Raw genomic sequence first — 115,343 nt, forward strand, 5'->3', positions numbered from 1 at the left:
ACTTCACGCTGCAAGTCATGGTGCTGTCCACTAAAGATGCGGCACTACGTTTTCAAAAAAAATACGCCGATTACCGCGACGGCCTGAAGTTCTACCCCATCAAACAGGGCGAACAGGAAAAATACGTGGTAATTTACGGCTCTTTTCAATCTGCCGCCGAAGCGATACAGCTTAAAGCCGTTATGCCCGGCGAGTTTAAGCAGGCCATGGAAAAACGCTTCCGGGCCGTGCAAAAAGAAAGCCGCCGCTGATTCTCATCCCAATCGAAACGAATGACCAACTTACAAAACGATTTATTCTTAAAAGCCCTGTTAAGACAGCCCGTCGACCGCACCCCCGTCTGGATGATGCGCCAAGCCGGACGTTATTTACCCGAGTATCGGGAAGTGCGCGCCAAGGCCGGCAGCTTCATGCAACTCTGCACCAATCCGGAACTGGCCTGCGAAGTGACGCTGCAACCGCTGGAGCGTTTTAACTTCGACGCGGCCATCTTGTTTTCCGATATTTTGACCATCCCCGACGCGATGGGCTTAGGGCTATCGTTTGCCGAAGGCGAAGGCCCGCAATTCGCCAATCCGGTCAGAACCGCAGCCGACATTGCCAAATTACCGATTCCCGATCCGGAAACCGAATTGCGTTATGTGATCGACGCCGTGCGCTTGATCAAAACCAATCTGCACGGCAAGGTACCCTTGATTGGCTTTTCCGGCAGTCCCTGGACGTTGGCGACTTACATGGTGGAAGGCAAAAGCAGCAAGAGCTTTCAAAAAGTGAAAAGCCTAATGTTCGAACAGCCGCAACTGATGCATCAAATGCTGGATAAGCTGGCGCAGTCGGTAGCCGCCTATTTGAATGCGCAAATTGCCGCCGGCGCTGACGCGGTCATGGTGTTCGATACCTGGGGCGGCATGCTCAGCCATAACGATTATCTGGAGTTTTCGTTGCGCTATGCGCGGCAAGTGCGCGAGCTATTGAACACGCGTCGCGACGGCCGGCAAATTCCGACCATATTATTTACCAAGGGCGGCGGTCTATGGCTGGAAGCGATGGCCGACACCGGCTACGACGCGCTGGGCCTGGACTGGCAAACCGACATCGGCCAAGCCCGCACCCGCGTCGGCGACCGGGTAGCGTTGCAGGGCAACATGGATCCGATTACTTTGTACGCGCAACCGGAAGTGATCCGCGAAAAAGTCGGCAAAGTGCTGCAAGGTTTCGGTAATGGCTCAGGACATGTGTTTAATCTGGGCCACGGCATTTTGCCGGACATTAATCCGGAACACGTCAAAGCCATGGTCGATGCGGTGCGGGAATTGAGTCCGCAATATCATCGCTAAATAAGGGCGTTTATACTTGAGGGCAATGCCGCTAAGTTACGCCTACCTCTCCCTTGCACCCACAGGGCATAAAGGAGAGGGCTGGGGTGAGGGGTGTAAATAATTGATTTTAATCTCCCTCATCCTAACCTTCTCCCGGCGGGAGAAGGAATTATCTACCTCAACTTTGCGGTATTGCTCCGGGATTAGAGGACCAATTGCGGAGTTTTACGATTCGCTGAATAATTTGCAGCCATCCAAATTTCCAGCATTTATCAATTTGTAACATTCTCGACATGTGGATTCAAAAACGCATCCAGCTAGCCGCGAAACCGCGTGGCTTTCATTTGATCACCCGGGAAATCGTCAGTCAGCTAGCCGAACTGGATAAAATTGAAATAGGCTTGGCCCATGTGTTTTTGCAACACACCTCGGCATCGCTGGCCATCAACGAAAATGCGGATGCGGATGTACGCCGGGACCTGGAAAGTTATTTCTCCCGGGCGGTAGCGGAAAATGAACCATACTACCGGCACACACTCGAAGGGCCGGACGACATGCCTGCCCATATAAAAACCGTTATATTGGGCAGCTCGCTAAGCATCCCGATCAGCGACGGCCAATTGGCCTTGGGAATTTGGCAAGGCATTTACTTATGCGAGCATCGCAATCGTGCCGGCAATCGCACCATCATCGTAACGCTACACGGCGAATAAAGAGGTATTTATGAACGCATCGAAATCAATCATGTTATTACTGGCGGCTCTCAGCCAAAACCTTTCCGCTGAAGAAGCAGGCAAGCCGCTGGAAATGACAGTCTATCGCAGCCCCACTTGCGGCTGCTGCGGTAAATGGCTGGAACATGCCAAACAAAACGGCTTTAAAATCAACGATGTGGTTAGCGACGACATGGAAACCATCAAAGCCCGTTTCGGTGTCCCCGAGAAGCTGGCGTCCTGCCATACTGCTGTCGTGGACGGCCACGTGATCGAAGGCCATGTGCCTGCTACCGATATTCAAAAGCTTTTGCAAAGCAAATCCAACATAGTCGGTATCGCCGCGCCGGGCATGCCGATGGGCAGCCCCGGCATGGAAATGGGCGGGCAGCAAGATGCGTACAAGGTGGTTTCCTTCGATAAAGAAGGTAAGTATGAAGTGTTTGCAGAGCATGGCAGCAAGCAATAACTCAACTTACGTACTCTCGCCGTCCGTTTAAATCGCTGCCAACCATTATGTCTTTTCGCCAACATATAGCATGACTAAGGCCCTCGTCACCGGTGCCAGCGGTTTTATCGGCGCGCACCTATGCCAAGCCTTGGTCAATCAGGATTATACGGTCAGAACATGCGGCCGCGCTGGGAATGGTGAGAACAACATCGCCTTGGATTTGGCAGCACTGGGAGCTTGCCCCCCGGAGTTGTGCGCCGACATAGACGTGGTGTTTCATCTGGCCGGCAAAGCCCACGCCTTGGCGGAAAGTCGGCAGGATGAGGCCGAATACCGGCAAATCAACACCGAAGGCACGCGCAAACTGCTGGAAGCCGCACAACAGGCCGGAGTGAAAGCCTTTGTGTTCTTCAGCAGCGTTAAAGCCGTCAGCCACACTAGCCGACAAGTCATGGATGAAACGGTCAACGCCCCCGCCTCAGATCCCTACGGTTTATCCAAATACGAAGCCGAACAACTGGTGCTGAACGGCGGCTACGTCCCGCATCCTGTGGTGTTACGGCCCAGCATGGTCTACGGCGACACCGGGAAAGGCAATCTGCCGCGCATGATCCACGCAATTCGCCGCGGCATATTCCCGCCGCTACCGGAATCCGGTAACCAGCGCTCCATGGTGCATGTCGATGATGTGGTGGCATCGGCATTGTTGGCTGCAGAAAATCCCGAAGCAGCCGGGCAGGTTTATATAGTCACGGATCAACAAAGCTATTCTACCCGGCAGATTTACGACGCGATCAGAGCCGCGCTCGGCAAGCGGCCTGTCGTCTGGTCGATACCGATGCCATTGCTAACCAGCTTAGCCAAATTGGGCGATGGCTTTGGCCGGCTGACGGGGCGACGCTTTCCTATCGATAGCGATAGCCTGGAAAAATTAACCGGTTCGGCGTGGTATTCGTCTGCTAAAATCGCCCGCGAATTGGGTTTTCAACCTCGCCAAACTCTCTGGAAAGCCCTGCCCGATATTATTCGCCATCTAAGTTAATCTAGCGTGCTACTGCTTTTTACTGTTACCTTGCTGCTCGCCGCCGTATTGACCGGCCTGATTCGCCGTTACGCCTTAACTTACAAGGTGCTGGACATTCCCAACCAACGCAGCTCACACAGCGTGCCAACCCCGCGCGGCGGCGGCTTGGCTATCGTGCTGGCCTTCAGCGTGGCGATGCTCCGGTTGTTTTTTGACCGGCAACTGACTGGCACTTCCCTGGCCTTGTTGGGCTCCACGCTATTGATAGCCGCTATCGGCTTTTGTGACGATCACGGCGAAGTGGCCGCGCGCTGGCGTTTCTTGACGCATTTACTGGCGGCGATCATCGCCCTGGAATTGTTGGGCGGCCTTCCCGTGGTATTGGTCCCCGCGCCATTCGACGCTCTCTTCGGGCGCTTAAGCGTCAATCCAGGCTGGTTGGGCTACCCCTTGGGAGCACTGTTTTTGGTGTGGAGCTTAAACCTGTTCAATTTCATGGACGGTACCGACGGCATTGCCGGCTCGGAAGCGCTGTTTGTATCCTCGGCATTGGCGGGCTATCTGTTTTTTATCGACCAAAGCTTATGCGGTGTTGCCTTGAGTTTGACGGCGGCGTGCGGCGGCTTTTTGCTGTGGAATTGGCCGAAAGCGAAAATCTTCATGGGCGATGTCGGTAGCGGCTTTATCGGGCTGTTGCTGGGTTTATTAATTTTACTGGCCGCACAACAGGCCGCCGTTCTGCTGTATTGCGGGCTGATTTTATTCGGTGCGTTTATCGTGGATGCCAGCTATACCCTGGCGGTCAGAATGTTCAGCGGACAAAAATGGTACGCGGCGCATTGCTCGCATACCTATCAGCATGCAGCCAAACGTTACGGACATTTGCCGGTGTTATTGGCAACCTGGGCAATTAATTGCGGTTGGCTGCTGCCTGTCTCCCTATGGATATTCAAGCATCCCAGCCATGCTTTGGCCGGCGTTATCGTGGCTTATCTGCCCTTAATCTATCTGGCTTACCGGTTTAAGGCCGGCAAATCCGAGTGGGTTATTTCGTGACCTTAAGATTCCGCTCCCGCACCACCATCTTTTTGCACGATCTGGCCATGATCCCGTTAGCGTGGTTCGGCGCTTACTGGCTACGCTTTAATCTGCAAAACATCCCGGACGAATTTTTTTATTCGGCCTTATTGTTCCTGCCTTGGGTCATAGCCATCCAAGTCAGTTTATTCTGGGTGTATGGTTTGTACCGCGGCGTTTGGCGGTTTTCCTCGCTGCCGGACCTGATCCGCATCGGCAAAGCGGTGTTGACCGGGATTTTTTTTATTGCCTCCGCCTTGTTTTTATACGACCGCCTGCACGGCGTGCCGCGTTCGGTCGTCCCCCTTTACGTGCTGATCCTGTTTTCCTTGCTCAGCATTCCGCGTTTGGTATATCGCTTTTGGAAGGAACAGACGTTCGCGGAGCGCGTGGGTAAGCGCGCATTGATCGTCGGTGCCGGTTCCGCCGGCGAAATGCTGGTGAGAGATTTATTGGCCAATGTCGATAGCGATTATGTGCCGATAGTGTTCGTCGACGACAACCATGGTAAATACAAGCGCGAAATTCGCGGCATCCGCGTCGCCGGCACGGTCGAGCAAATTCCGGAGTTAATCGAACGCTGGAATATCGAAACAGTGCTGATTGCCGTGCCGTCCGCCAGCGATCAGCAAATGCGCCGGATCGTGGAAATCTGCGAAAACTGCTCGGTGGATTTTCAGACCCTACCCTCGGTCAAAGAATTGCTGAGCGGCGCGGTCACCACCGCCAATCTACGTAGCGTTTCCATCGAAGATATTCTGGGGCGCACGCCGGTGAAGCTGGATTGGCCCGGCATTAAAAACCATCTACACGACAAAGTCATTTTGGTGACAGGCGGCGGCGGTTCGATAGGTTCCGAGCTTTGCAAGCAACTGGCGAGAGCCCAGCCGCGCAAGCTGATCGTATTCGATCAGTGCGAGTTTAATTTGTACAAAGTCAACGCCGACTTGAATCGGCTGTTTCCGGAGTTATCGCACCAAGCGGTGTTGGGCGATGTCGCCGATCCCGTTGCGGTGCAGCAATTAATTGCCGGGCAAAAACCGGAAATCGTGTTTCACGCCGCCGCTTATAAACATGTGCCTTTGCTGGAAAATCAGATCCGCGAAGCGGTGCATAACAACCTGATCGGCACCAAAATCCTGGCGGAAGCGGCGATTGCCGCCGGTGTGGCGCGCTTTGTATTAATTTCCACCGATAAAGCCGTCAATCCGACCAACGTGATGGGCGCCACCAAGCGGGCGGCGGAAATCCTCTGCCAAAACCTGAATCAGACCGGCAGCACTCGCTTTACCACGGTACGCTTCGGCAACGTGCTCGATTCGGCCGGTAGCGTGGTGCCGCTGTTTAGAGAGCAAATCAAGGCCGGCGGCCCTATCACGGTGACGCATCCGGATATTACCCGCTACTTCATGACGATTCCGGAAGCTTGTCAGTTAATCATGCAAGCGGAAACCATAGGCCAGGGCGGCGAAGTGTTTGTATTGGATATGGGCGAACCGGTCAAAATTACTTACCTGGCGGAGCAGATGATCCGGCTGAGCGGCAAAGTCCCGAATAAAGACATTGCCATTAAGATTGTCGGCTTGCGGCCCGGCGAAAAACTCTACGAAGAATTATTCCACGATCAGGAACAATTAATGGCAACCAGCCATGCGAAATTGCGCCTGGCCAAAGCCCGACTCTACGACTCGGTGGAATGGGCTAAACAGATTGAGGATTTGCAGAAGCAGTGCCAGAGCTACGATAACCAACAGCTGTTGGCCGGTTTGAAGCAGTTGGTCCCCGAATTTACGAATACGCCGACGGCTTAAATATCAGCGCTAAAGATCACTCGCTCCAGGCAATGTCATTGAGCTAAGCCCCCTCCTGCTGAAAAAAGCTATAGGGTTCTTAACTTTTCAGAGATCCACCTATCCGATAGCAATACAGCTTGGTTTTGCGGCTATCGTTCAGTTCGAGCACCGATTCGGGGTGGCTATCCGGTATCGGAAAAGAAGACGAGATAAACAAACAGCCGGCCCGCATTTCTCGCCGGACTTTTTCGCCGATTTTCGCCATCACCAGCGGCGACAGGAAGGCGAACACCACATCGAACCCGCGTAAATCCTGCTCCCAAAAACTGTATCTGCCGACCTGGACATTAGCCAGATTGCGGCAACGCCATCTTGCCAGCAGCCAGGGCAGCGGCGCCCGCTCCAAGGCCACCACAACCATGTCCGGCCGGGCTTTTGCAAGCGGCACGACAACGGTAGCCAGACCGGCGCCAATATCGATAAACGCTTGCGCCTGCTCGCGGCTTACTATTTCGATCAGCGCCTCGCTGACTGCGGAAGAGGACAAGAACAACGGTACATCGCCTTTCACTGTACCCCAAAATAATAGGGTCAGCAGCAGCAATGTCAGCAGATACAGCCAAGCAGGCACTTGCCAGCTCAGCCCCATTAACACGGTCGGCAAAAATAGCAAATGAATCGGCAGCCACCAGACAGGCTGGCGAAAACCGCGAGAGAACAGTGCGGCCAAGCCGGCCTGAATAGCGACAGCTTGCCAAACGCTAACGGGCAGGATTTGTGCGCGTAAGCCCATCACAGCGACACAGGCCATTAGCTGACTCAGGAGAGCCTTGAATAACTGCATCAGATCCTTACCGTACGTTCAGCCTAGTACTGACCGGGCCAAATTAATGCGCAGCGCCGTCCGCCCCTGTAATTTTGGTATTTTGCTGAATAGTCGGCGATATGGCCGGCAAACCGGGCACAGAGGTATCGCTGCTGCCGGGCTTATCTTCAGCGCCATCGTGCAGCACCTGATTTTCGGTCTTTTTATTCATCACGACGATGGAAATCCGCCGATTCATCGGATCGTTAGGCACGTCGCCCTTGTAGGGAATACTGGATGCCAAGCCGACCACGCGCAACACCTTGTCTTCACTGAGTCCGCCTTGGGTTAACTCACGGCGCGCCACATTGGCCCGATCGCTGGATAGCTCCCAGTTGGAATAACCGGTGCGATTGCTGGGAAACGGCAATGCGTCGGTATGGCCGTTGATGGTGACTTTGTTGGGTAATTCGTTGATCACCGGTGCCAACTCGCGCAGGATGGCTTGCGCATAGGTTTCGATACCGGAACTGGCCAGTTTGAACATCGGCCGATTTTGCGCATCGATAATCTGGATTTTCAAACCCTCCGGGGTGGTTTCCAGCTTGATCTGATCTTTATATTCCGCCAACTTGTCATTGGCTTTCAGCATGTCCTCGATTTTTTCCTGCAATTTTTCCAGCTTGAGTTTTTCCTGCTCTTCCGCCAGTTTTTCAATATCCTCAGGCGTTGGCTCGGCCGGGGTATTTTCCCCTTGATGCACTTGCCCCTCGTCTTGCGATTTCAAGTCCTGGCCGCCGGCCTGGATGATGCTGGTCCGGTCGCCGGAGCCCTCACCGGGGTTACTGACAATCGCGACGCCAAACGGGTTTTGGAAATATTCGGAAATGCCTTTTTTAGTTTTCTCGTCGGTGGAACCGAGTAACCACATCAACAGAAAGAAAGCCATCATCGCCGTCACGAAGTCGGCATAGGCAATTTTCCAGGCCCCGCCGTGGTGCCCACCGTGACCACCCTTCTTGATTTTCTTGATGATTATGGGTTGTTCGGCCATTGTCGTTTACCTTATTTGCCGGCTTTCAATTGTTCTTCCAGCTCGGTAAAGGTCGGCCTGGCATGATGAGGAATCGCGGTACGCATGAATTCCACCGTCATGGCCGGCGAAGTACCTTTCGCGCAATTCAGCAGGCCTTTTTGCGTGCATTTATAGGCGTTGCTTTCTTCTTCCAGCCGCGCTTCCATGACCGACGCTACCGGGCCGATAAAGCCGTAAGACACCAAAATACCCAGGAAGGTACCGACCAGCGCCGCCGCGATCAGTTTGCCCAGTTCCGCCGGCGGAATACCCACCGATTCCATCGTATGTACCACCCCCATTACCGCCGCGACGATACCGAAAGCCGGCATGCCGTCACCGACTTTTTGCACGGCTTTGATCGGCTCGTTGCCTTCGGCGTGGTGTACTTCGATTTCCGCGTCCATGATGTCTTCCAGTTGGTTGACATCGACACCGGTCAGGATCAGCCTGAGCTTGTCGCAAATGAACTCCATCAGATGGTGATCGTGGACGATTTTTTCACCGAATATGGAGCTACCCTCCGGATCGTCCACCACTTTTTCCAGGGACAACAAACCTTCCTTGCGGGCCTTCTGACTCAGCGCGTTAAAGCTCATCAGCAGCTCCATATAGTACTCCTTGGTGTAGGTACTACCTTTCAGCGTGGCGGTTCCGCCGGCCATCGCCGCTTTACTGGTGGCCAGCGAGTTACTGGCCAGGAAGGAACCGAAGGCGGCACCGACGATGATCAGCACCTCAACCGGCTGCCAAAGCACGCCCAGATGGCCGCCGGCCATCAAAAAGCCGCCCAATACACAGCCTAAAATAATCACATAACCAATGATTACAAACATGGTTGCCTCTAAAAAACTAAAAGTTAATTATAAAAATCAAACTTACCCTGGGTTCGCTACCTTTACCGGCCGCCATGTAAGTTGCCGGATAAGTCTAGGCTATGGTTTTCAAACTCTCAGGCTAAATGCTCAGTTTTTTTTAAAACCAGCTTGCTGATAGCCGGCAGCACCACAAAAGTACACGTCATGATCCAGAAAATGCCGATAGTGATGACCAAGCCCATGCTGGAGATGCCCTGATGCGGGGAAAATGCCAAACCAACAAAGCTGGAAATGGTAGTCAACGCGCCGTAGAACATGCCGCGCGCGGTACTGGATTGATAAATATTCTGATCCTCGGACAACGAATGATGCAATTTTTCAACCATATGGATGCCGTTATCGACACCCAGCCCCATTAATAAAGGCAAGGCGATAATATTGGCAAAATTGATCGGCGTGCCGGTAAACACGGTAGTTGCCATTGTGAACAAGCCGGCCAACACTAAGGGTGTCATCACCAACAGCGTGTCGACGATGCTGCGGCGAATAAACATCAGCAGCAAGGCAATCGCCACCAGGGCAATGATGATGGCTTCCTGGAAGGCACCGATCACCGCTTTCATGGATTCCCAATACATGACCGGCAAATCGGTGGCGTTGGGCGCTACGGCCTGTACGTCGGTGATGAAAGCCTGCAAGTTACCGAGATCGTTCAAATCTTCCTTGGGAAAAATCTGGATACGGTATAAACCGTCTTTACTCAACCAGCGTTCCTTGATTTCCGCCGGGATACTGGTCGGTACAATTTCCTCGGCATGGAAACCGATCAGAAGCTGGTTCATGACAGTGGGCAAAGTGCCGAGCAACGAGGTTTGAATCTTCTCGATAAACACGCCGCGATCAGGCTGGAATCTGGCTTCCAACTCCACCATCACGTCTTGCAACTGCTGTTTAAAGGTTTGCAGGGATTTGATGTCCGCCGGATTGGTTTTTTTCGGCAGGTTGGCATCAATCGCGGCGATCATCCGCTTGATGGCCGGCAAGGGATCAGTGCCGGTTTTCAATTGCGGGAAAAACTGGCTCTGCGGACCCAGCGTCAGCACCATATCGTCGATGATACCCAATTTGCTTTCTTGATCGTCAGGCACAAAGTCGAACAAGCTGATGGTTTTGTCGACAGTCTTCAGGCTCTCCAGCTTTTTCTGCGCCGCTCTGGCTTCGTCTTCGTTTTTCACCAAAACCGTCAAGGTCATCGGCGAAGTTTCGCGCTCTTTCATCAAGTCCTTGAAGGCAATCACCGACTCGGTATGCGGATCGCGCAGATTCAAGGGATTGAAATCGGTTTGCACCTGAAACACAAAGTACACGGCAACCACCGCGCCAAGCAAAGTCAACAAGGAAATCGGTTTGGCATAGTGCAACGTATAATGAGCCAACACGTGGGTAAACTTCGACTCGCCGGGTTGCTCGCCATGCAATTGATGCACGGGCGGATTCGGTAGTACCTTAAGCAGCACCGGCAGCACAGTCAGCGTAATGAATAAGCAAATAAACAAGCTGGTACCGGCCAGCAAACCCAACTCGGAAATGCCTTGGTAGTCGGTGGGAATAAAGGCATACAAACCGATGGAGGTAGTGCCGGCGCACAGAATCAAAGACGGGCTGGTCGCCAACAAGGCCGAACGAATCGCTTTGCCCTTGTCGCTGCCGTAGAGGTCCAGATTGTCGCGATAACGCAGGCAAAAATGGATCGCATATTCCACGCCCAAACCAATATTGGAGACCGCGAAGGCCACCGAAATCAGATTGAGTTGTTTCACCGCCACGGAGGCGAACAATCCGCAAAACACCATGCCCAAAGCCAATGTCAGCAAGGTAGCCAGCATCAACAGCCAAGAACGGTAAGCAACCAATAAAATGCCGCAGACCAACACGATGGAAAAAATGCTGGCGGTAAATGTGCCCTCGCTCATGCCGGCCATTTCATCGTGTTCCAAACCGACTTCGCCGGTCACCCAAACTTTGACGGCCGGCATGTTGGGGTCTTGAATTTTGTCAGCAGCGTGACGGATGACATTAATCGCCGGCTCTACCGGCAAAATTTGGGTGTAATCGAATTTTGGCGTGACGAAGATAAAGGCTTTGTCCGATTGCTCTTCGCTGATCTTGTTTTCGGCAATCAGTTTTTGCCAGGAGAGCAGGTCGGTTTCGCCGTTCAGGGTCTTATGCAGCGAGTTGCTGACCTTGTCGATTAAAGACATCAGATCGATGGGCACTTCTTCGGTTTTGGTTTCTGCATTCAGCGCGTCTTCGAAGATCGAGAAAAAGCCATTCAGGCTGGGATCTTGCGAGATGCGGCCGATAAACGGCTGGGCTTGCGCCAGCGTCACCGAAAAATCCTGCAACTTATCAGTATCCAGATACAGCAGGCCATTGCGCTGAAAAAACGCATTTTCATCCGGCCGATAGACTTTGGTGAAATGTTCGGTATCCGCTCTAAGCTCCCGGCTCAAGCGTTGGGCAGCGGCCTTGGTCAACTCCGGACTGGAAGACTCGATCACCAGCAGCAAGGTATGGACTTCCTGGCCGAACTGCTGTTCGAATTTGCGGCGGTTTTGCTGAAACGGCGCTTCCGGAGCGATCAGTTCCGCCGTATCGGTGTTGACGGTCAGATGATTGCCGGTGTATTGCGCGGCCAGATAAGCCAAGATTACCGAAGCCAGTAACACTAACCCCGGCGAATACAGCAACCAGTTGCCCCATCGAAAAGCGATATTTCCCAAACGTTTTTCCAAGGACATACTTAAGCGCTCACGACGGTGTTAATCAAGTACACGGTGTAACTGGCGTAAATGGCCAACAAGATGCCGCCTTCAACCCGATTGATGCGGCCTTGCTCGCCTTTTCTGGCGTAGCCCAAAAAGAACAGCGACACCGTTAACAAGGCCATCAGCGGCCAATCGCGATTAACGATTTCCAGTGGAATCGACATCGGCTGAATCACCCCGGCCAAACCCACCACCGCCAACGTGTTGAATAAATTGGAGCCGATGATATTGCCCAAGGCCAGATCGTGCTCGCCTTTACGGGCGGCGGCAATCGACGACGCCAACTCAGGCAAGGAGGTACCGATGGCGACGATGGTCAAACCAATCACCAAATCGCTGACGCCCAAATCCTGGGCAATCGATACCGCACCCCAAACCAATAAGCGGGAACTGATCACTAATAACAGCAAACCGGAAACCAGCCAGATGACAGCCTGAGCGCAGGACATCGCATGCTCTTCCAATTCTTCAGCAACTTCTTCGCCTAACACGTCGGTCGTCTCGGCTGTTTTACTCATCCCTTGCCGGACCATCCAGGTCATCACGCCAACGAATACCGCCAGTTCCAGCACCGCATCCATCCGCGACAGATCGCCGTCGTATACCTGACCGAGCACGAACAGGGTCACGGCAAACAATACCGGCAGTTCTTTTTTAACGATTTGCGAATGGACGGTAATGGGACTGATCAAGGCGACCATCCCCAGAATCAAGGCAATATTGGTGATATTCGACCCGTAAGCATTGCCCAGCGCTAAGCCTGGATTGCCTTGCCAGGCCGACAAGGCGGACACTGACAACTCCGGCGCGGAGGTGCCGAAACCGATCACCACCATACCTATTAATAACGGCGACATGCCCAGAAAACGCGCTATCGCCGCAGCTCCTTCGACAAAAATATCGGCACTCCAAACCAACACAATCAGACCGATGACTATCATCAACAGTGGCAAAGCCATAACCTACCCTTAATTTTAAAGATCAAAAAACCGAAATACTGCCCTACGTGACGCCGAATGCTAATCCACCGTCCACTGCACCAAACCGCTGTAAGCACTGGCAATCACCACCACGCCAAACACAATCCGATACCAGGCAAAAATGATGAAATCGTGATGACTGATGTAACGCAGCAAACCTTTAACCGCCAGCAAGGCACTGATAAAAGCCGCGACTAATCCCACCGCGAACGACAGCGCATCGCTTTCGATATGCAGTAAGTCGCGGTGCTTGTATAAGTCGTACAGACTGGCAACGACCAAGGTGGGAATCGCCAAAAAGAAAGAAAACTCGGTAGACGCCTTACGCGACAAACCGAACAGCAAGCCGCCGATAATGGTCGCGCCGGAACGGGAGGTGCCGGGGATCAAGGCAAAAGCTTGGGCGATACCCAATTTCAAGGCATCCAGCGGACTGAGATCGTCAACATTATCGACCCGGATTTTATGCTCGCGTTTTTCCGCCCAGATAATCACGAACGCACCAATGATAAACGCCAACGCCACCGGCACCGGCTTGAACAGCGCGGCCTTGATATGTTTGCCAAACAACAAGCCCAGCGTCGCCAGCGGCATAAACGCAATCGCCAGATTCAACACAAATTTTTGTGCTTGCCTGTCGCTGGTCAATCCGCTCAATACCGAGCCGATCTTGGCCCGGTATTCCCAGCAAATCGCCAGGATCGCGCCTACCTGAATGACGATGGTAAACAGCTTGGCCTTGTCGTCATTAAAATTCAGCAAATCGCCGGCTAGAATTAAATGGCCGGTGCTGGAAATGGGGAGAAATTCGGTTAATCCTTCAACTACGCCGAGTATCAGGGATTTAATGATGAGGGTAATGTCCATTTTTTATCAGGCTCCGTACCAGTCAGGTACCAGGGTCGAAATCAGCATGTCGATGAAGTTGATGTAAACCAGTCGAATTTGGTAAGCCTATGAAAAAGCCATATAAGCGGGGCGGGATTATAGTCGAAATCTCAACCATTACGTAACTTTACGCTGTAAGGCACGGCAAATCCTGGCATTTATGACCGACATGCCTAGCAGCAATTTAGGTTTGGGCGTGCTTTGCATAGCGCTCGCCGGTCTGCCAGAATCGCCGGCAGTACAAGGCACTGCCGTTGCAGTATTAATCCCGCTCAGTCTGGGAAGGTGTTTAACCATGGCCATTGCATATCCCCCACTGATAAGCGCTCTTTGCGATCCGGCCTGTTTCCCGCATCCGGTCAAACGGGTCACCGTACTGGAAACCCATATTTCCTGGGTGTTGCTGGCCGGCCGCTATGCTTACAAGATTAAAAAACCGGTCGATTTGGGCTTTTTGGATTTCAGCCAACTTAGCCAGCGCTACTTTTACTGCCAGGAAGAAATTCGCTTGAATCGGCGTCTGGCGCCCGGCATTTATTTGCAGGTGGCGGCTATTGGCGGGTGCCCCAAACAACCCCGAATCAACGTGGAGCCGGCGTTTGAATATGCGGTAAAAATGCGCCGCTTTGCAGCCGATAAGTTGATGGATACGTTACTGGCCCAAGCGGAAGTTACGCCAACGCATATCGACAGCTTGGCCGACACTATCGCCCGGTTTCATAGGGGCTTGGCGCCGGCGAGTCCGGACTCGAACTACGGCTCTCCGGCCACCATTGAAGCGCCGGCCCGGCAAAATTTTCAGCAATTGCTTGAGTTGATGAAACCCGAAGATGCCGCATTGATCAAGTCAATGCAAGATAACTGTCGACAGGCATTTTTGGCGGCCGAAAACCTGTTTTCGCAGCGGCAACAAGCCGGCTTTATTCGTGAATGCCACGGAGACCTGCATCTGGGCAATATCGTGCTGTTAAGAGGTCGGCCGGTCGCATTCGACGGTATCGAGTTTTCGCCGGAATTGCGCTGGATAGATACGATCAGCGATGCGGCATTCCTGATCATGGACTTGCTCCATCGCGGGCGCGCCGATCTGGCATATCGATTTTTGAACGCCTATTTGCAAATCAGCGGCGATTATGCCGGCCTCGGCGTGTTGCGCTTTTATCTCAGTTACCGGGCCGCGGTGCGCGCGAAGATTGCCGGGTTCAGGTTCGCGCAAACCGGCGCAGAAACGGCCAGACAAGCATGCCTAAGTTATTTAAATTTGGCCGACAGCAGTTTAAGCCCGCGCAAACCGGCATTGCTTCTGACCCATGGCCTGCCAGGTTGCGGTAAAAGCGCGGTATCGCAATTACTATTGGAAAAACATCAGTTGATCCGCTTGCGTTCGGATGTCGAGAGAAAACGGCTGTTTGGGTTAAGCGCCCTGCAAAAAAGCAGTTCGGCAATCGATGGAGGCATATACCATCCACAAGCCGGCCAAAAAACCTACCAACGTTTGCTAGACCTAGCGCAAACCCTGCTTAAGTACGGGTTTCCGGTTATTGTCGATGCCGCTTTTTTGCAACACGCCCAACGCCACCCGTTCCAGTTACTGGCACAAAGCCTGGGAATTCCTTTCGTCATTGTTTCGATACAGGCTAAGGACAAGGTGCTGCAGCAACGCATACAACGTAGACAAGAACAAGGCGGCGACCCATCGGAAGCCGACTTGAACGTATTGGACAAAGCCAAGACAGGCGCCGAAGCATTGCAAACCGAAGAGCTGCCGTACAACCTCGTATTGACCAACAATAGCGACGGCCTGGACGAAATCGATCAACAAGCAGCTTGGCACGAGCTGGCGCGAACATTGGAATAAACCAAGCCAGACCGGCTTTTGCCGAAACGGACGCGGTAAAACTGTGCGCTTGGACAATATTAAATTCACGGTAAATTAGGCGGCGAGGGTTGGCATTTCCTACTGTCCACGATCTTTGTTAGAATCGCGGGTGATCGCTAGATAATTAAACCAATAAAAACCACCATTTGAGCCATGAATAAAAAGAAAATTATAATATTTGCCGTCTGTCTGGCAGGCCTGCTAGCCATTCAGATTAAGTTTTTCCTGCCGTTTATGTACGACATCGCCGCTTCCGATTTATTTTTGGTGGAAAGCAAGGACGCGGCCAACCCTATGTCCATTAGCACAGACATGACCGCTATGGCGTTCGCCCACTGCAACACCTACATCAAAAACGAAGCCGACGAAGATCAAAGCCTGTCATTTGCCAGCCAACCGACCAATGCCTGGACTCTCGGCAACTACGAATATATTGTCAATGCCGACGTGGAAATCAGCGGGAAAGACAGCCCCAACGTGATGCGTCACTACGCTTGCCGGATCCAATACGGCAAAGGCGACGACACCTCCGGAGCCAGCGATTTCGAAAATTGGTCTGTCGAAGGTGTAAGCGGATTGACCGATTAAGCCGAATTCATTTCGCTGACACACCCCCTCCGGCAACCGGAGGGTTTGTCTAAAACCGCTATGAATCACGTCACCGTTTAATACCTTTTGCTGTTGCAGACTTCTTTGGCAAACAGCTTGTCTGCAATGTAACCCCTCTTTCAGGTTTTCCCGCTGCTACAAAGCCGCATGGCGGCAAGCAGATGACTTACGCCCGACTCCCTGAATCAACAAACTTATAAACCTAAGCCTCTGCGTAGCACGCAGAATACCTGCCCTGAGTAAGCACATTTATCAAGAATTGAGATAAGCTTATCCCCAGCAGATAAACCGTGCACCCGCACACGCAAAGCCCCGCTGACCGTGACGCCGTTCGTTTCAAATCAAGTTCTTCGGTACCAACACATGCAAAAAACTCACTTAGCCCTGCTGTTCACCGGCCTTACGCTGACATCGTTCGCAGTTGAAGCCGGCCCCGTGCAAGACGATTTCAGCACCTGGATCAGCAATACCTATCAAACCGATTTCGGCGGCAGCCCCTATTTAGTTTTTCTGGAATTGGCACCGCGCACCAAAACCGACAATACCTTGTTTAATCAAATTATTGTCCGTCCGCTGCTCGGCTATAAGCTAACCAACAAATTGCAGCTCTGGCTAGGTTATACCTGGCAAGGCGAATACAGCGAACAAACCGACTTTGAAATGGCCACCAACGATGCGATGCAGCAGGTGCAGTGGATAGACAACTGGACGTCGCAATTGAATTTTCAGTACCGGTTTCGTCTAGAGCAACGCTTCTTTGCCCACGAAGGCGACGTCGGTCATCGCATGCGGCACCGCTTCCGTTTAGTCTATTCAATACCGGACAGCCAAGCTTATCTAATCGCGCTTGATGAGCTGTTTGTGTATTTCAATTCGATAGACGAGGGCCGGCTGGCGCGATCCGTGCAGACCGGTATCAACCAAAATCGCAGTTATGTCGGGGTGGGCTACAAAATAACCAAAAATTTGAATGTCGATACCGGCTATCAATTGCAATACATCCATAACTACGGCTCGCCCGATGTTACCAATCACGTTTGGCTAACCAATATCAATGTCAATTTCTAAGCCAGAGAAATGCGGGGATTTTTCGCTACCACCAGCGAGGCACTAAAACCAAGCTGGAGACTGACTCTATATGCAGCCCGCCTGGGCTGCATATAGAATCCTCGGCTCTCAGCTAAAAAAGCTCAACCGGTTTTTCACTTCCACAGCAACCAAGGCATCGTAATGACGCCGCAATACCGAGTCCGTAGGACGCGGAAATAAAGTGGCTTCAATTTCGCTTTGCAGCTGTTCCAGAAAACTGGAGCTTGGTTCCGTGCTGTCAGTAGCGACAGACTGGCTGGTCGAAGTTGCTGGCGTTTGGCCTTTAGCGGAACGAAATAGTTTGCCGAAAAAGGAAAGTTCGCAACCCTGAGACGAGTATGCGCACGCAGCGACCAGGCCGGTCAGTATGAACAATACAATGGCTTCGAACATATCAACACCTCATGACTAATAAAGAATACCGGCCAAACCAGGTTGCAAAGTCAACCAGGCCGGTGCCGGCGACTCTTGCCCAGCAATTAGAGTGCCACCACTAAAAACGCATAAGTCATTGTTAAATAATTAACAAATAATTTATCAGCACCTAAAACCCTGCCGTTTTCCCAACAATTTGTCGGTAATACGCCAAGGAGCATGACAGGCGAAGCGGCAAGCCGCGGTGTGGAAATAGATGTTTCCGGCAAAAGCCGGAATCCATGGTAACAATAAAACTCTCGACTGCCCGAAAGCAGCGAGATTCGACGGCCGGATTAGTGGTTGGCTAACGCGGAGGCAAAATAATGAAAATGTTAGGTTTGAAATATCTCCCGACGTTTGGTTGTTGGTTAGCGGCAATCGCATTGCTGGTTTTTATCGAGCGCTTCAGTGTGCATTGGCACCCGTGGGATCGCGTTCTAATGAGTACCGCGCACGGCATCAGAAGTGTGTTGCTGGATCGTTTTTTTGCAGCCATCACCTGGACTGGTTCGCTGTTCATTCTGGCCCCGATAACCGCAGTGCTAAGCGGTGTTCTGGTGAGAAACAGCCGTATCAAAGAGGCAGGGCTGATGGTCTTGAGCCTAACGGGTGTTGCCCTGTTCAGCCGTCTCGCCAAGCTTTGGTTCGCTCGCCCGCGGCCCGATTTTTTCCCCGTTGTGGGTGAAATCCCCTTGGACGCCTCCTTCCCAAGTGCCCACACCGCGCAAATCGTTGCCTTTGCTACGGCCTTATGCTGGATGTGCAAACCCGACAAACTGGGGCTTAACTTTTACGCTTTGACCGGGTTTACGCTATTGACGGTATCCCTGGTTGCCGTCTCACGAGTCTATCTGCAAGTTCATTTCCCCTCGGATGTACTAGCTGGCGCCTTACTGGGACTATTGTGGGTGCTGGGTTTAATTAATCTGCTGCAAAACGGCGGCATCTTCATCAGGTGAGTCATGCGAAACAAATTTCTTAATACCGGACAGAGCGGTTATCACCCTTTTAGAAAATTGAAGGTCTGTTTGTCAGGTCTGCGCTACGCGGTTGTTTATGATTTTAGTGTGGCCTATAAAGTCGTACTGTCCGTGTTGATTTTGGCCGTATGCTTTTATTTTCGCCAATGGGTGGATTTCATCTCGGTACTAACCGCCACCGGGCTGATGCTGATATGCGAAATGTTTAACACCACGATAGAGGCGCTCTGCGATTTCGTGGAAACTCGGCAAAATGAAAAAATCCGCGTCATCAAGGATATTGCCGCAGCCGCTGCAGGCATCAGCATTCTGATTTGGGCAGTGGTCATGCTCTGGGAGCTCAGCTACTTAGGGTCGTTAATCGCTTGATCCCCCGCTGATAAAGATTTCCCCGGCACCATCAAACAAATAGCTACAAGAGGCAGACGGCGCAGTGCCTTAAAAGCAAAAACCGGAGATTGCTCAATTTCACCAGCTTTAGCCCGGCTGGGGATAAATCGCCCCCACGCTAGATAAGCATGACGAATGTTAAGATACATAAATCCCTTCATATCCCTGGGTGCGGAGGGAGAGAGTTTTCTATGATGTTTATCAAATCCCTTAAATGGGATGAAGGCGGGAGGATAATATGGGACGATTGGTTTTTATGCTGTGGCTACTGCTTGGGCTGGCACCGTTGCAAACGGCAAGGGCGTTGGACATGCAAGACGTTCCGGAGCCGTTAAAACCCTGGGTCAACTGGGTGTTGGCGGATGAAACCCAGTATCGTTGCCCGTTTATCTTCGACGATTTTCAACAAAAACATTGTGCCTGGCCGGGCGCTCTGCACCTGAATTTACAAGCCAAGCACGGTAGCTTCGTTGCCGAATGGACCGTGTATCGCCAGGATTGGATTAGCTTGCCGGGCGACACGCAACATTGGCCGCAGACGGTCACCGTCAACAAACAAACCCAGCCGGTCGTAGAAAAAGACGGTAAGCCGGCCCTGTACTTTCCCGCGGGCCGCTACCAGATCAGCGGCGAATTTTTCTGGGAAAGCCTGCCGGAACAATTAGCCTTACCCGAAGCCAGCGGCTTGATTCAGCTCAGCGTCAACGATAAGCCGGTCGCGTATCCCCCCATCAAGCAAGGTGCCTTGTGGCTGAATACCGAGAACGCCGACACTGCCGACCGGGAGCAGGATAGGCTGGACCTGCAAGTATTCCGGCAGGTGCAGGACGAGGTGCCACTGCAAGTCATTACCCGGCTGGATTTGGAAGTCTCCGGCAAGGCCCGCGAGATTGAGTTTCCTTATGCTTTACTGCCTAACTTTATCCCGGTGGCGTTGAATAGCCCGTTGCCCGCTCGTCTGGACGGAAACGGACGACTATTGGTGCAAGTGCGGCCGGGACGCTGGAGCATAGACATTCATGCCCGCCATCCACAAGCCTTGACGCAACTGGATTTGACCGTAAAGGACGAGAACTGGCCGGCGGAAGAGTTGTGGGCGTTCCAGGCCGTGCCTGCCTTGCGTTTGGTGGAGATCGAGAATTTGACCGCGATAGACGGCAGTCAAACCAATCTGCCCGCCGAATGGCAGCATTTACCTACCTATCAACTCAAGCAAGGCGAGAGTATGAAGTTTAAGGTTGTGCGCCGCGGCGACCCGGAGCCCGAGCCGAATCAACTCAAGTTGAAGCGCACGCTGTGGCTGGACTTCGAGGGCGGCGGTTACACGGTCAGCGATAACATCACCGGTACGATGAGTCGCGACTGGCGCTTGAACGCGGTGCCCGAGCTGGGACTGGGCCAAGTGCAACTGGACGGTCAGAGCCAATTGATCACGCAACTGGCGGACGGCAACCAGGGCGTGGAAGTGCGCCGCGGTGCCATCCAGCTGAATGCCGACAGCCGGATCGAAGCCGATTTAAGTAGCTTGAGCGCCAGCGGCTGGCAACAGCGTTTTCAACAAGTACAGGCTGAATTGAATATCCCGCCGGGCTGGCGTCTGCTGGCGGTCAGCGGCGTGGACAATGTACCGAATAGCTGGTTAAACCGCTGGACCTTGCTGGACTTGTTTTTGGTCTTGATTGCCGCATTAGCCGTGGGCCGGCTCTGGTCGCCGCAATGGGGCGCGTTTGCCTTGCTCAGTTTGACGCTGATTTGGCATGAGGCCGATGCGCCGCGCTTGATTTGGCTGAATGTGCTGGCGGTGCTGGCACTGTTGCGGGTATTACCGGCGGGTAGCTTTTGGCAATGGTTGAAATGGTATCGCAACGCCAGTTGGCTGGCGCTGCTGATGCTGACGATTCCATTCATGATAGCGCAGATTCGTATCGGCATTTATCCGCAACTGGAATTGCCCCGGCAGCCTATTCAACGTTTGCATTCGATGGTGAGCGCCGCCGCACCAATGGCGATGCAAGTAGAACAAATGGCGGATTCGGCGATGGCGCCGGAGCCGGAAATAAGAGAACTTGCTAAAACAGAGTCCGAGTATTCCGCTAAACCCAAGATGTCGAGAGCTTATGGTGGCAGCGCTGCCAGTTTGCAACGGATCGATCCGGACGCCAATCTGCAAACCGGTCCCGGCTTGCCGCATTGGGGCTGGCAGCGCGTGGAGTTAAGCTGGAACGGCGCGGTTGATAGTAATCAGCAAATCCGCCTCTGGTATTTGTCGCCATTTATGCTGATGTTGCTGCACTTTGCCCAAGCCCTGTTGGTGGCGGTGTTGGTGTTAAAAATGCTGGGAGCCATCGCCACCAACTGGCGCTTGTCCTTGCCGAGTTTGACCTGTCTGTTGCTGCTGCCGCTGTTGATGGCGCCAAACCAAAAGGCCTATGCCGATCTGCCCGACGCGCCAATGCTGGAGCAATTGAAAACCCGTTTGCTGCAAGCACCGCAGTGCCTACCCAATTGCGCGCAGATTGCCGATATGCAATTACTGGTCAAGCCGGAAGTGCTGCGTATCGAACTGCAATTGCACGCGCAGCAGGATTTGGCAGTACCGTTGCCGGCTCAGCTTGAGCAATGGTTTCCGGAGCAGGTCAGCGTCGATGGCGGCGAGGCGCAAGCCTTGATCCGGCAGGATGACGGCAGCTTGTGGCTGGCTGTGTCGCCTGGAGTACACAAAGTGACGATGCAGGGCCGCTATACCGCGCAGGATAAATTTAGTTTGCCGCTGCCATTGCCGCCGCAACACGCTGGTGTCATTGCCGACGGCTGGCGGGTGGATGGTTTATACGAGGACGGCAAGGTGGGTCCACAACTGGAGTTCAGCCGATTGCAACCCGATAGCGGGCCGAGAAATAAATTGCAGCAAACTGCCTTGCCGGCATTCGTGCGGGTGGAAAGAACTCTGCATTTGGGCTTGGACTGGCGAGTGACCACCCGCGTCGAGCAATTGGCCGGCGCACTCAGTCCGGTGTTACTGGAGCTACCGTTGTTGCCGGGCGAAGCGGTTACCAGTCCGCAGGTGCGGGTGAAGGACGGTAAAGTATTGGTGAACATGGCGGCCGGTCAAGCCACTTTGGAATGGGAGTCGGCACTGGCAAAAACCGAGCAATTGACCTTGCAAGCCGCAGACACGCCGCAATGGACCGAGGTGTGGCGCGCCGATGTCAGCCCGATCTGGCATTTACAAGCCGATGGCATTGCGGTGGTGCATCACCAGGACGGGCAGGGCCAGTGGCTACCGGAGTGGCGGCCCTGGCCAGGCGAAAAGGTCAATCTGACTATCGGCCGACCGCAAGCGGTGGCCGGCTCAACCCTGACTATCGATAGAAGCGAATTAGCGGTCAAGCCGGGGCAACGCAGCGAAACAGTCGAACTGATTTTGAGCATCCGCAGCTCCAAAGGCGGACAACACCCCGTAAAACTGCCGGAACTGGCGGAGCTGCAAAGCGTGACGATAGATGGTGTCAGTCAGCCGATTCGTCAGCAAGGCGCGGCGGTCAGTTTGCCGATACATCCCGGCACCCAGCAAATTGTGCTTAATTGGCAAACGGCTAAAGAACCGGGCGTGCTGTTGCGCACGCCGCTGGTCGATCTTGGCGTTACCAGCGTCAACAGCCGTATTCAATTACTGATGCCGCAGCAGCGTTGGTTGTTGTGGACCTTCGGCCCAAAATTTGGTCCGGCCGTGTTGATTTGGGGTTTGCTGATCGTACTGGCCTTATTGGCGTTCGGGCTGGGTAAGCTGAATATCACGCCGTTGCGGCATTGGCAGTGGTTTTTATTATTGATCGGTCTGAGCCAACTGCATATTGCTGCCGCATTTTTAGTGGTGGGCTGGTTGTTTGCGTTGGGATTCCGCGCCCATCATGCACCGCAGCGGCCGCGCTGGTTCAATCTGGCGCAAATCGGCTTGGCCGGTTTGACGCTGTTGTCGCTGTTGTCAATAGCGATTGCGGTCGAACAAGGTTTGTTGGGAAATCCGGATATGCAAATTGCCGGAAATCAATCCTCTGCAACTTTGTTGAATTGGTATCAGGATCGCAATGGCCCGCAGTTGGCCGTTGCCACCATCGTAAGCCTGCCTTTGTTGGCCTACCGGATTTTGATGTTGGCTTGGTCTTTGTGGATGGCCGCAGCGTTGTTGAATTGGCTGCGCTGGGGCTGGAACTGTTTTACCGGTGGTGGGCTGTGGAAAAAATCACAGCCTCAAGTGGCCGTGCCGAAATCAGAGGCTTGACATAGCAGATACCCCCGGCACAGCCGGGGGCTTTATTACGCGCAATGACCTTCAAGGCTTTCTCTAACCGGCTACGCTTCAACGCAATGCTTTCGCCACGCCTTGTATAAGTTCCAAGGGCGAGACTGTGCAATACAGCCGCGTCACCAAGCTTCTAAAACCACCACTTTCCAGCCCCGATTCTCCGCCGGCCGCAAACTTACCCAGGCGGCGATCTGCCTTGACGGCGCGGATTGAGCCGCTGACTGGCTTTGGTAATAGCCCACGCCGGCGTCTTGATCGGCGATTTCAGCCGCGAGCTGGCGCAATTCCGGTATCTGATTGAAGCGCTCCTCACGGAACAAATTAAGGCCAATCTCCTGCGGGTCGCTATCGTAAAGCAGCAGGCCATCATCTTGCACGACCCACACTGTGCGTTTTTGGGTCTGAGTATCCTCGGCCAGCAAACCACCCAGAAAATCGACCGGTTTGATGCGCATGGAAATAAAGCCCGGGATGGTTTTACCCTGTTTGATCGGCACCACCATCGTGACGGCGGGAAAGCCCTCAGGGGCTTGATAAATCCGGCTCAGAATCGGCACTCCCCGCTCTAAAGTCATTCGGTTGTGCTCAAGTTGCGAGGTATCGGCACCCAGCGCTTGGCGATATTTGCCCGGCGCCACCGCCACGATAGTGCCGGGCGCGCGGGTGGTAGCGAAACTTTCACCGCGCGGATAACGTTGCAGCAAGCTCTCCAGTAAGCCGCTGGATGCGGCTAAATCGGAGTTGCTGTTTAAGGACTCGGCGGTTCGCTGCATGCCCATGCGCATTTCGTTCAGGTTGCCCAAGATACTGTCCGCGATCTGGTTGGCAGCCGTCAGGTTCTGGTTGGAAATACGGGTGACATCGGCTAGCGCACGCTCCACCTGCTGCTTTTCCTGCTTGACAATTTCGCCTTCAGCCACCGCCAAGTTTCGGGCTTTATGCGCCTCCACGCCAAATTTGAAGGCCAGTCCGGCGCCGATCAAAATCGCCAGCAATACCGCCAGACTGGCCGCCAGCACGACTTTGTTGCGGGCGATGAAGCGGCGGAGCAGTTCGCCGCGCGAATAGGCATAGGCACTCACCAAGCGACCGTCGCGATAGGCCCGCAACTCGTCGGCTAACGCAGCCGCATTCGGAAACCGTAGCGATTTGTCCTTGGATAATGCCTTGTCGCAGATGGCGATCAATTCCGGCGGCATGGGCAGCTTCGGATCCCGCGCCGAGGGCATAGACGCCAGCGAACTGAGTTGCGCCAATATTTCATCAGCACTACCGCTTAGCGGCGGATGGCCGGCCAATAAATAATAGAGAATACAACCAAGCGCGAACACATCGGAGCGCGTATCCACAACACCGAAATCGGGATTAGCTTGTTCCGGCGCCATATAGGCCGGGGTGCCGAGAATGTCGCCGATCCGGGTCAAATCCGCATCGTCGGCCACCTGTTTCGGTGCGGCAGATATTAGTGGCGCCAGATCGGCTTCGTTTTCCACCTTGGCCAAACCCCAGTCCAACACAATGGTTTCACCGAACGGGCCCAGCACGATATTGCCGGGTTTGATGTCGCGATGAATCACGCCTTTGGAGTGGGCGTACGCCACCGCTTCGCAAACGTCGATTAATCTGTCCAACAAGCCCAGGCGCCGCGACAGCGCATGCTCGGCCAACACCTCGTCATTACAGGCTTTTAGGGCTTTGGCCAGTGTATCGCCACGCACCAAGCGCATCACATAATAGGGCGCGCCGCTTTGCTTCGTTCCCAGATCGTAAACCGGCACAATCCCCGGATGTTCCAGGCGGCCGGTAATGCGGGCTTCACGCAGAAAACGTGCGCTGAGCTCGACATCATCATTCGCAGCCTGATCCAGTAATTCCTTGATCGCCACTTCGCGGCCGATGCGCTCGTCAAAACCCAGCAACACCTGACCACCGCCGCCCACGCCCACGGCGCCGCGTAGAGAATAATCATCGTTGAATTTAGCGTCCTGCCCAGGGCTGTCGTTCAACACCTGAGGGTAGGGGCGCGGCTTGATCCGGGTCAGATCGTCGTCTTTGGGTTTGATGAGGGTGGCGTCGTCTTCCGGGAGCATCATCTCAGACAGCTTAGCCTTGTTTAGTCTTTGCGCAGCCTGATCAAGACTGCGGCGCGGGCTTGCGGTCGGCATGCCCCAGGTCGCGCTCGGGGGCAATTTGATCGCGCACCAATTGCTTTAACTCGGTAATCTCCGGAAACCTGCCCTGCTGCTTGCGGGACCAGACCAACTCGCCGTTGGCGCGCACCTCAAAGATACCGCCGGTATCGGGCTGCATTACCAGTTCGTCCAGTTCTTGTTCGAAAGTGCTTAACAATTCCTGAGCCATCCAGGCCGCGCGCAATAGCCAGCGGCATTGCGTGCAGTAGCGGATTTCGACGCGGTTCATGGCTTACAACTCGTCGCGCAGGCGTTTGTAAATACCGCCGAAACTGCCGTTACTCATCAGCAACACATGGCAAACGCCGCCGGCTTGGGCTTTGATGGTAGCGATAATGCTTTCCAAGCTGTTGCAAATCTCGATGTTGTTGGCGTATTTGAGTAGCTGGCTTAAATCCCAGCCAAGATTATCCGGCTGATAGACGATGGCCCGGTCGGCCTGGCCCAGGGATTCTGCGAGCGATTGCGTATGCACACCCAACCGCATCGTGTTGGAGCGCGGCTCGACGATGGCCAGGATTTTTTCGCTGCCGACTTGTTGGCGCAAGCCGTCCAATGTGGTTTTGATGGCGGTGGGATGGTGAGCGAAGTCGTCGTAAACGGTAACGCCGGCGCTTTTGACGATGACTTCCATGCGTCGTTTCACATTTTGAAACTGTTGCAAAGCCGCTATCGCATCTTTTGCCAGAATGCCGATATGCCGGGCGGCGGCGATAGCAGACAAGGCGTTGTAGACGCTATGGCGACCGGTTAAAGTCCACTCGACTACTCCTTGCTCTTCACCGGCAAAACTGACGCTAAAGCTGCTGCCGTCGGCTTTCAACAAGTGCGCCTGCCAATCACCTTCGCCGTCGATAGCCGTCTTCACGACCGGCGTCCAGCAGCCTGCTTCCAGCACCTCGGTGATATGTTGTTCGCAAGCCGGTGCGATGATCAGACCTTCATTGGGTATGGTGCGCACCAGATGGTGAAACTGTTTTTTAATGGCGTCCAGGTTTTCGAAGATGTCGGCGTGGTCATATTCCAGGTTGTTCAAGATCGCGGTGCGTGGCCGGTAATGGACGAATTTGGAGCGTTTGTCGAAAAAAGCGCAGTCGTATTCGTCGGCTTCGATGACGAAAAAATCCGATTCCCCCAAACGGGCGGAGATGCCGAAATTCAGCGGAATACCGCCGATCAGAAAGCCCGGTTTAAAGCCGTTATATTCCAGCACCCAGGCCAGCATGCTGCTGGTGGTGGTTTTGCCGTGGGTACCGGCCACCGCCAATACCCATTTTTGTTGCAACACGTGCTCTGCCAGCCATTGCGGGCCGGAGATATACGGCAAACCTAGGTTCAATACCGCTTCCACTTCCGGATTGCCGCGCGACATGGCGTTGCCGACGACCACCAAGTCCGGCTTGCAGTCCAGGTTTTCGGCTTTATAGCCATTCATCAACCGAATGCCTTGCTCTTCCAGTTGCGTGCTCATCGGCGGGTAGACGTTTTGATCGGAGCCGCTGACGGTATAACCCAATTCGCGGGCGATCAAGGCCAAGCCGCCCATGAAGGTGCCGCAAATGCCGAGGATGTGGATGTGTAGTGGCTTTTGTAATTCTGTCATTCTGATAATTGTAGCGGGGTTAATTAGATGCAAATCCGGAAATTCGGTCGTCAGCGAATTGGATCATTTTTTCGGTTCTTCCGGCTTTTTTTCTTCCTCGACTTTGGGTTCGCCTTCGATTTTTTCTTCGACTTTGGCTTCCGAACCTTTGGCCCCAGCCGCTTCTAACAGCTTTACGATGTTTTCCCGGCCGAGTTTTTTGGCTTTATCGAGTATTTTCACGCTCTGGCTGTCCGCCGCGTTAACGTTTGCACCGGCTGCGATTAACACACCAACTATGTCGGCATTGCCGAACATCACTGCATCCGTTAATGCGGTGGAACCCAGTTTGTCCGCCAAATTGACGTCGGCACCATACGCCAGCAGCGCCTTGACAATCCGCAAATTGCCGTTAAAACTGGCTGCCATAAGTGCGGTACGGTCGGTCTCCAATTTGCCATTGACGTCCAATCCTTGCGCCAATAGCGCTTCGACGCGGTCCAGCTTGCCGGTGGCCGCGGCGGCAAATAAATCTTTAGTATCTTCGGCAAGCGCCTGCACGGACCAGACGATTAGCGCTGCGCTCAGGAATCTGCGGATATTCATCGGATTGCTTGCTTGCGTTTGGGTATGAGTTGGGTTGAAATAAGGCAAATACTGATTTACATCATCTATCAATGAGCGAAAAAAACAAAGTTTTAGTTGAAGCCCAACCCTACTATATCGAGGCCCAATCGTCCCCCGAACAGAACCGCTATGTGTTCGCCTATACCATCACCATCACCAACGTCGGTTCCACGCCGGCCAAATTGCTGACTCGCCACTGGCTGATCACCGATGCCAACGGCAAGGTGCAGGAAGTCAACGGCGACGGTGTAGTGGGAGAAAACCCGCATCTTAGCCCCGGCGACTCGTTCCGCTATACCAGCGCGGCGATGATAGAAACTCCGGTCGGGGTGATGCAAGGTAAGTATCAAATGCAATCGGACGCCGGCGAAAATTTTAACGCAGCCATTCCCAAATTCACTTTATCGATACCCAGAACGCTGCACTAATGGCGATTTATGCAATTGGTGACATTCAGGGCTGTTACGACGAGTTTCGTCGTTTGCTGGACCATATAAGCTTCGATCCGAATCAGGATCAACTCTGGCTGGCCGGCGACTTGGTGAACCGCGGCCCAAAATCCTTGGAAACGCTGCGCTTTGTGAAAGGCTTGGGTTCTGCGGCCGTTACCGTACTGGGCAATCATGATCTGCACTTGATTGCGACCGTGGTTTCGCTGGGCAAGGCCGGTAAAAAAGACACGCTGAGCGACGTTTTAAGGGCCGAGGATTGCGAAGAACTGATAACCTGGCTGCGCCATCAAAAGCTGTTCCATCATAATGACAATTTTTGCATGCTGCACGCCGGCTTGCCGCCGCAGTGGGATTTTGAAACCACGCTGCGCATGGCGCGTGAAACCGAGCAAGCCATGCAAAGCCCGGATCACGAACGCTTTTTCCGCTCCATGTACGGTAACAAGCCCGTGGTCTGGCGCGACGATTTACTGAAAACCGAAAAGCTGCGCTTTGCGATCAATTGTTTCAGCCGGCTGCGCTATTGCACCGTCGACGGCGTGATGGATTTTGGGCCCAAAGGCGCGCCCGGCAGCCAGCCCGACCACTTAATGCCCTGGTTTGAAGTGCCGGGCCGCAAAAGTATCGATATGCGCATCATCTTCGGCCATTGGTCCACGCTGGGCTATTTCGCCGGCTATAACTGTTACTCAATAGACACCGGCTGCTTGTGGGGCGGACAATTGACGGCGCTGGAACTGTCAGAACAACCCAGACGTTTCAGCATCGACTGCGCGCCCGTGCAAAACCCCAAGGCGTTTTCAGAGTAGTGAACTTTTGCCGGCGTTCCGGCATCAGTTCCCTCGCACACCAAGCACCACATCAATTTAACTCGAGATTAGACCATGCGAAAAAACCTGTTCCTCGCCATCATCCTGGCCTTGCCATTAACCGCCTTCGCTTACCCTAGTGAAAACGACTATGGCCAACCGGTGGACCACAAACTAGAACATTTGAACAAACTGCTGCAACTCAGTCCGGAGCAAAAATCCAAACTGGAAGCGATTTTTAAAGAACAGCACGAAAAATTCCGCGCCATCCACGAAGAGTCGCACAGCCGAATGAAAGAAGTGTTAACTCCTGAACAAATGCAGAAAATGGACGATTTGCGCAAGCAGCACCAGGAACAGATGCGCGAGCAAGCCCCTCGTAAACCGGCCCCATAAAACAAACGGCCTCAGCAGTCGCTGTGACTGCTGAGGCCGTTGTTTGAACCAGCGTATTTTTTAAGAGAAATTTCGGCCGTAAAAAATCTCGGCCATTTCTTCCTGCAGCATGCCTTGGATTTCTTCCTGATCCTCGTCGCTGAAATTACTTTCCTTTTCGAACAGGTAATTTTCCAGTTCGGTTTCTTTCAACATCATCTTGGTGTGGAAGATGTTTTCCTGATACACATTGACGTCGATCATCTGGTACAGCTCTTTCGTGCTTTCCGCGATGTAATTCTGGATGGAATTGATTTTATGATCGATGTAATGTTTTTGCCCGGATACATCGCGGGTAAAGCCACGCACGCGGTAATCCATGATGACGATGTCGGACTCGAAACTGTGAATCAAATAATTCAAGGCTTTCAGCGGGGAAATTTGCCCACAAGTTGACACGTCGATGTCGGCCCGGAACGTACAAATATCGGTATCCGGATGGCTTTCCGGATAAGTGTGTACGGTGATGTGGCTTTTATCCAAATGCGCCAAAACCGTCTCCGGCAACGGGCCGGGTGACTCGGAATTCATGCCGGCCGGAATCACCGCACCTTCGGAGATCAGCATCGTCACACTGGCACCTTGCGGATCGTAATCCTGATGGGCGATATTCAAAATTTGCGCGCCGATGATGTTGGCTACGTCTTTTAAAATCTGCGTCAAACGCTTGGCGTTATAGGCTTCGTCGATATATTCGATATAGGCTTTTTCCTGCTCTTTGGGTGCATAGCAAACGTCGTAAATATTAAAACTCAACGATTTGGTCAGGTTATTAAACCCGTGTAACTGTAATTTGCTCAACCGATCAACCCTCTATAACTTCAAAATCATGACTTATTTCCACGCCCGCTTTGCCCAACATAATGGAAGCCGAGCAATATTTTTCGGCGGATAACTTCACCGCCCGTTCCACTGCGGCAACCGGCAGATTTTTACCCGTCACCTTGAAGTGCAAATGAATTTTGCTGAATACGGCCGGTACTGTGTCCACCCGTTCCGCAGTCAGTTCGGCAGTGCAATGTACGATCTCGTGGCGGCCTTTTTGCAGAATATCCACGACGTCGAACGACGAACAGCCGCCCACGCCCAACAACAGCATTTCCATGGGGCGTACCCCGAGATTACGCCCGCCGTGATCCGGCGGACCGTCCATCACGACCGTGTGCCCGCTGCCGGATTCGCCGACGAATAATCTGCCGTCGACCCATTTAATCGTTGCCTGCATGCTAAACCCCAACCAAATTCAAAATTGTCGCGAATTTTACAACGAACCCGTCAAATGTCTTGATTTTTTTGTAAAACTACTGCACCTTGATAGGGTAACCAATCTAGTTCACAGAATTATTACAAATTATGAGCTTTGTTAAACAAAACAAGATTTCACCCTCTGCCCTGGACGCCTTTTTACGCTTCTGCCATGTTAGGAGCTATCCAGCCAAAATCACCATAGTCCGCCCCGGCGATATAGGCGACAAGCTGTTGTTTGTGGTCGACGGCTCGGTCAGCGTCAGCGTCGAGGACGAGGAAGGCCGAGAGTTGATTTTGGCGTATTTGAACAAACACGATTTCGTCGGCGAGATCGGGGTGTTCAAAAATGCCGAAACGCGGAGCGTACTGGTGAAAACCCGCACCAAATGCCAAATGGCGGAAATCGGCTACGAGCGCTTCAAAATGCTGTTAAACGCCGAGTTGCGCGATCAGGCGGTGGAGATTTTGACCGTACTCGGTGAACAGCTCTCGACTCGCTTGTTGATCACCAGCCGTAAATACCGCGACCTGGCGTTTATGGACGTGGAAGGCCGTATCGCCCGCACCCTGTTGGATTTGGCCAAGGAGCCGGACGCAATTACCCATCCGGACGGCATGCAGTTGCATATCACCCGCCAGGAAATCGGCCGGATCGTCGGTTGTTCCCGCGAGATGGCAGGGCGCGTATTGAAAGAGCTGGAAGACAAGGGCTTGATCACCGCACACGGTAAAACCATCGTGGTATTCGGCACACGTTAACGCCGCGTGAAGGGCGAATTCATTCGCCCTTTGAGACACTACCGAAAAACGGCTTTACCAAACTTTGCCGAGCACCATCGACATAGGTAAACACCACCGGCACCACCAGCAGACTTAACAAAGTAGAGCTAATCAAGCCGCCAATCACCGCCACCGCCATCGGCTGACGAAAACTGGCGTCCGCCCCCCATCCCAACGCAATCGGCAACATACCGGCAATCATGGCCACCGTGGTCATGACTATAGGCCGGGCGCGTTTATGGCAGGCATCCAGCAAGGCCTCGTGCCGACTCAGCCCATGTTCGCGCATCGCCAGCAACGCATATTCCACCAGCAGGATCGAGTTTTTGGTGACGATGCCCATCAGCATGATCAAGCCTATCATCGACGGAATATTCAACTCGCCGCCGGTCAGCAACAGTGCGACAAACGCGCCGCCCATTGACAACGGTATCGCCGACAGGATGGTCAAGGGTTGAAAGAAATCCTTGAATAGCAACACCAATACGCAAAACACGCACAGCAATCCGGTCAGCATCGCCATACCAAAACTGCTGGCCAATTCGGCCATGATTTCGGCGTCGCCGGTACGAATCAATTTAACGCTGGACGGCATATTCGCCACCGCCGGCAAAGTTTTGGCGGCGGCCAGCGCCTCACCCAGGGACATACCCCCCAATTCCGCGTTGACCGTGACATAGCGGCGCCGGTCGTACCTGTCCACCTGCGCTGAGCCGCTAGCCAACGACAACTCAGCCACACTGGATAGCGGCACCAGCTTATCCCCGGCTCTAACCCTTAGATTGGCCAGCACCTGTAAATCCTGCCGCGCGGCATCGGCTATCCTTACCCGAATCGCCAGTTGGCGGTTATCCAGATTCAGCTTGGCCAGTTGGGCATCGAAATCACCGCTGGTGGCAATCCGCACCGTTTCACCGATCAGCTCAGCCGTCACGCCTAGTTCGGCAGCGCGCTGCCAGTCCGGCCGAATCGCAATCTCCGGCCGCTCCAGGCTCGCGGTGGAGCTGATGCTGCTTAAGGTACCCACGGTACGCAAATCGCGCTCCAAAGCCTGTGCACTGGCTTTTAAGGCCGCCGCATTATCGCTGGACAGTATCAAAGACATTTTCTCGCCAGGGCCGCCAATGCCAATGGAAAAGCGCGCGCCAGGCACCTCGCGCAATACCGTTCGCACTGCCTGTTCAATCTGCGATTGATGCGGCCGCTGCCCACGCTCGCTCAAGGTTAAGGTCAGCGCTCCCTTGCGTTGCTCGCCCGGTCTGGTGACGCCGCCACCGACTAGTTGACTGCTGCCGACCGCGGTAAAAATGTGCTCGACACCTGCCAGCGCTTGCAGAACAGTTCTCGCCGCTTCGGCGACTCGACCGGCATCGTTTATCGAACTGCCCGGCGGCAACTCGAGTTGCACGGTGGTGTAGCCGCGATCAGCAGGCGGTACGAAACCCGCCGGAATCAAGGGCAGCAATAAGCAAGCTCCGATAAAAAATAGCGTGGAGAGCAGCATCGTGGCCTGACGATGCTGCAAGGTCCACTGCACGGCTTGCAGGTAAATAGGCATCAATCTGCCATCGACGCTGGCCGGATGATGCCCTTCGGTGAGTAAATAAGCCGCCAGCATCGGTGTCAGCAAGCGCGCTACCAGCAAGGACGCCAGTACCGCGACCACCGCCGTCCAGCCGAATTGTCTAAAAAACAATCCTGATACGCCGCTCATCAGCGCGGTAGGCATGAACACCACCACCAGCGTCAAGGTGGTGGCGATGACCGCGAGGGCGATTTCATCGACCGCCTCAGCTGCTGCCTGACGGATGCTCTTGCCCATCCGCACATGTCGGGCGATGTTTTCGATTTCCACAATCGCATCGTCCACCAATATCCCGACCACGATGGCCAAGGCCAGCATGGTCAGCATGTTCAAGGAAAACCCCAGCCAATGCATCACCGCAAAGGTCGGCAGAATCGACAAAGGCAGGGCCGAAGCCGACACCAAAGTCGCCCGCCAATCGCGCAAGAACCACCATACCACCAGCACCGCCAACAGCGCGCCTTCGTAGAGCATCATCATCGAGCCTTCATACTGCTCTTGCGAATACGCTACCGAACCGGAAATCAGGGTAAAACTCAGGGACGGATCGGCTTCCCGCATCCGCGCCAAGGCCTGTTCCACATCATTAGCGATGCGGGTTTCGTCAAACCCCTTGGCCCTGTAGATGTTGAAACCGATCAACGGCTTGCCGTCCAAGGCTGCCAATTGCGTGCGCTCGGCAACGGTGTCGCGGACCGTGGCGATTTGATCCAACCGCACCTCGCGGCCATTGGCTATCGCCACCGGCAAAGCCGCCAGCTCCTGGGCCTGCCGCACCGTGGCCAGTGTGCGCACGGATTGCTCCGCCAAACCCACATTACCCCGACCGCCGGAAGATTCCTGCTGTACCTGTTTCAAGGCTCGCGATACATCGGTCGCGGTGACGCCCAGCGACGCCAACCGCACCGGATCGACTTCCAGTTGTATTTCCCGCTGCACACCGCCCAGCCGTTCGAAACGGCCGACGCCGGCCACACCCAACATGACCTTGCTGACGTTATCGTCCACCCGCCAGGACAAGGCTTCCTCGTCCAGCTTGGCCGAGGCAATCGCGTAGGTCAAAATCGGCGCACCGCCCACTGTCACCGCACTGATACTCGGTTGCAGCACGCTGCTCGGCAAATCCGAGCGCACCCGGTCCACCGCGTCCTTGGTTTCTATCAAGGCATCGGAAAGCTTTTTTTCCAGGATAAATTCGACATTAATTTGCACCAAGCCATCGGTAATCGAGGTGCGGATATGTTTCAAACCGGACAATGTGGCAATCGAATCCTCGACTTTGCGCGCCACTTCGGTTTCCAGCTGTGCCGGCGCCGCGCCCGGTTGATTGAGCTTAACGATGACGCTGGGTAAATCCAGATCCGGCAAGCTCTGTATGGATAGCTGTTGTAAACCGCGCAGTCCGGCCAGCGACAGCAAGATAAACAGTAAAATCGATGGAATCGGGTTGCGAATCGACCAAGAGGCAAAACTCATCAATCAACCCTCGTCGGTGCAATGTGCACAAGATCGCCATCGTTGAGAAAGCCGGCCCCCTCTACCACCACCCGGTCTGTTTCGTTCAAGCCTTGGACAATTTCGATTTCCACGCCCTGTCGCCGGCCGGTAGCGACTGACTGTAAACTAACCGGCGAGGTGTCTGCATCGCTATGCAGCTTCAGCACATAACTGCGTCCGTCGCGGATAACCACGCCGGCGGCCGGCACCACTAGTGCCGGACGTTGACTTAACTCGATTCGGCCATTGGCATACATACCGGCCCGCGCCTGGCTGCCGGGCAGGATATCGGCGTACATGACGCCCAACCGCGACTGCTCGTCCAAGGCTGGCGCCAGTTGCCGCACCTTGGCTTGGGCAACGCTGCCGTCCGGCAAACTGAGTTGAATCGCTTGCCCTGTCTGGATTTGCGCGATTTGCCCGGCAGTCAATTCACCGCGCCATTCCAAGCGATTTTGCCGAATTAACCGAAACAATTCCTGCCCGCTGCCGGCCACTGCGCCCAGGGTTGCCATTCGCGCGCTAATCGCGCCGTCGTCCGGCGCCCGCACCTCGGCATAGCTTAGTTGCAACTGCTTAGCTGCCAACTGGGCCTTGATGGCATCGACCTGGATGCGGGAGGTTTCCGCTTCTGTTTCGTAACGCAACAACTCCTGTTGACTCAGCGTCGCTGCGTTTTTCAGTTTCAACACCCGCTGTTTGTTGATTTCGGCTTGGGCGGCGGTGGCCCGTGCCTGTGCCAGATTGGCTTGCAATTGCGCCAGATCGGCGCGCAGCATATCAGCGTCGAAGCGGGCCAGTAGTTGACCGCGTTTTACCTGATCGCCGACATTGACATTGACTTCGATTAACCGTAATCCGGTCTGCTGGGCGCCGATGACGGCTTCTTGCCAAGCCGCAATCGCGCCGGAAGCCTCTATGGTTGTCGGCCACTGCCGCCATTGCGGCACTGCCCGTGTCACCGTTAGCGCCGGCACTGCTTTCCCCGCAGCGGAAGCATCTGGACTTTCCGGCCTTAACAACCAAACTATAAGCATCGCACAGCATGCCAGTACGGTAAAAATCCCGATAAGTGATGAGCCGCGTGCCATACCGCGCTGGGAATTAAGGGTATAAAAGCTAATGGAACGCGTTAGGTGTGTCATCATGACGAAAAATCTCGGCAAACATTACTCAGCTCCAAGTCTATACGACAATTTAAAACTGAACCATCGGGTTTAGAATAAGCCAAACAATGGCCTATCGCTCGAAACTCAGCCGACACGTTTGAATAAGGGAGGTTCCATGAGAAAGAAAAGTGGAGAACGTTGCCAAGCCATTCTGGATGCGGCAAAAACCATGTTTGAAAAAGTCGGTTTCGAACAAGCGACCATGGCGGAAATCGCCGCTACCGCGGGCCACTCCAAGGCCACGCTGTATAACTATTTCAGCTCCAAGGAACAGCTGTTCCTGGAATTGGCGCGGCGTTCCGCAGATCGCCACAGTGAGCAATTATTCTCGTTGCTGATGCCGAACTGCGGCAGTGCGCCTCTTGATACGCTGCCAGACCAGGTCAACCAGGTCCTAGCGCTATTGCAACCTTCCGACGACTTGACGGCAACTTTGCAACGTTTCGGCGAAGGTGTGATGAGTAATTTTCTGACTTTGAAAAGCTTGGCGGCCCGGCGCATGTTGATCGCCGCAGCCGCCAATCAGCCGGAAGCCGGCCGCCTGTTTTTCGAAAACGGTCCGGCCAAAGGCATGCAATTTACTGCGCAATTTTTCGAACAAGCAATGAATGCCGGCCAACTGCGGCGTGCCGATCCTAATGTGGTGGCCGCGCATTTTCGCGGCCTGCTAGAATCGGAAGTGTACGAATCGGGCTTGTTCAACGCCCGCCGGGAATTGAAACCCAAAGAAGTTAAAGCGACAGTCGAACGTGCCGTCAGCGTGTTTATCAGAGCCTATGCGCCGACTGCCGGCGATTTGAATCAAGACTAGCTATTGCTTGAAAACTTCGCGAAACAGCTGCTGCATGGCTTCCCAGGATTGTTTATCCGCGTCGGCATTGTAAGCAATAGGTAAATTGTTGGCTTTGCCCAACCTGTCGGCATCGGGATTGCTGAAACCGTGGCGCACGCCGGGATAGTTAACGAAACGATAATCCACACCGGCTTGGGTCATTTCTTTTTCAAAAGCCGTAATGCTATCGGCGCTGACGAATTCGTCGGCCGCGCCGTTCAACACCAATACCCGCGCCTTCACCTGCCCGACCCGCGCCGGGGTTTGCGTTGCCAGATTGCCGTGAAAGCTCACCACCGCCGCCAGATCGGTACCCAGCCGCGCCATATTCAAGACTGTCGCGCCGCCGAAACAATAGCCTATAGCCGCAATCTTGCCCTTATCGACACTGGCTTGTTTTTGCAAAAAGGCTAAAGCCGCCGTAAAACGCAGTTGCGAAACACCGGCCCGCTCCACGACGCTGTTCATGAAGGTTGAAGCTTCGGCGGCATGCTCGCTGGATTTGCCGTCGCCGTACATATCGACAGCCAGCGCGGTATAGCCCAGCTCCGCCAACATCTTCGCGCGCTGCCGGGCATAGTCGTTCAAGCCCCACCATTCGTGAACCACCAACACGCCGGGCTGTTTTTCGCCCTTGGTGTCGTCCCATACCAGATAGCCCTTCAGCGTGGTATCGCCGGCGGTATAACTCACGGTTTGCTCCTGCAATGCCGCTTGCAAACCGGAACTGAACAATAAGGCCAAAAAGAATAAACTACGCATCATAAAAACCTCCTGTTGAAAAATGGCCTTACGTTTACACTGCTAACGGGCATTGTCAATCTCTAGGGCCTTGCGACAATAAAATTCCATCGGGGCGGCGGGTTTTACAGCAACCTAGGCGCTGTGATTTCCTTTAAACGAACGGCAAACATAAACTCCATGACGCATTCCGGCGCAAAACCTATCTGGCGACAAATCCCGAAAAGCGTTTGGGCATTGGGCTTTGTCAGTATGTTGATGGATATTTCCTCGGAAATGATCCACAGCCTGCTGCCGATATTCATGCTCACCACTTTGCATGCCAGCAGCTTAAGTATCGGTTTGATCGAAGGCGCTGCGGAAGCGACCGCGCTGATCGTAAAGGTATTTTCCGGCGTGCTCAGTGATTATCTGGGCAAGCGCAAAAGCCTGGCTTTGATCGGCTATAGCCTGGGAGCCTTGACCAAGCCTTTGTTTGCGATTGCCGGCAGCAGCGGTATGGTCCTGACGGCGCGCTTGCTGGACCGGGTCGGCAAGGGCATACGCGGCGCCCCGCGCGACGCGCTGGTCGCCGACATTACCCCGCCGGAAATTCGCGGCGCGGCCTTTGGCCTACGGCAATCGCTGGACACGGTAGGGTCATTCCTCGGGCCACTGCTGGCAGTAGCACTAATGCTACTGTGGGCTAATGATTTTCGGGCGGTATTTTGGGTGGCGGTCATTCCCGGCCTGTTATCGGTCATGATGTTACTGTTTGGCGTGCGGGAACCCAAGCATATACAGCGTTCGCAACACGGCAATCCGATCAAGCGCGCCAATCTGCAACGCTTGCGCGCCGGCTATTGGCGAGTAGTGACTATCGGCGCGGTTTTCACGCTGGCGCGTTTCAGCGAGGCATTTTTGGTATTGCGTGCACAACAAAGCGGTATTCCAATTGCGCTGTTACCCTTGGCAATGGTGGCGATGAATATCGTTTATTCGGCCACGGCCTACCCATTCGGCCGCCTGTCCGACAGCGTATCGCATCGCAAATTGCTGGGCTGGGGACTGGTCGTGCTAATCGCCGCCGACTTGGTGCTGGCTAGTAGCGCCGACTGGCGAATCGCGCTGGCCGGCGTAGGACTTTGGGGGGTGCACATGGGCATGACCCAAGGCTTGCTGGCAAAAATGGTCGCGGACACTTCACCGGCCGACCTGCGCGGCACCGCTTACGGGTTTTTCAATCTGGTCGGCGGTATCGCCATGTTGTTGGCTAGCGTCATGGCGGGTTTGCTGTGGGATAGCTACGGCGCCGAATTTACGTTTTATGCCGGGGCCGGATTTTGCTTGATTGCCTTATTCATCCTCGTCACTCAGCGTAGAGGTAAAGCTGATCATTGACCGCCATTTGCATAGCCATAGACTAAAAAAAGGAAAAATTCCCGAAAAATTTTGCAACAAGCTTACAAGCATGTAAGCTTTAGCGTACAAATAATCTCGTAAATGGCCGAGCTTTTCAGCCGAATAAGTACCTAAAGCCTAGTTTGAAATACATCCTTCTCAGCCGTTTACAGCGTATCAATAAATACCAGCTTTGGCTGATTTCGGTGGTTCTGGCGACAGTGCTCACCGAATCGATTGTGGCGATGATGGATTTGCTGCTGAAAGGCGAAATCAGCTTCGATTATCTACTCACCGGCTTGGTCGCATCGCTGCTTGTCGCCTCGTTGATCTGCGCGATGATTATTGTCTTTTTAGATCAACTGAGTAGTTTGAACGACGATAATACCCAGTTGAGTACTATCGTCACCGCACTGCCCATTCCGCTGGCATTATTCGACGACAAGCGCAATCTGCAAATGCTGAACCCGGAGTTTACCAAGGTCTTCGGCTACGAGCTCCGGGATATTCCCAACCTATCCGAATGGCGACTACAGGCCTTCCCCGATCCTGTTTACCGTGAAACGATCAGCGCGGAATGGCAAAAGCGCTTCGAAAATGACGACCTTGAATTTCAGCCCCTGGAAATCAAAATCCGCTGCAAAAACGGTCTGACCAAACACGTAATGGCCACCGCCACGCGTATAGGTGGAGCCGATCATAAAATGCAGTTGGTGTTGCTCTATGATATTTCCAAACGCATCGCAGCAATGAACGCGCTCGCCGAGTCGCGTAGCCTGTTGCAGTCGGTGATCGAAACCATACCCACGCGGGTGTTTTGGAAAGATCCGCAATCGCGCTATCTCGGCTGTAACTCCCAGTTTGCTGGAGATTGCGGCTTGGCCAGGGCTGAAGACATTGTCGGCAAAGTCGATAGCCAATTGTCCTGGCGGGATCAGGCGGAAATCTACCGTGCCGATGACCGCCTCGTAATGCAATCCAATGTGCCTAAGCTGGCGTACGAAGAGCCGCAAACCACTCCCGATGGCCGGGAGATTCTGCTGCGAACCTCCAAAGCGCCACTGCGGAACAGTCTGGGTGAAACCATCGGGGTATTGGGGGTATACGATGACATCACCGAACTAAAGAAGATCGAAAACGAGTTGTGGCTGACCAAAACCATGGTCGATAAAAGCAAGACCGCTTTCTTCTGTCTTGATCCCAGGGGCATGGTGACGTACGTCAATGATTACGCGTGTCTGTCCTTGGGCTATTCGCGGGACGAATTGGTGGGTATGAGCCCTTGGGAATTCGATCCGGACTTTCCGGCCAGTGCCTGGTCGAGCATTTGGGGGCGTTTGCGCGACTGCGAAATCGTCAGCCACGAAAGTCGGCATCGGCGTAAGGACGGCACGATTTTCCCTGTCGAGCTCACCTGCCACTACATCGCTCACAATGGCTTGGAGCTGAGTTTTACCTTCGTGCAAAACATAAGCGAACGTAAACGCCTGGACACCGAACTGCGGATTGCCGCTACGGCTTTCGAATCGCAAGAGGGCATGATGATTACCGATGCCAATGCCGTGATTTTAAAGGTGAATAAATCGTTCACCGAAATTACCGGCTACGCCAGCGAAGAAGCCGTCGGTCAAAAAATGAATTTACTCAATTCCGGCATTCACAATGCGCTGTTTTTTGCAGAGATGTGGCAATCAATCGATAGCAAGGGCGTCTGGCAAGGCGAAATATGGAATCGGCGTAAGAACGGCAATATATTCCCGGAATGGCTCACCATCAGCGCCGTGAAAGGCGCGGATGACAAAATTACTCATTATGTCGGCACGATGATGGACATAACGGCGCGTAAAGCCATAGAGCAACACATTCATCATCTGGCCCACTTTGACGCACTAACCGATCTGCCCAATCGCACCTTGCTGATCGACCGTCTACATCAGGCTATCGCTCAGGCCAGACGCGAGCACGGTTTGCTGGCCTTGCTCTATCTGGATCTGGACAAATTCAAGCCGGTCAACGACAGCTTCGGCCACGATGTCGGCGACTTATTGTTGAAGGAAGTCGCGAATCGCCTGGAAGCGTGCGTAAAGCGCGAAACGGATACCGTGTCGCGCTTGGGTGGCGACGAGTTTGTGATTTTGCTCAGTCAATTAGACAGACAAGCGGCGGCCGGATTGGTAGCGGAAAACATCTTGGCTAGTTTGAATCAGCCATTTGTGATTCAACAACACACCCTGGATATCTCTTCCAGCGTAGGTATTGCCGTTTATCCTAATGACGGCTTGGAAGCACATACCCTGATGAAAAACGCCGATAATGCCATGTATCAAGCCAAATGCGCCGGTCGCGGATGTTTCCGGTTTTTTGGGTCCGCAGCAGAAGGCTAATTGCCGTTTACCTGCAAAGGCCCATATAGCCAAAGACCAAGCCTTGGCTCCACTGCCAGCCCCTCCGCATCGGCGAATTGAAACGGTACGGAAATCAGCTCCATACCTTGATTAATCTGCACCGCAAAATGCAAATGCGGCCCGGTCGTCAGGCCGGTATTGCCGGAGTAACCGATCAACTGCCCGGTTGCCACCCGCATTCCTGGCGAGACTTGAGCCTTTTCCAACGCCAGATGCGCATAAACAGCCATGGAGCCGTCCTCATGCAAGATCCTGATACTGTTAGCCTTGCTGGCGTAAGCCTGGCTAGTACCATGACTGGTATAGTCATTTTCCACTTCCAGCACGATACCGCCCCGGGCTGCGTAAATCGGCGTATCAACCGGCATCATGATGTCTACCGCATAACGATTCTGTTCATCGTTATGACTGTATGGTCCATTAAAAGCTTGGGTAATTTGAAACTGTGCGCCGGCCGGCAAAGGTGGTTTATAAAGGGTTTGACTCACATAGCCGGGTAAAGGCCGCCCAACCACATAGCTATATTGCAGATTGACACTATAAAAACCGGCGCTCTGGTTGGGAATAAGCGAAAACAAGCTGCCGGACTGTCCGGATTCAACGACAAAGCGGCGCGGCAAATCCGGATTGGCGCTGACATTTTCCCGCTCTCGCCAATCGACGGCCAGTTCGATAGGCCCCGGATAGGCGTTCAGCGCAAAAAAACTCGGTTGCAAATCATCGGCCGTTTTTTCCAGCCAAACGCGCTTAGGAGTGGCGGCTTTTAACTGCCTGACTGCTACCGGCTGATTCGATGCGGGGGCCTGATCGGTAAAAAACCAGGTACCTTCGGCATCCTGATATTTATAAAGCTTTTTCGCTACGCCGCTACCTGACGCCAGTAACAGCGAGATCGCTAAAATACCGCGAGCAAACACCGGTCGCCACGATTATTTGCGGGTAGAACTAAAGGTGTAAGAGCGCACTACGCCTTGTGCGTCGAAACGAATCAGCAAATCCTGGGAATCGTTACCGCCGAACAACGCATATTTGTAGATCCCGTAAGTCCAGGTAGGCTTACCATCTTCCATACCGGTACGCCAAGGCGTGCCGAACATTTCGGTAATATCTTGCTTACGGGTTTGGCCGACCTTGATTTCCGGCACTCGGACGGGGGAAAACTCTTGGCCGACAGTAAAGCAACCGGTCAGTTGCGTCGTCGCAAGGCAGGCGACTAATAGAAGTGAACTAAAGCCAAAAGCGCGTGGTCCGCGTTTTGCAAGAAAATTGTTCATTGGTATTCCCTGATTGAAAAGTTGATTGATATAAACTAGCTGCTAGTGGCTTATCTTAGCCGGTTCCAGCCGCGATTCGAAAATTTTTTAGCCTCCGATAAGATGTCATCATGCCTACCGAAAACCACAATTCAGCCCTCGATAATCTGAACTTCGACAATCGCTTTATCCGCGAGTTGCCTGGTGATCCCGAACCGGATAATTTTCGGCGCCAAGTTTATGCAGCCTGCTATTCCCGGGCCAATCCGACGCCGGCGCAGCAACCCAGATTGGTCGCTTATTCCAGAGAAGTCGCGGAAGATTTGGACTTATCCGCAGAACTCTGCGAATCGGAAGATTTTTGCCAAGTATTCGCCGGCAGCCGGCTAGCAAAAGGCATGGAAGCGTATGCGATGTGCTACGGCGGCCATCAATTCGGCCATTGGGCCGGCCAACTCGGCGATGGCCGGGCCATTAACTTGGGCGAGGTGGTTAATCAGCGTAAGCAACGCTACACCTTGCAACTGAAAGGCGCGGGCGTGACGCCTTATTCCCGTAGCGCCGACGGCTTGGCTGTACTGCGTTCGTCAATACGTGAGTTTTTGTGCAGCGAAGCCATGCATCATCTCGGTGTGCCGACCACCCGCGCCTTAAGCGTGATACTTACGGGTAAACAGGTGGTGCGTGATATGTTTTACGACGGTAATCCGCAAATGGAACCTGGCGCAGTGGTGTGCCGGGTGGCGCCGTCGTTCGTCCGCTTCGGCAACTTTCAAATATTCACAGCGCGCGATGACATCGATTCGCTGAAAAAACTGGTGGATTACACCATTCGTACCGATTTTCCGGAGCTGGGTGAGCCATCGATTCCCGTCTACCTGGAATGGTTTAAACAAGTGTGCCGCAAGACGGCCGAAATGATCGTGCACTGGCAGCGGGTCGGCTTTGTGCACGGCGTGATGAATACCGACAATATGTCGATACTGGGTTTAACCATCGATTACGGCCCTTATGGCTGGCTGGAAAATTTCGATCCGGACTGGACGCCCAACACCACCGATGCTCAGGGCCGGCGCTACCGGTTCGGCAATCAGGCGAAAATCGCCTATTGGAATTTGGTACAACTCGCCAACGCGTTGTATCCCTTGATTATGCGTGCCGAAAGTTTGCAACAAGCCTTATTGGCTTACACCGAAACCTTCGACGCCGGCTGGCAGGCAATGATGGCCGCCAAGCTCGGTCTAACAACGTTCGAGCCCAGCGAAGACGACGCCTTGATCAACGAACTAACGCAGCTGATGCAAGCCGCTGAAACCGATATGACTTTGTTTTATCGGCAGCTGGCTGACGTCGATGTCAGCGCGGAAGCCAATTCGCCGGCGCAATTTTTAGCGCTGTTGCAGAGCACCAGCTACGAGCCGTTGAACGACGACCTCATGGAACAAGCTAGCCGCTGGTTCGCCAATTATCGCCTGCGCAGTCAGCGCGACGGCAGGCTACCGCTGGATCGCAGTTCAGCGATGAACGCGGTCAATCCGAAATACGTATTGCGTAATTATCTGGCGCAATTGGCTATTGACCAAGCCGAACAAGGCGATTTTTCTTTAGTCCAGGAGTTACTCGAAGTGCTGCGCCACCCTTACGCCGAACAAGCGGATAAACAGAGTTTTGCCGCTAAACGGCCCGATTGGGCTAAGCAGCGCGCCGGCTGCTCCATGCTGTCCTGCAGCTCCTAACGACTCGTCTCGGCAAATTTCGAACCAAGGTACTATGTCAACTTGTTCAAATTAGCTTATTATTCGGTCACAAAATCACGTTATTTATTTGGAATAAACTTCGGAGCAAAGCATGGCCAAAGAAATCGGCATCGTTAAAATCGCAACTGGCACCGTTACCGCCATTGCCGCCGACGGCAGTAAACGTATTTTGCAGGTCGGCGACCGCGTTTACCCAACCGATCTTTTGACCACTGCCGACGGCAGCACGGTGATGATACAACTTGCCAATGGCTCGTTTATTGATATGGGCGGCAACGACAGCATGCAGCTTGCTGCAGCGCTGCAGGAACAAGGCGAGCCGGCTCAGATCACCCAGAATCCGACACCCGCCGGTCCCAGCGCGGAAGATATTCAGGCGGCCTTACTGGCCGGCGCCGATCCAACCACAATAGCTGAAGCGACTGCCGCTGGCGGTGCGCCGGCAGCAGGAGGCGCGCCTGGGGCAGGTAACGAAGGCCATGTGCCTGTTATCGTCGAATATCTCAACCCAGTAGCACCGGTGACGAATGGTTTCGATACCACCGGGCCTAGCGTCGCATTTCCGCCGATTGTGCCCGAAGTTTTGATTTTGAATCCGGAGCAGGCCGCGGCAACCTCAGGTAACCTACCGCCTATCGCCGGCAATGACAGCGTTACAGGCTTAGCACCCGGCAGCAGTGTTACGATCAACGTACTGAGCAACGACAATGACCCGGATGGCACGCTCAACCCCGCCAGCGTGCAAATCGTCGGCAGTAACGGACCCGGTCAACCACTAGTTGTGCCTGGCCAGGGTATTTGGACTGTCGACACGACTACAGGCTCGATTACTTTTACGCCAACCCCCGGTTTTACCGGTAATCCGACTCTGATCACCTACACCGTAGAGGACAATTTGGGCCTGGAGTCCAATCCTGCCGAGGTCAGCATTGTTTACGTGCCTACTGTCACTGTCAGCGACGTCATCGTGGACGAAAGTGACGCTAGCTTACCCCCTGCCGAGACCGGCACTCTGCGTATTAACGGCCAAGCACCAACATCGGTTGTCTTGTCGGCCAGCGGGGCAACCTGGGACGCCGCTACGCAAACCCTGACAGCCAGCGACGGTTCTTATCAGGTAGTTGTGAACAATGACAGTTACACCTTTACCTTGCTAAACGCTTTGACCCACATAAACACAGGCGCACCGGAATCGCCGGCTATTGGCTTTACATTTTCCGCGACGTTAACCGATCAGGACGGAAGGGTCGCGAATACGACGTTTAGTGCGAACGTGTTTGATGATGCGCCCTTCGTCAAAAACAGCAACGGGAATCTACAAGGTGCCGCAGGTCAAACATTAACGGGCTTGATTGATTACGATCTGGGTTTTGACGGCTTTGGGAGTGCCGGTGGTGTAAATTTGACAAACAATAATGGGGCGTTAACGTCTCGAGCAGACGGTATTTCTTATTTGATTGTCGATAGTAACGGCGACCAGTTACAAGAACTTTATGCTTTTGTCGATAACGGTGCCCTGACGACCACATTTGCCGACCTCAGTGCTGACCGCATGGTATTTTCGCTACTGCCGACAGTTAACGGCGCCGTAGATGGTGCGTACAAATTGGAATTGCACGATGTTTTGGATTTGCCTGCTGCGCCGAGCACCACTCTAGATTTTGGCAGCGCCGCGCTGGCTTTCGGTGCCGGAAAAGTTGCTGTAGGGAATTCTCTGCTTGTTGAGGGCAGCAACCTGTTTATCGACTCAGCAAACAATGACGTCGGTGTGGGTGATAGATTTTTGGATGCATCGGAAGTAATAACCTACAGGTTTGGTACTGTCGGCGGTTTCGATATTACATCTCCGCAATTAGTAAACTCGGTACAACTCAATGAAGCCGATGTTGGTAGTGCTTTGGATGTTTTTAGCTGGACAGCTTATAGGGGGCTAACCCAAGTTGATACTGGAACGGTTGTATTTAGCACGCCTGCTGGAGGTGGGCTTACGGACCCGATTAATGTGGTTGGTGGATACGACAGGCTGGAAATCCAGGTCAATTTTGGCAAACTCGCGGTGGGAGGCCTGCAATATACCAGCGTAGCGCCACAAAACCTGCAATTACAGTTTGGTTTTAGTGCAACAGATGGTGATGGCGATAGCACCGGCGTTGGTAGCTTTACCGTCGATACCGGCGCATTGCTCAATACTGGCATCAGCAGTGTGCTGCCTGATTTGCAACACCCCGATAGCGTTATTCATTAATCAAGCGCATTTCGCAACAAAAAAAGCCGGCATAAGCCGGCTTTTTGTTGTCTGGGAACAAGCTTTAATCTGCTTTGCGCTGTTTTCCGTAGCCTACCATACCAATCAGACCAGACAAAAACAGCCATGTTGCGGCCGGCAAAGGTACTGCCGAAGTCGTATACGTAATAGTGGCTTGGACAAAAGGGTTGCTGCCTTGTCCAGCATTCAAGTCCGCGGTCACATCAGGTGACAGCGCCAAGGTGATAAGAATTTTGTTGTCCTGTGTCCAACTCTGCAATAAAGCACCCGGTAGCAGCGTGCTCCGCGACCACTCGACCAAATCGGCGTTTGTAACCGTGCTGTAATTGTTGGCGTCGACAAAGACAGAACTAGAGTTAACGGGTGGAGCAATAGGAGCGAATTTCAGATTGCTGATCACACTTTCGAATGTAACGGCGATGTTTTCAGGATTGGCAGTAGATGCGTTGATCGAGTAATCTCCGCGCGCATGAACAGTGAAGCTGCCGGCCACTAAATCCGCCAAAGGCGCATTATCAATAGTGAAAGTAAAAACCTGTCCATCCAGGGTTTGCTGGAACTCAGTGGAGGTAAAACTGACTAGCCCAGCACTAGCTTCTATGCTTGCCGTAGAAAGAAACAAGGCAACCAAGGGTTTAACTAGTTGATTACGCATAGGGATTTCCTTAAAAATGAGTACTGGCACAAATTCTACGTCATGTCGGCTTGCAAAGCCACCTGTACTTAAGGGCTGAAACTCATTAAATCCAATGCAATTCTGACCATACAATAACCTTTTGCCTGTTTCGAAAAACTAAACCGCTGCGTTTTTTGGCTACATCCAGGTTTTACCTGGATTCTAGCCGGATTTGCCGGCAGCGGATTACTAAAAAAATATGCTCAAACCAGCCATTTCGGGTATCCTTTTTAAGCTAATCCAACGTTTTCCAAGGTTCCGTAATGACCAACAATACCGATATTGCCGCCAAACACGATATTGATCCTGCTGAAACCCTAGAATGGATGGAGGCACTGCAAGCGGTGATAGAAAAAGAAGGCGGCGACCGTGCCAGTTTTCTGATTGAAACCCTGCTCAGTACCGCCAGACAAGCCGGCATGGACATTCCGTTCTCGGCTAATACGCCTTACATCAACACCATCCCGATAGATAGGCAACCCAAATTTCCCGGCAACACCGACATCGAGCGCACCATCCGCTCTTACGTGCGCTGGAATGCGATGATGATGGTGCTGCGCGCCAACAAATACACCAATGTCGGCGGCCATATCGCCAGTTTCGCCTCCGCCGTCACCTTGTACGATGTCGGCCAAAATCATTTCTGGAACGCCCCCTCGGACAAACACGGCGGCGACCTGATTTTCTCGCAGGGCCATTCCGCGCCCGGCACCTATGCTCACGCCTTCTTGCTGGGCCGCTTGAGCGAAGAGCAAATGGACAGCTTTAGACAAGAAGTCGGCGGCAACGGCTTATCGTCTTACCCGCACCCGTGGTTGATGCCGGACTTCTGGCAATTCCCCACCGTATCGATGGGCCTTGGCCCGATCATGGCAATCTACCAAGCCCGCTTCATGCGCTACATGCAAAACCGCGGCTTTGCCAACACCGAAGGCCGTAAAGTCTGGGCCTTCCTGGGCGACGGCGAAACCGACGAACCGGAAACTCTGGGCGCGATCGGCATGGCAGGCCGGGAAAAACTGGATAACCTGATTTTCGTCGTCAACTGCAACCTGCAACGTCTGGACGGTCCGGTACGCGGCAACGGCAAGATTATTCAAGAACTGGAAGCCAACTTCCGCGGCGCCAACTGGAACGTTATCAAAGTGATCTGGGGCCGGCGCTGGGACGCGATTCTGTCCCGCGACAAGGACGGTTTGGTGGTTAAACGCATGATGGAATGCGTGGACGGCGACTACCAAACCTTCAAATCCAAGGACGGCGCCTACGTCCGGGAAAAATTCTTCAACACCCCCGAACTGCAGGAACTCGTCAAGGATTACACCGACCGCGACATCTGGGAATTGAATCGCGGCGGCCACGACCCGATCAAAGTCTTCGCGGCCTTCAACGCGGCGGTCAACCATACCGGCCAGCCCACCGTGGTTCTGGCTAAAACCATCAAAGGTTACGGGATGGGCGACTCAGGACAAGCGCAAAACACCAGCCATCAACAAAAGAAGATGAGCATGGAATCGATCAAATACATCCGCGACCGCTATCAATTGCCGGTCAGCGACGAAGAATTGATCAATCTGCCTTACCTGCGTTTTGCGGAAGACTCTGCGGAACTGAATTACCTGCGCCAACGCCGCGTCGATCTGGGCGGTTATCTGCCGGCTCGCCGCGCCAAGTCCTACCCGCTCGAAGTACCGGCCTTATCCGCTTTCAAAGCGCTATTGGACGGCACCGGCGAAGGTCACGAGATTTCCACCACCATGGCCTTCGTGCGCATTTTGAACATCCTGGTCAAGGACAAGCAAATCGGCAAGCGCGTGGTGCCCATCGTCCCCGATGAATCCCGTACCTTTGGCATGGAAGGCATGTTCCGTCAACTGGGTATCTGGTCGCAGGTCGGCCAGCTTTACACGCCGCAAGACGCTGAACAACTGATGTTCTACAAGGAAGACAAGCACGGCCAGGTGTTGCAGGAGGGTATCAACGAGGCGGGCGGATTGTGCGACTGGATCGCCGCCGGTACCGCCTATTCAACCCACGGCGTACCGATGATTCCGTTTTTCATCTATTACTCGATGTTCGGTTTCCAACGGGTCGGCGATCTGATTTGGGCCGCGGCCGACCAACGTACCCGCGGTTTCCTGCTGGGCGGCACCGCCGGCCGCACCACCTTGAACGGCGAGGGTTTGCAGCATGAAGACGGCCACAGCCATCTGATGTCCGCCACCGTACCGAACTGCTATTCCTACGACCCGACCTTCGCCTGCGAATTGGCGGTGATCATTCAGGACGGTTTGCGCCGGATGTATGTCGAGCAGGAAGACATCTTTTACTACATCACCTTGATGAACGAAAACTACGACCAGCCGGCCATGCCGGAGGGCGCGGAAGCCGACATCCTGAAAGGCATGTATTTGTTCAAAAAAGGCCCGAACAGCAAAAAACCGCGCGTGCAATTGCTGGGTTCCGGCACCATCTTTATCGAAGTCATTGAAGCCGCCAAACTGCTGCACGATGATTGGGGCGTGGACGCCGACATCTGGAGCTGCCCAAGCTTTACCGAGCTGGCTCGCGACGGCCAAACCTGCGAGCGCTGGAACCGTTTGCATCCGACCGAAAAGCCGCGCATCACGCATATCGAACACTGCCTGGATAGCACCAAGGGTCCGATCATCGCCGCTACCGATTACATGCGCGCATTTGCCGAACAAATTCGCCCTTGGGTGAATCGCTCTTACACGGTGTTGGGTACTGACGGTTTCGGCCGCTCGGACACCCGCGCCAAGCTGCGTAGCTTCTTCGAAGTGGACAGATACCACGTTGCCGTTGCCGCCTTGCACAGCCTGGCGCAAGCCGGCGAGTTCGACGCAGCGAAAGTCGAGGTAGCCATTGCTAAATACAACATCAACCCTGACGCAACCGCCCCTTGGTTGATCTAACGGAAAGCGACATATGAGTTCTGTAATTGAAATAAAGGTCCCCGACGTCGGCAATGTCCCTGAAATCGACATCGTCGAGGTGCTGATCAAGCCCGGCGACGTGGTCGCGGTGGAACAAACCCTGGCGGTGATGGAGACCGACAAAGCGACGATGGATTTACCGTCCAGCGCGGCCGGCACCATCAAAACCATCCATATCAAACCCGGCGATAAAGTCTCCGAGGGCACGCTGATCGCCACGCTGGAAGTAGGCGACGCCGCCCCCGCAGCTCCCGCCGAACCGGCACCGGCAGTAACGCCTGCACCTATCGAAGAAGCCCCAGCTCCGGTTGCGGAAGCCCCAAAAGTAGAACCCGCTCAACCTGCCGCAGCGCCAGCTGCGCCGGTCGTAACAAGTAACGAAGGGTTTAAAGCACACGCCACACCCAGCGTCAGACTATTTGCCCGCGAATTGGGCGTGGACCTGAGCAAAATCCCAACCGGTAGCGGTCGTAAAGGCCGCATCCTGCAAGAGGATGTGAAAAACTTCGTCAAGCAAGTTATGGCATCCGGCGGAGCCACCTCTGGCGGCGCAGGTATACCGGCCATTCCAGCAGTCGATTTCACCCAATTCGGCGAAATCGAGGAAAAACCGCTCAGCAAAATCAAGCGTCTGACCGGCCAAAACCTGACTCGCGTCTGGCTGAATTTGCCGTTGGTAACGTATCACGATGAAGTGGCCATCGACGCGATGGAAGACTTCCGCAAGTCGGTCAACGCCGGCTTGGCGAAGGATGCCGTGAAAGTCACCGGCCTGATCTTCATCATGAAGGCATTGGTCGCCGCGATGCAAAAATATCCGGCGTTCAACAGCTCGCTATCACCGGAAGGCGACAAACTGTATTTCAAAAAATACTTCCACATTGGCATTGCCGTCGATACCCCAAATGGCCTGGTCGTACCGGTCATTCGCGATGTGGATAAAAAGGGCATTTTCCAGTTGTCCGCCGAACTGGCCGAAAAAAGCGAATTGGCCAGAACCGGCAAGTTGAAGCCAGCCGATATGCAGGGTGGCTGCATGACCATCTCCAGCTTGGGCGGCATCGGCGGCACCGCGTTCACGCCTATCGTCAACGCCCCGGAAGTGGCGATTTTGGGCGTGACCCGCTCCAAGGTACAACCGGTGTGGAACGGCAAGGAATTCGAACCGAAACTGATGCTGCCGCTGGACATCACCTACGACCACCGCGTCATAGACGGCGCCGAGGGCGCGCGTTTCATGGAAGCATTGAAATCTTATCTGGGCGATATTCGGCGCTTGTTGTTGTAAACAGCAAGGATCAATTTTCTTGGGAGGCTCAGTATGCAAACACTGAATTTAGATAAACTACCGGATTTTGCCAGGCATGAATTGGAGGATTTTTATCAATTTTTGTTGCAAAAATACGCGGGGCAACAGCAAGACCTTAAGGAATCAGCGCCGTTAGCGCCTCGCTTGGTTAAACCATTCGAGCCGCTGCCGCGCGAAGCGGTGTATGAGCGTTAACTGTTTTGTCGATTCCAACGTCTGGCTTTATGCTTTCATGGATGAGAGTTCGCCCAAACACCAACAAGCTTTAAAGGTTATCGCACAGCCCGGCGTAATGCTTAGCACTCAAGTCGTGAACGAGGTCTGCAACAACCTGCTGCGAAAAGTTGGGTACACCGAACGGTTTACAGCTAATCAATCCCTTTGTTTGAGACCAATCTCGTGAAAATCGGCATTTTAATAGCGAGTCGTCAAAGTCATGGCCGAAAATCCTAGCAATCAAGGCGTTTATTTCCTGTCGTTATCGGTGGAAAACGTGCGCTGTTTTGCCGAGAAACAGACACTGGATTTGTCGGATGGCAGCGGCAGGCCGGCGCAGTGGACGGTGATATTGGGAGATAATGGGGTAGGCAAATCAACCTTATTAGACACTTTCCATATAAATCAACATTTCCGATTTCTAGATAGAAGTTTAATTAGTATAAAAAATAAAGCGGCGAGCGCTCTTTTACGATTTGGAGGCAGTGAAGGTTTATACTCAATACCATCACAAAAAGAGTACTGCTTTAAGCCATTTTTAAAGGGTCAGCAAGTAAAACAAATATTTCAAGATCAAAAGCTTTATGAAGAATTATTCGATTCATCGTTAGTTTTTTATTATTCCGCAAGCAGGAGGCTAACAAAAAAATATGAATTTGATTTTGGCGATGGAGACGTAGAATTACCTGTTGATGACCCGGATGATTTAATCAACGCCGAGGACTGGCTATTACAAACCGACTACATCGCTAAAACGCCCTCTGAAATTCAGGAAAACTATCAAAAGCGCCTGACAATTATCAAAGACACACTGATTGCGTTATTGCCTGACGTCACCGATATTCGGATTTCAACACCCAGTGAAAAATCGCCCAACCCCAGGGTCGAATTCTATCTGCCCGACGGTTGGCTGTTGTTATCGCAACTCAGCTTGGGCTATCAAACCATGACCGCCTGGATGGTAGATTTGGCCGCCCAATTATTCAAACATTATCCCAATAGCGCCAACCCCATCGCCGAACCGGCAGTAGTGTTGATCCATGAAATCGACCTACATTTGCATCCGAAATGGCAACGTACAATCATGGCTTATTTGAGCGAACGCTTCATCAATACTCAGTTTATTGTTACCGCCCATAGCCCCTTAATCGTGCAGGCTGCGGAAAACGCCAATATCGTGGTGCTTAAACGCGAAGGCGACTCGGTGAAAATCCACCAGCATCCGCAAGACGTCAAAGGTTGGCGTATCGATCAGTTATTGACCAGCGATTTGTTCGATTTGCCCAGTGCCCGTTCGCCGCATTACGAGAGCCTGTTGACACAACGCCGGCAGATTTTGAGCCAAGCGCAATTGACCGCTGCCGATCAAGCCAAATTGTCTGAACTGGAATGTCAAATCGGAGAACTGCCCACAGCGGAAACCCCCGAAGATATTGACGCGATGAATATTATTCGCCGTGCGGCGGAGCTGTTGAAATAGGTCCGATGATTTTTATCCAGCGCAGCCAGGAACCCGCCGTATTGCAAAACAAGGGTAAAGCTGAACAACAGGCTTTTTGTGAGGCTTATGATGCTGGCAAACGCGAATTTAAATTCGATAGTGCGATTTACGGAAATCCCACCGTTAAAACCGCGTTATTAAAAATGCATTATGACAAGTGCTGTTTTTGCGAGTCGAAAATTTCCCATATTAGTTATGGCGATGTGGAGCATTACCGGCCCAAGGGCGGCTACAAACAAGCGGAACAGGACGAATTGCATGCTCCTGGCTATTATTGGTTGCCTTATACTTGGGAAAACTTGTTGCTGAGCTGCACCTTATGCAATCAACAATTTAAGAAAAATCTGTTTCCTTTGTTGGACCCGCAGGAGCGAGCACTTAACCACCACGACGACATTACGTTGGAACAGCCACTGTTAATCAACCCTTCCGCCACCGATCCTCGGCAATATATCGGCTTTCGGCAAGAGATTCCCTATGCGATTGACGGCAATATCTACGGCAAAGCAACGATTGCTGTTGTGGGATTAGATAGAGAAGCGTTGAATGAAAAGCGGCGTAGCCACCTTGCGTTGATTAATCAATTAATTGCGGTGATAAAACTTGCGAACAAGCAACTCGAAAACACTGAACTTCAATCGGTAGCCGCGCAAGCAAAACAAATAATTGCCGAAGCGATATTACCAACGGCGGAATATTCGGCCATGATAAATGCACAATTACCGGCATTACACTGACGGCTTAAGCCTGCCGGACGATTTTGAATTGATAAAATAACCTAAATAGACATCCTCACTGGAGACAAATCCTATGACTAATTCCGTTACACACGCCGAAGTCTTGGTTCTGGGCGGCGGCCCCGGCGGCTATACCGCAGCGTTTCGCGCTGCCGATTTGGGTAAACAAGTGGTATTGGTCGAACGCTATCCAGTTCTGGGTGGTGTTTGCTTAAATGTCGGCTGCATTCCCTCCAAAGCTCTGCTCCACACTGCGCAAGTGATTCATGAAGCGGAAGCGATGGCCGAACACGGCGTCAGTTTCGGCAAGCCAAACATTGACTTGGACCAAATTCGTGCCTGGAAACAAAGCGTCAGCCAAAGCCTGAATCAAGGCTTGGGCAAACTGGCCAAGCAACGTAAAGTCACTGTAATCCATGGCGTCGGTAAATTTGCCACCGCCAACAGCTTAACGGTGACCAGCGAGGCCGGCGTGCAAACCGTCACCTTCGACAATGCCATCATCGCCGCCGGCTCGCAGCCAACTAAAATCCCCAGCTTTCCGCATGACGATCCTCGCGTTTGGGATTCCACCGACGCACTGGAATTGAAATCAGTACCGGAAAAATTATTGATCGTCGGCGGCGGCATCATCGGTCTGGAAATGGCGACGGTTTATCATGCGCTAGGTTCGAAAATCAGCGTCGTCGAGTTGATGGACCAGATCATCCCCGGCTGCGACAAAGACTTAGTCACGCCACTGCAACGCAAAATCAAAAAGCAGTATGAGAATCTGTGGCTACAAACCAGCGTTAAGGCGATGGAAGCTACCGATGCCGGCATTAAAGTCACGATGGAGGGCAAAGGCGCACCGGAATCCGAAGTGTTCGATGCGGTCTTAGTGGCGGTGGGCCGCCGTCCCAACGGCAAACTGATCGACGCCGATAAGGCGGGTGTCAATGTTGATGAACGTGGCTTCATCCCGGTGGACAAGCAAGGCCGCACCAACGTCAGCAATATTTTTGCGATCGGCGACATCGTCGGCAATCCGATGCTGGCCCACAAAGCCACTCACGAAGGTAAAATCGCCGCCGAAGTCATTGCCGGGCACAAAGCCGGTTTCGACGCACTAACCATTCCTTCGGTCGCTTACACCGATCCGGAAGTAGCTTGGATGGGCCTAACCGAAACCCAGGCGCAGCAGCAAGGCGTGGAATTCAACAAAGCCGTATTCCCATGGGCCGCCAGTGGCCGATCTTTGGCGCTGGGCCGTAGCGAAGGTATTACCAAAATCCTCACCGACAAAACCACCGGCCGTATTCTCGGCGCCGGCTTTACCGGGCCAGGTGCCGGCGAATTAGTGGCCGAAGCTGTGTTAGCTTTGGAAATGGGCGCGGACGCTACCGACATCAGCCTCAGCATCCATCCGCATCCAACCTTATCGGAAACCTTTGCGTTTGCGGCGGAAATGATAGAAGGGACGATTACCGACCTGTATGTAAAGAAATAGTGCTTATTTTGCTAAACGCAAAATTCGTGAGTGAGTTAAACGTCAGCCTGCCATTTTTTGGTAAGAACGCCGACGTCATATAGAAGGAACAGCGAGTGGAAAAATTTGTCTTTGGGGCTGGCGAAGATGACAGAAAAAGGTTGCTGAATTTCGTTGATGCTCTGCAGCAGTTTTTAGAGAAGGTGATAAATAACGGCGAGTATTTTCAGCCGAAATTTCGCGACGATTATAAAAAAGCCTGGATCGAGCTTAATCCGAATTTTTCGGCGTTAAAAGACGGCTTGCAACGTGCTGAAACCCACACCTTGTTAGCGCAAGGCTTATTGGGAACGCAGCTAAATCTAAAGCTCGCCGTCATCAATCATTTTTTAGGCGAGTTTTTGCTTTACGGAATAGAAATTATCGGCGGCCACAAACTGCTTGAAAGACTTTTGGGTGTTGTCAGCAAATTACTGGCAAACATGGCAACCGCAGTGGGCACCGGCTTAGCCATTCAGAGCTTCGTAGATTTTCTTGTTGCCATGATCAAGGAAGACAGCTAGTGATTGTTCGCTTAGGCAATGCCTAAGCGAACGAAACCCGAACCACTAAAACGCTATTCAAGCGGCTTTCTTAACTTCTACGCCTCTAGCCAACAAGCCATCTCGACCTTTCTCCGCCAAAGCCAGGATTTGATAAGCCAAATCTTCGGCGATATTCAATTGCTTTAAAGAGGCGGCCAAATGCTCCATCACGATGTCGTAATGGAAATCTTCAGGACCGAGCTTGATCAAAAAACTATGAGCCGGCGTTAACAACGTGATGCTTCTTATCTCTTGCCCGCCAACGATATCCAGCAGGAAGGCAAAATCGTTGCCGGTAACCAAACTCGGTTTGGCGTTGGTGCGGGCAAACGCTGCCGTAAAGTACCCATCCAATGCCTCTAATACTCTATCATCGTCACTATTTAAGCTATTGGAGTAAGCTTTCAAATAGGCTTTTAGCGCATCAGCCTGCTCAGCAGCCGGGCGGGTAAAGAAGAAGCGGTTAATCCGATAGTCGTCCAGCATTTTTGCATAAAACACATCGACTATTTTACCCATCAGGACGTGGTCGCTGAGAGCGGCGCGCAAGGCATGGATCTGAGGTGCTACAGTTGCGTTCATACTTTTCTCCGGATGATAGTTTAAATATACATCCTGAGCTTTCCAGTTACGGCGTTTTTGTCAACCTTTTAACCGGATTAACGCTATACAAAAGCCATACACGTAACTTTGCAAATACTAACCAGCTGACAAAGCGCCTAAAGCCCAAACGGCACTATTTTTTCGGCACATAGCCTTCCGGCAACTCGAAACCACCGGCAAACAAAAACTTCTCGCGCTCGGCTTCCAATATTTTTTTCGCAGCCGGATCGAAACTGGACAGCCGCTGCTCGTTAATTATCATGGTTTGCATCGCTAACCAGTCCTTCCAGGCCTGTTTTGACACATGCTCGAAAATGCGTTGGCCGTTGACACCCGGAAACGGTGGCGCATCCAGACCCTCAGCCTCAACGCCCAGTTTTACGCATTTAATCATTCTCGTCATTTTGATCCTCTGTGACATGTTGTTGCAGCAGACGCTTGATCGGCGCCGGCAGACCTAAAGTATTAATCTCGGCGGTTTTATACCAAACCGCCCGCTCGCCTTCCATCACATTGTTTATGGGGTTTTCCAACTTTGCCAGGATCGGTGTGTAGTCCAGATGATAATGCGAGAAACTGTGGCGCTGGTCTGGTAAAGTCTGCAACGCATGCATTCGGTAATTGCGTTGCAGGCACCAGTCTTGCAAAGCCTGGGGATCGGCAAACTCCGGCAGACTCCATAGCCCACCCCAAATACCGGTCGGCGGCCGCCTTTCCAGTAAAATCCGATTTTCCTTGTCTAGCAGCAGCAAAAAATATAATTGTTTGACCGGTACGTCCTTGCGAGGCTTGGAGCCTGGTAACTGTTTTACTAAGGCCAACTGCCTGGCCTGACAGCCTTCTGCAACGGGGCAGATCTCGCATAGCGGCTTACTACGGGTGCAGAGCGTAGCGCCCAAATCCATCATTGCCTGGGTGTAGTCGCCGGTTCTTTGCGTCGGCGTATAGCGCTGACTAATTTGCCAAAGCTGCGCAGCCACTTTATTGTCACCTGGCCAGCCATGCACGGCATGAAACCGCGCCAACACGCGCTTGACGTTGCCGTCCAATATGGGCTGGCTTTGCCCGCAAGCGATGCTGAGTATCGCTCCCGCAGTGGAGCGGCCGATGCCAGGCAAGGCACTTAGCTCTGCGACGGTTTGCGGGAATACGCCGGCATTGCCGGCAACGATTTGCGCGGTTTTGTACAGATTTCTGGCGCGCGCATAATAGCCAAGCCCGGACCAGTGCTGTAAGACTTCGTCCAGTTCTGCGCTTGCCAGGCTTTGCACCGTCGGAAACCTGGCGACGAAGCGATTGAAATATGCAATCACGCTGACTACTTGCGTTTGCTGCAACATAATCTCCGACACCCACACTCGATAAGGATTAATGTCCAGTTGCCATGGCAAATCCTTGCGGCCATGGCTATCAAACCAATTAAAGAGCTTTTGTTGGAATTGTTCGGGGGACATGTCGATTGGGGGAAGGGAAAAATCAATTAGGCATAGCCGCCGAATAGTACCGTAAAGGATTTAGATAAGGCAAAAGCCGTTTTGCGCCTGTGATATCCGAGCCGGAAATAGCCAGACAATGCTTGAGTACCCTGCCAGGTTGTTTAGCAAGGAAGATTATCCGCTTTTTTGTGTGATATTCTCTATTTAAGGAATCAAGCCCGTCCAACGAGCTAAATGATTGATCAAATTCAGTCCCCTACAAACAGGAGTTGCAATGCTTATGTTTTCTCTGATTTCCTCATCTAGCAACGCATGGCAGCGGGCCGCCCAGCTATTCATTACCATTGCCAGCATCCTGACAATAGGCCAGCTCATTACACTAGTACCGGTAATGACGGAATTGGAAGTGGCCGGCGTATTCAAGGCCGCGGCCGTAGTCTGGTTTTTCGCCAGGCTGGCGGCATTAATCTTGTTTTATTTTTTTGCCGGCTACGTGATAGAAGCCATTCCCAATAGCGGCGGTGCGTTGTCGTTTGCCAAGGGCATTGCTGAGCCACTAACCGCTCTGTTGATTTTGATTACCGTACAGGCATTGTTTTGGGAATTATTGGCGCCGTTCGTCGATAGCTTAGGTAGAACGATTTACCATAGTAGCGCGATCATTCTGATCGTAAGTGTCAGTATTTGGTTTGTGGTCAGGGCGTATAGCCATGCAACTTACTTGGTCGATACCGTTGCCAAGCTGGTTGAAATGTTATCAAGGCTTCTCCCCCAACAAAAACTGACCTGTCAGCAATGCGGCGCCGACATTAGCGCAAATACTCATTTTTGTAATGCCTGCGGACATAAAACCCAATCATCCAATACATGTCCCGCGTGCGAAGCGCATGTTTCGGTTGATCAACAATATTGCCAAAATTGCGGATCTAAGCTTGGCAATACAACAGTTACGGACAGCTGAGGAAAGCTAGATCTACAGCTGAAGTCGCGTTGCTCATTCGATAGCTTGACCACACAGCAAAAATCGCCGATGAGTTGATAGGCTCCAAGCCGCCATGGTCAGCACAATTGCCGGCTACCTGTTCCAACTTATTGCATACCAAAGGCAATAGCCTTATGAACCAGCCCGCACTAGCGGCAAGGCTGGTACCAAATTAAATTTGCCAGCTTTTTGAGTTTTGGCAGATCACTCGGAAAGGCGCTTGGCTACTCGCTGATAAGCTTCCTTCAACTCCTCTCCAACGATTTTGGCCTTGGCGATGTACTCTTCGGAAGTCTCTATCGATTCGTCGGCAATTTCAGCGGCTTTACTTTTAATCTGCAACCACTGTTTTTCCGCTTCTGCAAATTCATCCTTGGCATCCATTGAAGCCAGATGCAACTTCAGTTGCAATTCCTCGCGAACCGAATCCAGATTAACGAGCAAACTTTCAAATTCGTTTTTTAATGACATGCCCCACCTCTTTGCTTGATTAAAATTACAAAGTCTTTTGGACCATTGCGGACAATTAAAGTTTAGTCTGCTGAATGCTTTGCTAGAAGCTTTTAAAAGCAATCCAGTGCGTTGAAATGAAACGGGGGAAGAACGAAAGTGGAAACCGCGGTTGATTTCCACTCTATCTAACAAAAAAGCCGTAGGTACCAATTGGCAACTACGGCTTAATCTTTAAACGATGGTTACTTCTTCGGCTTGTGGGCCTTTAGGGCCGCGGCCCAATTTGAACTGTACATGCTGACCTTCGTCCAGCGTTCTGTAGCTGTTGTTTGGGTTCAGAATGTTTTTGAAATGTACGAAAACGTCAGGGCCTTGTTTTTGTTCGATAAAGCCGAAGCCTTTGTCTGCGTTAAACCATTTTACGACGCCAGTTGTCATTGTAGACATATTAAGTCCTATTAAAATTTAGATAATGCCTTAGCTAAAGTAAGGCGGGTCACGCTGGTAAATGTGGAAATTACTTAATGAAAAACTAGGACGAAGGACTACTGAAGAGACATCGAGCTGGTAGACAAAGGGTAAATCGTATTTTCTAGCTGGCTTGCATTCTAGGCTGATTCGACTGATTGTCAATTTAAATCGTAAAATCGAGTATTTAGATACTTCAGGGCTTATCTTCGCTATTCGGCAATTTGCGGGATTCCTCATGCTCAGCACAAACCTTTAACTACCAATGAATGCTTCATTAAAGCGATGCATCAGACGGCAATATTTGTTTGATATTGGCGCGGCAATTTTGTTTTTCGGGGCGCTAACCCAGCAAGCTGAATTAAGACAAGCCGCGACTATTGCCGTTAGTGAACTAGCGGCGCAAGGCTACAAGATACCTAGCGAGGACGATCCGGTGCGGGTGTTTCCCGCGTTGACCAGTGGAGCATTCAGCGGCAGCCATGCCGGCAGCTGGCGGCCCGGCAGTATTTATCTGCGGCAACAACCGCAAGGCGGGCTGAGCGAGGCGGTATATCTGCGTCACGAACTATTTCACGAAGCCAGTCATCGCAGCTGTGGCGGCCGCTTACCGGCTTGGGCTGAAGAAGCGGGGGCGATGTATTTTAGCGGCGAATTGGCGAGCCTAGCACCTGGAGACTGGCCCGGATCGCTTGAACTGCAACGCATCAAAAACCGGGTTAGGCAAGGCGCCGAGTTAGATAGCAATGACCGCGAGGCATTGGCCCGAATCTTGGTCAATACCGGCTGGCCGAACGAACCGTGTGCCGTGTCGGCAAAATTAAATGAAATGCTTGGTCAGGCATTTGATGATGCGGGGGATAGCTCCTTTCTGTTGATGAGCCTGCTGTCCGGGCGGATATTGGTAAGCGGCGGCGACCAAGTCAGCCGCTTACCCCCGGGTTCCTTGTTGAAAATTCCCTATGCGGCGGCATTGGCGCAAGCCGATCCGGATTTGCTAGGTACAGAACTGGCGGCGAGCGATACCGAAAAGCTTTTGCGGCGCCGCGAGCAATTTCAAGGCGAACGCTATCGTCTGTTATTGTCGCCCATTAAAGACCAAAAACTTCCGGCGCAAACTGAACCATCGGACCTGCAGACCTGGCGATCTTACCTGGGCGAACGTAACGCCGACGGCGATTTTGCTTTACAGACCAACTTGCCCGAACTGGCACTAACAATGCGGGCGGCCTTGCTATCGAAGCCGGAATATTTTCGCGGCCTGAGTCAAAACGGTATCCTGCCCAACTCCACCTTGGCGGGGCAACGCGAAACCGATAAAAAATTGTTGCGCCAACTTGAAGTTCTAGCAAAAACCGGCACGGTATCGACTGTTGACGGCCACCCCTTGGCAGGCCACTTAATGCTAGCCTGGCCAGCTACGCACCCGGTATTTCTGGCGATATTTCGGCAACGCGGCGTCAGTGGCGCAGCAATATTAAGCAAAGCTGCCGCCTTCCTAAGCACTTGGCAACGCGACTATCCCAGCCGCTTTGCGGCAGTTAGGGTTAGTTTGTTAACGCCTACCGATCCAGATAGCTGGAGTGCGGAGCCGGACTGTCCGTTAGTGGCTAACCAACACGGGCGCTTTACGGTTTGCGGGCAAATCAGGATCGTTTCCAGCGCACGGGGCAGCCGATCCGAGCGGGTGGTGAAAGGTGTTCTACGACAAACTGATGAACACGGAGTAACCGTGCTGGAAACTGATGTCGACAGCTATGTCGATGGCGTATTGGCTGCCGAGGCCCAAAATTTAGCAGGCAGTGCACGCGACGCGATGCGGGCCGTGATTGCCTGGAACGGCAGTCACGGCAGCCATAGGCACAATGAATCAAGCTCACTTTGCGACACCACGCATTGCATGGTCTATCTCGGCGAGTCGCCTGAGGACAAGCCGCGACGCAGCAGCCACACGGATATTGCGTTACTGACGCTTTTGGACCAACTGGCGGCCAAATCCGGATTGAACTGGTTGCCGTTTGCCAACGGCGGTGATCAGCACTGGCAACGGCAGCTCTCAAGCGCCGAGCTAAGCCGGGCATTTGCGGAAAATCAAATTCTGGATATTCGCCGCGAACGGCGCAAAGACGGCGAGTTGTTTATCCGCTTATTTTATCCGACCAGCGAAGAGCTGCTCAGTTGCGAGATTTTTCGTAATACCCTGAAGCTACCTTCTTGCCCTGACTCGGTAATAGCTGCCGATGGTCAAATCTGGCAATTTGCAGGCATAGGCGCCGGGCACGGCCTGGGTTTATCCATCGCCAGAGCTCAGGCTTTGGAGGAGGGCGGTCGAACGGCGGAACAGATTTTGCGGGATGCTTACGGATCAAGCCGTTAGGTCAGGCGCTTCAGCCAGACCTAACGTATTATGCCGCCGAGTTCGATCAAGTGATGACGTCAGGCTCGGTTCTGCCGGTACGTTTTTTGACCTCGCACAACTGCTCGGCAATCTCTATTAATTCCGCCAGCGCGACTTGGGCATCCTGATCGTGCTTGCTGACATCACGCTCGTAGCGTTCCAAATAAATACGCAAAGTAGCGCCGACCGTGCCCGTACCGGACAGCCGGAACACGATGCGCGAGCCGTTCACAAAACCGATACGGATGCCTTGGTTGCTGCTGACACTGCCATCGACCGGATCGGTGTAACTGAACTCATCAGCAAATTTGACTTCGTAATCACCCCAGCTTTTACCAGGCAAGCTGCTTAACTGGCTACGCAAATGCGCGACAATGCCGTTGGCGATCTCCGAATCGACCGCTTCGTAATCGTGGCGACAATAAATGTCGCGGCCGTATTTTTGCCAGTGTTCATGGACAATGTCTTCCACCGATTCGCGTTTGCGCGCGATTAAATTCAACCAAAACAACACAGCCCACAATCCGTCTTTTTCACGGACATGATTGGAGCCGGAGCCGAAGCTTTCTTCGCCGCAGATAGTAATTTTGTCGGCATCCAGCAGGTTGCCGAAAAATTTCCAGCCGGTTGGGGTTTCGTAGCAAGGCAGGCTTAGCTTATCGGCAACGCGGTCAACCGCCTGGCTGGTCGGCATCGAGCGAGCCACACCGCTAATGCCTTTGGCATAAGCCGGAATTAGTTTGGCGTTGGCAGCCATGATTGCCAAGCTGTCGCTGGGAGTAACGAATATGTTCGCGCCCATCACCATATTACGGTCGCCATCGCCGTCTGACGCGGCACCGAATGTGGGTGCGTCGGCGCCGAACATGATTTCACAAAGTTCGTGGGCATGGGCCATATTCGGATCGGGATGGCCGCCACCGAAGTCTTCCAGCGGCACGGCATTAAATACCGAGCCAGGTGCTGCGCCCAACGTATCTTCCAAGATATGCTTGGCATAGGGGCCGGTGATAGCATGCATCGCATCGAAACGTAAGGTGATAAAGCCGTTATGGATGCTTTGTTTGAGCAAGTCGAAATCGAATATCTTGGCCATTAATTCAGCGTAATCGGCTACCGAATCGATAATTCGAATTTTCACGCCACCTTTCTCGACTTCACCGATAAGGTCTAAATCTATATCGCCGAAACGGGCTTTTTTGTAGCCGGTGATGGTTTTGGTATTCTCGTACAGTTTGTCGGTAAATTTTTCCGGAGCCGGGCCGCCGTTGCCGACGTTGTACTTGATCCCAAAATCTTCTTCAGGACCACCTGGATTGTGACTAGCTGATAGAACAATACCTCCGAAAGCATTGTATTTCCTAATAATATTTGATGCGGCAGGGGTGGACAACAAGCCGCCTTGGCCTATAATGAGCTCACCGAAACCGTTGGCTGCGGCCATCTTGATGATGATCTGAATGGCCTTGCGGTTAAAGTAGCGGCCGTCACCGCCAATCACCAGGGTTTTGCCCTGAAAATCCTCCAGACTGTCGAAGATGGATTGGACGAAATTCTCCAGATATTTGGGTTGCTGGAAGACTTTGACTTTTTTGCGTAAGCCCGATGTGCCGGGTTTTTGATCATCGTAGGGAGTCGTTTTGGTGATTGTTGTTGTCATATGCTACCCTTTGTAATACCTCGTTTCGAAAGGGTTAAATTACACCAAAACTTTGATTATTTACAGATTGCCATGATAAAGAAAAAATTATTAGGTGTTTTGATTGTGATGGGCTGTACCGTATCGGCACGCAGTTTCGCTGACCAGGATGTTTGGTTGCTGGTGGATACACAGACGCAAAGCATGGAAGTCAGGAAGGGCGACAAGACAGTTGCCGTGCTGGAAAATATCGCTATTGGCCGCAATGGCGCCGGCGAAAAGAATCATCGCGGCGATGACATCACGCCGCTCGGTAACTATCGGATCGGCTGGATAAATGAAAGAAGCGCCTTCCGTAAGTTCTTCGGCTTGACCTATCCCAATGTAGACAATGCCGATAATGCCTTGAAAAAAGGCAAAATCGATCTCGACACTTACGAAGCTATTGCCAGAGCGCATTCTGCCGGACAAATTCCGCCGCAAAATACCGATCTCGGTGGGCAAATCGGTATTCATGGTTTGGGCAGCGGTAGTCTGTCCATCCACAGATCCATGAATTGGACACACGGATGTATCGCGTTGACTAACGATCAAATCGATCAGTTAAGTCAATGGGTAGAAAAAGGGACACTCGTAACCGTGAAATAATGTTGGTAAAATCCAAAAAAATGTTGGACAATTACCACCGTTTTTCATTTATTATTTTTTGAAACCACAATCAAGGGGAAAACCATGATGAGAGCTATTACATTATCAGCAGTTGTTGCAATTGCAGCTTTGGCAACCGGTTGCGCAAGCACTTCAGACCTGGAAGCTTTGGACGCAAGAGTAGGCACTTTGGAAGGCAAAGTTTCTACTGCATCTGCTGACGCTGCTTCTGCTAAAGCCGCTGCTGCTGAAGCTGCTGCAAAAGCTGCTGCTGCTGAAGCTGCTGCTAACCGTGCTGCCCAATATGCTCAAGATACCAACAGCAAATTGGACCGTATGTTCAAAAAATCACAACACAAATAAGCTTTATTGCTGTTGTTGATTTTAAAAAGCCCGTGAGCCGCAAGGCCACGGGCTTTTTTATTGCCTCTATTTCGCAGGTGCCGCTTGGCTTTGAACCACAGGAGGCGTCTGGGTAGGACGCTCATAAATAGCCACCGGAATACCAGTCGCTTTTTCTACTGCCGCTTTTAAAACAGAACCTTTGATTACCGGCATTTTTCCGCCATTAGCTTGCTCTATCAAATTCAATGCCGTATGCAAGCGCTGCTCATAGGTTGCCGGCGTTTCTTCCAACTCTGGATACACTTCCATATACAAGGTATCGTGATACCAGCCAACCTTAATCGATTGATTAACAATATTGACCGTGGTACCCACTTTAACCATTGGAAAAAACTGCTCAATGTCAGCAGGATACATCCGCATGCAACCATGACTCACCCGCATGCCAATACCATTAACAACATTAGTACTGTGAATCAGATAGCCGGGTATCCCTAACTTAAACGCATACAAACCCAAGGGATTATTCGGACCAGGCGGGTAATAAGGATCCAGCACATCGCCATCAGCCAAATGCTCGGCAATAATGGATGGCGGCGGTGTCCAGGAAGGCTTGTCGGTTTTGCCGGTAATTTTCGTTTTACCTAGCGGCGTTTTCCAGTTATCTTCCCGGCCGATACCGATTGCATAAGTCACAACCCGGCCGGCATCCGCGTAATAGTAAATCCGCATTTCCGGCAAATTAACCACGATCCCTTCTCTTGGCGCATTCGGCAACAAAAAGCTGCTGGGGATGCGCACCTGCGTACCTTCGCGGGGCAACCAGCGGTCCACATAGGGGTTGGCCAATACGATATGATCTTGCCCAAGCCGAAAATTTACCGCGATATCGATCAGAGTGTCTTCATGCTTGGCCGCGACATATTTAACTTCATGCGGCGGATTGCCTATCAGGCTGTCACCCGGCCTATCCGGTGCCGGCAGCGTTAGCGCCGCCGCCGCCGTACTGGCTGTCAGCAGCAAACTGAATAACAAACGGGTTTTCATTAGGCGTTACCTTCAGCAGTAAATAATTCAAGCAGACGCGGCAAAAACTGAGCAAGTTCCGCCGTCATAATAGAAAAATCGGCATCAAACTGCTCGACTTCGTCGAATGCCTCAATATCCGCGGCTTGCTCCTGGATAAGATCAAGAAACTTTAGCCGCTTGACCGCCAAGTTCTCATCCAACACAAACGAAATGCGTTCGGCCCAGCTCATTGCCAGCTTAATCACTTGCTTGCCGCTATCCAGATGATTCTTGATTTCCGGCAAGGCCAAGTCGTGACGCTTGCAACGAATAATCGAGCCTTCTTCTTCCGGCGAACGCAACTCGCACTCGTCTTCGATCAAAATATCTTTCGGCGAGATGTTGTCGATCAACCATTGCGTCATCACGCCAGCCGGTTTGGCGGTAGCGGTGAGCGGTACGATAGGCAAGGAACCGAGACATTTACGCAATTGGCTGAGCATGTCTTCGGCTTTTTTAGCCGATGCCGCATCCACAACCAACCAGCCGCCTTGACTATCGATATAAGCATAGGTTTTGCGGGAAAACGAAAACGCCCGCGGCAACAGTTCGAATATCAATTCGTCCTTAATCCGACTACGCTCTTTCGCCGGCAATTTGCGGGCTTCGCGCTCTTCGATTTCATTGATTCGCTCTTGCAGCATTTCGTTGATCACCGATGCCGGCACCACTTTTTCTTCTTTTTTGCCGCATAGCATCAAGAAGCCGTTATTGGCATGCACCAGCGCATCCGAAGCTCTACCCAGTGGCGAGGTCCAGCCGAAACTAAACTCGTCGTGACTGCCACAGGAACGAAACGGCTGTTGTTGCAGTTTTTGCTCCAAAGCAACAGCATCCAAAGTAAATGGCTCGGTAAAACGGTAGACTGCAAGATTTTTAAACCACATGAAATGACTCTTTTTTAAAAACCGGCCATTATCGCAAATTTACGCACACCATATAAGCCAGCCCATTTAAAGACTCGCCAAAAAACACATTTTGGCCGCAAATTTGCTTGGCGCGCAAACAAGTTATGCACATTAAACGGTTTGCAGCAAGATCATAAAACGCTTGACAAAATAACTCGTTGAAATACAAAGCATCATTTGTAAATCATTGATTATTATTAACTAATGATAGTGACCTAATAATATACAACTTGACCGCAGCCCAGAGCTACCGGGGACCAGCAAAGGCTTTCGACATTTAATACACAGAGTTATCCACAGCTTCTGTGAATAACTGAATTTACCCAGCCGCAATAATCGCTTAGCGACAAATCCAGACAAACGACTTTTAATGTGTCGCAGCAAGCAATGTCTTATTGCGTGGCAAGGTTTGCTAGAATGCCGCATAGTAAAGTCCCTCACTCACAACAAAGCGGTCGCATCATGCTGTCAACCTGGGAAAACTTGATACTCGGCGCCCTGGCGCTGCTGCTTTTGTTCTGGATGCAGCCCGGCATCAAAGCCGCAATCGCGCGCAGCAAACAAACACCCTCCGATTGGCCCAGCGTTATTGTGCCCCTGTTGATGGTAGTGATGTTCGTGCTTTTCTTAATAGCAATGGTTTGACATGAACGACGAAGATTACCAAGAAGAATTCGAAGAAGAAGATTATTACGACGAAACCCATTACGAGGAGGACGACGGCGAAAGCGACGAAGAAGAAGTCGAACATTACGCGATACGCCCCAACAAAACCCGCATCAAAAAAGAAATAGCCGAAGTATTTGCGATGGCTGAAGAAATTTGTGCTCTATCCCCTGCGCATATCGCCGAATTCGAATTGCCCGAGAGCATAGAACAAGCCATGCGCGATGCCGGCAAAATGGGGCAAAACTCCGCCAGAAAGCGCTTGTTGAAATACATCACCGCGCAGCTCAGAAAGCTGGATACCGCCGCGATTCATGAAAAATTGGCGCGGATGAAAAACCGTAGCGCCCATGCGGTCAGAGAACATCATCAGGCCGAACGCTGGCGCGATTTGTTGCTGGCAGCCAATGGCAATCAGCAACTGACCCAATTTATGGAAGAATTTCCGAGCGCGGATAGCCAACATTTGCGCCAATTGCAGCGCAACGCGCAAAAAGAAGCCAAGGAAGCCAAACCGCCTAAGTCGGCGCGCTTGTTATACAAATACCTGAAAGAACTGATTGCCGATGCATCCGGCCTGCCGCTCTCTGACGAGGACGCGCAGGATAATCAGGATGCCGAGGATTAACACGCGATCAATTCCCCAATACCCGCATCTGGCCCAAGATCCAGCTTTGGCGTTTATGTACATAAGCGCTGGGCTGATCGGCTTTTAGCAATATTGGGTTCGGCAATGTCGCCGCCAACAGCGCAGCCTGATTGGCAGATAACTGCTGGGCGGAAATACCGAAATAACGGCGACTGGCCGCTTCTATACCAAATAAATGATCGCCGAACTCGGCAATATTCAAATACATTTCCAGAATCCGCTGCTTATCCCAGATCGCCTCGATCAACAACGTAAACCAAATCTCCAACGCCTTGCGGCCGAAGTTTTTAGCCGGGCTTAAAAACAAATTCTTCGCGACTTGCTGGCTGATCGTACTGGCCCCACGCAGTTTACCGCCGCGCAAATATTGGTTAAAAGCCTTGGTGATGGCGTCAACATCAAAGCCGTTATGCTGATAAAACAATTGATCTTCGGACGCGACCACCGCAGCAAAGGCGTGCGGCGAAATATGCCGGCGACTGACCCAGCGCTGATCAATGCCTCTATAGTGTCGGCCTTCGACCAGGTCGTCAACATGCTGATGCAGCATGAATGCCGACGTCGGCGCGGGCAGGTACCGCAAAACGCCTACCAGCAGCAGCGAACTGATTACAAAAAACAACGCCGCATAAACCAGTCCGCGCTTGCAACGTTGCGGTAAAGAAAGCGCCGTTTTGGGTTGACGCCAAAATTGGCGATAGCGGGCCGGATGACGGAAATGCTTCACGAGCGACTCGAGCGTTGTGACTGAGATGTTTATTATCCATGATTGAACACGGAATTGACTAACTGCAGCTTTTGCGGGAAATGCCGCAAAGTAAAGCCATTATTGCGGCAAATAACATAGAAATTAACAGAATGGCCGTCGATTTTAGCGAAAAATCCTGGATCACGTAGCCTCTAGGGTTTGGCATGGATATTGTTATATAAAGACCGGTGTCAAGGATGTTTAAGTTCTCTCCCCCGTGAACATGGAAAACAAGACGCCAAGGATACCTGGATAAAAGCGCGGAAAACCGCTTTTATCCGGGCAGGGATGACGCCAAGCCCTCTATACCTCCTGCCTGCTCCAAATAATCAGTAAAAATTCAAATCGAGTTGGCGATGAGCCGCAAGGCTGAGTTGTCCATATGCCCACCCTCTATCCCTAATAAAGCTTTCGCACGAGGATATTCAAAAGGGGCTAATGGCACCGCTCTATCAGCAGCACCATCAAACCGTATTGAATTAATATTCCAATTTCAATGATCCCATGGCGGAAATAGGGGCACCAACGTTAGCGGTAGGCAACCAAGAAGTTGAGCCGGTGTAGTATTCCTTATCCAGCAAATTGTAGACATTGACTTGCGCGGTCAGACGAGTTTTACCTATAGGTTGCACATACGCCATCATGGCGTCCAGCCGGGTATAGCCTGGCAATTGATAGGTATTGGTATTGTCGCCTTCGCGTTTGCCGACGACTACACCGCCGAGACCGGCCTTGAAGTGCTCAGTGAATTGATAAGTACCCCACAGACTGGCTTGATGCTCAGGCACATTCAACAACCGATTGCCCTGCAAGCCGCTGTAATCCTTGGTATATCTTGCATCGGTGTAAGCGTAGGTCGTCACCAGGCTGAATTCATCGGTAATCTGGCCTTTAATATCCACTTCAATGCCCTGACTACGCGCCTCGCCGATAGTTTTTTGATCGGTGGGGTCCGGCGTGCTCAAGTCGAAAGTCATCAGATTATTTTTAGTTAAATGATAATACGCCACTGTTGACGACAGGCGTTTATCGAAAAACTCGGTTTTGAAACCGATTTCATACTGCTCGGCCGCTTGCGGTGCAAAATTGCCGCCGGTAGCGGAACGGCCGTTATTCGTACCGAATGATTCAACGTAATTGCCATATACAGACAACCAATCCCAAGGCTGGTAAACGATACCTACCCGCGGACTGAATTTATCTTCGTGTTGCATGCTGAATCCAGCCTTGGTTTCATCCCAGGAGGTACCGCCGTAGCCGCCGTAACCTGCCATATCGTAACGCCCGCCGCCCATGATGTGCAGCTTATCCCACAAGGTAATTTGGTCTTGAAAATACACCCCGTACCAATCGTCGCGCGAGCGCCAAAACCAATTGGCGGGCTCGGCGCGCAGAGCCGCCATGTCGAAATTGCCGTATTGGGGATTGTTGATATCGAATGTGGGTATGGTGCCGTAACTAAAGTTATTGTCCGGCGCATCCTGATTAAAAAAGAACCAATCGCCCCCCACTAAAACATTATGTTTGAGGCCGAAAGTTTGAAACTTTCCGGTGAGATCCAGGCTGGTAGAGTAAGAGCGGCGGTTACTGGTGCCGAGGATGCCAAATCGATCCAGAGTATGCCCATCCGCGTTAATTTTACTATTAGGCGCAACGCCGCCGAATACGATGTCGGTCTCGTCCCACTGAAATTTATGCCTTAGCCCCCAGTCATCATTAAATTTGAAGCTCCAATCCGCATAAATCAGCGTAGTGTCTTGGCTGGGTTTAATGGACGGATCGCCGGTAAATAAGGATCTGCGGTTTGTAATAGGCCGATTGCCCGATACCGGCACACCATAATCTTCCGTGTAATTTTCATGGCGTTTCTCTATTTCGACATTGGCCTCGAAGCGGTCGTTGGGCCGCCAAGTCAATTTCGGCGCAATAAATACCCGCTCGTGATCAACAAAATCTCTGAAAGAATTACCTTCGTCGTAAGCGGCATTAAACCGGTACAACAGGGTTTTATCCTTATCCAGCGGCCCGGTTGCATCCACCGTGGTACGAAATTCACTGAAAGAGCCAAACTGTTGCTGCAAGGAATAGTAAGGCACATCCAACGCCTTTTTGGTCACGTAATTAACCATACCGCCGGGCTGCAAGCGACCATAAAGCACGGATGCCGGGCCTTTCAACACCTCGAGCTGTTCGATATTCGCCGGATCGAACTTGCCCATCGAGCGCCTGAAACCATTGCGGTACATTTGATCGTCGGAAGCAAAGCCGCGAATAATGAAGCTTTCGTACATATCCGCCGTACCGTAAGCCCGCTGCACCCCACTGACGTTTTGCGTCAAGGCGTCTTCGATGCGGATCGCCTGCTGATCGTTCATGATCGATTTGGGCACAACCTGGATAGATACCGGCGTGTCCATAATCGCAATATCGGTTTTGGTCGCCGTTGATGCATTCGGCACCGCATAGAACTGGCTGAAAGGGTCGTTAGGGTCATATACCTTTTTACCCACCACATTCACCGCCGGCAAGGCCGTAGGGTCCTGTTTGTAATTCAGAGACTGTCTTTCGATCACTATATTGCCGTTCTCAGCCATGCGGTAACTCAATCCGCTGTCTGCCAGCAACCGTTGCAACGCGGCTTCCGGGGTGTAATGGCCGCTAAGGCCCTTGCTTTGCAGACCCTCGGTGATTGCCGTGTCGTAGACCAGTTGCAAGCCGCCGGATTCCGCCAAGCGATTCAGCGCGGTAGACAGAGAGCCCGCGGGGATACTGAAAGCCCGACTGACACTATCTGCCGCCGCGGTACCGGAAACCGCCAACACAGCCCCCAATACCAGTGCCGAAGCATGTCCAAACAGGCCGCCGCTAAATGTTTGTTTCAACGCCATGAATTTCCCTCGCTGTTGTTAAATAATGACTATCGTTGTTTTGACGCACGACAGGCATAAAACAGGAGGTGAGGCTCAAAAATTCATGGCAATTAAGTCGCTGCTACTGACATTGCAGGCCCCGACACATCGAACGCTTTTCTCGGCATTTCGCTAATCCGCTAATCAGTCCCCCTATTTTGCTTTCCGGTATCGTACCGGCCACCATCAAAAAATAGGTTATATGCCGCGCCAGATGCGCCATATAACCTATTCAACACCAGTTAAATGTGTGCGGGTAGCGCGAATGCGAACCGCCGATCTTTGCTCCAAGCCAGCAATATCAGGATATTCAGCGCCTTGGTCCGCATTTGAATCATTACTGGCACGAATCAGGCATGGGACGGAGCTCCTGAAACCACTGAAACCCAACCCTGCCTCATGACCCCGGACATCAGCTCGCTGTATCGACTGCATTGCAAGGAGCTGCTGCACCACTTGCTGCGAATAGTCAAATGCCCGGAAACCGCGGAAGATTTGCTGCAAGAAAGCTATCTGATCTTGGCCCGCACCGCCAACGATACCTCCATAGACCACCCGCGCGGATTTTTATACCGCACCGCCAGCAATCTGGCGATGGATCACCTGCGCCACCATAAAGTCGTCGAGCGTCATCAGGAAGCGACGCGGCATCTGGATGAGCCGCAACTGGCCGGAGTGGAAGCCGAATTAGCCGATCAGCAATGGCGCACCCTGTTGCAACAAACCATCTACGAGTTACCGCCGCGCTGCCGTGATGCATTTATCCTGCATAAAATTCATGGCTTGAGTTATCGGGAAGTGGCTAATTTTCTGGATATTTCCGAGAGCGCCGTGGAGAAACACATCCTCAAAGGCTTAATGTATTGCCGCAAACAGCTAGGCAGTCATTTTGGCCGCCCGTATCGGACCGACTGAGGTTTTTACGGCCTAAACCGTCTTACCTTTTCTCCAAGGTATACGCCTACCCCAGCGTCTTATAATGCAGCCATGACTGAAAACCAACCGTCCGCCGACTCTGATAAGCCTGATGCCATTAGCGAGCAGGCGATGACATGGTTTGTGAGGCTGCGTGCCGAGTCGGTAGCGGCAGACGAACGCCGGCTATTTCAAATCTGGCACCAAGCCGCCCCTGCTCACCGCGAGGCCTATGCCGAAATCGCTGCATTTTGGGAGGATGCCGATTTCCACGCCACGCTGGACGCCGCCACGCTGTCGCCACAGATTTCGCTGAATAGTAAACCAGTCAACAGCCCAAGGCGGCGTTTAGGTATCGCCCCCGGCGCCAAACCGTTGTTAGCCGCAGCCGCTTGCCTGGTCATCGCCGCGCTTATTTATCAGCCGGCATTAAGCTGCTGGCAGGCCGACTACTGCACCGCCGTCGGCGAAATAAAAACCGTACAGCTCAGCGACGGCAGCCAAGTCACTTTAAACTCCGGTACCGCGCTTAACGTTAACATGCGTAATGGCCGGCGCCATGTCCAGCTAGTCCGGGGCGAGGCATTTTTTGAGGTGCAACACGACTCTCAACATCCTTTTCAAGTGGATGGCCGCTACAGCAACACACGGGTATTGGGTACACGTTTCGTGGTTAAGGAAGACGCCGACAGCGACACGGTCAGCGTGGTGAATGGGGTGGTGGAAGTCAGCCGGGATCGGCAAAATCCGGCCACATTGAACGCCAATGACAGCGTGGAGGTCGGCGCTCGCCACCAAGGCGAAATCCGCCACCAGCCCGCCGACAACGCCACGGCATGGTTAAAAGGCAGCGTCTCGTTCGATAATGTGCCGCTCAAGAAGGTGATTGCGGAAATTGGCCGCTATCGGCGCGGTAGCCTGATAATCCGCAATCAGGTATCGCAGGACATGAAAGTCAGCGGCCGCTTTGATATTCGCGACACCGATAAAACCCTGGAGTCGTTACAACAAACCCTGCCAATCCGGATTTACCGATTTACACCGTGGCTGGTGGTGATCGCTTGAGCATCGCAAAGCTTATCGCCTAGCCAAATCGCCCGACAAAGCTAGCCGCCATTCAGCCATATCTTCTTAGCTTCAAAAAATAGTTTTACCGTCAAGCTGAGGGAAAACGCATTTCGCCCGTCTCCATTGCAACCCCAATCTTTCGGGGGATCAATTCATTCGCTAAGGGAGAATCTAATGGCATCTTATCCGTTCCGCAAAGCCCACCGCAAAGGCAAGCCGACGCAATATAATCGTTGGCCTTTGTCGCTGACAATCGCCGCTGTGCTCAGCACACCTGCCGTCATTGCCGCCGAACAAATCATCGCTTTCGACATCCCCGCACAAAGCTTAGGCGGCGCATTAAATGCCTTTGCCGACGCCGCCAACGTACAGCTTAGTTATCCGGCGGAAATGGCGGCAGGCTTGAAATCGCCCGGTGTCAGCGGCCAATTGACGGCCCAACAAGCTTTACAAAAACTGTTGGCCGGCACCGGCGTGGTAGCCGGTGCCACCGGTAACGGCACCATTACGCTGCAAAAAGCGCCGGATTCGCACAACGATGTTTCAACCTTGTCGGCGGTCACGGTGTCCGGCAATCGCACCCGCAGCAACGCCGCCGACCCTTACAGCAAGGACTATGCGGTGACAAAATCCTTTGCGTCCACTAAAACGGACACGCCATTGATGGAGAATCCCACGTCCGTGCAAGTGGTGTCACGTGCAGTGATGGACGACCAGAAAACCACCAAGGTCAAGGATGCGCTGGAAAACGTCAGCGGCGTGCGCGCTAATCCCTCGCTGGGTGGTGGCGTGGGCTTCATCGTGCGCGGCTTTCGCAACAACAACATTTACCGTAACGGCTTAATGGCCAGCGAGGCCTTCTTTGGCGACTTCGACGCCGCCAACCTTGAAAATATCGAAGTGATCAAAGGTCCGGCACAACTTTACGGCCGCACCGAACCCGGCGGCATGATCAATCTCACCACCAAACGCGGCCTGGATACGGCGTACTACTCGCTGGAACAGCAGTTCGGCAACTACGACCACTACCGGACCCAATGGGATGCCGGCGGGCCGCTGACCAGCGACAAGTCTTTGGTATATCGTTTTTCCGGCGCCTACCAAAGTAACGGTTCGTTCCGGGATTTCGTGTCGGTGGACCGGATGGTGTTCAATCCCAGCATTACATGGCGGCCCAGCGATTACACCGACGTGACGCTGGATATCGAGGGCACCGAAAAGACCGCACCGGCCGATTTCGGCATTCCATTTATCGGCAATCGCCCGGCCTCAATTCCGATCAGTCGTAACCTGGGCGATCCGAATACGCCGAACGGCGAGCAATCCGGCGTCAAAATCGGCAGCGAAATCAACCATCGCTTTAACGACGACTGGGCGATACACAACCGCTTTCTGGCCAGTCTCGCGGAAGGAGGTACTACGTTTGTCAATCCGGGGCCCGCATTTGACGCCGCAGCAGCGTTGAACCAGACTACCGGCTTGATGCAACGCAATATCTTCCGGCAAATCACCGATCAAGAACATTACGCTACCAACCTGGATCTCACCGGCAAATTTCAAACCGGCGATCTAAAACATGACATGTTGGTCGGATTCGACTTTTACCGCACATTCAACAAGTATGGCGGCGACGGCCGTTGGAAGAGCGCCGATCCGGCATTGGCGATCAACATCTACAACCCCTATCCCAGCTACGGCATTTCCCAGTCGACATTCAATAGCGCATTTGCGACTACCGGCGACACATTCGGCACCGCAGCGAATGGCGGCATCGGTAATCGCGCTTCAATCTACAACAGCTGGTACGGGGTGTATTTCCAAGATCAAATCACCTTTTGGGATAAGCTGCATATCATGGGCGGCGGCCGTTACGACTGGACCGAAACCGGCCGCGGCAACGGCTTTGATTTTGCTACCGCCGAGAGTCGTATCAACCAGTTCAAACGCGAGGACCAAGGTTTCAGCCCTAAAGTCGGCATCCTTTATGAGGCCATGGACGAACTCAGTCTTTACGGCAACTGGACCACTTCGTTCGGCGCTAACAACGCGCCAGCCGCTGATGGCCGCAGTTTTGATCCGCAGATCGGCGAGCAATTCGAAGTGGGTTTGAAAACTCAATTGTTTGACCAACGGCTATTGGCAACCTTGGCTTATTTCCATCTGGAAAAAGACAATATTCTGGTTGCCAATAATGCAACCCCCGATCCTTTCGACCGTATCGCCAACCTGCAACGCAGCCAAGGCATTGAGTTGGACGCCACCGGGTATTTGACCGACAAATTCAGTTTGATCGGCAGCTATGCGTTTACTGATGCGAGGATCATCAAGGACTACAGCGGCGGCACTCAGGGCAATCGAATGAGCAACGTGCCGGAGCATTCCGGTAGCCTGTGGCTGCGTTACGATATGAACGGCTACGCCGCCAAGGACGGTTTGAGCGCGGGTTTTGGCGGTGTTGCTGCCGGCCAACGCGAGGGAGACAATACCAACACTTTCCAAATGCCGGGCTATGTGCGGCTGGACGCTTTTTTGGCGTATAAGCAAAAAGTCGGCGGTTCCCGCATCACCGCCCAGTTCAACATCCGCAATTTGCTGGACAAGGAATATTACGAGTCCACCGACCCCGATTCCAACGTCGCGCCGGCCCTCGGCGTGTATCCCGGTGCGCCGCTGACGGCTATCGGCTCGATTCGGGTGGAATATTGAGGTAAATTGCCCACCTGTCCGCCACCGTCGAGAACCATCATGCGCCACGCCAAATTGATTACAAACACCCTTGCCGGCCTGTTGCTGTTTGCCGGCATCAGCCAATCGCTATTGGCCAAACCGCTGCCGTTCCGCGAATTGGACCTGCCGGTGGCCGGTTTCAGCCAGCAGCACCATTTGGCCAAGACCGCCGATGAGCATTTGATTGTCAGCTGGGTGGAAACCGACGCCGAAACCAGTACCGCCAAGTTTGCGATATTGGAAGAAGGGGGTTGGAGCATCCCGCTCGCCGTCGTCCAAGTGAAAGGCAAGCTGGCCGATCCGCCGGTGGTGATCGGCTTGAGCGACGGTAGCCTGGCGGCGGCCTGGATGCCTTATCGGCAAGGTGCTACTGATCGTTATGCGGCGGACATCTTACTGGCACGTTCTATCGACGGTGGCTTGAGTTGGAGTCCGGCGTTAAAACCATACGGCGACGCGGCACGAATTTATGACGCACAAATGTCTTTGGCCGCGCTTCCCGATGCACGGCTGGCGCTGGTCTGGACCGACATGCGCCACGCCAGCCACGACCCGGCGGCTGATAAAAAAACCAACCGCTATCAACTGATGGCAAGCGTCATCGACAAAAACTGGCAAGCCAGCCCGGAGATCGTGCTGGATGACGATGTCTGCTCCTGCTGCCGCAGCTATACCGACGCACAAGGCGAGCAACTGGTCACGGTCTACCGTGATCATGCCACCGGGGAAATTCGCGACATCAGCGCGGTGCGCTGGCAGGCTGGCGGCAATCCGCAAATCGCTAACGTGCATGCGGACGGCTGGGTGATCGGCGGTTGCCCCAGTAATGGGCCATCCATTGATCTGACGCCCACCGCCGGTGTGGCGGCTTGGTTCACTGCCGCCGACGGCAAAGGCCGGGTGAAATTGGCTTTCTCCACTGACCAAGGCGCGCATTTTAATTCGCCTATCGAGCTGGATGCCGACGCCAGCGGCTATACCAACGCCTTGCTGCTGGACGACGGCTCGGCCTTGGTCAGCTGGCGCGGCCGCAATGGTCCCGACGATGAGCTAAGGGTTGCGAAAGTGACCAGCAAGGGCAAAATCAGCCGGCAAACCACCGTATATCGCGGCAGCTTCCCGAAATGGCCCAGCAAATACCTGGCGCTGGCCCGCGTCGGCAAGCAAGCTTTTGTGGCCTGGACCGATCCGCTTCAGAAGAAAGTACGCCTGGTCAGTTTATCCCTCGACTAAACAAGCCCCTAAAAGAGCAGATTGACCTTGAGATATTCCGCTCGTCCCGAGCCCTTCGCCAGCATTCCCAAACGCGGGATATGACACAGTTTATCCAGTTGTTTCGCCGCGTATTGCCCGCCGACTTCTCCCAATTGCCTTTAGCGATTTTCGCCGTCCCTCAAGCCCGGCGGGCTTTCCGGACAATCTCACGCTAAAAAACCTCTCTTTTCTAAGTTTGGGTGCAAATATTGCTTGCTTATTAACCCAGCCCTTAATGTCGCTCGCCTTAGCGCTCTTAAGGTACTGAGCCAGCCCGAACGGCATACCCGCGACAAATAGGGCCGGTTTAATCAACACCCTATTTGGCCGCCTACATAAACTATCCCATGCTTGAATTGACTGCCGCCGACATTGCCGATCTGATGCACAAGCATCGCCACGAATTGTTGCGGTTTTTATCGCAACGCATCAGCTGTACGGATACGGCGCAGGATATTTTTCAAGAAACCTTCATTCGCTATGCCGGTTACGGCGGCAAAGATAGCGTGGAAAATCCCCGCGCCTTCATTTTCCGCATCGCCGCCAATCTGGCTACCGATTATCTGCGCAGCCACAGCCGCCATACCGGCCCAGATCTGGAAGCCGCCGAAAATGACGAGGCTGAAGTAGGCGTACAATCTGCGCTATCCGCCGAACGGACTGTCATGTCGCAACAACAACTAGAGCAACTGGTCACTGCGTTGGATGATTTATCGCCCAAATGCCGAGAAGTGTTTATCTTGCTCAAACTCAAGCATTGCAGTTACGCAGAGGTGGAACAAAGGCTGGGCATATCACAAACCATGATCTTTAAATATTTGACCCAGGCCATGCGCCACTGCCGAGCGAAGGTTGGCGATCTGGATTGACCGGGTTTGTTTATCAAACCGTCGATAACAACTTCCGGAACGCCTTTGACCCTGAATCCTTCAACACCCGCAGGGCCAGCGGCATTTTGGGCCGAATTAATAGTTTTTGCCCATCGGGCCTGAGTTTACCAACAAGCGTTTTATAATCAGGACACCGAGTTGACAGCACAGCCACTTTCGATATGAACCCTTCCTTCCCGCCTTTTCCCGACGCCAGCGCCGAAGAGCAAGCCGAATACTGGCTGGCCCTGCGCGAATCGCCGTTCTACGACAGTGAGCAGGAAAAATTGTGGCTGGCCTGGCTGGCGGCCAGCCGAGAGAACCTGGAAGCCTGGCAACAAACACAGCTTTTTTTTCGGCGCGTGGAGACCTTGAATCCGGCCCAAGTTCGCCGAATCGAACGATCAGTACAAAAAGCCGGCAGAGCAGCTGCGGCCGGGGCGGGTCTATGGCGCTGGCCCATTGCCGCCTGCCTGATGCTGGCATTATGTTTGGGCTGGGCGTTTAACGCCGGCTATTTTGCCGACTTCCGCACCGGCACCGGCGAGCAGCGCCGAATTCAGCTCAGCGACGGCTCGATGGTGATTCTGAATACCGCTTCGTCGCTGTCGGTGGATTTTTCCGAACAGCAGCGGGTGATTCGATTGCACGGCGGCGAAGCCTATTTCAAAGTGGCCGCCGATGCCGCAAGACCGTTTGAGGTCGTTGCCGGCGGCGGTAGGGTTCGCGCCTTGGGCACGGCATTTGACGTCAAACAGTGGCAAGGCGACCTGGCAGTCACCGTTTACGAGCACAGTGTGCGCGTTGCGTTTGCCGACGGCGCGACCATCGAGCGCCTGCCGGAGGGTCAGCGCGTCGCGTCGCTCGACGGTAAAAGCGGCGCGCCGGAACAGGCCAATCTCAGGCAAGCCGCCGCTTGGCAGGAGCGGCGCCTGGTGTTTAAGGAAAAGCCGCTGCAACAAGTCATCGACGATCTAAACCGCTACCGTCCGGGAAAAATCGTCATCGCCGATCCCGACTTGGCCGCGCATTTGGTGACCGGCGTATTCGACGCCAACGACCCGGAAGCGGCGTTGACGGTTATCGAGACCACCTTGGCGGTTAGCGAAACCCGTCTGACCGACGCATTAATCGTTCTGCACCGCCATTATTGACCCGGCCCTATTTATCGGTGAAATGCCGTTCGCACCCTCAGGGGCATAAAGGTGAACGGCATTTTTGGGCCGGATTAATAATTTTTAGCCCCTGCCAATAAGCCCTGGATAAATTCGCCAGTACTGCCTACACGGGATTATTGACCGGGTGAATTTCATAGCTTTTACGGAGCGGCGTGGCGCCGAGCCTAGGCCCCATCCGGTCGCTGAGGGCATTGCGCTGCGCCCTCGGCCAAAAATATTTTCTCAGCCAGGTTATAAAACCCATCCCTCCCTTCGTCTTTGCTTTGGAACCCCTGCGGATACGCCGACGGAACACCTTCCCTCGCCAACCGCCGTCATCACAATCACAAGCCAGGATGCCCAATGAGTCAGCGCACAATACCTCCCTTTAACCCGTTCTGTTTAACCGTTTTTGCCGTCGCGATGAGCGCCAGCCCCTGGTGTGCGGCGGAAACTGCCATCGAGTTTGCCATCCCGGCCGCACCGTTGGCGGATGCCTTGCTGCAATTTTCCGAAACCAGCGGCATCAAGGTGTTCTTCAGCTCTCAATTGGCCGGCAACCTGCGCGGCAACGCCGTACAAGGCCGCTTTACAGCGCAACAGGCGCTGGACAAACTGTTGAGCGGAACCGGTCTGACACCACAAACCGCGACCGATGGCACCGTGACGCTGGAAAAGTCGGCAAAGCCAATCGAACCGCAATCGGCAGCCGGTACGACAACTTTGCCGAGTGTGACGGTGCTGGGCAAAACCCTGTCGGACCCTAACGATCCCTATAACTCGGACTATCACCTACCCAACGCCAGCGCCGCCACGAAAACCGATACGCCGATCATGGAATTACCGATGTCGGTACAGGTCATTCCTAAGCAGATATTGAAAGACCAACAGGCAATTCGAATCAAGGATGCGCTGAAAAATGTCAGCGGCATAAACTGGGCGACCGACCCGATGTACGAAGGCTTTCAGTTACGCGGTTTTCAGACCGATGGCACCACCACGGTTTATCGGAACGGACTGCGCATCCGGCGTGCCGTACAAGAGGTTGCCGATCTGGAACGCTTGGAAGTTCTGAAAGGTCCGGCTGCGGCGGCGTATGGTCGGATCGAGCCGGGCGGCTTGATCAACATTGTTACCAAAAAACCGTTGGATACCCCTTATTACGCATTGGAGCAGCAGTTTGGTTCGTACGATATGTTCCGTACTACAGCCGATGCAACCGGACCGATCAACCAAGACCGTTCCTTGCTTTACAGAGTCAATTTGGCCTATCAAAACAATGAATTTTTCATCGATAAAATGGATCAGGAACGGGTGTTTTTCGCGCCGTCCCTCACATGGAAGCCCAGCGACCGCACCGAAATCAATTTGAATTTGGAGTATCTCTACGATACCCGCACCAGTTATACCGGCTTGCCGGTACAGGGCAACCGTCCGGCCAATGTACCGATCAGCCGTTACTACGGTTTTGGCTCGGATAATGAAAAATCGGTATTCGACAAGTTTTTGATCGGGTTTGATTGGTCGCACCAATTCAACGACGATTGGAAAATCCAGCATCGCTTTCACTACTACAAGCTGGATTACCAAATCAACAATTCTTCATTTTTCCCAGGACCGGTCAATCCCGCGAATAATCGCACCTCGGTAAGAAATGTGACCGATAGGCCCATCGACATTACCGATACCGTCGCGACCAGTATCGATCTCACCGGCAAATTCAAACTATTTGGAACCGAGCATCGGGTATTGGCGGGATTCGATTACTTTTGGGAAGACTTTGAAGGTCAGGGGTTCTTTGGTGCGCCCGCTCCCGCCAGCCATAGGCCGGTGGTTGATATTTTTAATCCGGTCTACGGACAGGTTCCATCCGCTGCCAGCCGGGGTTTCAATAATTTCAGCACCTTAGAACAATATTGGTACGGCGCTTACTTTCAGGATCAAATCACCCTGTTTGACAAGCTGCATATCATGGGTGGCGGGCGCTACGATTGGGCAACGCGCAGCAGCGGCGCAGCCTCGACTTCCATCGCAGCTGCCAGAAACAGTGAGACTGAAGTTAAAAACGAGGCTTTCAGTCCGCGCGTGGGTGTGGTCTATCAACCCTGGCCCTGGCTATCACTGTACGGAAATTATACGGAATCGCTGGGCGGGGCGAACAGCGCGTTGGCATCAACCGGCAAACCGCTGGATGCCGAAACCGCGCAGCAGCACGAGGTTGGATTCAAAACCGAATGGTTCGATAAGCGGCTGATGACCACCGTTGCCTTTTACGAATTGACCAAACAAAACATCGCGACGCCGGACCCGGTAAATACCCGGTTTTCCGTGCAAACCGGCGAGGCCCGCAGCCGTGGTATCGAAGTAGACATATCGGGCCAGATTACCGATGGCCTGAACTTGATCGCGACTTACGCCTATACCGACGCAGTCATCACACAGGATAACAGCGGTAATCAAGGCCGCAAGCTATGGAACGTGCCGGCAAATTCGGGCAGCTTCTGGGCCAAATACGCATTTCAAGATCCCGCTTTGCGTGGCCTAAATGTTGGCGCCGGCGCGTATCTGGTTGGCGAGCGCCAAGGTAATAATTTGAATAATTGGCAAATGCCGGGCTACGTCAGAGTCGATGCCTTGCTCGGCTATTCCTGGGAGATAGGCAAGTCTAAAGTGACCGCGCAGTTGAACGTCAATAATCTGTTGGATAAGACGATTTACGAAACATCGGCATTTAACAGCTATTTGACTCAGCCGGGCGCGCCGCGCAATTTCATGGGCTCGATCCGCGTGGAGTTCTGACGCCGGATGGCTCGGTAATCCTATCAAGCCGATCATGGTGAGCCAGTTCAAACCATGATCGGCTTGGTTTCAAGGTAAAGGTATTTGGCTTGGAGAAATTCCGATTAACGCCTTGCCGGTCTAACTCGTAGCGCGTGAGGAATTTTGGCCGGGAAACGTCTTATCCAAATGAAACACATAAAAACAAGGGTTGGTGAGCTTGGATACAAAGCCCTGACTCTTCAAATTCTCAACTCAAATCTGTTACTGCGATGAATGTAACCAATCCTCAATCCGGCCTTATCGTTCGCAGCGAACCAGAGCACCATTCGCTTGCCCGCCTCAAAGCCCGCCGCCAACGTTGGCTAACCGTGCATCTTTGGTTGGGGCTGACGCTTGGCTTGTTACTGTCTATTTACGGCATCACCGGCAGCGTCTTGGTGTTTTATCCCGAGATCGACGAATCGTTGCATCCCGAGATGTTGACGGTACAACCGCCGGAACATGCCGAGTATCGGCCCCTGGCTGAAATTTTCGCGGCCGGCAAAGCTGCCATGCCACCACAAGCCAAACACAACTTCGCCACGTATCCGCGTAACGAGTTTGCGAGCTTCAAGCTGCGCTTCGCGGTGGCGGATGCCAACGGTGCGGTGGAACGCTGGGAAGTAGGCGTTGATCCTTACACCGCGAAAGTCACCGGTAAACAGCTCCAGGAACGATCCGGCGATTGGTTGCCCAACACCTTCATCGGCCTAATGTTCAAGTTGCACTATGCCTTATTGTTGCCCAAAGACATCAGCACAGTAGTGGTCGGCCTGTCCGGCATATTATTGATCATCTCCACGCTGACCGGCCTAATCGTCTGGTGGCCGCTGACCAGCAAATGGCGGCAAGCACTGGTATTTAAAGCCGGTGCCGGCAAGGTGCGCTTCAATTACGACCTGCATAAAACCAGCGGCTTTTACACCGCGTTGGTGATGATTCCGGTGCTTTTTTCCGGGGTTTACATGGTGTTGCCGCATAACGTGGTGCCGGTGCTGGAATTGTTTTCGCCGGTGACTTACCGCTACTGGTTTCATTCCACGCCATCTACGCCGGATGCGCCGACCATCGGCATGGATCAAGCCGTGGCTATTGCATTGAAACAATACCCAACAGGCCGGCCACACTGGATTTACGGCGCGCCGAATCCCAGCCAGACTTACACTGTATGCCAGGACGGCGTCGATGCACCCGACAGTATCTTGCAACGCCGCTGCACGGTAATCGACCGTTACAGCGGCAAGATTCTGGACTTGGACGATCCCAGCCTGCCGACCGCCACGGCCGGCGAAATCTTCACCCATTGGCAATGGCCGCTGCATTCCGGCCAGGCCTTCGGCATGACCGGGCGGATTTTGGTGTTTATCACCGGACTGGCCTGCCCGGTGCTATTCGTCACCGGGGTGATTCGCTGGCGGCAAAAATCCAGGACCAAGCAAGTACGGAAGGGCTGATTCCGATCCGTTATCAGGTGCCGAAACGAGTGGTCAATATTTTCGACCGACACGAGGTGCCTGAATTTGCCGCTCCGCAAGGCGTGCTTAGAAGCAGGATGCGCAATTTAAAAGTGCGTGATATGCCGCACTTTGCTCGTCGCGCTTTCGAGGGTTTTGGCATCAATCCCGCCGACTGACGGATCAAGCGCCGTACAACACTGACTTCCCAGGTTAGTGGCTTAAAAGTTGCTGCAGCGGAAGACGTTTCATTGCCGACTATGTGTTCATGGATGCAATTACCGATTCCGATTTACTGGCCAGCTTTCTGCTCTATCAGAAGGAGCTCCAGCAATTTTTGACGCATAAGGTCAATTGCGCGGAAACCGCGGCCGATTTGATTCAGGAAACCTATCTGCGCATCGCCCGCTATTCCGCCGACGGCGAGATCGTCAACCAGCGGGCGTTTGTGTTCCGCATCGCCGACAATCTGGCCCTGGACCATTTGCGCAGCCGGGCCAGACACGAGCAACGCGACGGCGGCTTGGTCGAGGAAGACCTCGTTTGCAGACAACCGCAACCGGACAGCATGCTGGAGGGGCAGCAACAAATGGAATTGTTCGAAAAACTCATCTACGAACTGCCGCCGCAATGCCGCAAGGTGTTCTTGTCGTGCCGAGTGGAAGGCAAGCGTTATTCCGAAATCGCCGCCGAGCTGGGCATATCGATACGTACCGTGGAGGCCCATATGTACAAGGCCTTGAAGCATTTGAAAGACCGCATCGATTTCCTTTGATGCGCCGTGCGTTCGTATCATGCAACTTAACCCCGTTCTAAAATCGTGGCATCATGCCTGCCTCGGCTCAACGCTTCGCGCTCCCAACCATGTCCGATAAGCTCCAATCCGCGTCTTCCGATTTGCTCTCGGACCAGGCACTCGCCTGGTTTGCCCGCTTGCAAGCGGATGACGTCAGCGACGATGTGCGCCGCCAATTTGAAATTTGGTACCACGCCGATCCTCGGCACGCCGAAGCCTACGATAAATCCCGCAAGCTATGGAGCCTGCTGCAACAGCCGGCGGAGCGGGTTCAACAACGCCTGCAAGCGGATGCCGCCCAATTTAAAACCGAGACTTTTTCCACCGGAAGGGCGCTGGGTGTGGGGCGCTTACAATCGTCGGCGAGCGGCCGAAACCTGCTGCGTTTTGCTTCAGCCTGCCTGGGGCTGTTGTTGCTGGTGGCCGGCTGGCGCTTACCGGAGCACTGGCAAAACTGGCGCAGCGATTACCATACCGCAGCCGGTCAGCAACTCAGTATCGAATTGGAAGACGGCTCTCGGCTGACTTTGAACACCGATACGGCACTGGCGGTCCGTTACAGCGACAACTTGCGGGAGATCGAATTGTTGCGCGGCGAAGCCTATTTCGAAGTCGCGCCTAATAAGCAACGGCCGTTCGTCGTCGACGGCGGTCAGGCGACCGCGCGCGCCGTCGGTACCGCCTACAGCGTTCGTAAACAAGCCGACGAGTTGCGCGTCGTTGTTAGCGAAGGCACCGTAGAAGTTGACGCCGATAGTGCTAAGGCGTTGGTGCACGCCGCCGAGCAAGCCGAATACCGGCAAGGCCGGCTGCAAGCCGTTGCTCGGCTCGACAACGACGATGCATTGGCCTGGCGACGACGCCAAACTGTGTTTCACCGCCAACCTTTGACGCAAGTATTGGAAGAAATTAACCGCTATCGCAGCGGCCGGATTGTCGCGGTCAATCCGCGGTTGGCCGAGCGGGTGGTCAACGGTGTCTTCAACAACGCCGACCCCGATGCTGTGCTGGCCGCGCTGACCACCACGCTGCAAGCCAAGGCCTTGCGGATGCCGGGCGATTGGGTGTTGTTGTATTGACGTAATAGATGGGCGCGCCTTGCGCCGTTAGCCAACGAATATAAAAATATTTTTCTCGGCACTAAGGGTAAGCCCGAACCCGCGTCGTCTTTGTCGGTAACACCTGCCATCGACAAAGGAGATAGACGCATGAAATACCCCGCACACACTTGCCGTGCCCCACTCTACGTAGCACTTGCTGCCGGCCTATTGACGCCTACTGTTATCCTGTCTGCCGAGCAAACCGCGCAAACCTTTGATATTCGCTCCCAAGCGCTGTCCTCCGCGCTGATCCGGTTTTCCGCACTCACCGGCTTGCAAGTGCTGTATGAAGGCGACATTGCCGAGCGCATCACCGCGCCGGAATTAATCGGCCGTTATACGCCGGAACAGGCTCTGCGGAACTTGCTGCGCGGCTCCGGGCTGCAGTACCGGTTCAGCAACGGCAATACCGTCACCTTGGAAAAGGCGGCGGCGGTGGAACCGCAGTCCGCCGCCGGTACGACAACCTTGCCGACGATGACGGTGACGGGTAAAGCCTTAGCAAGCGAAAGCCCAAGCCTGACTACGCCATCGCTCCAAGAATCGCAAATCAAACTGAATCGCGTGGCGGGCGGTACGTCGGTGATCGACGGCAAGCGGATCGAAGAAGGCGCGCCCTTGTCGGTCAGCGATGCCTTGGCGACGGCGCCGGGCGTTTATGTGGGCGACATTAGTGCCGGCGCGACCGGTGGATCGCGCATCTCCATCCGCGGTTCGGACGGCAATTCCGATATTTCGCCGATTCGCGGAATAAAATTTCTGCGCAACGGCATGCCGTTTACTCACGCCAACGGGACGTTCGATGTCGAGGCGCTCAATCTTTATGCTATCGAGCATATCGAAGTCTATCGCGGTGCCAATGCCTTGGAATACGGCGGCAGCAATTTGGGCGGCGCCATCAACTACATCACGCCGACCGGGTATACCGCCAATGGGTTGAAAATCGGCATCGTCGGCGGCACCAACGATTATTACCGACCTTATTTCAGCGGCGGTAAAGCGTTTGAAAACGGATTGGATGTTTTCGGCACGTTTTCCTACGTCAATACCGATACGACCCGGGAAAACAATCATCAAGAGCAGTTTTTAGGCCATGGCAATGTCGGCTACCGCTGGAACGAAAATCACGAAACCCGTTTGTATTTCGATGCGCAAAACCATAATTTCTTGTGGCCGGCAACGCTGAGCAAGCGACAAATCGACCAAAATCCCCAGCAAAACCCCAACGATTGGTCCTTACCTAACAGCTTTTCATCTTACCGCTTCGATCTAAAGCATTCGGTAAAATTGCATGGCGGCGATCGACTCGATGTCGGCACTTATTACTCGATCAATAACTATCGTTACGACTATACCGATAGCGGCAATCACGACCAGTGGCAGGATGTCGGCTTTAACTGGCGGCATGAGATCAACGGCCAGTTATTGGGTTTAAATAACCGGGTAGTTTGGGGCGGTCTGACCCAATGGCAATTTATCAACGATAAAAACTACGGCATCGTCGGCAGACAGCTTGGGCCGTTGTTGACGGCGGAGCGTGACCGCTGGCTGAATGTCGAAGCGTTTATGGAAGATCAATTGAGTTTGACCGACAGGTTTACCTTGATTGCCGGCATTCAATTGAATTATCGCGATGTGAATTACGAACGGTACGAAGGTTATGTGGCTAGTGCCGCCAGACCCAGCAACCAAGCCAATCAAGATTTCTTCACGGCTAACCCCAAGCTGGGCTTTACTTGGCAAGCCACCGACGAAGCACAGATTTACGGCAATGTCAGCCGTAGCGCTGAACCGCCAAAAATGGCCGATCTTGCCAACATTTATCTCCAACCCAAACGAAATCTGCAAACTGCCAGCACCGTGGAAATTGGCACGCGCGGGCAAGCCCAGCGCTTGAAATGGGACTTGGCTTTTTATCAGTCCTGGGTTAACAACGAGTACTTGATTGTTTCCAATCCCAGAAATCCAACGGCCTTTTCCTCCACCAACGCCGATAGCACGACCTTGCATCGTGGTGTCGAACTCGGCTTGGAAACCACTTTACCGCTAAATCTGGCGGCGTCGGGCGATAACTTACGGCTCAGCGGCAACTACACCTGGAATGACTTTACGTTTGACAGCGACCCCGCGCTTCGCAATAACCGCTTGCCCGGCATTCCCGAACACAATGCTTTCGTCGAAGCGCTGTACCAGCATCCCAGCGGCTTTTACATCGGCCCCAATGCCCGCATCGTCAGTTCCAATTATGCGGACTTCGCCAACACCCTGGCCGCCAAACCTTATGCGCTGTTGGGCGCACGCATGGGTTGGGATGACGGCAAACATTGGAAGTTGTTCGTCGATGGCCGAAATTTGACCGACGAGCATTATGCGTCGTCGGTGTGGGTTCTAGGCAATGCGAATGGTGCCGATTTGGACCAGTTCAATCCCGGCGCGACCCGCTCGGTATTCGGTGGCGTGGAATACCGGTTTTAAGCACTGGCGGGTTGTCAATTAGTAGGCCTAAACGTGCCGGGGCATACCGCTCCGGCCCGAAATGACGGTGGGAATGGCACTTAGTTCCCGCCAAACCCGGTCGATACGATGCGGATTTCCTACGCCTAAACGTCTTATGCAAGAAAGGCAGCCAGCGCTTGATCCGGACAAGAGCAGTATCTGGTTCCCTGGCTTCTTTTTCGAATATTGACGATAACCGTACTCCCATCATGAACAGTAATCTCTATCAACCTGACACGCTTATCCAATCCAAGCCGCAAAACCGAGAGTTGTCTCGCCTGAAAGCCCGCCGCCAACGCTGGCTGACCGTTCATTTATGGTTGGGTCTGACGCTGGGTTTGCTTCTGTCGATTTACGGCATCACCGGCAGCATCCTGGTGTTTCATGCCGAAATCGACGAATGGTTGCATCCCGAGATGTTGACGGTGCAGCCACTGGCGCATGCCGAATATCGACCCTTGGCGGAAATTTTCGCAGCCGGCAAGCAGGCGATGCCGCCAGCCGCGAAGCATACCTTCGCCACTTATCCGCGCAACGAATTCGCGGCCTTCAAACTGCGGTACGCGGTTGCTGGTGCTGACGGCTCGCTGGAAAACTGGGAAGTTGCCGTTGACCCGTATACGACTAATATCACGGGTAAGCAACTCAAGAGGCGCTCCAGCAACTGGCTGCCCAGCACTTTTATCGGCTTGATGTTTGAATTGCATTTCGCCTTGTTGATTCCGGGAGAACTCAGCGAGCCGATAGTCGGTATGTCCGCCGCGTTATTAATTATTTCGACCTTGACCGGCCTGGTCGTCTGGTGGCCGTTGACCGGACATTGGCGCAACGCCTTGACCTTTAAAGCCAAGGCCGGCAAGGTGCGCTTCAATTACGATCTGCATAAAACCAGCGGATTTTACACCGCCTTGGTGATGGTGCCGGTGCTGTTCTCAGGGATTTACATGGTGCTGCCGCATAACGTGGTGCCGGTACTGGAACTGTTCTCGCCGGTCACCTACCGTTACTGGTTTCAATCCCAACCGCCTTATCCAAACGCCCCGGCCATCGGCATGGATCAAGCCGTGGAGATTGCCTTGAAACAATATCCGACGGGCCGGCCGCACTGGATATACGGTGCCACCGAGCCTACTAAGACCTATACGGTTTGTCAGGACGGCGTCGATGCGCCAGGCAGCATTTTGCAGCGCCGCTGCACGGTGATAGACCGTTACAGCGGCAAGATTCTGGATCTGGACGACCCTAGCTTGCCGACCGCTACGGCCGGTGAAATCTTCACCCACTGGCAATGGCCGCTGCATTCCGGCCAAGCTTTCGGCATGCCGGGAAGAATTTTGGTGTTTATCACTGGATTAGCTTGCCCGGTGCTGTTTGTCACCGGGGTGATCCGCTGGCGGCAAAAGCGCAGAGCCGGCCAAAATAGCCGCAAAGATTTTGCCGTGTGATATGCCGCGACTTTTTCAAAAACCGCGGCATATCACACAGCGCTCAATCAGTGGGTATAGCCAAGCACCGACGCAAGCTAGCGTAGCGGTCGGCGCAAACCGCTACCTCAGGTCGTTTTCAGCGTCATGGCCTGAACATTGCTGGTTTCGCGCCAGCCGTCCCTCCGCAAACAATCACCAATGCCCAAAGACCTTTCCGGATTTCTGCACACGCTGTTTCTGCAACACGCGCACGAAATCGGCAGCTTTTTACGCGGCCGTTGGCCGAGAGAGCCCGATGTAAGCGACATTGTGCAGGAGACTTTTCTGCGCTTATCGCAATATCCCGATCCGCAAACCATTCATAACCCCCGGGCATTTTTATTTCAGACCGCCGCCAATCTAACGGTTGACCGGCATCGCCGCCGCGAAACGCGCGCACGCTTCGATGACGCCGACGCAGACATCGAGCATGTTGCCGACCAAAGCCTTTCGCCCGAGCATTATTGGCAAACTCATCAGCAATTGGAGAAATTCTCCAGCTGGTTGGACGAATTGCCGGAATTGCGCCGTCATGCCTTTGTTTTATACCGGATCGAAGGCTGTTCCCATGCCGAAATTGCCCGGCGCCTGGGCATTTCGGTACGTTGCTCCGAGCGTTACGTGATGCTGGCAATGCAACATATCAGCGCCAAACTCAGCGCTGAACCGGAGCACGCTTGGCGGTAATTGCCGTCTAGCCCGTCTATGCCTATGTCCGGTAAACTGCTGCCCCACTCAATTGAACAGAAGACCAGCGTGACCAGCATTCAATCTTGCAGTCAAGCGACCCGCGAGCAGGCGATAAGCTGGTTGCTGCGTCTGCGCGATGCGCCCGGCAACCCGCAAATCCGCCAGGAATTTGCTGATTGGCTGGCAGCCGATCCACTGCATGGGCAGGCTTACCAACAGGTTGAAGCGCAATGGGCCTGGATGGAACCGTTCAAACAACAAGCCTTCCTGGCGCGCAACGAGGCCTTACGTTACCGGCCGCCTACTCGCAGGCCGGTTTGGCTGCGCTGGGCAAGCTATAGCGCTGCCGCGATTGTCTTGCTGGGCGTCGGCCTGGCGTTATTCTCGCCGCAAGGTTGGTACGGATTCCCCCATAGCTATGGCACCGGCAAGGGCCAAAGACAGACCTTGACGCTAGCAGACGGCTCCAGCCTGGAACTCAACACCGACACCGAGGTGCGAGTGCATTTCAACCGTCGTCAGCGCCATGTCGATCTGGTGCGCGGCGAGGCTTTTTTTAACGTGACTCACGATGCCGAAAGGCCATTCACCGTGCATGTTGGCAATCTCAGCGTGCGCGACATCGGTACGGCATTCGATGTCTACAAACAATCCGACCGGGTCAGCGTCGCTGTGCAGGACGGTTTGGTGGAAATGACCGGCCAAGGCAGCAGCCGCGAATTGCACGCCGGTCAGCAGTTGGCGTATAGCCATGACCAGCGCTTCGTCGAAGCCTTGCAATCCGACATCGCCACCGTCACTGCCTGGCGGCAGGGCCAGCTGATTTTTCGCGGCCGGCCTCTTGGCGAAGCGCTGGCGGAAATCGGCCGTTATCACGACGTACAAATCCGCCTGCCCGATCCTAAACTGGCCGAACTGCGCGTCAACGGCAGCTTCCGCACCGAGCAACTGGACAATATGCTGAACGCGGTTGCCATGTTATTGCCGGTCAAAGTTAAACATGTCGGCGAGCGCGAAATCGTGCTGGAAGCGGCATCATCGCGCAGGGCGAATGATTGACTCGGGGTTTGAAAACTGTTCGCCTTTATGCGGCTTAGCTACATACCCGTTTAAGACGTGACCCAAAGGGCGTTGACAACACCAGCCCCGAGCACAGCCAAAGCGCCCAGCCCAAACGGGAATAGCCGCCATACCTAAGGCCGACTCAATCATTCGCCCCTAACGCCGGGTCGTCGCAAAATAAACTATCGTTTTGCTGGCGGCTTTTTTGATCGACTGCGTCTATGCCCATGACCCCTTAACCAATGGAGACATGGAGCATGACATTGACGATAAAACGCCTGGCGACCGCAATCGCGCTGATCTCGGCGCAAGCCTACGCCGAGGACGACAAACGCCATTTCGATATTCCCGCCCAAAGCTTGGCCTCCGCGCTTCAACAACTGGCAAATCAATCCGGCAGAGCGATGCTGTATGCCGAACAATCCGCCGCCGGCAAGACCAGCCCGGCGCTGCAAGGCGAATTTAGCGTCGAGGAAGCCGTCCGTCAGTTAATAAACGGCAGCGGCTTGACTTATAGTATTGGCGCGGATGGTACTGTGACTTTGAAACCAGCATTCTCCGGCAGCGATGCGACAACTTTAGGCGCGGTGTTAGTCAAAGGCACGAGTGACCCGAGCGATCCTTACAACAAGGATTACGCAGTCTCCAACGCCGTGACCGGCACCAAAACCGATACGCCTTTGTTCGACACCCCGATTTCCGTACAAGTGCTACCCAAAGCCGTCATCGACGACCAGCAAGCCATCGGTCTGGAAAACGCCCTGAAAAACGTCAGCGGCGTCGCGAAAGGCTGGGGATTCGGCAACGACAAAGACGAAAATCTCTATATTCGCGGTTTCGCCAACACCAATAATATTTATCGTGACGGCGTTTTAACTCCCAACACGCCTATTTCACTGGCTAACGCCGAACGCATTGAGGTGCTTAAAGGGCCTTCGGCCATGTTATACGGCCGCGCCCAACCAGGCGGTCTGGTCAATATCGTCACCAAACGGCCCCGTACCGATGCTTATTATTCGCTTCAACAGCAATTTGGTTCCTTCGATACTTACCGCACCCTGCTGGATGCCACCAATAAAATCACCGCAGACGGTGCATTGGCCTATCGTCTGAATTACGAGCATTTGGACAGCGCGACGTTTAGGGATAACCATCCGGTCACCCGCGACTTTGTAGCGCCCAGCCTAAGCTGGAACATTACCGATCATACCCGGCTAGATCTGGATTTTATGTATCAGAACATTAAAGACGTCGCCGATTCCGGAATCCCATACAGCTTGCAGCAGTCGGGAGCGATTCCCGGCAAAATTCCATTTCACTTTTCCGGCAACGAACCAACGGATTTTGCCGACAAAGAAGCCTATACCGGCGGCTTAACCCTGACCCACGAGTTTAATCAAGACTGGAAAGTACGGGCAAAATATTCAACCCATAACCAAACATTTTTAACCGCACAGACTTCTTCGAATGAAAACGCCGATCTTTTGGGAAATTTGGCTAGAGGGTTTATCAAGACCAGCGACGATTTTCAAAATCACTATGGCACCGTGGACATCACCGGTCACTTCGAGACGGGAGCGTTGAAACATGCTGTTTTGCTGGGTGCTGATTACTATCATTCCAAGAACAGAAATCTGTTTAGCGCTTATGCGACCGCTCCCAATATCAATATCTTCAACCCGCAATACGGATATACCGAGTTGCTGGACCTGCCGCTAGGAGGACAGAACGATACCGTCAATGAGTGGTACGGCATTTACATTCAGGACCAAATCTCGTTGTGGAATCAATGGCATTTATTGCTGGGCGGACGCTTCGATAATGCCATGCACAGCAATTACGATGCGCAAGGCGTTTCCACCAATCACACCGACGACGACAACTTTAGTCCGCGCATAGGTTTGTTGTACCAACCCGTGCCGTGGCTGGGTGCTTACGTCAATTACGTCAACGGCTTTAATACCTTTAATGCCGGACGGCCTATCGACGGTTCGGCCTTTGCCCCGGAAAAATCCAAGGAAATGGAGTTTGGCTTGAAAGGCGAATGGTTGGATGGACAATTGCGCGCCAATCTGGCGTTCTTCGAATTGACCAAAAGCAATATCAAATCGCAACTGCCGGCCCCTAACAACAGCTTTTACGCCACAATCGGCGCGGCACGCAGTCGAGGCATCGAGTTCGACTTGCAAGGGCAGTTGACCGATTACTGGAACATCATTGGCACTTATACCTACATCGGCGCAGTTGTCACCAGCGGCAACGAGTCGCCGTTCAGCGGCGTGGGCAAAGCCGGCAATCGCCTGGAGAATATCCCCAGAAATACCGCCAGTTTATGGTCCACCTATGATTTTTCCGGTCTGGGAGCACAGGGCTTCAGCGCCGGCGCCGGTGTATACGTGGTCGACAAGCGCTCGGGGGATGTCGATAACAGCTTCGAAATACCCGGCTATACCCGCGTCGATACGATGTTGAAATACCAGCACAAAGCCGGACCTTCCCGTATAACCTGGCAATTCAACATAGAAAATCTTTTGAATAAGGAATACATCGCATCCAGCAACGGTTACGGTAATTTTATTTACCAAACCATGCCCGGTGCACCACGGACTTTCTTGGGCTCGGTTAAGGTGGAGTTTTAGTCACGTAGGCCGGGTTACGCTCTATCGAGCGAACCCGGCCTAGGTTTCATCGTTTTCACGCCGACGACGGATCAAAGCTTATCTTGCCTGAATTCATTCATATCGCGGTTATCGACCCGGTCGTAAATATCTTCCACGTTTAAGGTCAAACCGATGGATTCGAAAGTGACCGCATCGCCCAAAAAATAATATTCCGACAGCCAGTGCTTGTTCCGGCGCAACACCTGCACCGAAACGATGTCCTGTTCTATCAACACATACTCCTGCAAGGACGGCAAATTGATGTAGCGCAGCAGTTTGGTGGTGGTGTCGGTTTTGCGGGTCGAGCGCGACAGTACTTCGACGATGATGACCGGCGAAGTGGAAAAAACATCGTCGCCGGCCATTTTGCTGCAATCCACCAGTACATCGGGATAAACGTAATCCTTACCCATCCGCACTTTAATGTCGGCCATGAACGTTGCACAGGGCGTGCCTTTCAAATGGTTTCGGAACTCGCCCAAAATATTGGCCGAGATACAGTTGTGGTTATAGCCGGCCCCGGCCATCGCATAAATCCGGCCGTCGATATATTCGCGCTTAACGTCGGAATGGATCTCCGTGGCCAGATACTCCTCTTCGCTCAGATAAAAACTGTCTTGCTCTTGCTGTAACGCCATGACTCGCTCCCAACTATGCTTGCGTTGCTTGAAGATATTGTTAGGGACCTAGCCTGGGAATACAAGGGGGAATTCTCGACTAACGGCAGCAGGATTGCTCAGGTTTGAGCATGCCGCGCTCGGCAATTGCCCCTGAAATTGATAATGCGGAAAAAACCTGTGTGATTTGGCGTATCTAAAAGCCATTTTGCGTGATCTAACGCACCCGGTTCCACAAAAACTCCCGCCGCCCAAACACAAGCAACCACCGTTACGGGTAACTCAAGCAACTGTTTGCAAACGGTTTAATTGCAGCCAAAACCTGTCTATCGATTTGAATTCGGCCGGATGGAATGTTTTTTGCGAGGTATTCCGTTAGATCAACCCCTCCAAACCGGAATTGGTCCGGCTGCCATGCCGTTAAGTCCAGCCCTGCTTGGTAGTTTGCCTAACCGTTATCTTTTTCGTCACCGAGTCTTGTTAGTGCCAAAATCCAAACCATCGCTGTTTGATCGGCTATTTCAGCGGCATAGCCAGGAACTCCGGGTGTTTGCCGGCCTGCGTAGCGGCAATGAGTTTGCCGAGGATTTGGTACAGGAAGCTTATTTGCGGCTGATGCAGCACCCCGAACCGGAATCAATCGATAATGCCAGGGCCTTTCTATATCGAACGATCGCCAATCTCAGCGTCGATCAACATCGCCGGCAAAACGTCCGCGACCGTTTTCATGCCGAAAACAACGGCGACGATCAGGCATTGCATGACATACCGACTCCCGAGCCATTACCGGAAGATAAATTAGCCTCGCAACAGGAGTTGCATGCCTTAAACAGCATTTTGCAGGAATTGCCGGAGGCAACCCGCAACGTTTTCGTGCTTTACCGGCTGGAAGGATTGTCACACAAGGAAATTGGCCGGCGACTGGGCGTTTCCGAACGTAATTCCGTGCGCTTGCTCGGGATCGCCGCGCAACACGTTCTGCTGCGTTTTGCTTCGTTGGATGACTGAGCTCATGGGCGGCGCAGCGGTTTTTCTCACCGCTTCATTTGCCGGATTTTAAATGTTGGGCGGCTACCTGATAATGCTCGCCAAGCGCAACCTAATGTCCTCTGTTTAACATGCCCAACATCGAGACCTCAACCGTTTTGCAGCAACAAGCCATAGAGTGGATTCTGCGGCTGGATTCGGCTGCCTGCACACCCGCAGATCGCCAGGCCTTCGCAGATTGGCTGGCGCTAGGCGAAGACCGGCGACGCATTTATCAGCAGTTGGCCAGCCGTTGGAACAGACTGGATCGCTATAAGGGCCGGGACTTTCCGGTGCGTCGGCAAGCGCTGAGCTACCTGGCTCCCCACAAGCGAACGCGCCGCCTTAGCAAGCTGGCGTTAGCCGCTTCGCTGCTATTGGGCTTGAGCATCGCCACTTTTTCCGAGTACGGCTGGTACGGCTACCCTCGCCACTATGCGGCCGAGCGCGGCAGCCGCCAAACCGTACATCTGGCCGACGGCTCGCGTTTGGAACTGAGCGGCGATACCGAGCTGAATCTGCGGGTCAACCATTGGCGGCGCTCGGTCGAACTGATTAAGGGCGAGGCATTTTTTAGTGTGGCCCACAACCCGCAACAGCCGTTTGAGGTGCAGGCCGGCCATGGCACTATCGTTGATATTGGCACCGAGTTCGACGTGCGCTTGCAAAACCGGCAGGTCGCTGTCGCGGTGCTGGAAGGCGCGGTAAAGATTGTGACGACCGGCAGCCGGGAAATCAGCGCCAATCAAGTACTCGCTTACGATCAGCGCGGCGACTTTCTGGAAAGCCAGGACAAACCGGCCACCGTCACAGCCTGGCTGCGCGGCCAACTGGTGTTCGAAAACCGGCGGTTAGATGAGGTATTAAGCGAGCTGGAACGCTTTCACAATGTCCGCCTGATCTTGGCCGACCCAAACCTGGCCAAACTAAAAGTCAGCGGCACCTTCCATATCGGTAACCTTGATGGCGCGCTGAATGTGATCGCTATGACGCTGCCGGTCAATATTCAGCGGCCTTCGCCGGGACAGGTATTATTGGCCGGACGCTGAGGCCGCCAAGACCACACAGCGCGTTTTCCCCTCCCATAATTTTTGGCGTCTTTTTCGGCTTGGTGCGTTTCATTCTGGAAACCCAAGCAAAAGGAGAAGATGGATGAAGTTTTTAATACAACCGCTATTGTTCGGCGCCTTGTTGGCCTCAGCCTGCGAAGTACGGGCAACCGAAACCACCTACAGCTTTGACATCCCGGCCCAGGAATTGGCGGCGGCGCTGCCGAAACTGGCGGCGCAATCCGGCGTACAAATTTTTTACGCGCACGACAGCGTTGCCGGCCGTAACGGGCCGGCGCTAAAAGGCACCATGACGCTGAACGAGGCACTCAGCCGGCTGTTATCCGCCAGCGGCCTGAGTTTTGCGATTGCCGGCGACGGTTCGGTATCGATCAAGGCGGCGGGCAAGGACGCGACGATGTTACAACCGGTGAACGTTATCGGTCAGACGGTTTACGACGCCACCGATCCCTACAACCCGGATTACAATCGACCCAATGCCACGACGGCCACCAAGACCGATACCCCGATCATGCAGACGCCGGTTTCGATTCAGGTAGTGCCTAAAGCCGTGCTGGCGGACAAACAGTCCATGACCTTGCCCGACGCAGTAAACGGCCATGTCAGCGGCGTATTGGGCCGCACGGGCGGCGGCTTTTTGTACGACAACTTCATCATTCGCGGCCTTGCCGGTTCCGGTTTTGGCGATGCCTACCGCAATGGCTTGTTCAATCGCCAAGACATTTACGATATTGCCAATATCGAGCAGGTGGAGATATTAAAAGGCCCGGCCGCAGTGCTTTACGGCCGTATTGAGCCCGGCGGCTTGGTGAATTATGTGACCAAGAAACCGCTGGATACTGCTTACTATTCTCTGCAACAACAGTTCGGCTCTTACGATCAATATCGCACCTTGGTCGATGCCACCGGACCAATTAATGACGACAAGACGCTGCTTTATCGATTCAATGGCTCTTACACGGACAATCAGTCGTTCCGGGATTTTGTCGGCAACGAGCGCGTGTTTGTGGCACCGGTCGTTACCTGGCGGCCGAATGAAAAGTTCGAAACTAATCTCGAGCTTGAATACAAGCATGACAACTTTAACGCGGATTTCGGCATTCCCGCGATTGGCAACCGCCCGGCAGCCATTCCCTTCGACCGCAGCCTAAAAGATGGCTTTCAGCGCCAAACCGTGGAAAGTACACTGGTGGGCTACGACTGGACTTACCACTTTAACGACGATTGGAAAATTACCCAGCGTTATCTGTTTAAAGATTGGTCGCTAAGCGGTCCGGCCATTTTCAACGGTGGCTTACAGGCTAACAACCGCATTCTGAATCGTTCGGCCTCGGTGGGCGTACAAGATGTAAGGACGCATTCCGGCAATATAGATTTGAACGGCAAATTCGAAATATTGGGCAGCAAGCACAACCTGTTGGTCGGTGTCGACGGCTTCCATGCCACGACCGAGGCCCCGTCCGCAAACGGTTCAGCAGCTTCTATCGATATATACAATCCGGTTTATGGGCAAGTAAACTTTGCCGCTTTGTCGACCTACAACAGATTCTTTTATCGCGAGGAATCGTGGGTGGGCGCATACGCCCAGGACCAGATAACGCTATTTGATAAGCTGCACATTTTGTTGGGCGGTCGCTACGACAACGTCACCACGGGAGCCATTGCCTCGACTGCGTCCCTGGATGCGGCCAAAGCCGGACGGATAGAGCGGGAAGACAACGCTTTTAGCCCGAGAGCAGGTATTCTTTACCAAGTCCAGGATTGGCTGTCGGTTTACGGTAGTTACACGAAATCTTTCAGCGGCAACAATGGCGTGAGCGTCGGCGGCACCAGTTTTGAGCCGCAGATTGGTAAGCAATATGAAATCGGCCTTAAAACGGAGTCACAGGACAAGCGCTTTTCATCGACCCTGGCGTTTTTTCATTTAACCAAGAGCAATCTGCTAACCGACGATCCTAACGAAGCCAATCCTGACTACCAGATTCTGGCCGGCAAAATCCGCAGTAAAGGTATTGAGTTGGATCTGGCTGGGCAAATTACCGAGCAACTGCATTTGTTGGGGACGTATGCCTATACCCAGGTTAATTATGTGCAAAGCTTCAGCGGACTAAAAGGCAATCGCTTGGAGAATGTACCCGAGCACCAGGGCAGCCTGTGGGGTACCTGGCAGTTTACCGATACTTTTAAAGCGGGCTTAGGTGCTGTTGCCGTCGGTAGCCGGCCATGCGACACCGCCAATACCTGCTCGTTGCCCGGCTACGCTCGTGTGGATGCGATGGCGGCGTATAGCCCTCGCATTGGTCAACACAAGCTTACTTTGCAGTTGAACATCAATAATGTTTTGGATAAGGACTATTACGCAAATACGTCGGGTGGACGCCACACCAGCATTCCAGGTTCACCCATCAGCGTATTGGGTTCGTTGAAATATGAGTTCTAAAAGCCGCTAAGGATAAGGATGGACGGAAAACTCCGCGCATCCACCGCCCCAAATCGTTTGGGCTGAGGGCGGGGTTAGTAATGGGCGACAAATGGGGCTATTTGTTAAGCAGGACCGGCTGCACTTCCTTGATGATCACCGGCGACATGGAAAAAAACATCGTCGCCAGCCGGTTTTCTGCAACCCAGGGATAAACATCATTACCCATCCGCACGTTGCCCCCGACCACAAAAGCGGGCCATTTTTGCGCAATGCGGCACTGTTATTCAAAAAACCAAGCGCATCGGCAACATTTGAGACGCGCTGAAACCTTGTCGCTGGTAAAAGCGCTGAGCATGCAGATTATCGGCGTCGGTCAACAAGCTGAGCCGGCGACAGCCATTTTGGCGGGCAAATGCGACCGCGTGTTCCAACAACCGGCTACCAAGACCTAGGCCGCGAACCTCGCTTGACACGACCATATCTTCCAGCCAGGCCACCCGTTCGCCCAGCGCGGTTGAGACGGTGTAAAGCAGATTCACCATACCGACAATTTGGCATTCATGCCGCGCCACCAGAATATGACCGATGTTTGGGTCGGCAATGATGCGCGCCAAGCCCCGATGCTGAGCCGCATAATCGGGCTGGAACTCGGCTTCTTGACTGAATAATTCGCCTAGTAGCAGACAAAGCGCCGGGATGTCGGCCGCATTGGCTAAGCTTATTTCCATCCCCGTCTCCGGCTAAGCATTAAAAGCATTGTGTAACACCCGATTTCGGCGCAAGGTAAAGATTGGTTCGGCATTGAGCAAAACGCTGGGCAACTTAATCCTTAACAGCTTCAACCTGGATGAGCACCTTGACCTCATCGCCCACTGCCGGCACATATTTGTCGATACCAAACTCCGAGCGTTTTATCGTGCCGACCGCATCGGCGCCACAGGTGTACTTTAATCTGATGACATTCATCCCGCAGTAAAAGTGCTCAACGTCCAAATGCACCGGCTTGCTGATGCCGTGCAAGGTCAAAATGCCATCCGCACCGACCAATTTTTCGCCTTGAAAACTGAGCTTGTCAGATTTGAAGGTCATCAGCGGATATTGCCCGCTATCGAAAAACTCCTTGCCACGCAAATGCTCTTCCAACTCCTTCAAACCGGTACTAATAGACGCGGTGTTGACGCTGATGTCTATGCTGCCTTTACCCGCTGCGGTATCCAGCGTCACTTTGCCGCTGGTTTCGTTAAAACGGCCGCGTTGCGTGGAAAAACCCAAATGGCTGATTTCAAAGCTGGGGAAGGTGTGATGGCTATCGATGGTATAGCTATCGGCGGCCAACACGCTAAAACTCAACAGGCCGGCAGCGGTTATGGAGCAAAGTTTTCGAATCATGTCTATCTCCTTTGTGGGTTAAAAAACGAGCGACACTGCATTATTGCAGAGACTTTGTGATAATAGATCAGCTTAACTCTATCACTCTGGCCATTTGCCGCTCTCATGCAACGAATCTATTACTATTACGCGGCCTTGATGGGCTTCTTCGGCCTGTTTTTGTTAATGATGGCTTGGCATACGCTATTGTCACCATCGAACAAGTTGCCCACTGCATTGCTGTTGTTAATCTCGGCCGGACCGCTATTGCTGCCGTTTAAAGGCTTATTAAACCGCAACCTGAAAAGCTGCACCTGGATGTGTTATTTGAGCCTACCGTATTTCGCGCATGGCGCCGCTGAAGCCTATGTCAATCAAATAGAACGGCCTTATGCGCTGCTGGAAGTGTTGTTCAGCCTGCTGCTGTGCTTCGGCGCCGGCCTGTATGTCTACAAAGCGGAAAAAGCCTGAGCACCGGCGGCATGCAAGTCCCGTTACAATTCGAGTTTCAGAACGATCAGACCTTTGCCAGTTTTTTTCCCGGCAATAACGCCGAAATCGTCACGCAATTAAAGGCCCTGGCAGAGAACGGCCAGGAACAGCAAATTTTTATCTGGGGCGATGCCGGCAGCGGGAAAAGCCACTTGTTGCAGGCCTGTTGCCAGCAAGCCAAACTGGCGGGTAAAGACCCGTTCTATCTGGCTTTTGACATCGACCATTTGCCGGCACCGACCTTGTTGGACGGCCTGGAAGATCTGGAATTGGTCTGTTTCGACAATATGCAAGCGCTGGCCGGCCACCTCGACTGGGAACACGCGCTGTTTGCTTTTTATAATACGCATCGGCAGAACAATCATAAATTGCTGCTGGCTGCCGATTGCCCACCAAAGTTTTTGGGCTTTGACTTACCCGACCTGAAAACCCGGATGGCTTGGGGACTGACCTTAAAAATCCAGCCTTTGCGCGACGATCAGTTAATCGAGGCACTGACTTATAAAGCCCATTTTTTGGGCTTCGACATTCCGCCGGCAGTGGGGCGATTTTTGTTGAATCATTATGTTCACGATTTAGCAGCGCTATGGCTGCTCCTGGAAAAAATCGACCGCGCCACCTTGGCCGCGCAACGCAAATTAACCATTCCGTTTTTAAAGCAGATTCTGGCTGAGGAAACATGAGCGCCAAGGTATTGATCGTGGGTGCCGGTGCCATCGGCGGCTTTTACGGTGGCCTGCTGGCTAAGGCTGGCGCGGAAGTCTCAGTGGTGTGCCGCTCCGATTATGATGTCATCAGACAGCATGGGTATCGTATCGAAAGCCATGCTCTGGGCACTTGGCAATTCATGCCTAGCCAGGTATTGCACGATGCCGCGAACTACGATGGTCAAGCCGATTACCTGATTTTATGCAGCAAGGTAACCCCGGACATTGATCGAGTTGCGTTGATTCGCGATGCAGTCGCTCGGCAAACCACCATTGTGCTGATCCAAAACGGTGTCGAGATTGAACAGGAACTGCAACAAGCTTTCCCGGACAATCTGTTAATCAGCGGCTTGGCATTTATTTGCTGTAACCGGCTGGCTCCCGGCGAGATTAGCCACTTGGCTTACGGCAAGTTGATTCTGGGTAATCTGTCAGATAGCCACGAACCTAAAACATCGCATTTGCGCGATTTGTTCCTACAAGCCGGCATCGAATGCGCGATTAGTGAAGATATTGTCGCCAGTCGTTGGCAAAAGTGTGTCTGGAATGCGCCGTTTAATCCGCTATCGGTACTGTCCGGCGGATTGGCAACTCAGGCGATATTGCAGAATCAGGAAAATTTTGTGCGCCGCGTGATGCAGGAAGTCTGCAGTATTGCCGCGGCTTGCGGCCACCCGCTACCGGCCGATATTATCGAAAATCACATTGCTCTGACCCGTGATATGCCACCCTATAAAACTAGCATGCTACTGGATTTCGAACGCGGACAGACCATGGAAACCGAAGCCATTCTCGGCAACGCGGTGCGCGCCGCCCAGCGGCAAGGTTTAGACTGTCCTTGCCTGCAGTCGCTTTATGTATTGATGCAACTCCGGGAGCTGCAAATCCGTTCTAATAGCCTTCTTAGCTAATTCACACAATTGACATTCTGCTTTTTGTTATTTTTCGGTTAGAATGTGAAGATTTTCATTGACCCTGTCTTTGAAGAAGCCGTGTGAATTTCGCCTCAGACCTTGCAAAGCGAAGACCGGCCGCATACTTCGCTAGACTAGCAGCTATGTGATCCACAACCAACCGTGGCAATGGTGCTGGGGTTTAAAAGTTTTTATGTCCATTTTTAGAGTATAACCATGACTGATCTATCGCTTTACAGAAACATCGGCATCTTCGCTCACGTCGATGCCGGTAAAACCACGACCACCGAGCGGATTTTGAAGCTGACCGGAAAAATCCACAAAATCGGTGAAGTTCACGAAGGCGAATCAACCATGGACTTCATGGCTCAGGAAGCCGAGCGCGGTATCACCATTCAGTCAGCGGCCACTACCTGTTCTTGGGCGGGCAGCACCAAGCAATTTGAACCACACCGCTTCAACATCATCGACACCCCGGGCCACGTTGACTTTACTATCGAAGTTTATCGTTCCTTGAAAGTATTGGACGGCGGCATCGGCGTATTCTGCGGTTCCGGCGGCGTCGAACCGCAATCCGAAACCAACTGGCGCTATGCGAACGACTCCAAAGTCTCTCGTATCATTTACGTCAACAAGCTGGACAGATTGGGCGCGGACTTCTACCGCGTCGTCAAGCAAGTCGAAGACGTACTGGGTGCGAAACCGGTCGTCATGACCCTGCCTATCGGCGAAGAAGACAATTTCGTCGGCGTGGTCGATCTGTTGACCCGCAAAGCCTGGGTCTGGGATAACTCTGGCGATCCAATGAAATACGAAATCCAAGATGTACCCGCCAACATGGTTGAGCAGGTCGAAGAATGGCGCGCGAAACTGATCGATTCAGTCGCCGACCAAGATGACGACATCATGGAAAAATATCTGGAAGGCGAAGAGCCCACCATCGAAGAAATCAAACGTTGCATCCGCAAGGGCACCATCGCGATGGATTTCTTCCCGACCTACTGCGGCTCTTCGTTCAAAAACAAAGGCGTGCAATTGGTGTTGGACGGCGTTATCGAATACCTGCCGAATCCTACCGAAGTTAACCCACAGCCTGAAACCGATATCGAAGGCGTGCCAACCGGCGAACACGCGATTGTCGATCCAGAACGTCCGTTCCGCGCGCTGGTTTTCAAAATCATGGACGACCGTTTCGGCGCCTTGAACTTCGTCCGTGTTTATTCCGGCAAGCTGAAAAAAGGCGACTCGGTATTGAACACCTACACCGGCAAAACCGAACGTGTAGGCCGGATGGTGGAAATGCACGCCAACGACCGTAACGAGATCGAAACCGCACAAGCCGGCGACATCGTAGCCTTGATCGGTTTGAAAAACGTGCAAACCGGTCACACCCTGTGCGATCCCGACAAACCGGCCACATTGGAGCCGATGGTATTCCCGGATCCCGTTATCTCCATTGCGATTGCACCGAAAGACAAAGGCAGTAACGAAAAAATGGGTATTGCTCTGGGCAAAATGGTGCAAGAAGACCCCTCCTTCCGCGTTGAAACCGACCAAGAATCCGGCGAAACCATCATCAAAGGTATGGGTGAGCTGCATCTTGACATTAAAGTCGACATCTTGCGCCGTACCCACGGCGTAGACGTCAACGTGGGTAAACCACAGGTGGCTTACCGCGAAACCATTACCCAACGCATCGAAGACAGCTACACCCACAAAAAACAATCGGGCGGTTCCGGTCAATACGCGAAAATCGATTACGTCATCGAGCCAGGCGAAGCAGGCAGCGGTTTCGTATTCGAATCACAAGTGACCGGCGGTAACGTACCTCGCGAATACTGGCCTGCTGTCGAAAAAGGCTTTAAAGCCAGTATCGACAAAGGTGTATTGGCTGGCTTCCCTTGCTTGGACTTCAAAGTCATTCTGACCGACGGTGCTTTCCACGCGGTTGACTCCTCATCCATCGCTTTCGAAATCGCAGCCCGTGCCGCGTACCGTCAATCGATCCCAAAAGGTAGTCCGCAATTGCTGGAGCCGATCATGAAAGTGGACGTATTCACACCGGATGCGCACGTGGGTGACGTAATCGGTGACTTGAACCGCCGTCGCGGCATGATCAAATCGCAAGATGCCGGTGTTACCGGCGTGCGTATCAAAGCTGACGTACCTTTGAGCGATATGTTCGGTTACATTGGCGATTTGCGCACCATGACTTCCGGTCGCGGCCAGTTCTCCATGGAGTTCTCGCATTACACCGCTTGCCCACGCAACGTCGCGGAAGAGGTGATCAAGGAAGTTAAGGAACGTAACAAAGACAAATAAGCATTATACGGGCTGATCTTGTCGGCCCTTATTCTGCTTAATATTGCCGATCAGCCACCTGCCGCGTTAAGCGGCAGGTGCATTTTTAACCATAAAGCTTCCGCCATGCACGGCAGCTTGTTCATTTACCTAACCTTGGAAGAACAATATGGCTTTTGTAATCACCGAAAACTGCATCAAATGCAAATTTACCGACTGCGTTGACGTATGCCCCGTCGATTGCTTTCATGAAGGTCCCAATTTTCTGGTTATCGATCCCGACGAATGTATCGATTGCACCCTCTGTGAACCCGAGTGCCCAGCCAACGCCATCCACGCGGAAGACGAACTGCCCGAGGGCCAAGAATACTTCGCAGCGCTGAACGCGGAACTGGCCAAACAATGGCCTATCATTACGGAAGTGAAAGACTCTCTACCAGACGCCGACGAATGGAATGGCAAACCCGGTAAATTTGCGTTGTTGGAAAAGTAAGAACCGCCATTGATTAATGAAATACCGAGCCCATGCCCTTCCGGCATGGGCTCAACCCAGCGTTAAAGCACTCGCTAGTCACTAGCACTTAATCCCGCAAGTTAGCGATAGTATTTCGTGGTTACGCACTACGACCCTCGTGTTTTCGCCATTGAAAAGATGTAGTCATTGGATTGCACTTTGCTCGCGTTAGGTTGTTCGCTGCAACCTCTCTGACTTGCTCTCCCGCCAGACCGCCCAGAACCACCCGTGCTTCTGCCGGCTCGCTGCGCGTCACTCTAACTCCACCCGCATTTCCGCGGAACACTGTATTTTTAGGGCTGCTCTTAACATCCCGCCAAGATTACATTATTAGCAGTTAATAATTCACCTCGACACTAGCTACGGCGTCACTTACAGTGGCGGTACTTTTACCACCATTTATGCCCCCTTCCGATCCCATTCTCCATCTGACTGCTTGGTACTTCTCCCGTTAGTTTTATTGGTTTAATGTTGTTTCCCGTCATTCAGGTGCCGAGATCACCGCCATTGACCTCGCTAAATGCGGACCCGAATAACTGCGGGGGTGGTATCGATTGTCAGAGCATTTTCATCCGACCCAAAACCCATCATGGCGAGAAATCAAGCAAAGCATCCACAAAACCCCTAAGATCAAAGCATCCCCGCTAACTGTTCTAATTCCGTCATGAAAAACCACCACCGATTACTGCTGAGTTTAGTGCTGGGCGCGTGCGCCGGACTGGTCTGCCACGGCTTTGCCGATAGCGAGGCATTGCAAATCTTTAACCGCTACTTGATGGAACCCATCGGCCAAATCTTCTTGCGGCTGATCTTCATGATCGTGGTGCCGATGGTGATGAGTGGTTTGATGTTGGGGGTGTACCAGCTCAGTAATCATCACGGTTTGGCGCGGGTGGCCCAGCGCACTTTGTTTTTTACCCTATTGGCCAGTTCGGCATCGGTAGCGGTGGGGATTTCGCTGGTCAATCTGGCGCAACCGGGCGTTGGTTTGGATATTTCGCAGATGTTGGGCGATAGCAGCGGCGTGAATAAAATCCAGCAAAACGTCGCCCAAGCCAAGCCGGTGGTTCAATCTTTGTTGGAGATCATTCCCAAAAATCCGTTCGCCAGTGCCACTCAAGCACTGGAAGGCGAGATGTTGTCTTTGATGTTCTTTTCCTTGGCCTTCGGCGCGGCGCTGGCGGCGACCAATGGCGACAAGCCGTCACGTTGGGTTGGCTTATTGGAAGAAACCTATGCCGCCTGCTTGTTGATCGTCGATACCGCGATGAAACTGGCGCCGATTGCGGTGTTTGCGCTGGTGTTTCAATCGACTTTCAAATTCGGGCATCACATATTGTTTTCCTTGGGGTTTTACGTGCTGGTAGTGGTGACGGGTCTGCTACTACAGCAAGTGGTGGTGTACAGCATGCTGTTGCGCTTTTTTACCCGGATCAAACCGCTGAGTTTTTTTCGGCAATGCCGGGATGTCTATCTCTACGCCTTTGCCACAGCGTCGTCGAATGCCACCTTGCCGCGCTCGCTGGAACTGGCGGAACACGATTTAAAACTCAGGCCGGAAGTTGCGCGGTTTGTATTGACAATAGGTTCCACCGCCAACCAGAACGGCACGGCCTTGTTCGAAGGCATTACCGTGCTGTTTCTGGCACAGGTGTATGGTGTCGATTTATCGCTAGCGCAGCAGGTGCAAGTGGTGTTGATGTCGATATTGGCCGGCATCGGCACAGCCGGGGTGCCGGGCGGCTCCTTGCCCTTGATTATGATTTTGACCCAACAGGTCGGGATTCCGGCTGAGGGCATGGGTTTGATTTTGGGCGTGGACCGCTTCCTGGATATGTGCCGCACGACTTTAAATGTTAGCGGCGATTTGGTGATTGCAGCCTTGGTCGACCAACCCGAACAGCAGCGAACCTAACAAACCAACTGTGTCATATCGCGCATAGGATTGGCCATATGCCTTAGTTTTTAGCCCCAATTCAACGACCCCGGCTACCCGAGCACCCCATATTGCCGGCATTTCGCCACCATGGCATGCAGCTTGCAGAAAATCGGGTTCTCGCATGAATTCGATTTGGCATGACACAACCACACAACGCCGTCACCAGTCAGGAATTGGCCGATTTTTTTAACGCCAGCCACCCGCAACTGCAAAAATATCTGTATTGGCAGGTCCGCTCGCGGGAAGTGGCCGAGGAACTGGCGCAGGAAACCTATCTGCGGTTTTTGAAACAAGAGCCCCTGCAAATTCTGGATTTGAATGCGTTCATGTTTACCATCGCCGCCAATCTGGCGCGAGACCATCTGCGCGGCATCAAACGCCAGCAACATCGCGAGATGGTAGCGCTGGATACCGACATCGCCGACTCGAACCCCCACACCGAAGACATCGTTGCCAGGCAATGTCTGGGAGAACAATTACAACAAGCCATCGCCAGCTTGCCGGACAGAACCAGGGAAATTTTTCTGTTATACCGCGCCGACGAACTGAGCTACAAACAGATCGCCGCGCGATTGGATATTTCCGAACGCACCGTCGAATACCATCTGCGACAAGCGCTGCTGCTGTGCCGGCGTTTTTTGACCAATACTTAGCGCCGTTTAAATAGCACTCGGCGTAGCCGCTCCCCATTCAAGTATCCCATGCTGAAGATATACCCGGTCGAACCGTCTCGGGCTTTGCTTTACAATCGCGCTCAACCGAACTTTTAGCCGCTGACTACCCCGGAGTCCCGCCATTCACCCAATCGAATCATCCTCCGCCTCCGACCGCCCCTTTACCGAAGCCAATGCCTGGTTCTTTCGGCTGCGTGCGGACGATGTCGGCGCCGCCGAGCGGGAACGGTTTGCCGCATGGCTGGCCGCCAGCCCCTTGCATGCCGAGGCCTGGGATACGGTGCAAGCGTTGTTCGCGGATTTGGAAGCCCCGGCCAAGGCCGTTCGCCGGCAAACCGCGGCACCCTTGACGGCCAAGCGTCCTCGACGCCGGCGAACCGCTAGCATGGCAACGGCCGTGGCCGCTTGTGCGGGCTTGATCGCCGTGCTCCCGCAATCGACACTTCTGCAAAACCTGCAAAGCGATTATCACACCGCCACCGGCGAACAGCGCCTAGTCACGTTGACCGACGGCTCGCGGTTGCTGCTGAATACCGACAGCGCGGTTGGCATCGAAATGACCGCCGCTGAACGCCGGGTTACGCTGCTGCGCGGCGAAGCGTTTTTCGAAGTGGCGCGCGCGCCGCAACGGCCGTTTTGGGTGGTGGCCGGCGACGCCCGCGCCCGAGTCACCGGCACCGCGTTCAGCGTCGGTCGCCGTTCGGAAAATGTTGCCGTCACCGTCACCGTCACCGTCGCCGAGGGCCGAGTGGAAACCAGCACCGAAAGCCATCCCGAACAGATCACACCCTTGACGCCCGGCGAATCGGCGCATTATAGAGGGGCCCGGCTCTCCGCCAAGCAAACGGCCGACATACCGCGCGAATTGGCCTGGCGCCAAGGCCAAATGGTCTTCGTGCAAGCGCCTTTGACCGAGGTGGTGGCGCAAATCAATCGTTATCGCCCCGGCCGTTTGATCGTCACAGACCGGCAGCTGGAGAATCGGCCGATCACGGCGGTGTTTAATATCGACAAGTTGGACGACGCGGTATCCGCACTGGAGCAAACCTTCGGCATTCGGGCCCGGCGTATTGCCGATTATTGGGTGTTGCTAGGGTAAAGTTAGAGTGTGTCCGGCCAAAGTCTGGCCGTATGAATAATGGCAAGCACATGAATGTCCTTATCCTGGACACGGTAAACAACAATGAACGGAAAATGCGTAATGATCAGTTCTCGGGTGCCGTCGATACGGCCCGGACGGCCCATGAAAGGATTTGCGAGTAAGCTATTCAGCGTGTCGTGAATTTTGGTAATAATTCGTGTTGCAGCATTGCGGTTGTCTTGAGCCACAAAGTCGTATATCTCGCTCAAATCGGTCTTGGCTCGCCGGGTATAGCGGAGTCTCATTTCATTGATGGCAACGAATGTTGTTCAAAAAACGCGGCCATTTCCGCGTCGTCAACGAATTCTCCACGGTCCGCTTGAGCAAGCCCTTCCTTGATTTTATCCAGCATGCCATTTTCCCACGCAATGAAATTGCCGATGGCTTGATTCGCTAGCTCCGTTTCATCTCGATGAGTTTGCTTGGCAAGCGCGCTCAATTGGGCTTTTAGTTCGGGACTTACTTGTAAGGTAACAGGCATGGCGGCTTCTTCCGTTGTTCGAAAAACATCGTGAATACCAGTTTAATGACTCGCGTTTCTTAACACAATAAACACAGCATGGCGTAGAGGTGAAATATTTTTAATTTTGCCTAGGGATATGCGCTAAGCCATCGTCCTTGATGGTTAATGGGCCGAATTGCCCAGCAACCCTGACGACGATTTATCTTGCGGAGATGCAAATGCCTGATCAAACACCTATCGCCACCCGCTTGCCACGGCGCAAATTCAAGACACCTGCGCGACTGCCCGGCGGCCTGTTGCTACTTTCGCTGGCGGCATCCCATGCCGCGCTTGGTGTAGAACCTGCCCCGACAGCCCCGGCCGAGCAAACGGCCGACTACCGGATTCGCTCGCAAGCTCTGGACAAGGCCTTGGTAGAGTTTTCGCTAAAATCCGGTATTCAAGTGGTAGCCGACGGCAAATTGACCGCCGGCGTTACCTCCCCTGGTGTATCCGGCCATTATGCGCCGGAGCAGGCTTTACGAAAATTGCTGGCGGGCACCGGCGTGGCGGTGCAATCCAGCCGCAACGGCACCGTGACTTTGGAAAAAGCCGCCGCACCCGAACCGCAGTCTGGTGCCAATACCTTGCCGACGGTGACGGTGGCCGGTACGGCTGCGTATGACCTCACCGATCCTTATAGCCGCGACTACAATCGTCCCATCGCCAGCACCGCGACCAAAACCGATACCCCGATCATGGAAACGCCGATGTCAATCCAAGTGATTCCCCGCGCCGTGATGGACGATCAACAAGCGATTTCGGTCGGCGATGCCTTAAAAAATGTCAGCGGTGTGCAATCGGGGGGCTATAGTTTTTACGATAACGCCACGATCCGCGGCTTCGATGCCGGGCAAAGCACCTACCGCAACGGGCTGCGCCAACCCTATATTACCCATCTGGAAACCGCCAATCTGGATCGGGTGGAGGTGCTGAAGGGGCCGGCATCGATCTTATTCGGTCGCATCGAACCCGGCGGCTTGGTCAACCTGGCCCCCAAGCGTCCGCTCGATACGCCTTATTATTCCGTACAACAACAGTTCGGCTCATACGACCTCTACCGCACCACGGTCGATGCGACGGGACCGATATTGGCGGATAAGTCGCTGTTATACCGGATGAATATCGCTTACAAAGACAACGATACCTTTCGGGATTTCGCGCATCAGGAGCATGTATTTGTAGCGCCTTCGCTAAGCTGGCGTCCCAACGACCGTTTCGAAACCAATCTCGACATCGAATATCAGCACGATACCTGGGTGGAAGACGGTAGCGATAGCGGCATACCGGCAATCGGCAACCGTCCGGCCAATCTTCCAATCAATCGTTATCTGGGCGATGCGGTGTTCAATCGCCAAAACCCGAATACTCAGGACAAGGTGCTGTTGGGTTTCGATTGGTCCTATCAGTTCAACCCAGACTGGAAACTGAAAAACCGCTTCCAATACATCGACGCGCAATACCATCAATCGATACTGTGGGCGGATAGCCTGGCGGCCGACAATCAGACGCTTTCTCGCGGTTTGTGGCATACACCGATACACCGGATGACCTACAGCACCAATCTGGATTTGACCGGCAAGTTCGATACCGGATTTGCCCACCACGACGTACTGGTCGGCTTCGATTTAAATCGCTTTAACAGTCAGGACGGCGGCGGATTTTCGGGCTATGCCGATACTTATACGGACTTGGACATCGACATCAACAACCCGGCGTACGGCGTCGATCTGTCGGCGCTGACCGGTGCGAAGAACTTTTACTATAAATCTCAGGATAACTGGTACGGCGTCTATTTTCAGGACCAGATAACCCTGTGGGACAAACTGCATATTCTGGGCGGCGGCCGGCACGATTGGGCCGAAAACGGCTCTGGCGATAGAAACGCTTTGGGCGATCCGGCAACTTCGCACGACGCTATTCAAATGCAAAATACCCGTAGCGAATTTTTCAGCCCACGGGTCGGCATACTCTACCAACCCTGGCAGTGGCTGGCGCTTTACGGCAATTACGTCGAATCGATCGGCAGCAATAACGGCGGCCTTTCCGCTTCCGGCCAACCGTTCGGACCGCAGACCGCTACACAATTCGAAGGCGGCATCAAAACCGAGTTTTTCGATGGCCGGCTGAGTTCGACGTTGGCGTATTACCATATAACCAAGCAAAATACGCTGGCGACCAACCCGAATAATCCCCTATACAGTGTTGCCGTCGGCGAAGCCCGCAGCCGTGGTGTGGAGCTCGACGTAACCGGCAGAGTGACCGAGAACTTAAGTTTGATCGGCACTTATGCCTATACCGATACCAAAATCACCAAGGATTCGGCGGCGATCTATGATGCTGACGGCAACGCCATTGCCACGAACTCGGGCAACACCGGCCACCAACTGCCCACGGCACCGCGCCATTCTGGCAGTCTGTGGGCCAAATATGACATAGACAACGGCCTTTTGCGGGGCTTGAACTTCGGTACCGGCGTTTATGTCCGCGGCCAACGGCAGGGCGACAACGCCAACAGCTTTCAATTGCCCGGTTATGCGCGTTGGGATGCCAGCATTAGTTACAGTTTCAAACACGGTGGCACCAAAATCACCCCGCAACTCAATGTCTACAACTTACTCGACAAAACCTATTACGACCATTCCAGCAATCGGCTGAATATTCGCCCCGGCGAACCGTTGACGTTTCTGGGTTCGGTGCGGGTGGAGTTTTGATGCCGCACGCCATAGCGGCTCGGGGCTTCCAACCCCGATCCAAAAATTTTTAGGCTAGCCCGGTGGGAATTTCACTGTCTGATACGTCTTATCCGCTAATGGCCGGCACTTTGCCGGCTTGAAATGGAAACCCTGGAGCCGCTATGAAAATCCGCCCCTTTTGGGTAGTTGTGCACCGTTATGCCGGTTTGGCGATGACGGTGTTTTTGATCATCGTCGGTTTGACCGGCAGTCTATTGGCGTTTTATAGCGAACTGGAGCATTTGATCAGTCCGCAGCTATCTGCGCCCGCTTCGGATTTACCGCGCTTGAGTCCGCCTTTGCTAAAAGCCAAGGCCGAATTGTTGGTGCCGCAGGGTAATGTTGTTTCAATATGGCTGGAACACGATGCCGCGCATCTCGATGTGGTGCCTCTTACCAATGCGGCCAACGGTAAGCCTTACGAACTCGGCTTCACCCAGCTGATTCTTGATCCCTACACCGGCGAAGAACTGGGTCGCCGCACTTGGGGCGCGATTTCCGAAGGCTGGATCAACCTGATGCCCTTTGTCTACAAGTTGCATTATGCCCTGGCGCTGGATGAAATCGGCGGCTGGATTTTAGGCATTACCGCGCTGGTGTGGACGTTGGATTGTTTTGTGGGTTTTTATCTGACGCTGCCCGTTGCAAAACGACACACCTCGCCGGCTGCCCACGGAAAGCCGCGTTCGTTTTGGCAACGCTGGGCGCCGGCCTGGAAAATCAAAGCGCGCGGTTCCCGCTTCCGCATAAACTTTGATTTGCATCGTGCCGGTGGTTTGTGGGTGTGGGCCATGCTGTTGGTGTTCGCCTGGTCCAGCGTTTATATGAATCTGGCGGATACTGTTTACGCGCCGGTCACCCGTGCGGTATTCACCGATTATCACGAGCCGTGGATCGATTTTCCTGATCTTGACAAACCGCTTGAGCAACCGCCCGTCGCTTGGGCAGACGCTTACCGGATAGCCGTCGAGCAGATGGAGCAAGCGGCGCTTGCGCAAGGATTTGTGATTCAGTCACCGTCAGGCTTTCGCTACAACCCCGCCAAAGGGTTTTATGTTTATCAGGTGCGCACTAGCCTGGATATACAGGACAAGCACGGTACCACCCGCTTGGTAATCGACGCCACTACCGGTGCTGAAAAATTGCTGTTACTGCCCCGCGGCCAGTATGCCGGCAACACAGTGACTAACTGGTTGGGGGCCTTGCACATGGCTAACGTGTTCGGCATGCCTTACCGGATTTTTGTGTGCGTATTGGGTTTGGCGATAGTGATGCTATCAGTAACCGGAGTAGTCATCTGGCTGAAAAAGCGCCGGGCCAGACTGCAAAAAGCGGTGTTGCAGGATTAAGTTTAAGAGACCGATGCCAGCGAGTAAATTATGGTTCTCGCTGGCGCCCGCCATCGCATAAGCCTCACCATCGATTAACTGATGCTTGATGTCGGACTCAAGTTCGCCCTGAAGATATTCTTCCGGGCTAATTCTGCGTTGGGTTTGCGGTAATGCCATGGCTGAAAGCGGATTTAAAACGGTGCGATGCACCATAGTCGATAGCCGGCTTGGCAGTCAAGCATCCCGGTGCCCACTGGTAATAACGCACTTGCAGCCATCAGCGTGGCCCTGTATCGTTGCAGGAACCCTAATTCTTGCTTGTTGACTTTACATGTCCGATTCCGCTCCCAACAAATTGATCCTGGTCGACGGCTCGTCGTTTCTGTTTCGCGCCTTTCATGCCGTACCACCGTTGACCAATGCCCAGGGCGAGCCGACTAACGCTGTTTACGGCGTGTCCAATATGCTGCGCAAGCTGATCAACGATTACAACACGCCCTATATCACCGTGGTATTCGATGCGCCGGGCAAGACTTTCCGCCACGAGTTGTACGATCAATACAAAGCGCATCGGCCATCGATGCCGGACGACTTGCGCGTGCAGATTGCGCCCTTGCACGATTTGATTCGTTCCTTGGGTTTACCACTGATTATCGAACATGGTGTCGAAGCGGATGACGTGCTGGGCAGTCTGGCGCAAAACGCGGCGCGCCAAGGCTTTGAAGTGATCATTTCCACCGGCGACAAGGACATGGCGCAGCTGGTCAACGAGCAAATCACGCTGGAAAACACCATGACCAACACCCGCATGGACATCCAGGGTGTGCAGGACAAATTCGGCGTGAAGCCGGAGCAAATCATCGATTATCTGGCGCTGATGGGCGATGCGGTGGATAACATTCCCGGCGTGCCGAAAGTGGGTCCGAAAACCGCCGCCAAGTGGTTGCAGGAATACGGTACGCTTGACAACTTGATCGCCCGCGCCGACGAGATCAAAGGCAAAATCGGCGACAACTTGCGCGAGGCCTTGGGCCAACTGCCGCTATCGCGCGAATTGACCACGATTAAGTGCGACGTGGCCTTGCATTACAGTCTGGAAGATTTGAAGCGCAAGGAGCCGGACATGGCCGCGCTGAAAAATCAGTTGGGCCATTTGGGTTTCAGCAGTTGGTTGAAGACCTTGAACGGCGACGGCTCGACCCCCTCTCCAGCGGGAGAGGGAGGGGTGAGGGGGCAA

At 53.2% G+C, this 115,343-nt stretch carries 100 protein-coding genes (2 of these 100 only partly in view); 65 read left to right on the top strand and 35 right to left on the bottom strand.

The genetic code is table 11. The features are described 5' to 3' along the window. The 7 genes from ACWAU0_RS05680 to ACWAU0_RS05710 all read left to right on the top strand — a co-directional run. On the top strand, nt 1-251 hold the 3' portion of the coding sequence (locus ACWAU0_RS05680) for an AAA family ATPase (protein WP_458138605.1). The gene continues 1,390 nt to the left of window position 1, outside the view; 251 of the gene's 1,641 nt are visible here — the last part of the coding sequence; its start codon lies beyond the left edge, outside the window; it ends in the stop codon at nt 249-251. 21 nt (nt 252-272) lie between these two features. Beyond that, complete coding sequence (hemE, locus tag ACWAU0_RS05685) at nt 273-1,337, top strand: uroporphyrinogen decarboxylase (protein WP_445367280.1); 1,065 nt, start codon at nt 273-275, stop codon at nt 1,335-1,337. A gap of 275 nt (nt 1,338-1,612) precedes the next feature. Then, nucleotides 1,613-2,032: a secondary thiamine-phosphate synthase enzyme YjbQ gene (locus ACWAU0_RS05690; RefSeq protein ID WP_033158212.1), complete on the top strand. Its 420-nt coding sequence runs from the start codon at nt 1,613-1,615 to the stop codon at nt 2,030-2,032. A 10-nt stretch (nt 2,033-2,042) separates the two neighbouring features. After that, entirely contained in the window at nt 2,043-2,501 is a 459-nt protein-coding gene (locus tag ACWAU0_RS05695) for a DUF411 domain-containing protein (protein WP_033158213.1), read from the top strand. Nucleotides 2,502-2,571: 70 nt separating this feature from the next. Beyond that, complete coding sequence (locus ACWAU0_RS05700) at nt 2,572-3,525, top strand: NAD-dependent epimerase/dehydratase family protein (RefSeq protein WP_033158214.1); 954 nt, start codon at nt 2,572-2,574, stop codon at nt 3,523-3,525. Between the two features lie 6 nt (nt 3,526-3,531). Further along, nucleotides 3,532-4,563 carry an MraY family glycosyltransferase gene (locus ACWAU0_RS05705; RefSeq protein WP_033158215.1) on the top strand — a complete coding sequence of 344 codons (1,032 nt, stop codon included), beginning with the start codon at nt 3,532-3,534 and terminating at the stop codon, nt 4,561-4,563. After that, entirely contained in the window at nt 4,560-6,395 is a 1,836-nt protein-coding gene (locus ACWAU0_RS05710) for a polysaccharide biosynthesis protein (RefSeq protein ID WP_319961109.1), read from the top strand. Before ACWAU0_RS05705 ends, ACWAU0_RS05710 begins: the two co-directional genes overlap by 4 nt. Nucleotides 6,396-6,474: 79 nt before the next feature. Here ACWAU0_RS05710 and ACWAU0_RS05715 read toward each other — a convergent pair whose 3' ends face one another. From ACWAU0_RS05715 to ACWAU0_RS05740, 6 genes are all read right to left on the bottom strand, one after another. After that, entirely contained in the window at nt 6,475-7,221 is a 747-nt protein-coding gene (locus ACWAU0_RS05715; protein ID WP_523070765.1) for a class I SAM-dependent methyltransferase, read from the bottom strand. A 43-nt stretch (nt 7,222-7,264) separates the two neighbouring features. After that, on the bottom strand, nt 7,265-8,236 hold the full coding sequence (gene motB / locus ACWAU0_RS05720; protein ID WP_171696860.1) for a flagellar motor protein MotB: 972 nt from the start codon (nt 8,234-8,236) through the stop codon (nt 7,265-7,267). Between the two features lie 11 nt (nt 8,237-8,247). Further along, on the bottom strand, nt 8,248-9,093 hold the full coding sequence (gene motA, locus ACWAU0_RS05725) for a flagellar motor stator protein MotA (RefSeq protein ID WP_033158218.1): 846 nt from the start codon (nt 9,091-9,093) through the stop codon (nt 8,248-8,250). Between the two features lie 116 nt (nt 9,094-9,209). Beyond that, nucleotides 9,210-11,876: an MMPL family transporter gene (locus ACWAU0_RS05730; protein WP_101053973.1), complete on the bottom strand. Its 2,667-nt coding sequence runs from the start codon at nt 11,874-11,876 to the stop codon at nt 9,210-9,212. Between the two features lie 2 nt (nt 11,877-11,878). Further along, nucleotides 11,879-12,862, bottom strand: a complete 984-nt coding sequence (locus ACWAU0_RS05735; RefSeq protein WP_319961107.1) for a calcium/sodium antiporter — start codon at nt 12,860-12,862, stop codon at nt 11,879-11,881. 60 nt (nt 12,863-12,922) lie between these two features. After that, nucleotides 12,923-13,750 (bottom strand): undecaprenyl-diphosphate phosphatase, encoded by an 828-nt coding sequence (locus tag ACWAU0_RS05740; RefSeq protein WP_033158221.1) that lies wholly within the window; start codon nt 13,748-13,750, stop codon nt 12,923-12,925. A gap of 316 nt (nt 13,751-14,066) precedes the next feature. Between ACWAU0_RS05740 and ACWAU0_RS05745 the strand changes: the two genes are divergently transcribed. The 3 genes from ACWAU0_RS05745 (at nt 14,067) to ACWAU0_RS05755 (ending at nt 17,327) form a co-directional block, all read left to right on the top strand. After that, complete coding sequence (locus ACWAU0_RS05745) at nt 14,067-15,629, top strand: bifunctional aminoglycoside phosphotransferase/ATP-binding protein (protein ID WP_319961106.1); 1,563 nt, start codon at nt 14,067-14,069, stop codon at nt 15,627-15,629. 174 nt (nt 15,630-15,803) lie between these two features. Continuing rightward, a complete protein-coding gene (locus ACWAU0_RS05750) occupies nt 15,804-16,238 on the top strand; it encodes a hypothetical protein (RefSeq protein ID WP_033158222.1) in 435 nt (144 codons plus the stop codon). Between the two features lie 384 nt (nt 16,239-16,622). Continuing rightward, entirely contained in the window at nt 16,623-17,327 is a 705-nt protein-coding gene (locus ACWAU0_RS05755; RefSeq protein WP_319961105.1) for a DUF2490 domain-containing protein, read from the top strand. A 108-nt stretch (nt 17,328-17,435) separates the two neighbouring features. Here the strand turns inward: ACWAU0_RS05755 and ACWAU0_RS05760 are convergent, their stop codons facing one another. Together ACWAU0_RS05760 and ACWAU0_RS05765 are read right to left on the bottom strand one after the other, a co-directional pair. Beyond that, a complete protein-coding gene (locus ACWAU0_RS05760; RefSeq protein ID WP_171696865.1) occupies nt 17,436-17,741 on the bottom strand; it encodes a hypothetical protein in 306 nt (101 codons plus the stop codon). Between the two features lie 86 nt (nt 17,742-17,827). Next, on the bottom strand, nt 17,828-17,992 hold the full coding sequence (locus ACWAU0_RS05765) for a hypothetical protein (RefSeq protein ID WP_458138610.1): 165 nt from the start codon (nt 17,990-17,992) through the stop codon (nt 17,828-17,830). 102 nt (nt 17,993-18,094) lie between these two features. Here ACWAU0_RS05765 and ACWAU0_RS05770 point away from each other — a divergent pair, with 102 nt between their 5' ends. The 3 genes from ACWAU0_RS05770 (at nt 18,095) to ACWAU0_RS05780 (ending at nt 23,417) form a co-directional block, all read left to right on the top strand. Beyond that, the gene (locus tag ACWAU0_RS05770) at nt 18,095-18,724 is read left to right on the top strand and encodes a phosphatase PAP2 family protein (protein WP_458138612.1); all 630 of its coding nucleotides are present in this window, start codon (nt 18,095-18,097) and stop codon (nt 18,722-18,724) included. 3 nt (nt 18,725-18,727) lie between these two features. Continuing rightward, entirely contained in the window at nt 18,728-19,114 is a 387-nt protein-coding gene (locus tag ACWAU0_RS05775; RefSeq protein WP_319961103.1) for a diacylglycerol kinase, read from the top strand. A gap of 259 nt (nt 19,115-19,373) precedes the next feature. Next, on the top strand, nt 19,374-23,417 hold the full coding sequence (locus ACWAU0_RS05780; protein ID WP_319961102.1) for a hypothetical protein: 4,044 nt from the start codon (nt 19,374-19,376) through the stop codon (nt 23,415-23,417). A 143-nt stretch (nt 23,418-23,560) separates the two neighbouring features. Here the strand turns inward: ACWAU0_RS05780 and ACWAU0_RS05785 are convergent, their stop codons facing one another. From ACWAU0_RS05785 to ACWAU0_RS05800, 4 genes are all read right to left on the bottom strand, one after another. After that, nucleotides 23,561-25,606 carry a serine/threonine protein kinase gene (locus ACWAU0_RS05785; protein WP_458138614.1) on the bottom strand — a complete coding sequence of 682 codons (2,046 nt, stop codon included), beginning with the start codon at nt 25,604-25,606 and terminating at the stop codon, nt 23,561-23,563. Continuing rightward, complete coding sequence (locus tag ACWAU0_RS05790) at nt 25,575-25,862, bottom strand: Rdx family protein (protein WP_101053946.1); 288 nt, start codon at nt 25,860-25,862, stop codon at nt 25,575-25,577. Before ACWAU0_RS05790 ends, ACWAU0_RS05785 begins: the two co-directional genes overlap by 32 nt. Before the next feature lie 3 nt (nt 25,863-25,865). Next, nucleotides 25,866-27,236 (bottom strand): UDP-N-acetylmuramate:L-alanyl-gamma-D-glutamyl-meso-diaminopimelate ligase, encoded by a 1,371-nt coding sequence (mpl, locus tag ACWAU0_RS05795; protein WP_319961100.1) that lies wholly within the window; start codon nt 27,234-27,236, stop codon nt 25,866-25,868. 63 nt (nt 27,237-27,299) lie between these two features. Next, the gene (locus ACWAU0_RS05800; RefSeq protein ID WP_319961099.1) at nt 27,300-27,821 is read right to left on the bottom strand and encodes an ankyrin repeat domain-containing protein; all 522 of its coding nucleotides are present in this window, start codon (nt 27,819-27,821) and stop codon (nt 27,300-27,302) included. A 71-nt stretch (nt 27,822-27,892) separates the two neighbouring features. Between ACWAU0_RS05800 and apaG the strand changes: the two genes are divergently transcribed. The 3 genes from apaG (at nt 27,893) to ACWAU0_RS05815 (ending at nt 29,499) form a co-directional block, all read left to right on the top strand. Next, complete coding sequence (apaG, locus tag ACWAU0_RS05805; RefSeq protein ID WP_020484295.1) at nt 27,893-28,270, top strand: Co2+/Mg2+ efflux facilitator ApaG/CorD; 378 nt, start codon at nt 27,893-27,895, stop codon at nt 28,268-28,270. Next, entirely contained in the window at nt 28,270-29,103 is an 834-nt protein-coding gene (locus tag ACWAU0_RS05810; RefSeq protein ID WP_458138617.1) for a symmetrical bis(5'-nucleosyl)-tetraphosphatase, read from the top strand. Before apaG ends, ACWAU0_RS05810 begins: the two co-directional genes overlap by 1 nt. Before the next feature lie 75 nt (nt 29,104-29,178). Continuing rightward, nucleotides 29,179-29,499 carry a periplasmic heavy metal sensor gene (locus tag ACWAU0_RS05815; protein WP_458138618.1) on the top strand — a complete coding sequence of 107 codons (321 nt, stop codon included), beginning with the start codon at nt 29,179-29,181 and terminating at the stop codon, nt 29,497-29,499. Between the two features lie 60 nt (nt 29,500-29,559). Here ACWAU0_RS05815 and speD read toward each other — a convergent pair whose 3' ends face one another. Together speD and ACWAU0_RS05825 are read right to left on the bottom strand one after the other, a co-directional pair. After that, nucleotides 29,560-30,339, bottom strand: coding sequence for an adenosylmethionine decarboxylase (gene speD, locus ACWAU0_RS05820; RefSeq protein WP_033158233.1), 780 nt, complete (start codon nt 30,337-30,339; stop codon nt 29,560-29,562). A gap of 4 nt (nt 30,340-30,343) precedes the next feature. Further along, a complete protein-coding gene (locus ACWAU0_RS05825; protein WP_033158234.1) occupies nt 30,344-30,763 on the bottom strand; it encodes an OsmC family protein in 420 nt (139 codons plus the stop codon). Nucleotides 30,764-30,891: 128 nt separating this feature from the next. On the opposite strand from ACWAU0_RS05825, the gene crp reads away from it, so the two are divergent. Then, entirely contained in the window at nt 30,892-31,545 is a 654-nt protein-coding gene (gene crp / locus ACWAU0_RS05830; protein WP_033158235.1) for a cAMP-activated global transcriptional regulator CRP, read from the top strand. Nucleotides 31,546-31,564: 19 nt separating this feature from the next. On the opposite strand, the gene ACWAU0_RS05835 is transcribed toward crp, so the two are convergent. Next, nucleotides 31,565-34,627 (bottom strand): efflux RND transporter permease subunit, encoded by a 3,063-nt coding sequence (locus ACWAU0_RS05835; RefSeq protein ID WP_458138621.1) that lies wholly within the window; start codon nt 34,625-34,627, stop codon nt 31,565-31,567. Then, entirely contained in the window at nt 34,627-35,625 is a 999-nt protein-coding gene (locus ACWAU0_RS05840; protein ID WP_458138622.1) for an efflux RND transporter periplasmic adaptor subunit, read from the bottom strand. The genes ACWAU0_RS05835 and ACWAU0_RS05840 overlap by 1 nt, the downstream gene beginning before the upstream one ends. Nucleotides 35,626-35,932: 307 nt before the next feature. Between ACWAU0_RS05840 and ACWAU0_RS05845 the strand changes: the two genes are divergently transcribed. Beyond that, nucleotides 35,933-36,628 (top strand): TetR/AcrR family transcriptional regulator, encoded by a 696-nt coding sequence (locus tag ACWAU0_RS05845; protein ID WP_458138624.1) that lies wholly within the window; start codon nt 35,933-35,935, stop codon nt 36,626-36,628. Here ACWAU0_RS05845 and ACWAU0_RS05850 read toward each other — a convergent pair whose 3' ends face one another. Continuing rightward, the gene (locus ACWAU0_RS05850) at nt 36,629-37,414 is read right to left on the bottom strand and encodes a dienelactone hydrolase family protein (protein WP_458138626.1); all 786 of its coding nucleotides are present in this window, start codon (nt 37,412-37,414) and stop codon (nt 36,629-36,631) included. Nucleotides 37,415-37,570: 156 nt separating this feature from the next. Between ACWAU0_RS05850 and ACWAU0_RS05855 the strand changes: the two genes are divergently transcribed. Both ACWAU0_RS05855 and ACWAU0_RS05860 read left to right on the top strand, forming a co-directional pair. After that, nucleotides 37,571-38,770, top strand: a complete 1,200-nt coding sequence (locus ACWAU0_RS05855; protein ID WP_458138628.1) for an MFS transporter — start codon at nt 37,571-37,573, stop codon at nt 38,768-38,770. Nucleotides 38,771-38,913: 143 nt separating this feature from the next. Continuing rightward, nucleotides 38,914-41,154: a PAS domain S-box protein gene (locus ACWAU0_RS05860; RefSeq protein ID WP_458138630.1), complete on the top strand. Its 2,241-nt coding sequence runs from the start codon at nt 38,914-38,916 to the stop codon at nt 41,152-41,154. Here the strand turns inward: ACWAU0_RS05860 and ACWAU0_RS05865 are convergent. Both ACWAU0_RS05865 and bamE read right to left on the bottom strand, forming a co-directional pair. Beyond that, nucleotides 41,151-42,092, bottom strand: coding sequence for a peptidoglycan DD-metalloendopeptidase family protein (locus ACWAU0_RS05865; protein WP_458138631.1), 942 nt, complete (start codon nt 42,090-42,092; stop codon nt 41,151-41,153). The two genes, ACWAU0_RS05860 and ACWAU0_RS05865, sit on opposite strands and share 4 nt — an antisense overlap. A 12-nt stretch (nt 42,093-42,104) precedes the next feature. Beyond that, the gene (gene bamE, locus ACWAU0_RS05870; protein ID WP_033158240.1) at nt 42,105-42,449 is read right to left on the bottom strand and encodes an outer membrane protein assembly factor BamE domain-containing protein; all 345 of its coding nucleotides are present in this window, start codon (nt 42,447-42,449) and stop codon (nt 42,105-42,107) included. A gap of 110 nt (nt 42,450-42,559) precedes the next feature. Here bamE and ACWAU0_RS05875 point away from each other — a divergent pair, with 110 nt between their 5' ends. After that, nucleotides 42,560-44,164 (top strand): protein adenylyltransferase SelO, encoded by a 1,605-nt coding sequence (locus tag ACWAU0_RS05875; RefSeq protein ID WP_458138634.1) that lies wholly within the window; start codon nt 42,560-42,562, stop codon nt 44,162-44,164. 112 nt (nt 44,165-44,276) lie between these two features. Next, nucleotides 44,277-46,430, top strand: a complete 2,154-nt coding sequence (locus ACWAU0_RS05880) for a retention module-containing protein (protein WP_458138635.1) — start codon at nt 44,277-44,279, stop codon at nt 46,428-46,430. 64 nt (nt 46,431-46,494) lie between these two features. On the opposite strand, the gene ACWAU0_RS05885 is transcribed toward ACWAU0_RS05880, so the two are convergent. Continuing rightward, nucleotides 46,495-47,106, bottom strand: coding sequence for a VPLPA-CTERM sorting domain-containing protein (locus ACWAU0_RS05885; protein WP_445367307.1), 612 nt, complete (start codon nt 47,104-47,106; stop codon nt 46,495-46,497). A 284-nt stretch (nt 47,107-47,390) separates the two neighbouring features. Between ACWAU0_RS05885 and aceE the strand changes: the two genes are divergently transcribed. The 8 genes from aceE (at nt 47,391) to ACWAU0_RS05925 (ending at nt 55,878) form a co-directional block, all read left to right on the top strand. After that, nucleotides 47,391-50,063 carry a pyruvate dehydrogenase (acetyl-transferring), homodimeric type gene (gene aceE, locus ACWAU0_RS05890; protein ID WP_033158244.1) on the top strand — a complete coding sequence of 891 codons (2,673 nt, stop codon included), beginning with the start codon at nt 47,391-47,393 and terminating at the stop codon, nt 50,061-50,063. Between the two features lie 13 nt (nt 50,064-50,076). After that, nucleotides 50,077-51,372 carry a dihydrolipoyllysine-residue acetyltransferase gene (gene aceF, locus ACWAU0_RS05895; protein WP_458138636.1) on the top strand — a complete coding sequence of 432 codons (1,296 nt, stop codon included), beginning with the start codon at nt 50,077-50,079 and terminating at the stop codon, nt 51,370-51,372. Nucleotides 51,373-51,405: 33 nt separating this feature from the next. Then, on the top strand, nt 51,406-51,588 hold the full coding sequence (locus ACWAU0_RS05900) for a hypothetical protein (RefSeq protein WP_205451718.1): 183 nt from the start codon (nt 51,406-51,408) through the stop codon (nt 51,586-51,588). Continuing rightward, a complete protein-coding gene (locus ACWAU0_RS05905) occupies nt 51,578-51,796 on the top strand; it encodes a PIN domain-containing protein (protein ID WP_458138637.1) in 219 nt (72 codons plus the stop codon). Before ACWAU0_RS05900 ends, ACWAU0_RS05905 begins: the two co-directional genes overlap by 11 nt. A gap of 33 nt (nt 51,797-51,829) precedes the next feature. Beyond that, nucleotides 51,830-53,089, top strand: coding sequence for an AAA family ATPase (locus ACWAU0_RS05910; protein ID WP_503428544.1), 1,260 nt, complete (start codon nt 51,830-51,832; stop codon nt 53,087-53,089). 5 nt (nt 53,090-53,094) lie between these two features. Next, nucleotides 53,095-53,847: an HNH endonuclease family protein gene (locus ACWAU0_RS05915; RefSeq protein ID WP_458138638.1), complete on the top strand. Its 753-nt coding sequence runs from the start codon at nt 53,095-53,097 to the stop codon at nt 53,845-53,847. A 73-nt stretch (nt 53,848-53,920) separates the two neighbouring features. After that, nucleotides 53,921-55,336, top strand: a complete 1,416-nt coding sequence (lpdA, locus tag ACWAU0_RS05920; RefSeq protein WP_458138639.1) for a dihydrolipoyl dehydrogenase — start codon at nt 53,921-53,923, stop codon at nt 55,334-55,336. 95 nt (nt 55,337-55,431) lie between these two features. Then, nucleotides 55,432-55,878, top strand: a complete 447-nt coding sequence (locus tag ACWAU0_RS05925) for a hypothetical protein (protein WP_033158250.1) — start codon at nt 55,432-55,434, stop codon at nt 55,876-55,878. A gap of 57 nt (nt 55,879-55,935) precedes the next feature. Here ACWAU0_RS05925 and ACWAU0_RS05930 read toward each other — a convergent pair whose 3' ends face one another. The 3 genes from ACWAU0_RS05930 to mutY all read right to left on the bottom strand — a co-directional run bounded on the left by ACWAU0_RS05930 (nt 55,936) and on the right by mutY (nt 57,956). Continuing rightward, nucleotides 55,936-56,481, bottom strand: a complete 546-nt coding sequence (locus tag ACWAU0_RS05930) for a globin family protein (protein WP_458138640.1) — start codon at nt 56,479-56,481, stop codon at nt 55,936-55,938. Nucleotides 56,482-56,635: 154 nt separating this feature from the next. Beyond that, nucleotides 56,636-56,905 carry an oxidative damage protection protein gene (locus ACWAU0_RS05935; protein WP_205451726.1) on the bottom strand — a complete coding sequence of 90 codons (270 nt, stop codon included), beginning with the start codon at nt 56,903-56,905 and terminating at the stop codon, nt 56,636-56,638. Next, the gene (mutY, locus tag ACWAU0_RS05940; RefSeq protein WP_205451727.1) at nt 56,889-57,956 is read right to left on the bottom strand and encodes an A/G-specific adenine glycosylase; all 1,068 of its coding nucleotides are present in this window, start codon (nt 57,954-57,956) and stop codon (nt 56,889-56,891) included. The genes ACWAU0_RS05935 and mutY overlap by 17 nt, the downstream gene beginning before the upstream one ends. A gap of 256 nt (nt 57,957-58,212) precedes the next feature. On the opposite strand from mutY, the gene ACWAU0_RS05945 reads away from it, so the two are divergent. After that, nucleotides 58,213-58,899: a zinc ribbon domain-containing protein gene (locus tag ACWAU0_RS05945; protein ID WP_205451729.1), complete on the top strand. Its 687-nt coding sequence runs from the start codon at nt 58,213-58,215 to the stop codon at nt 58,897-58,899. A 225-nt stretch (nt 58,900-59,124) separates the two neighbouring features. Here ACWAU0_RS05945 and ACWAU0_RS05950 read toward each other — a convergent pair whose 3' ends face one another. Next, on the bottom strand, nt 59,125-59,391 hold the full coding sequence (locus tag ACWAU0_RS05950; protein ID WP_020484270.1) for a hypothetical protein: 267 nt from the start codon (nt 59,389-59,391) through the stop codon (nt 59,125-59,127). 213 nt (nt 59,392-59,604) lie between these two features. Next, nucleotides 59,605-59,811 (bottom strand): cold-shock protein, encoded by a 207-nt coding sequence (locus ACWAU0_RS05955; protein WP_033158255.1) that lies wholly within the window; start codon nt 59,809-59,811, stop codon nt 59,605-59,607. A gap of 295 nt (nt 59,812-60,106) precedes the next feature. Between ACWAU0_RS05955 and ACWAU0_RS05960 the strand changes: the two genes are divergently transcribed. After that, entirely contained in the window at nt 60,107-62,218 is a 2,112-nt protein-coding gene (locus ACWAU0_RS05960) for a hypothetical protein (protein ID WP_458138641.1), read from the top strand. Nucleotides 62,219-62,264: 46 nt separating this feature from the next. On the opposite strand, the gene ACWAU0_RS05965 is transcribed toward ACWAU0_RS05960, so the two are convergent. Continuing rightward, nucleotides 62,265-63,899: an alpha-D-glucose phosphate-specific phosphoglucomutase gene (locus tag ACWAU0_RS05965; protein ID WP_458138642.1), complete on the bottom strand. Its 1,635-nt coding sequence runs from the start codon at nt 63,897-63,899 to the stop codon at nt 62,265-62,267. A gap of 72 nt (nt 63,900-63,971) precedes the next feature. On the opposite strand from ACWAU0_RS05965, the gene ACWAU0_RS05970 reads away from it, so the two are divergent. Beyond that, nucleotides 63,972-64,526 (top strand): L,D-transpeptidase family protein, encoded by a 555-nt coding sequence (locus ACWAU0_RS05970; RefSeq protein WP_033158317.1) that lies wholly within the window; start codon nt 63,972-63,974, stop codon nt 64,524-64,526. An 84-nt stretch (nt 64,527-64,610) separates the two neighbouring features. Further along, entirely contained in the window at nt 64,611-64,889 is a 279-nt protein-coding gene (locus tag ACWAU0_RS05975) for an Lpp/OprI family alanine-zipper lipoprotein (protein ID WP_026147103.1), read from the top strand. 66 nt (nt 64,890-64,955) lie between these two features. On the opposite strand, the gene ACWAU0_RS05980 is transcribed toward ACWAU0_RS05975, so the two are convergent. Together ACWAU0_RS05980 and rdgC are read right to left on the bottom strand one after the other, a co-directional pair. Next, on the bottom strand, nt 64,956-65,918 hold the full coding sequence (locus ACWAU0_RS05980) for a L,D-transpeptidase family protein (RefSeq protein WP_458138643.1): 963 nt from the start codon (nt 65,916-65,918) through the stop codon (nt 64,956-64,958). Next, nucleotides 65,918-66,826 (bottom strand): recombination-associated protein RdgC, encoded by a 909-nt coding sequence (gene rdgC / locus ACWAU0_RS05985; RefSeq protein WP_458138644.1) that lies wholly within the window; start codon nt 66,824-66,826, stop codon nt 65,918-65,920. Before rdgC ends, ACWAU0_RS05980 begins: the two co-directional genes overlap by 1 nt. A gap of 438 nt (nt 66,827-67,264) precedes the next feature. Between rdgC and ACWAU0_RS05990 the strand changes: the two genes are divergently transcribed. Next, nucleotides 67,265-67,492 (top strand): hypothetical protein, encoded by a 228-nt coding sequence (locus tag ACWAU0_RS05990; RefSeq protein ID WP_458138645.1) that lies wholly within the window; start codon nt 67,265-67,267, stop codon nt 67,490-67,492. A 1-nt stretch (nt 67,493) separates the two neighbouring features. After that, entirely contained in the window at nt 67,494-68,141 is a 648-nt protein-coding gene (gene yjgA, locus ACWAU0_RS05995; protein WP_458138646.1) for a ribosome biogenesis factor YjgA, read from the top strand. Between the two features lie 7 nt (nt 68,142-68,148). Here the strand turns inward: yjgA and mtgA are convergent, their stop codons facing one another. Together mtgA and ACWAU0_RS06005 are read right to left on the bottom strand one after the other, a co-directional pair. Further along, nucleotides 68,149-68,889, bottom strand: a complete 741-nt coding sequence (gene mtgA / locus ACWAU0_RS06000) for a monofunctional biosynthetic peptidoglycan transglycosylase (RefSeq protein ID WP_458138647.1) — start codon at nt 68,887-68,889, stop codon at nt 68,149-68,151. 500 nt (nt 68,890-69,389) lie between these two features. Further along, the gene (locus ACWAU0_RS06005; protein ID WP_458138648.1) at nt 69,390-71,798 is read right to left on the bottom strand and encodes a TonB-dependent siderophore receptor; all 2,409 of its coding nucleotides are present in this window, start codon (nt 71,796-71,798) and stop codon (nt 69,390-69,392) included. Nucleotides 71,799-72,218: 420 nt separating this feature from the next. Between ACWAU0_RS06005 and ACWAU0_RS06010 the strand changes: the two genes are divergently transcribed. The 15 genes from ACWAU0_RS06010 (at nt 72,219) to ACWAU0_RS06080 (ending at nt 94,332) form a co-directional block, all read left to right on the top strand. Continuing rightward, the gene (locus ACWAU0_RS06010) at nt 72,219-72,734 is read left to right on the top strand and encodes an RNA polymerase sigma factor (RefSeq protein ID WP_033158264.1); all 516 of its coding nucleotides are present in this window, start codon (nt 72,219-72,221) and stop codon (nt 72,732-72,734) included. 72 nt (nt 72,735-72,806) lie between these two features. Beyond that, nucleotides 72,807-73,799, top strand: coding sequence for a FecR family protein (locus ACWAU0_RS06015; protein WP_033158265.1), 993 nt, complete (start codon nt 72,807-72,809; stop codon nt 73,797-73,799). Between the two features lie 177 nt (nt 73,800-73,976). After that, nucleotides 73,977-76,508, top strand: a complete 2,532-nt coding sequence (locus ACWAU0_RS06020) for a TonB-dependent siderophore receptor (protein WP_458138649.1) — start codon at nt 73,977-73,979, stop codon at nt 76,506-76,508. A gap of 39 nt (nt 76,509-76,547) precedes the next feature. Next, nucleotides 76,548-77,762, top strand: a complete 1,215-nt coding sequence (locus ACWAU0_RS06025; RefSeq protein WP_033158267.1) for a sialidase family protein — start codon at nt 76,548-76,550, stop codon at nt 77,760-77,762. Nucleotides 77,763-78,130: 368 nt separating this feature from the next. Then, a complete protein-coding gene (locus tag ACWAU0_RS06030) occupies nt 78,131-78,652 on the top strand; it encodes an RNA polymerase sigma factor (RefSeq protein WP_033158269.1) in 522 nt (173 codons plus the stop codon). A gap of 182 nt (nt 78,653-78,834) precedes the next feature. Then, nucleotides 78,835-79,806, top strand: a complete 972-nt coding sequence (locus ACWAU0_RS06035; RefSeq protein WP_033158270.1) for a FecR family protein — start codon at nt 78,835-78,837, stop codon at nt 79,804-79,806. A gap of 366 nt (nt 79,807-80,172) precedes the next feature. Further along, nucleotides 80,173-82,608 (top strand): TonB-dependent siderophore receptor, encoded by a 2,436-nt coding sequence (locus ACWAU0_RS06040; protein WP_033158271.1) that lies wholly within the window; start codon nt 80,173-80,175, stop codon nt 82,606-82,608. 251 nt (nt 82,609-82,859) lie between these two features. After that, nucleotides 82,860-84,083 carry a PepSY-associated TM helix domain-containing protein gene (locus ACWAU0_RS06045; protein ID WP_051670272.1) on the top strand — a complete coding sequence of 408 codons (1,224 nt, stop codon included), beginning with the start codon at nt 82,860-82,862 and terminating at the stop codon, nt 84,081-84,083. Nucleotides 84,084-84,351: 268 nt separating this feature from the next. Next, entirely contained in the window at nt 84,352-84,858 is a 507-nt protein-coding gene (locus ACWAU0_RS06050) for an RNA polymerase sigma factor (RefSeq protein WP_033158272.1), read from the top strand. A gap of 53 nt (nt 84,859-84,911) precedes the next feature. After that, nucleotides 84,912-85,958 carry a FecR family protein gene (locus ACWAU0_RS06055; RefSeq protein ID WP_523070766.1) on the top strand — a complete coding sequence of 349 codons (1,047 nt, stop codon included), beginning with the start codon at nt 84,912-84,914 and terminating at the stop codon, nt 85,956-85,958. Nucleotides 85,959-86,087: 129 nt separating this feature from the next. After that, entirely contained in the window at nt 86,088-88,454 is a 2,367-nt protein-coding gene (locus ACWAU0_RS06060; protein ID WP_033158274.1) for a TonB-dependent receptor domain-containing protein, read from the top strand. A 230-nt stretch (nt 88,455-88,684) separates the two neighbouring features. After that, nucleotides 88,685-89,920, top strand: coding sequence for a PepSY-associated TM helix domain-containing protein (locus ACWAU0_RS06065; protein WP_101053883.1), 1,236 nt, complete (start codon nt 88,685-88,687; stop codon nt 89,918-89,920). A gap of 180 nt (nt 89,921-90,100) precedes the next feature. Next, nucleotides 90,101-90,628 carry an RNA polymerase sigma factor gene (locus ACWAU0_RS06070; protein ID WP_101053880.1) on the top strand — a complete coding sequence of 176 codons (528 nt, stop codon included), beginning with the start codon at nt 90,101-90,103 and terminating at the stop codon, nt 90,626-90,628. Between the two features lie 69 nt (nt 90,629-90,697). Further along, nucleotides 90,698-91,690 (top strand): FecR family protein, encoded by a 993-nt coding sequence (locus ACWAU0_RS06075; RefSeq protein ID WP_523070767.1) that lies wholly within the window; start codon nt 90,698-90,700, stop codon nt 91,688-91,690. 260 nt (nt 91,691-91,950) lie between these two features. After that, entirely contained in the window at nt 91,951-94,332 is a 2,382-nt protein-coding gene (locus ACWAU0_RS06080) for a TonB-dependent siderophore receptor (protein ID WP_458138651.1), read from the top strand. 71 nt (nt 94,333-94,403) lie between these two features. On the opposite strand, the gene ACWAU0_RS06085 is transcribed toward ACWAU0_RS06080, so the two are convergent. Then, the gene (locus ACWAU0_RS06085) at nt 94,404-94,991 is read right to left on the bottom strand and encodes a Uma2 family endonuclease (protein ID WP_445367337.1); all 588 of its coding nucleotides are present in this window, start codon (nt 94,989-94,991) and stop codon (nt 94,404-94,406) included. A gap of 462 nt (nt 94,992-95,453) precedes the next feature. Here ACWAU0_RS06085 and ACWAU0_RS06090 point away from each other — a divergent pair, with 462 nt between their 5' ends. The 3 genes from ACWAU0_RS06090 to ACWAU0_RS06100 all read left to right on the top strand — a co-directional run bounded on the left by ACWAU0_RS06090 (nt 95,454) and on the right by ACWAU0_RS06100 (nt 99,506). Next, nucleotides 95,454-95,978, top strand: a complete 525-nt coding sequence (locus tag ACWAU0_RS06090; protein WP_458138652.1) for an RNA polymerase sigma factor — start codon at nt 95,454-95,456, stop codon at nt 95,976-95,978. 110 nt (nt 95,979-96,088) lie between these two features. Next, on the top strand, nt 96,089-97,045 hold the full coding sequence (locus tag ACWAU0_RS06095; RefSeq protein ID WP_458138653.1) for a FecR family protein: 957 nt from the start codon (nt 96,089-96,091) through the stop codon (nt 97,043-97,045). Between the two features lie 103 nt (nt 97,046-97,148). After that, nucleotides 97,149-99,506, top strand: coding sequence for a TonB-dependent siderophore receptor (locus tag ACWAU0_RS06100; protein ID WP_458138654.1), 2,358 nt, complete (start codon nt 97,149-97,151; stop codon nt 99,504-99,506). Nucleotides 99,507-99,772: 266 nt separating this feature from the next. Here ACWAU0_RS06100 and ACWAU0_RS06105 read toward each other — a convergent pair whose 3' ends face one another. Both ACWAU0_RS06105 and ACWAU0_RS06110 read right to left on the bottom strand, forming a co-directional pair. After that, nucleotides 99,773-100,216: a GNAT family N-acetyltransferase gene (locus ACWAU0_RS06105; RefSeq protein ID WP_458138655.1), complete on the bottom strand. Its 444-nt coding sequence runs from the start codon at nt 100,214-100,216 to the stop codon at nt 99,773-99,775. Nucleotides 100,217-100,310: 94 nt separating this feature from the next. Next, complete coding sequence (locus ACWAU0_RS06110) at nt 100,311-100,877, bottom strand: YceI family protein (RefSeq protein WP_458138656.1); 567 nt, start codon at nt 100,875-100,877, stop codon at nt 100,311-100,313. Between the two features lie 105 nt (nt 100,878-100,982). Between ACWAU0_RS06110 and ACWAU0_RS06115 the strand changes: the two genes are divergently transcribed. From ACWAU0_RS06115 to ACWAU0_RS06150, 8 genes are all read left to right on the top strand, one after another. Continuing rightward, complete coding sequence (locus ACWAU0_RS06115; RefSeq protein WP_033158283.1) at nt 100,983-101,327, top strand: DUF2069 domain-containing protein; 345 nt, start codon at nt 100,983-100,985, stop codon at nt 101,325-101,327. 11 nt (nt 101,328-101,338) lie between these two features. Next, the gene (gene hda / locus ACWAU0_RS06120) at nt 101,339-102,031 is read left to right on the top strand and encodes a DnaA regulatory inactivator Hda (protein WP_458138657.1); all 693 of its coding nucleotides are present in this window, start codon (nt 101,339-101,341) and stop codon (nt 102,029-102,031) included. Continuing rightward, nucleotides 102,028-102,966: a ketopantoate reductase family protein gene (locus tag ACWAU0_RS06125; protein ID WP_458138658.1), complete on the top strand. Its 939-nt coding sequence runs from the start codon at nt 102,028-102,030 to the stop codon at nt 102,964-102,966. Before hda ends, ACWAU0_RS06125 begins: the two co-directional genes overlap by 4 nt. Nucleotides 102,967-103,185: 219 nt before the next feature. Continuing rightward, nucleotides 103,186-105,291 (top strand): elongation factor G, encoded by a 2,106-nt coding sequence (fusA, locus tag ACWAU0_RS06130; protein ID WP_033158286.1) that lies wholly within the window; start codon nt 103,186-103,188, stop codon nt 105,289-105,291. Between the two features lie 148 nt (nt 105,292-105,439). Then, nucleotides 105,440-105,763 (top strand): ferredoxin FdxA, encoded by a 324-nt coding sequence (gene fdxA / locus ACWAU0_RS06135; protein ID WP_458138659.1) that lies wholly within the window; start codon nt 105,440-105,442, stop codon nt 105,761-105,763. A 685-nt stretch (nt 105,764-106,448) separates the two neighbouring features. Next, the gene (locus ACWAU0_RS06140) at nt 106,449-107,699 is read left to right on the top strand and encodes a dicarboxylate/amino acid:cation symporter (protein ID WP_458138660.1); all 1,251 of its coding nucleotides are present in this window, start codon (nt 106,449-106,451) and stop codon (nt 107,697-107,699) included. 161 nt (nt 107,700-107,860) lie between these two features. Beyond that, a complete protein-coding gene (locus ACWAU0_RS06145; RefSeq protein WP_458138661.1) occupies nt 107,861-108,376 on the top strand; it encodes an RNA polymerase sigma factor in 516 nt (171 codons plus the stop codon). 151 nt (nt 108,377-108,527) lie between these two features. Further along, nucleotides 108,528-109,496, top strand: coding sequence for a FecR family protein (locus tag ACWAU0_RS06150; protein WP_458139204.1), 969 nt, complete (start codon nt 108,528-108,530; stop codon nt 109,494-109,496). A 2-nt stretch (nt 109,497-109,498) separates the two neighbouring features. Here the strand turns inward: ACWAU0_RS06150 and ACWAU0_RS06155 are convergent, their stop codons facing one another. Both ACWAU0_RS06155 and ACWAU0_RS06160 read right to left on the bottom strand, forming a co-directional pair. Then, complete coding sequence (locus ACWAU0_RS06155; protein WP_033158290.1) at nt 109,499-109,783, bottom strand: type II toxin-antitoxin system RelE/ParE family toxin; 285 nt, start codon at nt 109,781-109,783, stop codon at nt 109,499-109,501. Continuing rightward, nucleotides 109,780-110,019 (bottom strand): CopG family ribbon-helix-helix protein, encoded by a 240-nt coding sequence (locus ACWAU0_RS06160; RefSeq protein WP_205451796.1) that lies wholly within the window; start codon nt 110,017-110,019, stop codon nt 109,780-109,782. The genes ACWAU0_RS06155 and ACWAU0_RS06160 overlap by 4 nt, the downstream gene beginning before the upstream one ends. A gap of 200 nt (nt 110,020-110,219) precedes the next feature. On the opposite strand from ACWAU0_RS06160, the gene ACWAU0_RS06165 reads away from it, so the two are divergent. From ACWAU0_RS06165 to polA, 3 genes are all read left to right on the top strand, one after another. Next, nucleotides 110,220-112,754 (top strand): TonB-dependent siderophore receptor, encoded by a 2,535-nt coding sequence (locus ACWAU0_RS06165; protein ID WP_458138663.1) that lies wholly within the window; start codon nt 110,220-110,222, stop codon nt 112,752-112,754. 143 nt (nt 112,755-112,897) lie between these two features. After that, complete coding sequence (locus ACWAU0_RS06170) at nt 112,898-114,124, top strand: PepSY-associated TM helix domain-containing protein (RefSeq protein WP_458138664.1); 1,227 nt, start codon at nt 112,898-112,900, stop codon at nt 114,122-114,124. A 313-nt stretch (nt 114,125-114,437) separates the two neighbouring features. Next, nucleotides 114,438-115,343: the start of a DNA polymerase I gene (gene polA / locus ACWAU0_RS06175; protein ID WP_458138665.1), read on the top strand. It continues 1,881 nt past the right edge of the window; only the first 906 of its 2,787 coding nucleotides appear in the window; it begins with the start codon at nt 114,438-114,440; its stop codon lies off the right edge, out of view.

Source organism: Methylomonas sp. Uni0009 (assembly GCF_054188105.3).

Excerpts from the sequence above, each read along its gene's own strand:
- ACWAU0_RS05965 (WP_458138642.1), bottom strand. The coding sequence starts at position 63,899 with ATGACAACAACAATCACCAAAACGACTCCCTACGATGATCAAAAACCC.
- aceF (WP_458138636.1), top strand. The coding sequence starts at position 50,077 with ATGAGTTCTGTAATTGAAATAAAGGTCCCCGACGTCGGCAATGTCCCT.
- ACWAU0_RS06005 (WP_458138648.1), bottom strand. The coding sequence starts at position 71,798 with ATGGCGTTGAAACAAACATTTAGCGGCGGCCTGTTTGGACATGCTTCG.
- motB (WP_171696860.1), bottom strand. The coding sequence starts at position 8,236 with ATGGCCGAACAACCCATAATCATCAAGAAAATCAAGAAGGGTGGTCAC.
- ACWAU0_RS06055 (WP_523070766.1), top strand. The coding sequence starts at position 84,912 with ATGCCTGCCTCGGCTCAACGCTTCGCGCTCCCAACCATGTCCGATAAG.
- yjgA (WP_458138646.1), top strand. The coding sequence starts at position 67,494 with ATGAACGACGAAGATTACCAAGAAGAATTCGAAGAAGAAGATTATTAC.
- ACWAU0_RS05745 (WP_319961106.1), top strand. The coding sequence starts at position 14,067 with ATGGCCATTGCATATCCCCCACTGATAAGCGCTCTTTGCGATCCGGCC.
- ACWAU0_RS06010 (WP_033158264.1), top strand. The coding sequence starts at position 72,219 with ATGACCCCGGACATCAGCTCGCTGTATCGACTGCATTGCAAGGAGCTG.
- ACWAU0_RS06030 (WP_033158269.1), top strand. The coding sequence starts at position 78,131 with ATGCTTGAATTGACTGCCGCCGACATTGCCGATCTGATGCACAAGCAT.
- ACWAU0_RS05780 (WP_319961102.1), top strand. The coding sequence starts at position 19,374 with ATGGGACGATTGGTTTTTATGCTGTGGCTACTGCTTGGGCTGGCACCG.
- ACWAU0_RS05960 (WP_458138641.1), top strand. The coding sequence starts at position 60,107 with ATGAATGCTTCATTAAAGCGATGCATCAGACGGCAATATTTGTTTGAT.
- ACWAU0_RS05910 (WP_503428544.1), top strand. The coding sequence starts at position 51,830 with ATGGCCGAAAATCCTAGCAATCAAGGCGTTTATTTCCTGTCGTTATCG.
- ACWAU0_RS06060 (WP_033158274.1), top strand. The coding sequence starts at position 86,088 with ATGAAATACCCCGCACACACTTGCCGTGCCCCACTCTACGTAGCACTT.
- fdxA (WP_458138659.1), top strand. The coding sequence starts at position 105,440 with ATGGCTTTTGTAATCACCGAAAACTGCATCAAATGCAAATTTACCGAC.
- ACWAU0_RS05850 (WP_458138626.1), bottom strand. The coding sequence starts at position 37,414 with ATGATGCGTAGTTTATTCTTTTTGGCCTTATTGTTCAGTTCCGGTTTG.
- ACWAU0_RS06100 (WP_458138654.1), top strand. The coding sequence starts at position 97,149 with ATGAAGTTTTTAATACAACCGCTATTGTTCGGCGCCTTGTTGGCCTCA.
- ACWAU0_RS06045 (WP_051670272.1), top strand. The coding sequence starts at position 82,860 with ATGAATGTAACCAATCCTCAATCCGGCCTTATCGTTCGCAGCGAACCA.
- ACWAU0_RS06115 (WP_033158283.1), top strand. The coding sequence starts at position 100,983 with ATGCAACGAATCTATTACTATTACGCGGCCTTGATGGGCTTCTTCGGC.
- aceE (WP_033158244.1), top strand. The coding sequence starts at position 47,391 with ATGACCAACAATACCGATATTGCCGCCAAACACGATATTGATCCTGCT.
- ACWAU0_RS05695 (WP_033158213.1), top strand. The coding sequence starts at position 2,043 with ATGAACGCATCGAAATCAATCATGTTATTACTGGCGGCTCTCAGCCAA.
- ACWAU0_RS06155 (WP_033158290.1), bottom strand. The coding sequence starts at position 109,783 with ATGAGACTCCGCTATACCCGGCGAGCCAAGACCGATTTGAGCGAGATA.
- ACWAU0_RS06065 (WP_101053883.1), top strand. The coding sequence starts at position 88,685 with ATGAACAGTAATCTCTATCAACCTGACACGCTTATCCAATCCAAGCCG.
- apaG (WP_020484295.1), top strand. The coding sequence starts at position 27,893 with ATGAGCGAAAAAAACAAAGTTTTAGTTGAAGCCCAACCCTACTATATC.
- ACWAU0_RS05775 (WP_319961103.1), top strand. The coding sequence starts at position 18,728 with ATGCGAAACAAATTTCTTAATACCGGACAGAGCGGTTATCACCCTTTT.
- ACWAU0_RS05785 (WP_458138614.1), bottom strand. The coding sequence starts at position 25,606 with ATGCCGACCGCAAGCCCGCGCCGCAGTCTTGATCAGGCTGCGCAAAGA.
- ACWAU0_RS05800 (WP_319961099.1), bottom strand. The coding sequence starts at position 27,821 with ATGAATATCCGCAGATTCCTGAGCGCAGCGCTAATCGTCTGGTCCGTG.
- ACWAU0_RS05760 (WP_171696865.1), bottom strand. The coding sequence starts at position 17,741 with ATGTTCGAAGCCATTGTATTGTTCATACTGACCGGCCTGGTCGCTGCG.
- ACWAU0_RS06070 (WP_101053880.1), top strand. The coding sequence starts at position 90,101 with ATGCCCAAAGACCTTTCCGGATTTCTGCACACGCTGTTTCTGCAACAC.
- mutY (WP_205451727.1), bottom strand. The coding sequence starts at position 57,956 with ATGTCCCCCGAACAATTCCAACAAAAGCTCTTTAATTGGTTTGATAGC.
- ACWAU0_RS05845 (WP_458138624.1), top strand. The coding sequence starts at position 35,933 with ATGAGAAAGAAAAGTGGAGAACGTTGCCAAGCCATTCTGGATGCGGCA.
- ACWAU0_RS06080 (WP_458138651.1), top strand. The coding sequence starts at position 91,951 with ATGACATTGACGATAAAACGCCTGGCGACCGCAATCGCGCTGATCTCG.
- ACWAU0_RS05915 (WP_458138638.1), top strand. The coding sequence starts at position 53,095 with ATGATTTTTATCCAGCGCAGCCAGGAACCCGCCGTATTGCAAAACAAG.
- ACWAU0_RS05750 (WP_033158222.1), top strand. The coding sequence starts at position 15,804 with ATGAATAAAAAGAAAATTATAATATTTGCCGTCTGTCTGGCAGGCCTG.
- ACWAU0_RS05735 (WP_319961107.1), bottom strand. The coding sequence starts at position 12,862 with ATGGCTTTGCCACTGTTGATGATAGTCATCGGTCTGATTGTGTTGGTT.
- ACWAU0_RS06125 (WP_458138658.1), top strand. The coding sequence starts at position 102,028 with ATGAGCGCCAAGGTATTGATCGTGGGTGCCGGTGCCATCGGCGGCTTT.
- ACWAU0_RS05815 (WP_458138618.1), top strand. The coding sequence starts at position 29,179 with ATGCGAAAAAACCTGTTCCTCGCCATCATCCTGGCCTTGCCATTAACC.
- ACWAU0_RS05930 (WP_458138640.1), bottom strand. The coding sequence starts at position 56,481 with ATGAACGCAACTGTAGCACCTCAGATCCATGCCTTGCGCGCCGCTCTC.
- ACWAU0_RS06095 (WP_458138653.1), top strand. The coding sequence starts at position 96,089 with ATGCCCAACATCGAGACCTCAACCGTTTTGCAGCAACAAGCCATAGAG.
- ACWAU0_RS06035 (WP_033158270.1), top strand. The coding sequence starts at position 78,835 with ATGAACCCTTCCTTCCCGCCTTTTCCCGACGCCAGCGCCGAAGAGCAA.
- ACWAU0_RS06140 (WP_458138660.1), top strand. The coding sequence starts at position 106,449 with ATGAAAAACCACCACCGATTACTGCTGAGTTTAGTGCTGGGCGCGTGC.
- ACWAU0_RS06110 (WP_458138656.1), bottom strand. The coding sequence starts at position 100,877 with ATGATTCGAAAACTTTGCTCCATAACCGCTGCCGGCCTGTTGAGTTTT.
- ACWAU0_RS05975 (WP_026147103.1), top strand. The coding sequence starts at position 64,611 with ATGATGAGAGCTATTACATTATCAGCAGTTGTTGCAATTGCAGCTTTG.
- ACWAU0_RS05945 (WP_205451729.1), top strand. The coding sequence starts at position 58,213 with ATGCTTATGTTTTCTCTGATTTCCTCATCTAGCAACGCATGGCAGCGG.
- ACWAU0_RS05755 (WP_319961105.1), top strand. The coding sequence starts at position 16,623 with ATGCAAAAAACTCACTTAGCCCTGCTGTTCACCGGCCTTACGCTGACA.
- ACWAU0_RS05970 (WP_033158317.1), top strand. The coding sequence starts at position 63,972 with ATGATAAAGAAAAAATTATTAGGTGTTTTGATTGTGATGGGCTGTACC.
- ACWAU0_RS06040 (WP_033158271.1), top strand. The coding sequence starts at position 80,173 with ATGAGTCAGCGCACAATACCTCCCTTTAACCCGTTCTGTTTAACCGTT.
- ACWAU0_RS05885 (WP_445367307.1), bottom strand. The coding sequence starts at position 47,106 with ATGCGTAATCAACTAGTTAAACCCTTGGTTGCCTTGTTTCTTTCTACG.
- ACWAU0_RS05900 (WP_205451718.1), top strand. The coding sequence starts at position 51,406 with ATGCAAACACTGAATTTAGATAAACTACCGGATTTTGCCAGGCATGAA.
- ACWAU0_RS05935 (WP_205451726.1), bottom strand. The coding sequence starts at position 56,905 with ATGACGAGAATGATTAAATGCGTAAAACTGGGCGTTGAGGCTGAGGGT.
- ACWAU0_RS06085 (WP_445367337.1), bottom strand. The coding sequence starts at position 94,991 with ATGGCGTTACAGCAAGAGCAAGACAGTTTTTATCTGAGCGAAGAGGAG.
- ACWAU0_RS05855 (WP_458138628.1), top strand. The coding sequence starts at position 37,571 with ATGACGCATTCCGGCGCAAAACCTATCTGGCGACAAATCCCGAAAAGC.
- ACWAU0_RS05740 (WP_033158221.1), bottom strand. The coding sequence starts at position 13,750 with ATGGACATTACCCTCATCATTAAATCCCTGATACTCGGCGTAGTTGAA.
- mpl (WP_319961100.1), bottom strand. The coding sequence starts at position 27,236 with ATGACAGAATTACAAAAGCCACTACACATCCACATCCTCGGCATTTGC.
- ACWAU0_RS06105 (WP_458138655.1), bottom strand. The coding sequence starts at position 100,216 with ATGGAAATAAGCTTAGCCAATGCGGCCGACATCCCGGCGCTTTGTCTG.
- ACWAU0_RS06160 (WP_205451796.1), bottom strand. The coding sequence starts at position 110,019 with ATGCCTGTTACCTTACAAGTAAGTCCCGAACTAAAAGCCCAATTGAGC.
- ACWAU0_RS05810 (WP_458138617.1), top strand. The coding sequence starts at position 28,270 with ATGGCGATTTATGCAATTGGTGACATTCAGGGCTGTTACGACGAGTTT.
- ACWAU0_RS05955 (WP_033158255.1), bottom strand. The coding sequence starts at position 59,811 with ATGACAACTGGCGTCGTAAAATGGTTTAACGCAGACAAAGGCTTCGGC.
- ACWAU0_RS05990 (WP_458138645.1), top strand. The coding sequence starts at position 67,265 with ATGCCGCATAGTAAAGTCCCTCACTCACAACAAAGCGGTCGCATCATG.
- ACWAU0_RS05770 (WP_458138612.1), top strand. The coding sequence starts at position 18,095 with ATGTTAGGTTTGAAATATCTCCCGACGTTTGGTTGTTGGTTAGCGGCA.
- motA (WP_033158218.1), bottom strand. The coding sequence starts at position 9,093 with ATGTTTGTAATCATTGGTTATGTGATTATTTTAGGCTGTGTATTGGGC.
- ACWAU0_RS05905 (WP_458138637.1), top strand. The coding sequence starts at position 51,578 with ATGAGCGTTAACTGTTTTGTCGATTCCAACGTCTGGCTTTATGCTTTC.
- rdgC (WP_458138644.1), bottom strand. The coding sequence starts at position 66,826 with ATGTGGTTTAAAAATCTTGCAGTCTACCGTTTTACCGAGCCATTTACT.
- ACWAU0_RS05715 (WP_523070765.1), bottom strand. The coding sequence starts at position 7,221 with ATGCAGTTATTCAAGGCTCTCCTGAGTCAGCTAATGGCCTGTGTCGCT.
- ACWAU0_RS06165 (WP_458138663.1), top strand. The coding sequence starts at position 110,220 with ATGCCTGATCAAACACCTATCGCCACCCGCTTGCCACGGCGCAAATTC.
- ACWAU0_RS05790 (WP_101053946.1), bottom strand. The coding sequence starts at position 25,862 with ATGAACCGCGTCGAAATCCGCTACTGCACGCAATGCCGCTGGCTATTG.
- ACWAU0_RS06020 (WP_458138649.1), top strand. The coding sequence starts at position 73,977 with ATGGCATCTTATCCGTTCCGCAAAGCCCACCGCAAAGGCAAGCCGACG.
- ACWAU0_RS05700 (WP_033158214.1), top strand. The coding sequence starts at position 2,572 with ATGACTAAGGCCCTCGTCACCGGTGCCAGCGGTTTTATCGGCGCGCAC.
- ACWAU0_RS06145 (WP_458138661.1), top strand. The coding sequence starts at position 107,861 with ATGACACAACCACACAACGCCGTCACCAGTCAGGAATTGGCCGATTTT.
- ACWAU0_RS05950 (WP_020484270.1), bottom strand. The coding sequence starts at position 59,391 with ATGTCATTAAAAAACGAATTTGAAAGTTTGCTCGTTAATCTGGATTCG.
- lpdA (WP_458138639.1), top strand. The coding sequence starts at position 53,921 with ATGACTAATTCCGTTACACACGCCGAAGTCTTGGTTCTGGGCGGCGGC.
- ACWAU0_RS05875 (WP_458138634.1), top strand. The coding sequence starts at position 42,560 with ATGCCTACCGAAAACCACAATTCAGCCCTCGATAATCTGAACTTCGAC.
- hemE (WP_445367280.1), top strand. The coding sequence starts at position 273 with ATGACCAACTTACAAAACGATTTATTCTTAAAAGCCCTGTTAAGACAG.
- ACWAU0_RS05730 (WP_101053973.1), bottom strand. The coding sequence starts at position 11,876 with ATGTCCTTGGAAAAACGTTTGGGAAATATCGCTTTTCGATGGGGCAAC.
- fusA (WP_033158286.1), top strand. The coding sequence starts at position 103,186 with ATGACTGATCTATCGCTTTACAGAAACATCGGCATCTTCGCTCACGTC.
- ACWAU0_RS05980 (WP_458138643.1), bottom strand. The coding sequence starts at position 65,918 with ATGAAAACCCGTTTGTTATTCAGTTTGCTGCTGACAGCCAGTACGGCG.
- ACWAU0_RS05690 (WP_033158212.1), top strand. The coding sequence starts at position 1,613 with ATGTGGATTCAAAAACGCATCCAGCTAGCCGCGAAACCGCGTGGCTTT.
- ACWAU0_RS06170 (WP_458138664.1), top strand. The coding sequence starts at position 112,898 with ATGAAAATCCGCCCCTTTTGGGTAGTTGTGCACCGTTATGCCGGTTTG.
- ACWAU0_RS06015 (WP_033158265.1), top strand. The coding sequence starts at position 72,807 with ATGACTGAAAACCAACCGTCCGCCGACTCTGATAAGCCTGATGCCATT.
- ACWAU0_RS06050 (WP_033158272.1), top strand. The coding sequence starts at position 84,352 with ATGGATGCAATTACCGATTCCGATTTACTGGCCAGCTTTCTGCTCTAT.
- hda (WP_458138657.1), top strand. The coding sequence starts at position 101,339 with ATGCAAGTCCCGTTACAATTCGAGTTTCAGAACGATCAGACCTTTGCC.
- ACWAU0_RS06025 (WP_033158267.1), top strand. The coding sequence starts at position 76,548 with ATGCGCCACGCCAAATTGATTACAAACACCCTTGCCGGCCTGTTGCTG.
- ACWAU0_RS05825 (WP_033158234.1), bottom strand. The coding sequence starts at position 30,763 with ATGCAGGCAACGATTAAATGGGTCGACGGCAGATTATTCGTCGGCGAA.
- bamE (WP_033158240.1), bottom strand. The coding sequence starts at position 42,449 with ATGAACAATTTTCTTGCAAAACGCGGACCACGCGCTTTTGGCTTTAGT.
- crp (WP_033158235.1), top strand. The coding sequence starts at position 30,892 with ATGAGCTTTGTTAAACAAAACAAGATTTCACCCTCTGCCCTGGACGCC.
- ACWAU0_RS05835 (WP_458138621.1), bottom strand. The coding sequence starts at position 34,627 with ATGAGTTTTGCCTCTTGGTCGATTCGCAACCCGATTCCATCGATTTTA.
- ACWAU0_RS05880 (WP_458138635.1), top strand. The coding sequence starts at position 44,277 with ATGGCCAAAGAAATCGGCATCGTTAAAATCGCAACTGGCACCGTTACC.